General features: G+C 60.1%; 56 protein-coding genes, 1 tRNA gene and 2 pseudogenes. 33 read left to right on the plus strand and 26 right to left on the minus strand.

The window, feature by feature from the left end; translation table 11 throughout:
• Positions 1 to 292 precede the first annotated feature (292 nt).
• Both JNN07_18965 and JNN07_18970 read left to right on the plus strand, forming a co-directional pair.
• Positions 293 to 1,915, plus strand: coding sequence for a formate--tetrahydrofolate ligase (locus JNN07_18965; GenBank protein ID MBL9169828.1), 1,623 nt, complete (start codon positions 293 to 295; stop codon positions 1,913 to 1,915).
• Between the two features lie 256 nt (positions 1,916 to 2,171).
• Positions 2,172 to 9,527: a lamin tail domain-containing protein gene (locus JNN07_18970; protein ID MBL9169829.1), complete on the plus strand. Its 7,356-nt coding sequence runs from the start codon at positions 2,172 to 2,174 to the stop codon at positions 9,525 to 9,527.
• 192 nt (positions 9,528 to 9,719) lie between these two features.
• Here JNN07_18970 and JNN07_18975 read toward each other — a convergent pair whose 3' ends face one another.
• Both JNN07_18975 and JNN07_18980 read right to left on the minus strand, forming a co-directional pair.
• Positions 9,720 to 10,667 carry an SMP-30/gluconolactonase/LRE family protein gene (locus JNN07_18975; protein ID MBL9169830.1) on the minus strand — a complete coding sequence of 316 codons (948 nt, stop codon included), beginning with the start codon at positions 10,665 to 10,667 and terminating at the stop codon, positions 9,720 to 9,722.
• Between the two features lie 32 nt (positions 10,668 to 10,699).
• On the minus strand, positions 10,700 to 11,572 hold the full coding sequence (locus tag JNN07_18980) for an esterase family protein (GenBank protein ID MBL9169831.1): 873 nt from the start codon (positions 11,570 to 11,572) through the stop codon (positions 10,700 to 10,702).
• Positions 11,573 to 12,066: 494 nt separating this feature from the next.
• Here JNN07_18980 and JNN07_18985 point away from each other — a divergent pair, with 494 nt between their 5' ends.
• Genes JNN07_18985 through JNN07_19010 form a run of 6 tightly spaced genes read left to right on the plus strand, consistent with a single transcriptional unit; the run spans position 12,067 to position 17,944 of the window.
• A complete protein-coding gene (locus tag JNN07_18985; protein MBL9169832.1) occupies positions 12,067 to 13,200 on the plus strand; it encodes a Gfo/Idh/MocA family oxidoreductase in 1,134 nt (377 codons plus the stop codon).
• Complete coding sequence (locus tag JNN07_18990) at positions 13,197 to 14,108, plus strand: DMT family transporter (GenBank protein ID MBL9169833.1); 912 nt, start codon at positions 13,197 to 13,199, stop codon at positions 14,106 to 14,108. The genes JNN07_18985 and JNN07_18990 overlap by 4 nt, the downstream gene beginning before the upstream one ends.
• On the plus strand, positions 14,109 to 15,053 hold the full coding sequence (locus JNN07_18995; protein MBL9169834.1) for a homocysteine S-methyltransferase family protein: 945 nt from the start codon (positions 14,109 to 14,111) through the stop codon (positions 15,051 to 15,053).
• A gap of 16 nt (positions 15,054 to 15,069) precedes the next feature.
• Positions 15,070 to 15,792, plus strand: a complete 723-nt coding sequence (locus JNN07_19000; protein MBL9169835.1) for a 6-phosphogluconolactonase — start codon at positions 15,070 to 15,072, stop codon at positions 15,790 to 15,792.
• Between the two features lie 9 nt (positions 15,793 to 15,801).
• On the plus strand, positions 15,802 to 16,758 hold the full coding sequence (locus JNN07_19005) for an ROK family protein (GenBank protein ID MBL9169836.1): 957 nt from the start codon (positions 15,802 to 15,804) through the stop codon (positions 16,756 to 16,758).
• 31 nt (positions 16,759 to 16,789) lie between these two features.
• On the plus strand, positions 16,790 to 17,944 hold the full coding sequence (locus JNN07_19010; protein MBL9169837.1) for a sulfite oxidase: 1,155 nt from the start codon (positions 16,790 to 16,792) through the stop codon (positions 17,942 to 17,944).
• A 418-nt stretch (positions 17,945 to 18,362) separates the two neighbouring features.
• Here JNN07_19010 and JNN07_19015 read toward each other — a convergent pair whose 3' ends face one another.
• A complete protein-coding gene (locus JNN07_19015; protein MBL9169838.1) occupies positions 18,363 to 22,436 on the minus strand; it encodes a CotH kinase family protein in 4,074 nt (1,357 codons plus the stop codon).
• A 493-nt stretch (positions 22,437 to 22,929) separates the two neighbouring features.
• Between JNN07_19015 and lexA the strand changes: the two genes are divergently transcribed.
• Complete coding sequence (gene lexA, locus JNN07_19020; protein MBL9169839.1) at positions 22,930 to 23,565, plus strand: repressor LexA; 636 nt, start codon at positions 22,930 to 22,932, stop codon at positions 23,563 to 23,565.
• A gap of 6 nt (positions 23,566 to 23,571) precedes the next feature.
• Positions 23,572 to 28,044 carry a DNA polymerase III subunit alpha gene (gene dnaE / locus JNN07_19025; protein ID MBL9169840.1) on the plus strand — a complete coding sequence of 1,491 codons (4,473 nt, stop codon included), beginning with the start codon at positions 23,572 to 23,574 and terminating at the stop codon, positions 28,042 to 28,044.
• A gap of 269 nt (positions 28,045 to 28,313) precedes the next feature.
• Here the strand turns inward: dnaE and JNN07_19030 are convergent, their stop codons facing one another.
• The 16 genes and pseudogenes from JNN07_19030 to JNN07_19105 form a co-directional block, all read right to left on the minus strand.
• Positions 28,314 to 29,330, minus strand: a complete 1,017-nt coding sequence (locus JNN07_19030) for an FAD:protein FMN transferase (GenBank protein ID MBL9169841.1) — start codon at positions 29,328 to 29,330, stop codon at positions 28,314 to 28,316.
• Between the two features lie 67 nt (positions 29,331 to 29,397).
• Entirely contained in the window at positions 29,398 to 30,741 is a 1,344-nt protein-coding gene (locus JNN07_19035; GenBank protein ID MBL9169842.1) for a Gfo/Idh/MocA family oxidoreductase, read from the minus strand.
• Positions 30,742 to 31,093: 352 nt separating this feature from the next.
• Positions 31,094 to 34,360 (minus strand): DEAD/DEAH box helicase, encoded by a 3,267-nt coding sequence (locus tag JNN07_19040; protein MBL9169843.1) that lies wholly within the window; start codon positions 34,358 to 34,360, stop codon positions 31,094 to 31,096.
• Between the two features lie 177 nt (positions 34,361 to 34,537).
• Positions 34,538 to 34,909 carry a hypothetical protein gene (locus tag JNN07_19045; protein ID MBL9169844.1) on the minus strand — a complete coding sequence of 124 codons (372 nt, stop codon included), beginning with the start codon at positions 34,907 to 34,909 and terminating at the stop codon, positions 34,538 to 34,540.
• Between the two features lie 95 nt (positions 34,910 to 35,004).
• A complete protein-coding gene (gene alr, locus JNN07_19050; protein ID MBL9169845.1) occupies positions 35,005 to 36,159 on the minus strand; it encodes an alanine racemase in 1,155 nt (384 codons plus the stop codon).
• A gap of 5 nt (positions 36,160 to 36,164) precedes the next feature.
• Positions 36,165 to 36,977 carry a 4'-phosphopantetheinyl transferase superfamily protein gene (locus JNN07_19055; protein ID MBL9169846.1) on the minus strand — a complete coding sequence of 271 codons (813 nt, stop codon included), beginning with the start codon at positions 36,975 to 36,977 and terminating at the stop codon, positions 36,165 to 36,167.
• A 156-nt stretch (positions 36,978 to 37,133) separates the two neighbouring features.
• Positions 37,134 to 40,610: a VCBS repeat-containing protein gene (locus JNN07_19060; protein ID MBL9169847.1), complete on the minus strand. Its 3,477-nt coding sequence runs from the start codon at positions 40,608 to 40,610 to the stop codon at positions 37,134 to 37,136.
• A gap of 192 nt (positions 40,611 to 40,802) precedes the next feature.
• Positions 40,803 to 41,414 (minus strand): response regulator, encoded by a 612-nt coding sequence (locus JNN07_19065; protein ID MBL9169848.1) that lies wholly within the window; start codon positions 41,412 to 41,414, stop codon positions 40,803 to 40,805.
• A 279-nt stretch (positions 41,415 to 41,693) separates the two neighbouring features.
• Positions 41,694 to 42,308, minus strand: a pseudogene (locus JNN07_19070) (two-component sensor histidine kinase BarA).
• A gap of 135 nt (positions 42,309 to 42,443) precedes the next feature.
• Positions 42,444 to 42,869 (minus strand): annotated as a pseudogene (locus JNN07_19075) (response regulator).
• Positions 42,870 to 43,058: 189 nt separating this feature from the next.
• Positions 43,059 to 45,392 (minus strand): hybrid sensor histidine kinase/response regulator, encoded by a 2,334-nt coding sequence (locus JNN07_19080; GenBank protein ID MBL9169849.1) that lies wholly within the window; start codon positions 45,390 to 45,392, stop codon positions 43,059 to 43,061.
• Positions 45,389 to 46,096: a purine-binding chemotaxis protein CheW gene (locus JNN07_19085; protein ID MBL9169850.1), complete on the minus strand. Its 708-nt coding sequence runs from the start codon at positions 46,094 to 46,096 to the stop codon at positions 45,389 to 45,391. The genes JNN07_19080 and JNN07_19085 overlap by 4 nt, the downstream gene beginning before the upstream one ends.
• Positions 46,093 to 47,352, minus strand: a complete 1,260-nt coding sequence (locus JNN07_19090) for a hypothetical protein (protein ID MBL9169851.1) — start codon at positions 47,350 to 47,352, stop codon at positions 46,093 to 46,095. Before JNN07_19090 ends, JNN07_19085 begins: the two co-directional genes overlap by 4 nt.
• Positions 47,353 to 47,376: 24 nt before the next feature.
• On the minus strand, positions 47,377 to 47,829 hold the full coding sequence (locus tag JNN07_19095; GenBank protein ID MBL9169852.1) for a chemotaxis protein CheW: 453 nt from the start codon (positions 47,827 to 47,829) through the stop codon (positions 47,377 to 47,379).
• A gap of 10 nt (positions 47,830 to 47,839) precedes the next feature.
• Positions 47,840 to 49,582: a methyl-accepting chemotaxis protein gene (locus JNN07_19100; GenBank protein MBL9169853.1), complete on the minus strand. Its 1,743-nt coding sequence runs from the start codon at positions 49,580 to 49,582 to the stop codon at positions 47,840 to 47,842.
• A 143-nt stretch (positions 49,583 to 49,725) separates the two neighbouring features.
• Positions 49,726 to 51,486, minus strand: a complete 1,761-nt coding sequence (locus tag JNN07_19105) for a hypothetical protein (protein MBL9169854.1) — start codon at positions 51,484 to 51,486, stop codon at positions 49,726 to 49,728.
• A 156-nt stretch (positions 51,487 to 51,642) separates the two neighbouring features.
• Between JNN07_19105 and JNN07_19110 the strand changes: the two genes are divergently transcribed.
• The 12 genes from JNN07_19110 to JNN07_19165 all read left to right on the plus strand — a co-directional run bounded on the left by JNN07_19110 (position 51,643) and on the right by JNN07_19165 (position 72,142).
• Entirely contained in the window at positions 51,643 to 52,608 is a 966-nt protein-coding gene (locus tag JNN07_19110; GenBank protein ID MBL9169855.1) for an ABC transporter permease, read from the plus strand.
• Positions 52,605 to 53,702: an ABC transporter permease gene (locus tag JNN07_19115; protein MBL9169856.1), complete on the plus strand. Its 1,098-nt coding sequence runs from the start codon at positions 52,605 to 52,607 to the stop codon at positions 53,700 to 53,702. Before JNN07_19110 ends, JNN07_19115 begins: the two co-directional genes overlap by 4 nt.
• Before the next feature lie 36 nt (positions 53,703 to 53,738).
• Positions 53,739 to 54,737 carry an ABC transporter ATP-binding protein gene (locus JNN07_19120; GenBank protein ID MBL9169857.1) on the plus strand — a complete coding sequence of 333 codons (999 nt, stop codon included), beginning with the start codon at positions 53,739 to 53,741 and terminating at the stop codon, positions 54,735 to 54,737.
• Positions 54,734 to 55,699, plus strand: coding sequence for a dipeptide ABC transporter ATP-binding protein (locus JNN07_19125; GenBank protein ID MBL9169858.1), 966 nt, complete (start codon positions 54,734 to 54,736; stop codon positions 55,697 to 55,699). Before JNN07_19120 ends, JNN07_19125 begins: the two co-directional genes overlap by 4 nt.
• 71 nt (positions 55,700 to 55,770) lie before the next feature.
• On the plus strand, positions 55,771 to 57,090 hold the full coding sequence (locus tag JNN07_19130; GenBank protein ID MBL9169859.1) for a DUF58 domain-containing protein: 1,320 nt from the start codon (positions 55,771 to 55,773) through the stop codon (positions 57,088 to 57,090).
• Positions 57,091 to 57,104: 14 nt separating this feature from the next.
• The gene (locus JNN07_19135) at positions 57,105 to 59,204 is read left to right on the plus strand and encodes a transglutaminase domain-containing protein (GenBank protein ID MBL9169860.1); all 2,100 of its coding nucleotides are present in this window, start codon (positions 57,105 to 57,107) and stop codon (positions 59,202 to 59,204) included.
• 137 nt (positions 59,205 to 59,341) lie between these two features.
• Positions 59,342 to 64,084 carry a hypothetical protein gene (locus JNN07_19140; GenBank protein ID MBL9169861.1) on the plus strand — a complete coding sequence of 1,581 codons (4,743 nt, stop codon included), beginning with the start codon at positions 59,342 to 59,344 and terminating at the stop codon, positions 64,082 to 64,084.
• 63 nt (positions 64,085 to 64,147) lie between these two features.
• The gene (locus JNN07_19145) at positions 64,148 to 66,961 is read left to right on the plus strand and encodes a DUF1553 domain-containing protein (GenBank protein ID MBL9169862.1); all 2,814 of its coding nucleotides are present in this window, start codon (positions 64,148 to 64,150) and stop codon (positions 66,959 to 66,961) included.
• Positions 66,962 to 66,973: 12 nt separating this feature from the next.
• A complete protein-coding gene (locus tag JNN07_19150) occupies positions 66,974 to 68,458 on the plus strand; it encodes a DUF1501 domain-containing protein (protein MBL9169863.1) in 1,485 nt (494 codons plus the stop codon).
• Between the two features lie 344 nt (positions 68,459 to 68,802).
• Positions 68,803 to 70,323, plus strand: a complete 1,521-nt coding sequence (locus JNN07_19155) for a hypothetical protein (GenBank protein ID MBL9169864.1) — start codon at positions 68,803 to 68,805, stop codon at positions 70,321 to 70,323.
• A gap of 39 nt (positions 70,324 to 70,362) precedes the next feature.
• A complete protein-coding gene (locus JNN07_19160) occupies positions 70,363 to 71,292 on the plus strand; it encodes a zinc ABC transporter substrate-binding protein (GenBank protein ID MBL9169865.1) in 930 nt (309 codons plus the stop codon).
• A gap of 10 nt (positions 71,293 to 71,302) precedes the next feature.
• The gene (locus tag JNN07_19165; protein ID MBL9169866.1) at positions 71,303 to 72,142 is read left to right on the plus strand and encodes a metal ABC transporter permease; all 840 of its coding nucleotides are present in this window, start codon (positions 71,303 to 71,305) and stop codon (positions 72,140 to 72,142) included.
• Here JNN07_19165 and rsmI read toward each other — a convergent pair.
• From rsmI to JNN07_19185, 4 genes are read right to left on the minus strand one after another with little or no spacing between them, the layout of a single operon-like run.
• Entirely contained in the window at positions 72,071 to 72,850 is a 780-nt protein-coding gene (gene rsmI / locus JNN07_19170; GenBank protein ID MBL9169867.1) for a 16S rRNA (cytidine(1402)-2'-O)-methyltransferase, read from the minus strand. The two genes, JNN07_19165 and rsmI, sit on opposite strands and share 72 nt — an antisense overlap.
• Positions 72,851 to 72,893: 43 nt before the next feature.
• Positions 72,894 to 75,110, minus strand: a complete 2,217-nt coding sequence (locus JNN07_19175) for a fused MFS/spermidine synthase (GenBank protein MBL9169868.1) — start codon at positions 75,108 to 75,110, stop codon at positions 72,894 to 72,896.
• A 22-nt stretch (positions 75,111 to 75,132) separates the two neighbouring features.
• A complete protein-coding gene (locus JNN07_19180; protein ID MBL9169869.1) occupies positions 75,133 to 77,805 on the minus strand; it encodes a glucosidase in 2,673 nt (890 codons plus the stop codon).
• 40 nt (positions 77,806 to 77,845) lie between these two features.
• Positions 77,846 to 78,382 carry a cob(I)yrinic acid a,c-diamide adenosyltransferase gene (locus JNN07_19185; protein MBL9169870.1) on the minus strand — a complete coding sequence of 179 codons (537 nt, stop codon included), beginning with the start codon at positions 78,380 to 78,382 and terminating at the stop codon, positions 77,846 to 77,848.
• A gap of 325 nt (positions 78,383 to 78,707) precedes the next feature.
• On the opposite strand from JNN07_19185, the gene JNN07_19190 reads away from it, so the two are divergent.
• The 5 genes from JNN07_19190 (at position 78,708) to JNN07_19210 (ending at position 83,695) form a co-directional block, all read left to right on the plus strand.
• Entirely contained in the window at positions 78,708 to 80,156 is a 1,449-nt protein-coding gene (locus JNN07_19190; GenBank protein ID MBL9169871.1) for an FAD-binding protein, read from the plus strand.
• 1 nt (position 80,157) lies between these two features.
• Complete coding sequence (locus JNN07_19195; GenBank protein ID MBL9169872.1) at positions 80,158 to 81,114, plus strand: FAD-binding oxidoreductase; 957 nt, start codon at positions 80,158 to 80,160, stop codon at positions 81,112 to 81,114.
• Positions 81,111 to 82,421, plus strand: a complete 1,311-nt coding sequence (locus tag JNN07_19200; GenBank protein MBL9169873.1) for a (Fe-S)-binding protein — start codon at positions 81,111 to 81,113, stop codon at positions 82,419 to 82,421. Before JNN07_19195 ends, JNN07_19200 begins: the two co-directional genes overlap by 4 nt.
• Positions 82,422 to 82,491: 70 nt before the next feature.
• The gene (locus JNN07_19205; protein MBL9169874.1) at positions 82,492 to 83,559 is read left to right on the plus strand and encodes an esterase family protein; all 1,068 of its coding nucleotides are present in this window, start codon (positions 82,492 to 82,494) and stop codon (positions 83,557 to 83,559) included.
• Between the two features lie 59 nt (positions 83,560 to 83,618).
• Positions 83,619 to 83,695 (plus strand) — tRNA-Pro (locus JNN07_19210).
• Positions 83,696 to 84,042: 347 nt separating this feature from the next.
• Here JNN07_19210 and JNN07_19215 read toward each other — a convergent pair.
• Positions 84,043 to 84,306 (minus strand): 30S ribosomal protein S20, encoded by a 264-nt coding sequence (locus tag JNN07_19215; GenBank protein MBL9169875.1) that lies wholly within the window; start codon positions 84,304 to 84,306, stop codon positions 84,043 to 84,045.
• Positions 84,307 to 84,490: 184 nt separating this feature from the next.
• Here JNN07_19215 and JNN07_19220 point away from each other — a divergent pair, with 184 nt between their 5' ends.
• The 3 genes from JNN07_19220 to JNN07_19230 all read left to right on the plus strand — a co-directional run bounded on the left by JNN07_19220 (position 84,491) and on the right by JNN07_19230 (position 92,378).
• A complete protein-coding gene (locus JNN07_19220) occupies positions 84,491 to 87,877 on the plus strand; it encodes an immunoglobulin domain-containing protein (protein MBL9169876.1) in 3,387 nt (1,128 codons plus the stop codon).
• Positions 87,878 to 88,003: 126 nt separating this feature from the next.
• On the plus strand, positions 88,004 to 91,420 hold the full coding sequence (locus tag JNN07_19225) for a VCBS repeat-containing protein (GenBank protein ID MBL9169877.1): 3,417 nt from the start codon (positions 88,004 to 88,006) through the stop codon (positions 91,418 to 91,420).
• A gap of 97 nt (positions 91,421 to 91,517) precedes the next feature.
• Complete coding sequence (locus JNN07_19230; GenBank protein ID MBL9169878.1) at positions 91,518 to 92,378, plus strand: transporter; 861 nt, start codon at positions 91,518 to 91,520, stop codon at positions 92,376 to 92,378.
• Positions 92,379 to 92,404: 26 nt separating this feature from the next.
• Here the strand turns inward: JNN07_19230 and JNN07_19235 are convergent, their stop codons facing one another.
• Entirely contained in the window at positions 92,405 to 92,863 is a 459-nt protein-coding gene (locus JNN07_19235) for a hypothetical protein (GenBank protein MBL9169879.1), read from the minus strand.
• Positions 92,864 to 93,014: 151 nt separating this feature from the next.
• Here JNN07_19235 and JNN07_19240 point away from each other — a divergent pair, with 151 nt between their 5' ends.
• Complete coding sequence (locus tag JNN07_19240; GenBank protein ID MBL9169880.1) at positions 93,015 to 93,584, plus strand: RNA polymerase sigma factor; 570 nt, start codon at positions 93,015 to 93,017, stop codon at positions 93,582 to 93,584.
• Positions 93,565 to 94,077: a hypothetical protein gene (locus JNN07_19245; protein MBL9169881.1), complete on the plus strand. Its 513-nt coding sequence runs from the start codon at positions 93,565 to 93,567 to the stop codon at positions 94,075 to 94,077. The genes JNN07_19240 and JNN07_19245 overlap by 20 nt, the downstream gene beginning before the upstream one ends.
• A 30-nt stretch (positions 94,078 to 94,107) precedes the next feature.
• Here the strand turns inward: JNN07_19245 and JNN07_19250 are convergent, their stop codons facing one another.
• Positions 94,108 to 94,575 (minus strand): NUDIX domain-containing protein, encoded by a 468-nt coding sequence (locus JNN07_19250; GenBank protein MBL9169882.1) that lies wholly within the window; start codon positions 94,573 to 94,575, stop codon positions 94,108 to 94,110.
• Positions 94,576 to 94,856: 281 nt separating this feature from the next.
• Here JNN07_19250 and JNN07_19255 point away from each other — a divergent pair, with 281 nt between their 5' ends.
• Positions 94,857 to 97,559, plus strand: a complete 2,703-nt coding sequence (locus JNN07_19255; protein MBL9169883.1) for a HEAT repeat domain-containing protein — start codon at positions 94,857 to 94,859, stop codon at positions 97,557 to 97,559.
• Positions 97,560 to 97,965 lie beyond the last annotated feature (406 nt).

Raw genomic sequence — 97,965 nt, forward strand, 5'->3', positions numbered from 1 at the left:
CGCAACCCGCGATGGGGTTGTGAGAAAACCACGACTAACCCAGGGTAGGCGCTCCTGCGTCGCGCCAACCCTGGGCTTTGAGCCGGAATCCCTTTGGGATTCTAACATTTGGTCGAAGAACTTGTGGGTAATGCTTAGAGCCCGCTGCCGCTTTGGTCCCCACGGCGGAGCCGGGATCCCCTTCCGGGGTCCTGAAAAGCTGTAGAGGCCTCCCCCTCCATTAGCATTCCCGAATCAATAGATTAGACGCAAAATCAGTTTCTATTTTTGTCCTGCTGTCTTTAATGGACAAATGGCATCAACGACGGACATCTCCGGTAAAGCTGAGGAATTGGGTCTTAACCCGGACCACCTGATTCCCTACGGAAAAGACAAGGCCAAGATTTCACTTCAAGCGCTCGCCGGAAAGCCTCAGCGCGGAAAGCTCATCCTCGTTTCCGCGATCACACCGACACCCGCGGGCGAAGGTAAAACCACCGTCTCGATCGGATTGGCCCAAGGACTGCGTAAGAACGGCCAATCGGCGGCGCTCGCCCTACGCCAGCCCAGCATGGGACCCGTTTTTGGTAGAAAGGGTGGCGCCACCGGAGGTGGACGAAGCACGGTCCAGCCTGCAGAGTCCATCAACCTGCATTTCACCGGCGACTTTCATGCCATCACGGCCGCGCACAATCTCCTGTCCGCAGTCATGGACAACGCGCTGCACCAAGGCAGCTGTCGACTAGACCCGTCCAAGCTCCTGTGGAAGCGAGTTTTGGATGTAAACGACCGAGCGCTGCGGCACATTCGCACGGGGCGAGATGCCGCTACCGAACGAGTCACGGGATTCGATATCACCGCCGCTTCCGAGATCATGGCCTCGCTGTGTCTCGCCGAATCCCTGACCGATCTGCGCGCACGTATCGATCGTATTGTCGTCGGGTTCACGTCGTCGGGGGAGCCTGTTTTCGCGAAGGAGCTGCGGGTTACCGGCGCGCTAATGGCATTGTTGCGTGACGCCATGATGCCCAATCTCGTCCAGTCGGCGGAAGGAGTGCCGGCCATTCTTCATGGAGGCCCTTTCGCCAATATCGCCCACGGCTGCAATTCGGTCATCGCCACGCGCATGGCGCTCGCGCATGCGGACTATGCGGTCACGGAAGCCGGGTTCGCCTTCGATCTTGGCGGCGAAAAATTCATGAACATCAAGTGCCGACAGTCCGGACTCGCTCCGGATGCGATCGTGATTGTAGCGACCGTCCGCGCGTTGAAGATGCATGGAGGCGTGGCGCTCGCCGATCTTCAAAAGACAGACCTAGCGGCGCTGGAGCGTGGCTTGGACAACCTGGCAGCACATCTTGACAGCGCGGCACTGTTCAAGCGTCCCGTGGTGGTGGCGGTCAACCGCTTCACTGCCGATCACGAGGACGAACTCGCGGCGGTCCATCGATTCTGTCGGTCCCGTGGGGTGGAAAGTGCCACCGCCGATGTGTTCGGTCAGGGCGGTGAAGGCGCTCGCCAACTGGCCGAGTTAGTCGTGAAAGTATCCACCCAAGCCTCCCCGCCCTTGCCCTGGATCTATGACGCCAAGCACACGGCCGAGGAAAAGCTCCACCGCATCGCAACGCAGATTTACGGCGGAGATGGCGTCGAGCTCAGTACGCAGGCGCAGGAACGACTCGAGGTGCTGCGTCGATGCGGGTTCGGAAATCTTCCGATCTGCATGGCCAAGACCCAGAACTCCCTCTCCGACAACGGTGCGCTACTGGGGCGGCCCAAAGGGTTCAAAGTACAGGTTCGCGATTTCGAAATCGCCAACGGAGCGGGCTTCCTCGTCGCCTTGAGCGGAACGTTATTACGCATGCCCGCGCTACCCAAGGTCCCGGCCGCCGAACGAATCGACGTGGCTCCGGATGGCCGGATTACCGGCATCTGACGCGTTTTTTAGGGTGCTGAGGCGGCTCGAGTGTCTACGGTAGGAGTGCCCGCGGCGGACCGAGGCTACAACCAGGCAAGGCTGGGGTCGGACGACAACCGATCGCCTCCGCTCAAGGGCGTGCTCAGAGCGACGATACTCCCATCAGACGAGTCGGAACACGGGGATCGATTTTTCATTCAAACTCCCTTGAATCCTTGGGAGGGAGGATGTTACCTTCTCTCACTGTTACCCGACAACCCAGCCACTTCTTAATATGTATAAGAACGATTCCTCGGATCGTCCTCCTCGCTCACCGGAGTTCGTCTTTCGTTGGTTCTCGCTGCTCGGCAAGAGTTTACTCCTAGCTCTAGGGCTCGCTTGCGGTGGGGGTTTGCCGGTCGCCCTCCAGGCGGCTGAGTCGGTCCTCATCTCCGAGTTCATGGCCAACAATTTTCGGACCTTGGCCGACGAGGACGGTGATTACCCGGATTGGATAGAGCTGTACAATAATGAAACGAGCCCGGTGAACCTTCAGGGCTGGTATCTCACCGACAGCAAGACGAGCCTGAAAAAGTGGCGATTTCCGGCGGTCAGTATTCAGCCGAAGGGCTATCTGGTGGTTTTCGCGTCGGACAAGGATCGGACGTCAACGTTCGGGCCTCTGCACACGAACTTTAAGCTAGCGGCCGGAAGTGGTTACCTGGCTTTGGTAGCGTCCAACGGTGTCACGATCGTTTCGCAGTATTCGCCGTCCTATCCAGCGCAGGTTGCCAATGTGTCCTTTGGCTTCCCTGCCCAGGACAACGTGGTCTCCCTGCTGTCGGCCGGGAGCCCGGCCAAGATTTTCGTCCCGAGCGATGAGAGTCTGGGTAAGGATTGGACCACCTTGGACTTTCAGGATAACGCCTGGTCCGCGGCTACGAACGGGTTAGGCTACGACGCAGATCCCACCATCGTGATCACCCCGGTGGTGCTGGCGGATTCCTATCGGGAATTCACGGGAACTCAGGGCCAAAGCAATTGGTTTTACGGCTACTGGGACCGCCGTAACGACCTGGATGGTGTCTATAAGCCCAGCGAGTTTCGGGCCTTCCCTCGCACCACGGCAACCGTCTTTTCAGCGGATAACTTTTTCGCAAACAACACCTGGCGATGGTTTCCGTCAGCCGATGCTACTACGGAAATCACTCGCCTAGGGGGAATCGCCTCCAGTGAGAACGGGATCACCGGGCGCGCCGATCATTGGACGGTTCGACGCTGGATCAGCGAGACCAACGGGCTGGTCCGGATCTATGGCATGCTGGCCGACGCCTCGCGCTGCGGGGATGGAGCTAGTGGTGATGGCATCATCGGCCGCATCTTCGTCGACGGGGTTGAGATCTTCGCGCAGAGCATCCAGGAAGGGGGCAACGGATATAGCGTCCAAGCCAACTTGACGGTCGGGGCGGCGGTGGATTTTGTGATCGACCCGGGTCCTGCCTTGCGCGACGACTGCGACAATGCCGCGTTCACGGCTCTGATCGCCACCGAATCGTCAACCTTCGAGGTGCTGGCGGACTCGGCGGCGGATTGGTCGGTGTCCGGGGATCAAGGCTCCCTCAACTGGCACTATGGCTATTACGATCGCTCGAGCGACACGGTGGCGAATTATCAGACCAACGATTTCAAACCATTCACCGACAGCTTTTGGAACGGGACCGAGTGGATCTGGCCGGACGGCAATCCACCCAACGATCGGATTGGCCGTCGGATCATGCGTCCCAATTCCTCCAGCAATGGAGGGGAGCATTGGCCGATTCGACGATGGATCAGCAAAGTCACTGGCAACCTCACGGTACATTGGCGGGTGGGCAAACTGGCCAACACTGGATCGGGACTTACCGCTCGCATCTTTCACAAAGGGGGAACCGCGAAGCTTTCGGCCCTGCTGACGAGCACTAATTTGTTGGGCACCAACAACACTCTCGTTTTGACCGGAGTCCAGGCCGGCGACCCGATTGACTTCGTGGTGGATCCCACGGGCAGCGCTGGCGCTTCGGACGACGTCGGCGACTTGGCTGAGTTCGACGTTCGCATTTTCGGAAACGCCAGCCTCACTCCCTATGTGCTCTCGGACGTGAAGTCCAAGCTCCAGAATGTCAACAGCTCGGCGTACGTCCGGATTCCGTTCAATGTCGCGAACGCCGGGCTCTTTGAAAGCCTATCACTGCAGGCTCGCTACGATGCGGGTTTCGTCGCTTACCTGAATGGAGTGGAAGTGTTGCGGCGGAACGCTCCGTCGGAACCGATTTGGAATTCGGCCGCGACGGCTGAGCGCAGCGATGCCGATGCTGGAGTCTTGAGCCGGTTTGACATCTCTGCCTTGAAAGGATTGCTGAGAAATGGGCAGAACGTGCTGGGCTTCCATGTCTTGAACAGTTCGCCAGCGGATTCGGACGCCCTGATCCAGGCCACTCTGGTTGGCTCCTATGTCACAACTGATTTTGCGAATCTGCGCTATTTTCCGAACCCGAGCCCCGGGACAGCGAACGGATTTGGAAACACCAACCTAGGTCCGTTGATCTTGGATGCCAAACATTCGCCCAAGCGTCCCCAGGCCGGCGAGCCCTTGCTGGTGACCGCGCGGGTGGAACCGAGCTTCAAGCCCGTCGGGCCGGTACAACTCGTCTACCGCATTCACTATGGAACGGAGACCAATGTCACCATGCTCGATGACGGTCAGCATGGGGATGGCGCGGCGGGCGATGGAGTCTACGGGGGCACCATTCCTGGTACCGCCTATCAAGCCGGGAACATGGTGCGGTACTACATCAAGGCTACGGACACGGGAACCAATGCTTCGCGCGACCCTGTTTTCGTGAAGGGAAAGCAGATGCCGGAATATTGGGGAACCGTGGTTCACAACCCGGCCCTTACCAATCCGCTTCCGGTGCTCCACTGGTTCTCTCAAACCGCCACCGCCGGCGATAGCGGTGGCACCGGTTCGATTTTCTACAACGACCAGTTCCTGGACAATGTGCGGTTCGGCATCCATGGCCAGTCCAGCTCCGGATTTCCCAAGCATAGTTTCAATGTAGATCTGAACGCCGGGTATAAACTGGTGTGGAAGGAAGGCGAGCCAGGCATCGACGACATTAACCTCCTAACGACCTACCCTGATAAATCCAAAATGCGGAATATGCTTTCCTACGGGGTCTTCCAGAATGCTGGCACCGCGTATCATTTTGTCGTCCCGGTGCGAGTCCAATTTAATGGGCAATTCTGGGGTGACTGGCATTTCGTGGAGAACGGGGACGACAATTATCTGAAGCGAGTCGGGCTGGATCCGAACGGAGCGCTTTACAAGATGTACACCACCTTCCCCGACGAAAACGGCAACGAGAAGAAGACTCGCCAGAACGAGGGCACGGGGGACCTGGCCGCCTTCAGCGCCGGCATGAATCGGTCGGGTGCCGCCAAAACAGCCTTCGTGATGGACAACATCAATATCCCAGAGGTCGTGAATTACCTGGCTGCGATGACCATGACTGGCAACACCGATTGCTGCCACAAGAACTACTATTTTTATCGCGACACTGAAGGAACGGGCGAATGGTACATGCTGCCTTGGGATGTGGATTTGAGCTTCGGTCGGGTCTGGAGCGGAGGTCCGACGTACTGGGATGACACCATGTATCCCAACACCGCGCTGCGGATAGGCAGCGGAAACCGGGTTCCAGATGCTATTTTCAGCAACCCTAATCTCAATCAAATGTACTTGCGCCGGCTCCGGACGCTCATGGAGGAACAGCTCCAGCCCCCCGGCACTCCGACCCATCTTCTGAAGTTTGAGCGCTTCATCGATGAGTGGATACCTCAGCTGGCTCCGGATGGAGCGCTCGATCTGGCCAAGTGGGGGACTTTCAGCGGCAACTCCAGCAGTGGCAGTCCGGGCGACAATCGCAACCGCCAGACTGTCGCTGAAGCCGCCAATATCATTAAATACGAGTATCTGCCGGCTCGAAGAACCTACCTCTTCAACACCGTCACAGAAATCCCGAAGAGCCAGCCGGCGAACCCAGTCATCCTGATCGGCTCGATGGATTACAATCCCGCATCCGGAAACCAGGACGAGGAATACTTCACGCTCATCAACACCAATAAAGTCTTCCTCGACATCTCGCATTGGTCCATCCGCGGTGCCGTGAACTTCACTTTCCAGGGGGGGACCGTGCTCCCCACCAACGGGACCCTCTATGTTTCTCCCAACGTCAATGCTTTCCGTGCCCGGACCACCGGACCGCGCGGGGGACAGGGGTTATTCGTGCAAGGTGGGTATCAGGGTCACTTGTCCGCCCGAGGTGAGAGCATCGAGCTGGTGGACAATCTGGGCAACGTTGTCGCCTCAACGAACTACGTCGGAGCGCCCAGCCCGACACAGAGCAGCTTGCGAATCACGGAGATCATGTATCGTCCCTCCCCCCCGGCTCAAGGAGTCTTGTTCGAGGCCGAGGACTTTGAATATCTGGAGCTGAAGAACACCGGCACCACCACTCTGGATCTTAACGGGGTAAGGTTCGTCAGCGGCATTGAATTTAACTTCACTGGATCCAGCGTCACCAGCCTTCCCGCCGGGCAGAGCGTGCTGGTGGTCCATAGCTTGGCGGGATTTTCGAATCGTTACGGTGCGGGCAAGCCCGTCGCGGGTCAATACCTCGGAACCCTGTCCGACAGCGGCGAAAACCTCCGCCTGATCGATGCTTCGGGCGAAGTCATTCTCGACTTCAACTATAATGACACCTGGTACCCGGTCACGGACGGCCTCGGATCCTCGTTGGTGATCGTGGACCCGATGGCCGCCTGGGACACCTGGGGTTTGAAGCTCAGCTGGCGACCTAGCGCTTCCCCGCAAGGCTCCCCGGGGATAGATGATCCCGCTCCCGAGACTGTCGTTCCTGTCATCATCAACGAAGTTCTCTCTCATTCTGAAACCGCCGCCCAAGACGCCGTAGAGTTGTTCAACCCGACGACCGTATCGGCCGCTGTTGGAAACTGGTATCTGAGTGATGACTTCCAGACACCCCGCAAGTATCGGATCCCGTCGGGGACTGTCATCGGCCCCGGAGCCTACCTCACCTTCACGGAGAGTCAGTTCAATGCCGGCGGGGGGGGAAGCTTTTCGCTGAGCGCGAACGGGGATGAGATCTATCTCTTCTCCGCCAACGCGAATGGTGACCTGACGGGGTATGTAACCGGACACCAGTTTGGCGCCGCTCTCGACGGCGTGACGTTCGGCCCACATGTGACCAGCGAAGGAAAGATTCACTTCACCGCCCTCGAATCGCCTAGCCTGGGTTCAACCAATACTCTTCCAAAGGTGGGACCCGTCGTGATCTCGGAGATCATGTATCATCCGGTTGAAGGCGCCGATGGCACCCAGAATCCAGACTTCGAATACGTGGAAGTGCGCAACCTCACGGAGGCCGCCGTTCCGCTGTTCGATCCGGCGTTCCCTACAAATCAGTGGCGGGTGACAGGTGGCATCTCCTACTCCTTCCCGTCGAACACGACCTTGGCCGCGCAAGGAGCGCTGGTGCTGGTCAACTTTGATCCGCTCACCAACCCCGCTGCCAAAGAGGCTTTCCTCGCCCGCTATAGTGCAGGCGCTCCGATCGGATTCTCGCCCCAACTCTTGGGACCTTGGTCCGGTCAGCTGAACAACTCAGCCGAAGCTCTCGCGCTCTATCGGCCCGATAGCCCCGACAGCACTTCCGGGGTCACTCCGTTCGTGCTCGTCGATTGGGTGGCCTATGCGGATGCCGCCCCGTGGCCTAGCTTGGCGGACGGGTTTGGCCCCGCCTTGATCCGGTCTCCGAGCAACGCCTACGGCAACGACCCAGCGAGTTGGATCGCAGCCAAACCCTCCCCGGGCTTCAGTGACGCCCCGGGGGCTGTTCCGGTCATCACTGGTCAGCCGGTCTCATCCAACCCGGTTTCCGGCACCGACGTCCCGCTGTCGGTGACAGCAGCGGGCTCGTCAACTCTGGCCTATCAATGGCTGCACGATGGCCAGCCGATCGCGGACGCCATCTCGAGCGCTTATACCATTCCATCGGCGCGCATCCTGGACTGGGGCAACTACCAAGCTGTGGTCATGAACGGATCGGGAGCTTCACTCAGCTCCAATGCTCTCGTGATTGTCCGTCAGCCGGCAGTGATCGTGAAGCAACCGCTCGATCGAAGCGTGCTCGCCGGCACCAATGTGACCTTCAGCGTCACCGCACTCGGCCAAGGCAAACTAGCCTACCAATGGTATTACAACCAACTCCCGATCACCGGAGCCACCACCAACGCCATTACGCTGAGGAATGTGACCCTGCAGAACGAGGGCCTCTATCACGTCACAGTCACCGACTCTGTAGGCTCGGTCACGAGTGAAGCTGCCGAACTGCTGATCTACGATCGACCGGCGTTCCTATCCTTGCCGCAAAGCGTGTCCGTCCTCGAGGGAGAGGATGTCACATTTTACACCGCGATCGCGGGACGCGGCCCGTTCAATTACCGATGGCAACGCGCGGCAGCTCTGCGTACCAACGATTATGGCAACCGCAACTTTAGCATGTTCACGGTCAAGGGGGTCAGCACCGCCGTAACCGGGGAATATAGTGTGATCATAACCAACCCGATCGGGACCCGGATCACCTCCCCCAACGCCCGTCTCACTCTATTGGCTGATGTCGACCGCGACCGGATGGCGGACATCTGGGAACAGGCCAATGGTCTGAATCCAGCCAGCGCCACGGACGCCGAGCTGGATAGTGATGGCGATGGAGTCACCAACCTCCAAGAGTACCAGGCTGCCACCAACCCAAAAGATCCGCGGAGCTACTTGAAAATCGATGCGCTGCAGAATGATGACACCGGGACCGCGGTTGAATTCTTCGCGCAATCGAATCGGACCTACACGGTGGAATTCAAGGAGTCGGTTTCCTCGGGAGTGTGGCAAACGCTCACCAACGTCATGCTCGCCACCAATAGCCGCATTCAGGTCGTTTCGGATCCTTACCCGGTCTCCAAAGGACGCATCTACCGCCTGGCCACCCCTGCCCTCGTGTCGCGCCCGGCCAAGACTCCCGCCATCCTTGAGAGTCCTGAATCGTTACGCCCCCTGCTGGGGACGCCTCTGACGCTCTCGGTCCTTGCCACTGGTAAAGGCACCCTGGTCTACCAATGGAAGAAGGACGGCCAGGTCATCCCCGGAGCGACCTCTGCCTCCCTCTCGTTCGGGGCGGTGGCGTTGAACGACTCCGGTGAATACAGCGTCACAGTGACCGACGACACAGGCACGGTCGATAGCCCTTCCGCAACACTCACCGTTCTGATTCCGCCGGTGATCCAGCAGAATCCGCAGGGCGCGGTCGCAGCTCCCGGTTCAAACGTGCAGTTGTCGATCGTTGCTACCGGAAACGCGCCGTTGCTCTACCGCTGGTTCCACGACGGTTCACCGATCGAGGGAGCTACCGGACCCAGCTTGATTCTCAATCCGGTGTTGGTATCCGATGCCGGAGTCTACACCGTCATCGTCCGACACAACACCCCCAACGGCCTAGTCGCCATTGAGAGTGATCCGGTCGAACTTGAAGTGCGATAAGGCTGGATCGGGGCGCGCAAGCGCGCGCCCCGGCGGCCTCGTTTCCTACCGTCCGAATGTAGGAGCCGACGTCAGGCTTCCTGGCGGGCGTCAACCCCACTGGTTGAGTGGCGGGGAAAACGTCGCCACGGCAACTCGTGACCTTCCGCCTTCGTCGCAACTTAGGCGTGACGGGCGTTTTCTACAGCCCAACTACTTCAGCGGACCGGACCCGTGTACTTTCAGCTTCCGACGGTAAATTCGATCCGCCGAGCAAACATAGAGATACTGCAGACCGGGACCAGCGAAGGCCGCGCTCACGGTGCCCTTGGGTTGTGGACGCGCGATCACTCCGCTGAGTCGCCCAGTCCAATCAAACATCTGGATGCCCAGAGCGCTGGTCACATAGAACCGCCCGTCCGAGTCGACCGCCATGCCATCACCTTCACTCTTCGGTGAACCCACCGGGCTTCTAAGCTCCATATACCGATCACCCGCACTCAGGGAGCCATCGGGATCGATGCGGAAGAGCCAGACATTGGTTCCCTGATATTCGGAGACCGCCAGCTGTCCATGGTCAGGGGTCAGCCCAATACCATTGGGGGCGTTGATCCCTTTAGCCACCGCTCTCACCTGACCGCTCTTGTCGATCAAGGTTACCTGTCCTTTGCCGGTCTCAGTGAAGTAGATGAACCCCTTGCGAGTCACCACCAGATCGTTCGGCTGCACATCATCAGCTAGAACAGTCATCGCCCCGGACGGCACTTCGAATGCCACGATCTGCTTTTTCGGAGATTGGGCGCAGGCGTAGAGTCGACCGTCTGGACCCCATTTCATCCCGCTTAGCCGTGGAGTTTTCTCAACCAACGCGGATCGCTTTCCATCTCGATCGATCTTTTGAATGCTGTCGCCAGCGGCAACATCGGCGAAATAGAAGTTTCCCTCCGCATCGGAGCAGGCCGCGTCAGTGAACCGAAATCCCTCAGCCAAGAGTTGCCAGGATTCCCCCTCGATCAGGATCTTCGAAAGCGCCTCGTCCCCGGCCAGGTTCTGCGCGGAGGCAGTTGAGCCAAGCAGCAAACCACCGATGAGGACCAGGCCGCACACAGAACGCCTCACAAACCCCGGGTCGGAATGCAGGTGGAAGATCAAAGCTTTCATAGAATTCAAAAGGATAGGTGGCGCGGAAGTGGTTATTGTTTAGGGTAATCACGCCAAAGCCATTTCAATGCTTCCGGTAGGATGACGCCTCCATGCTTTCCGTTGTGCCCGCCATCTCCGAACTCGAACTTGAAGTCGTAGCCCATGAACTTGAGTGCTGCGGCCATTTCTTGGTTGGCCAGCGGCCAGTTCCCGTGGAGATTGTCCAGATCTCCGGACCCATCCTGAAGATGAATACGAATCGGTTTTCGCTCGGTCTTGCGAATCAGCGCTGGATACACATGCCCGCCGCGAATGTTGGTAAAGCTGCCGACTTGGCTAATCACCTTACTGAACTGTTCCGGATGCTCCCAAGCCACTGTCCAAGCGCAGATCGCTCCCGAACTGATGCCACAGATGGCTCGGCCTGCGGGGTCGGAAGTGATGCGATAGGTCTTGCCGATCTCGGGAAGAAACTCGTCCAGCAAGAAACGGGAATACTGCCCGCCTAAGGAATCATACTCGAAGCTGCGATTGCTGCGGGGTTTTTGCCCCGCTTCGGCCGCGGGAACTTGCCCCGGGTTGATGAACACGGCGAGTGTCACCGGCATGTGGCCTTGGTGAATAAGGTTATCAAACACGATCGGCACACGGAATTGCCCGTTCGTGTCGACATACGACCGCCCATCCTGAAACACCATGAGGGCAGCCGGCTTCTCAGCCTTATACTGCTTCGGAACATAGACCCAATAATCGCGAACGGTATCAGGGAAGACTTTACTGGTCCATTTACCAGAAACGATGTCGCCGTGCGGCACCCCATCCTGTGGTTTAGAGTCCGGGCCCAGCTTGTAATCGTCGGCCGCAAACGCGGACCAAGAGATCAGCACGCCAAGCGCGATCGTCAGAGAGCGGAGGTTAGGCATGCCTGCATGCTGGCAACCTGGGGCTGGGTGTCAAAACCTAACCGAGGAGGGTTTGGAAAGGCTGTTTGAAGATCGATGTGGTCTGGGCAGAGCTCTCCTGCGGTGAAGGTAGCCTGGCGATGGAAAGACCATACGCTCGAGGGCTGAAGATAGCAACACGCGAAATCTACGGTCTCCCAGATCGGGGATTTGCGGAGGCCAGGTCCCCGCTACGCCGGGGGGCGAGAAAGCGGTAGAGGCCTCTCCCCTTTACCTCCAAAAAAGCAGACTAGACAAGCTGGGCGACAGGGGAGTTTCTCACCTGAGCTGCAGGGGCCCGAACCCGCAGGGTTCACAGACATTAGACGGGGGTGCTCGCACCCCCGGAACTATTAAAAGTACGGATGAGGGAGGGCTACCGCACTCCAAAACGTCCGGCGCTCCGCTCTTACCAAACACGGTCGCTTACCCCCAAACCAGTTGCACGATTCCTCAATTCTCAGCACAATCGACCCATGTCCTCAGCCCCGACGAAGCCTCACGCGTTGCGCCTCGGCATCATTGGTTGCGGGAACGTCCTTTCCGCTTATCGAGCGTCACTGGATTCCCTGCGCAACCGGCATGAGGCCGAGGTTCGGATCGCTTGCGGCCGAGCCGCGCAACAGGACTACGCCTTAGCAGAACTTGGGCCGGTCGCCTTCGTCACCGATGCCCAGGCCGTTATTGAGTCACCAGATGTCGATCTGGTGCTCGTCTTGACGTCGATGGAACACCATGCAACCTGGGCGCGAGCCGCCCTTCAAGCCGGCAAGCATGTGGTGGTCGAAAAACCGATGGCGACCCGGATGGAGGACGCGAACCAGCTGATCGATCTCGCGCGAGCCTCCCAACGCCTGCTCGTCTGCGCTCCGTTCACGCCCTTGAGCCCCACCTACCAGATCCTGGCCCAACGTGTCCGGCAGGGGGATATCGGCAAGCCCTGCTCGGCACGAGCGCGCTATGGCTGGGCTGGTCCATCTTGGAACGAATGGTTCTATCGCCCCGGAGGCGGTTGCCTCTTCGACCTCGGGGTGTATTGCCTCACGAGTCTCACGGGCCTGCTCGGCCCGGCACTCCGAGTGACCGCCATGGCCGGAATCGCGATTCCCGAACGCGAAGTCAAAGGCCGCACGATTCGAGTCGAGGCCGAGGACAACGCCCAAGTAATCCTTGATTTTGGCGGCGGCGCCTTTGCTTCCATAACCACCGGGTTTACCATCCAGCAATATCGAACCCCTGCCCTCGAGATCTACGGCACCAACGGAACGCTGCAGATGATGGGTGACGACTGGGACCCCGATGGCTATGAGCTGTGGCAAAACTCGATGGGTTCTTGGCAGATCTTCAAGGAAACCTCCCCCGACTGGTCATGGACGGACGGACTGCGCCATGCTGTCGAGTGCATCCGGAAGGGCCAAAGACCCATCATCACTCCCGAGCATAGCCGTCACGTCCTCGAGATCATGCTGAAGGCGCGTCAGGCGGCCTCAGAAGGGCGGACCCAGCCTCTCGAAACGACCTTCCCTCCGTTGAATTTGGAGCTGAACCCGCCGGCCGTCGCCACGGATGTCCATCTAGTGCATGATCGCACTCGGCCTCACCGCACATGAACCCTTCCTCCCAGCCTGCTTGGAGGTCTGCCTGGTTCCTCTGGACCTTGCTGGCAGTCGTCTGCTGGGGCATCTGGGCGATTCTGTCCAAATTGCTTGGCGATGCCTTGTCGGCCGAGCAAAGCCAAGCCCTCAGCACTGGGGGAGCCATTCCCGTCCTGATAGCGCTGAGCCTGTCCAAACGTTTGACTCACCAGGGAAACCGCTGGCGCGGCATCGGCTGGGCTCTGTCGGCTGGAGTCCTTACCTGCTTGGGCAACACCGCGTACTATGGTTTGCTTCGCGATGGAGCCAAAGCAGCAACAGCAGTACCGCTGACTGCAATGTATCCGCTTATCACCCTCCTGCTGGCGGTCGGTTTTCTGCGCGAGCGGCTCAACCGGGTCCAACAGATGGGAATTCTACTCTCCCTCGGCGCCATTTATCTCTTTAATGTACCGGGCGAAGCTGGGCTGATCTCCCCTGCGCTCGCGGCCGCGCTGGCGCCCATCGGACTGTGGGGCGTGGCCGGGCTCCTGCAGAAGATGTCCACCAATGAAGTGAGCGGAGAGCTCTCAGCCCTGGTGTTTTTGTCAGCTTTCGTCCCCATCGGAATCTATCTGATTTGGCAGCACCCGCTGACCGGGGCCAGCCTCACGTCACGAAGCTGGGTTTTGGTAACACTCGTTGGCCTGTGCTTCGCACTAGGCAATTTTGCCCTCCTGGAGGCGTTCGCCCGCGGAGGCAAGGCCTCGGTGATTGCGCCTCTTGCCGGTCTGTATCCGATGATCAGCGTGCCTATCGCTGTCCTAGTTCTCGGCGAAAAAATAAGCTGGCGGGAGCTGGGCGGCATCACGTTGGCTCTGCTCGCGGTGGCCGCGCTTTCCCTTGAATCTCGTAGGCCAGCCCTTAATCTACCGAATCACTAGATGCAACCCATTACCACTCTCCTTAAAGACACCGTCGTCCTCGGCGACGGAGGCTATCTAATCGAACTCGAACGACGCGGCTATGTGGACAGTGGCTCCCGTCGGGAAAAGGTCGGCACGGGCAAGGGCAGCGGACAATTCACTCCCGAGGTTGCCATCGAGCAACCCGAGGCCCTCCGTCAGCTGCATCGCGAATTCCTGGGAGCTGGATCCCAGGTTCTTCAAGCGCTGACCTTCTTTGGGACACGCGAGAAACTGACCCGCGCGGGCTACGGGTCTCAGACGGAGTCGATCAATCAAGCTGCGGTAAAGTTGGCGCGCGAGGTTGCCGGTGATCGCGCACTGGTGGCTGGCAGCGTCTCCCGGACCCAGCTGATCGAGCGCGAAGGCATGGGAGCGATGGACAAGGCGCGCGACCATATCGCGGAACAAATCCGACTGTTGAAGGATGCGGGCGTGGACTTCCTGATCTTGGAAACGTTTTTTCACCTGGCCGAAATGAAAGTGGCCTTGCGCTGCGCCACGGAAGCAGGACTACCTGCGGTAGCCACCATGAGCTTTCGCCCCATGATCAGCGCCTGCACCGACGGACATACCCCGGCCGAATGCGCGAAAGTGCTCGCGGATCTCGGAGCCATCGCCGTCGGAGCCAACTGCGAGCAGGAGCCCACTCGAATGCTGCCGCTGCTGCGCGAGATGCGATCCGCTTGCCAGATCCCGATCGCCGCTCAACCCAGCGCGTTCCGCACGACCGACACATGCCACTGCTTCACTCGTCAGCCCGCCTTTCCCGACGATCTAGAGACGATTCAAGTCTCGCGCAAGGAGTTCGAAAACCTGGGCCAGATGGCACAGCGCGAAGGGGTCGGCTACCTGGGAGGATGCTGTGGCTGCAATGCCGCTTACATTCGCGCCTTGAGCGATGGGCTGGCGGCGGCGCAGTGAACGCTTCGAACCGTTTATGATTGTCTCCATCTACGAATCAACCACGACGGCGAACGAGGTGGCGGCCGCCCATTTTGGACGTAGATTATCGCATCCCGCCACGCGCACTGTGATGGTCGCCGCAGGAAACACACCGTTGGACCTGTACCAGCTCATCTCTGCCCAAGGGCTCAAGCTGCCGCATCTCAAGGTCTTTGCTCTGGACGAATATGTCGGTGTTCCACTGGAGGAACCGCGCAACTGCGCCAACCTGCTTCGGCACCATGTCGCCCAAGCCTGGGGCCTGAAGCCCGACCAGTTCCTCACCGTAAGTTCTGTGGCCGGCGAGGCGGAACGCAGTGTAAAGCAGCATGAGTCAGCCATCGAAGCGGCCGGGGGACTGGATCTGCTGGTGTTGGGATTGGGTCAGAACGGCCATCTGGGTTTCAACGAGCCCGGCAGCTCCCCGGACTCTGGCGCTCGCGTGTTGGCTCTCGACCCGATCTCAGTGGAAGCGAATCGAAAATGGTTCCATGGCCGCTTCGCGCCGGATCAAGGCGTTACCGTCGGGATGAAAACGATCCTGGGAGCTCGAGAGATATTCCTGCTCGCTTTCGGAGCACATAAGATACAGGCCGTCCGTGAAATGATCCGTGGCTCGGTGAGCGATCGCTGCCCCGCGTCGTTCCTCCAAACCCATCCGCGGGTGAAAGTGTTTCTCGATACGACGGCCGCTGCTGATTTACTGACGGTCTCCTAATGTCAGCCTATGAGTTTTCCCGCTCAGCATACGGAGGTCCATAGCACCAAAATTCGTCACGCCATCGGCATCGATGTCGGGGGGACTAAAATTGCCGGAGGCCTGGTGCAGTTTCCGGAAGGGCGGGTGCTCGTTCAACGAAGCGAGCCGACCAAGCCTCAACGGGGCCCGGAGGCGGTCCTGGCGGACGTGGAGCATATGGCCCGCCAACTGCGCAACTCACTACCCGAGGGAACCGCATTGGACGCCCTAGGTGTGGGACTTTGCGAGCTCGTCGATCGGAATGGCCAGCCGGCGAGCGCGAATTGCATCGACTGGACTAAACTGCCCGTGCGCGAACGGCTGTCGGCAATCGCGCCCTGCGTGCTCGAAGCGGATGTCCGGGCGGCCGCGCTGGGTGAAGCCTATTACGGCACTGGACGCGACTTTCGGCACTTTCTCTATGTGACCATCGGAACCGGAATCAGTTCCTGCCTCATGTGCGAGGGAAAACCGTTCCTTGGTGCCCGCGGAGCCACGGGGACGATGGCGAGCAGTCCCCTGCCCATCTCCGCCGAGAACGAAGAGGCAATCATGCCCACGCTGGAACAACTGGCTTCCGGCCCGGCTTTGGTCGAGCGTTTCGGCCGACTGGGTGGCAACGCCAACTCGGGTGAGGACGTGCTGGCTGCGGCATGCGCGGGCGACACTCGCGCCGTCGGGGTCGTTCGTTCCGGGGCTGAGGCGCTCGGAGCCGCCATAGGTTGGCTGGTGAATGTGCTCGATCCTGACGCAGTGGTGATCGGCGGAGGTCTGGGCCTCAGCGAGGGGCTTTTCCGCGATACCCTCTCCGCGTCAGCTCATCGTCACATCTGGTCCGATTTGCATCGGGACCTGCCCATCATGCCCGCCTCCCTGGGCACCCAAGCTGGGTTCATCGGAGCCGCTACCTACGCGTTGAACGCGTCCCGAATCACACAACGTTGACAGCCTCTCGCCGCCAGGCACCATGGGAACTATGAAACCTATCTCACGCCGGGGTTACATCGGTGGAAGCGTAGCCTTCATGGCCGCTGCCTTCAGCCAGAATCCGCTTTCCCTGTTTGGATTTCCGAATGATGAGTCCGGAGCTGAGGTGGTGCCTTTCCTTGACCCCCAACCCGTGGATCCGGGGCGACGCATGATCAAATGGGAGGATCTTCAAGAGTGGATCACGCCGGCCAACGATCTCTTCGCCGTGAACCATTATGGAGTGGTTTCCGAAGTGGATGCATCGAAGTGGACGTTGGATGTATCCGGCTTTGTCGGACGGCCCCAAAGATTCAGCCTGCAGGAGATTCAATCCCGGCGACGCCGGGAGATCACAGCCACCATTGAATGCTCAGGCAATGGTGCGGGGGTGGGTTTTATGGGGGCGGTAGGCAACGCCCGCTGGGCGGGGACACCTCTCGGGCCGCTGCTGAAGGAATGCTCGCTCCTGCCTCAATCCAGCGAGATTGTGTTCTTCGGACAAGACGAGAAAAAGGAGAAGATCCGGGATCAGGAATACCCTCAAAACTTCGCCCGCAGCCTCTCCACCGAAGAGGCCTTCAAGAAGGAAATCCTTCTGTGCTGGGAAATGAACGGCAAGCCTCTGACTCAGGGGCACGGGTTCCCGCTCCGCCTCGTGGTTCCTGGTTGGTATGGAATCGCCTGGGTCAAGTGGCTGAACCGGATTGAGGTTCATGACCGACGTTACATGAGTAAGTTCATGGCGCGCGACTACGTCACGATTCGAGGAGAGGAAAGGGATGGCAAGACCATCTGGCGAGAGACCAGCGTCAGCCATATGAACGTCAAATCGTTGCTAGGCCGGGTGAGCCGTCTGAAGGATGGATCCATCCGCATCACCGGGGCCGCCTGGACCGACGGCACTCCTCTGAAACGGGTGGAACTCCAGATCGATGAAGGCCCGTGGATCAAGGTGGAACTGGACCGCTCTCGTCAATCCCGCTACGCCTGGACGTTCTGGTCCTACGAGTGGAAAAACCCACCTCCCGGCGAGCATACCCTAGTTTCCCGCGCCACCGATGCGAATGGCGTGGTTCAACCTTCGAAGGACGATCCCGCCATCAAGCTGAAGAAGACGTACTGGGAGGCGAATCAACAGTATCCCCGCCGCATCAAGGTGTGAGCGGACGGGCTATGCTACCCCGGCGTTTCTAGCTTTTTCGGCATGGCCCGAACCCATAGGGTTCAAAGAATGTAGCCGGGGGTGCTAGCATCCCCGGAATCGTTAGAAGTTACGGAACATTGCGCAGCGATGCCACCGGCTTCTGAGGCTTGGTCTTTCGTAGGTAGTTGATCGCACAGCGATCCGAGGAGATTTATAGTTCACTCGTCCGCCTTTAGGCGGTCCCCTGGTGCTTGGCGATCATGGAAACGCTAGATCCTACCCTGGAGGGCCAATTTGCGCGCCCTTTCCGCCTGAAGGCGGAACTCCATACGCCCAGCAATCGTTGGGTCCGCCATTTGATAGTTACCCGCCTCACCGGGCGATAATTGCACCCGTCTCTCCCTACCGCAGTGGTGACAATTGACAGGTCCACGTTTCAGGGGATTGAGAGCTTGAAGAACCGGGGGACGCTTCCTGAATCGCCTGAGACCGAGGTGACCGCAGGGCCAGTTCGCTGCAAGACATCGCCGGACGTCATTACCTTCCAGGCTGCCGGCACCAAAGAGTCGCTCGTGTACAAGGTAAATCCCAGCCCTGCCCGCCCAGGGAACCGGAACATCAGGTCCCCGGAGGAAGTTCGCTCTACGGTGAGTTGAAACGGAGCAGGCTCATTCGATTCGCCGGGTGAGCCGCCCGGGAAGACGCTGGGTTTCCAGTTGGCACCCGAACTTAGATCCCCCGCTGCATCCACAACCACCAGCGACGGCCCCTTGCCATCCGGGCTATTGGGCCAGGGCGAACGCGTGCCATAGAGGAATTCGATCACGGTTTGGCCGGTGCCATCCACGGCGACGATCCGTTCACCCGCGTTATCCAACTTTCCACCGTATTCACCAGCTATCGAACCGGTTGATCCGTATCTCGCGGCGAAAGCTGAGCGATTCTTCACGAGAAGCACGTAGCCGCCGGCTGGCAAGCGAACCACACTGGAGGTGGCGAAGCCGAATTGGATACCGGTGGTGAAGCGGATCCCTCTCAAGTCGTAACTCGTCGCTCCCGGGTTGTGAAGTTCGAGATACTCAAAGCTGTCCGCATCGGTAAAACCTGCGTCCAACTCCGCTCGGGTCAGAGCGGCTGGATGATAGTGGACCTCGCTGACATGCAACTTCGGGGTGCCCACAACGAAAGTGGCGTCGTGTAAGGCGCTCCATTCCGAACCATTGAGCACGCGAGTCCGAAGCGTCGTTAAGTCCCCCAGCTGGATCGGACCCGAGTAGCGGAGCGCCGTGGTCGGTATCTTCCGAGGATCTGTCCCGTTGGTAGTGTAATAAATAATCCCCGCGCGACTGCTCAAGCTAACGGTTGCGCCGGTGGCGAGGGTGCCGCCGCGGGGCGATATCGAGGGAGGATCGGTTCTGGGGTAAAGCCCAGCCCTCCGGAACTGCTCGATCACTCGCGCCGAGCGCAGCGGAAAATAAGAGTTGAGCAGGGAGTCTCGCTCCGGCTGCCAATGTTCATCGCGCGTAAACGGCGAAGCGACCAGCTGATCGCCCCAGCGTGCCGACTCTCCCACAATCCCACTGCGTACTTTCGCCGCCAGGGAGGCAAAGCGAGCCGCCGGCCGGTTGTTCTCGGGGTGAATCGGATCCCACCGCGCGCTGTTGGTGCTCACATAGAGAGGTCCACCATTGAAAAAGTGTTTGAATACATGATCGGCAAAACTCATGCGAAAATCAGCGTTAACGCGCAGTGCCCCGAAAGGCCGCGCCACTGCGGAGTTGACTCCCGTGACATCGACGTCAATGGAGTTGAAGTCGAGAGTCGTCTCGGTGTCCCACGGACGAAACTGAAAGCCAACAAATCCTTCCCGACTCCGGCCCGCCCACCAATTCCGTCCCGGCCAGTCGGTATTGCCCATGTAGAAATTCAGAATCATGTAGTCGATGAGATTCTCGACATCGATCAACTTCTCGAACGCCAGATTGCGAGTGCCATCCGGGTGGTTACCTTGAACCCGCTGGTAGTTCTCGGTCCGAGTGAGATCCTGATTTAAAGCATTCAACATCCGATTCCAGGCGTCATAATTCCCATCCGGAGCGGAATCCTGGTTGATGGAATCCCAAAGATCTCGGTCCCCACCCACGTAGCTGGATGCGAAGGCGGCATCGGGTCGTTCCACCGGGTTATACAGTCCCCAATACTGGCCATTGATGTAGAGATGCATGAACTCGGAATGGGACGCCGGAATTCCGAATTCCCGGGCTGTCGCCATCGCGAACGCGTCGCGCACATAAACAGCTTTTCCTCCACCGTACGGCCAGGCGTCGTTGCTGTTCGCTCGAAGCACGAAGTTATCAAACTCGGCCGCCGCATCGGGACCGAACAGTGGAAAACGCAATTTGGAGGCGCCATACCGCTCTTGAAACACCACTCGAAAAGACTTTTTGAGCGAGAGATCAAACCGACGGAACGCACCACCCTGAATGCGAATTCCCGCGTTCTCCTGGAAGCCTGGTCGATGGTCGGGATACAGTAGTTCCAGAGAGATCGCCCTTTCCCAGGCGGAACCGCGGCTTTCAGGGTTGGCGTAGATTCCTTGCGGACCGAAGAGGTCGGCGATGGGGGCGACCACGCTCAAGGTCGGGAGCGATTCCAAGTCGGCCGTGAGAGATCGGGTGTATTTCCCGCCAAACCGGTCCGTGCCATTCAGGCCCACCACTCTCGGATCAAGGCCGTAGTCGGCCGCCTGTCCCACCCAGGTCGCCGGGAATCCTTGCGCTATGGCCCCGGTCCGGCTCTGGGTGATCACATCGTTCAAGAACAGATAGGTGTGAGTCACCACGCGCGGGGAATGCCAACCCTCCCGCACGGCGATCGCTCGCACGCAAGTCGTTCGACGAATGGAAATGGGGCCGGCCGAGACTAGACCATGGGTTGCGTTCGGCTCGCTGCCATCGGTCGTGTAGCGGATGACGGCGCCTGGGGTTGAGCATTCGAGAAGCAGATCGAACGGGCTCTGGTGAAACCCTCGGCTGACGCTGAAAGCAACCTCATCGACCAAGCCCTGGTGAAGCAGGGAATTCTCTGTTCTCGGCGTCGAACTGACCAAATAGCCAGACGCTCCGAAAGCCACTTGGGACTGCTCCAACTCGGCTTCCAGCAGGAAATCCCGGCTGTCGATCCGCGAGTTGAGCCCTTGGATGGCAAGGACATTACTGCCAGTTCGCAGCAAAGGGATGCGGTCACTGATATTGAATAGTGCCTGTGACCCGGAGGCAAATCGCGAACGGTTGGTCACCGCTCTTGCATTAAAGTCCAGAGCCTGCGGCGCGTTGGCCCGGGCTACTTCGACGCCGTTAAGCCATGCGACGAATCCGTCCTCGTAACGGAGGTAGAGCGCGAGTCGGCCAACATCGGGAACATCACTCCCTAGGAAAGGAAACCGGAGGTAAGCGCTGGTACTGCGATTGTAGAGCCGGCTTTCGATGTTGGTTCGGATCAGCGAACCAAACTCAGGTGGCGGGCCGCCTGGCCAACCGAGCAATTCCACCTCGGCGATTTGAACCGCCACGGCGGACGCTGCGTCGCGAACGGTGGGAAACAGCAGCCGAAAGTGTTTCCAGGCCTGCGTGTTGGTGAATGTGACCGACACGGGCATGAATCGCGCTGTGAAGGTCGGCACCGTTCCGGTCGCGATGAGGCTAAAGTTGGCCCCATCGTGGGAGCCGGAGAGGGTAAAGCGCGTCGGGTCCCGCTCAGGAGCGTCGTTCGCGGAGGTCAGCCGTAGCCCCGTCACCACCACCTCACCGCTCGAGGGAGTCACGGTAAGTCCCGCATTCAACTTATCGAAGTTCAAATACTTCGTTTGCGAGTTGTTATCGATCGCATTGATTACGGTTTCGTTGGATGGCGAATTCGGCGAGGTCGCCGTGATAAAATCTCCGGGCTGAGAGACATCTGACGCGGGAGCTACGGGCTCGACCGGTTCAGGACTGCTGGCCTGCGGACGGTCATAACCCACTCCCGAAACGATCGGAATCCAACCGGAGGCCACAAACTCGGGCAGCATCCAATTTAAACCCTGCGAACTGTCGGTCGGAACCCACAACAGTCCGCTAGCATCCGAAGGTAGCAACTTTTTGACGTCGCTGGTCATCGACAATCCATAGGAAACGTCCCTGACCTGACGCGGAAAAACACCAGCCAAGCCGGAGGCCAGTGTGGTTCCATCGGGTTGCACCAAGGCCAAAAACTCACCGTTGGCATCCAGTTGGAAATTGGCATGCAGTTCACCCACAGCAGGACGTCGATCCTTTCCGGAGGCGAATATGATGAGAAAGCCCTGAGCCGGGATGGAGACCGGGGGGAACTGCCATTTTTGGAGACGAGACGCATCATCCGTGAGGGACCATCCGGCCAGCGAGGCGGAAGTCTGGCCGGGATTGTAGATTTCAATCCAATCACTGAACTCTTTGTCGACATCCGCCAATCCCGTGGCATTGGCAGCCATGATTTCAGTGATGACGAAGTTGGGTGTAGCACATGGGCTAGAGAACGGTGTTGCTAGGATCCAGAAAATGAAAACGAGGAAGCCAACCGATGGAATGGTTACAACGGAGTGAATAGAAAATAGGTACCCCATCTTGCACGCAAAAGCAATGCTACTCCTCTCTGTAGGTGTGATTGGGAGTGGGAGAGAGAGGTGGTGAAGTCGCAACGGACTCGGCGGTCTTATGCCGGGCTTTCAGCGGGCCACAGGCCCAGCACCATCCCAGCCTGGGGTGACAACCCCAGGTCCCCTCACCCCACACATGCTGAGGGCTGAAAGCCCGCACCATCACAGGGGGTTACCCGCTGATTTCAACCTGAACCTCCCCCGGATCTAATCACCCCCCCCGGTGAATAACTTTCCCAACTTCCCCATTGCCTTCCCTGCCCCCAAATACTATTCATATGACTAGTCATTTAATCGAATCGAACTGCAACCGTATTATCAGCTCCACATGAACTCGCTTACCGCTCGGCAGCAGGAAATTTTTGATTTCATCCATCAAATGCAGCAGCAGCAGGGGGTCACGCCCAGCTTGCGAGAGATTGCTGCGCATTTTGGCTTTCGCAGCATGAAGGCGGCAGCGGATCATGTCACAGCTCTACGCCGTAAGGGAGCGTTGGAGGGCCCCGCCCGACGAGCTCGAGCATTGCGCCCTATCCATCCGCTTCAAACGCTTCGCAAAGCCATCCTCCATATCCCGTTGCTCGGAAGCATCCCCGCTGGTTTCTCGCAAGACCGCGTTCAGGAAGCTGACGGATGCATTTCGGTTGATGTAGAAAGCCTGGGGCTTCGACCTACCGCGCGCACCTTTGCACTCAAGGTGCGGGGAGATTCGATGATCGGCCGTCACATTGTCGATGGCGATGTGGTCGTTCTCGAGCATGGTCAAACACCCCGCCCGGGCGATGTGGTTGCCGCGTTGATTGACAACGAGAACACGTTGAAAACGTTTTCGGTTCAACGGGGAAAACCCTTTCTGCGCGCGGAGAATCCGAAGTATCCCGATCTGATCCCCGCCCAAGAACTCGTCATTCAAGGCGTGATGGTGGCGCTCATCCGCAAGGTCAGGACCCGGGAAAGCTCCTAATGCCCCATGCGGTTTGTTGTCCATCTCGATGCGGATGCGTTCTTTGCTTCCGTGGAACAGGCGGCCGACCCTCGCCTGCGGGGGAAAGCCATTGCGGTAGGCGGCGAGCAGCGCGGAATTATTGCCTCCGCCTCCTACGAGGCGCGGCGCATGGGAATCTACACTCCCATGCCCACCAGCCGCGCCCGCAAGCTGTGTCCCAAACTCATTATTCTACCGGGCGATTATGAGAAGTACGAGCGCTTTTCCCAGTGGATGTTCAGCTATGCCTACGACTTCACGCCGGATGTGGAGGTCACGTCCATTGATGAAGGCTATCTCGATCTCACTCCCACGCATAAAGATCCGGTGAGCATCGCGCGCACGTTGCGTCAGGCGATCCATCAATCGCTCAAGATTAGTGTGAGTGAAGGCATTGGCTCCAACAAGCTCGTCAGTCAAATCGCCTCCAAGCTCAACAAGCCCGCGGCCTTTTTTCAGATTCCCTCCGGCACGGAAACCAACTTCCTTCATCCCTTGCCCAACCGCTGGCTTCCCGGGGTGGGCCCCGTCACTTCCAGTCGATTGAACGCTGCCGGACTGTCCCGCATCGGTCAGATTGCCGCGACGCCGACTGATCTGCTGGAAATGCTGGTCGGATCTGGAGCCCCTACTCTGCGTCAGTTCGCCCAGGGAAAGGATGATCGTCCCATCATCCCGGCCCGCCCTTCCGCCAAATCCTATGGTCAGCAGGAGACCTTCAACCAGGACCAGACGGATGAGGCATTTCTCGAAGCTACGCTGCGACGCATGGCCGATCACCTCATGGCCAAGGTGCGAAGCGATGGCAAAAGCGTCCGCACCCTCACCGTCAAAGTGCGCTACAACGACATGGATGAGGATCAGTGCAGCGAAAGCCTGGCTGAACCCACCGATCTCGAGACGGATATTTACAGCCGACTCCCCATTCTGCTGCGCAATGCCTGGCGACGACGGGTCAGCTTGCGGCTGGTCTCGCTGAAGTTGAGTCAAGTTTACGAAGGCATTTTCCGCCTGGAGCTGGCGCTGGATCGCGCCTCACAGCAATCCGATGCCCAGCGACGTCTCTCGAAGGCCGTCGATGAATTGCGCCAAGCCCGAGGGCACCGAGTGATCCTGCGGGGACACGATTTCATTTTGCGGGAAGCTCCCCCCGCTCTTGCACCAGCCACCTCTGCGGTCGCCCTTCCGACTGTTTCTCGAGCGATCTCCGCACCTATGGCTGTGCCCCGCACTTCGCCGTCCACACATCCCCTCCCTGCACTCCGGCTTCCTTCGTCGGTCCGCTATACCATTCCACGCGCCACTCCCGCCATTGCTCCCATCCCGTTGCGCGTGCGCAGCCATTACTCGTTTCTCAACTCCACGCTGTCTCCGGAAGCCATCGTCGAGCTCGCTGAGAAACATCAGCATGGCTCCATCGCCCTCTGCGATCTGGGAAACCTCCATGGAGCCGTCGAGCTGGCGCAGGCGGCCAAGTCGGCAGGCATCCGTCCCCTGTTTGGCGCGGAGGTGCGTATCGACGGTCAGGCGCTTTGCCTCTACGTCGAAAATGCCATCGGCTACGCCAATCTGTGCCGTTTGCTTTCCCAAACCGTATCCTCCGCCGAGCGGCCAGGAACTCTCGCAGCCTCAGCGCTGGAAACCGAACGATGCGCTGGGCTGATTGGAGTTTCGCCTCATCCCGACCTAGCCCGCCATTTCCCGAAGCGCTTTTACCTGGGAGTGCGTTCGGATAAAGAATGGCAGCGACACGCGGCCGCTGGATCCTTTCCATCGGTCGCCATGTCCGCCGTGCACTATGAGTCTCCCGACGACCGCTGGAAATACGACATCCTTCAATCGATCCGCACTCTTACCTTGTTGCGTCAGCCCCATCCTTTGAAGGTGATGCCCGCCTCGTTCCATCACCGCCCCGCTCGCGAAATCCAGGAACGATTCCGTGAATTGCCATCCGCCCTCTCCCACACTCACGAAATCGCTGAGCGCTGTTCTGGATTCACCTTCCCCCTGGGGCCTCCCCAATTCCCGGCATATCTTCCGCCCAACGGAGAGTCTGCTCGTGAGTTTTTACGTCGACTGGTCTTTGATGGTGCCCGACGGCGCTATCCCGGAAACCGCTGGCAAACTGTCTGTCCGCAGCTGGAAACCGAGCTGCAGATCATCCATGAAGTCGGTTACGAGGAATACTTTTTGGTCGTCTGGGATCTGCTTCAAGAGTGCCGACATCAGGGAATCTCCTGGATCACCCGCGGTTCAGCGGCCGATTCCTTGGTCTGCTATTGCCTGGAGATCAGCGGGGTCTGTCCCATTCGCTTCGATCTCTATTTCCGTCGCTTTCTCAATCGGGAACGAATGGCGCTGCAGAAGCTGCCCGACATCGATGTCGATTTCCCTCACGACCGTAAGGACGATGTCGTGGATCTGCTCTTTGCCAAGTATGGACCCGCTCATTGCGCCGTCGTGGGCGGTTTCTCGACCTTTCAAGCCCGCAGTGCTGTGGGCGAAGTCGCCAAAGTGCTGGGAGTTTCCGAGCATCAAGTGCGCCGTTTCACCGAGCACTTTCCCTGGAGCTTTGGCGGCGGCTGGGGACACGCTTCTTCTTCCGAAGGATCGTTGATCGAGCGGCTCAAAGCGATGCCCGAATGCCAAGATTTACCACTGGATGAGGAACCCTATCGCAGCGCCTTAGTCATGGGCGAGTTTTTGGATGGCGTCCCACGCTATCCCAAGATGCATCCCTGCGGGGTGGTGCTTTCGCGTCAGCCCATTCATGAACTGACACCCACCTTCGTTTCTGGAAAGGGCTATGTCACCACCCACTATGACATGGACGGAGTGGAGGCCATCGGATTGGTCAAAATGGACATTCTCGCCCAGGGCGGATTAGCCGTCATGCGCGATGTCGAAGGCATGCTGAACCGTCAAGGGATCCAGATCGATCTGGAATCCTGCACTCTCCGTTCCATAGCATCTCCTTCGCCCCCCCCAGCGATTGCTGATTCCACCGTTCCGATCGCAGCATCGCCCTCCTGGTCCGATCCTTTGATTTGGGAGATGATTGCTTCAGGGGGCGCTCGGGCGGTGCATCATATTGAGTCGCCTGCCATGACCACCCTGTGCCGCATGTGCCAAGTGCAGGACATCGATGGTTTAATCGCAATTGTCAGCGTCATTCGTCCCGGGGCGGCCAACGAGCACAAGAAAGTGCGCTTCACGCGCCGTTATCAAGGCCTGGAAGCTCCGACCTATCCGCATCCTTCCTTGGAACCCTGCCTGCGCAGCACCTTTGGCCTGGTGGTCTACGAGGAGCATATCCTGCAGATCTGCGAGGCCTTCGCTGGATTAAGCGGCGGTCGGGCCGATGTGTTGCGTCGCGCCCTGGTGAAGCAGCAGCTCAAGAATGTAGAAATCATCGGCCAGGAATTCGCCACCAGCGCACTCGCGCGTGGTCATTCTCCCGAGTTGATTCGTGAGGTGTGGGAGTTGGTCACGGGTTTCAACGGCTACGCCTTCTGCAAAGCCCACAGCACCGCCTACGGCGTGGAAGCCTATCAATCGGCCTGGCTCAAGCTGAACTTCCCCGCCGAGTTCATGGCCGCGGTGCTGACTCAGGGAAAGGGATTCTACAGTCCGCTGGTCTATATTCTGGAATGTCACCGCCTCGGCATCGCAGTCCTGCCTCCCTGGATCAACGAGCCCGGACCCGATTTCCGAGTGCCTTCACCGGCTTTTTCCAAAAGCCCAGCCATTCGTATTCCCGTCTCCTACGTCAAACACTTGCGCGAAATCACGCTGGAACGCCTGTTCCACGAACACCAGCGCTGCCCCTTTGAAAACGTCCGCGACTTCTATCTGCGGGTGCGTCCCAATCAGGAAGAGATCGAAGCCCTGCTCAAGGTGGGAGCATTCGATGGTTTTTCAAAGCCTCGCACCACGCTCTTCTGGGAACTGCAGCAAGTGCACCACACTTTTGGCAGCCTTCAGGATCCAGACCAAGGCTGGCTGCTGCCTCCCCCCGGATTGGAATCGCTGCCGGAGGTTCCGTTGACTGAGCCCACCCGATTGCAGCGGCTGCAATGGGAAACAGAACTGCTTGGATTTACGGCTAGCGGCCATCCTTTGGAGCTGTATCCGCAGATTGCCTGGAACACTTATTGCCCTGTGAACCGGCTGGGAGAGTATACCGGACAGGAAATTGTCACCTGCGGACTGATCATCGAGCAACGGCTGCATCATCAAGCCACCGGCGAGCCGATGAAATTTTTGACGCTTTGCGATGGCACTGGAATGGTAGAGACCGAACTCTTCGCCGCCACCTATCGGAGCTATGGATTAACGACCGTGCGCTATCCGGTGCTGGAAATCACTGCGCGCGTCGAGCCTTTCGAGAACGGCCGCGGTCACACCTTGCGCGTGATGCGCGCTGGAAAGCCGCGGGAAAACTCCGAAGGATGCTAGGGGCCAACCGCTCGATACCAAAGGACGGCGTTTAAGGAGGATGGATTCAATCCTAAAAACGGCAGACGTGTCTCCGCACTCCATAGCGTCAAACACCGCGCGAAGCGTTTGGAGTGCTGTAGCCCTCTACAGCTTTTCGTCCCCCCCCCGGAGGGGGATCCCAGCTCCGCTGTGGGTGCCAAAGCGGCAGAGGGCTGCCGCACTCCATAGCAGCTAACCCCTCGCGAAGCGGTACGACGAGGTTTATAGTTCCATAGTCGTGTAGCCCGCTACAACTGCTGTGGGAACCGGCGCGACGGCAGTCTGTGATACCCCTGCTCGGTCTTAATCAACACCAGCGAACTGAGCTTCCGATCGCGGTCGATCATCCGCTGACCTTCCTTGGCCCCTAATATACAGACCGCGGTCGCCAAGGCATCGCTGCGAGTCGCATTCTCAGCGATCACGGTTGCCTGCATTCGGTTAGTTAAGCCCAGTCCGGTGCGCGGATCCACAATATGTGAATAACGCACACCTTGAATCTCCACAAACTGTTCGGTGTCGCCTGAGGTGGAAACCCCGGCGTTCCTCAGCAACAATACTTGTCCCAAGGTATTGGTCCGTCCGGACGGGTCGCCGACCCGCACCCGCCACCCTCGCTGACCCGGCGGCGCATCGCCAATGGCCAAATCTCCACTCGCTGCCACCAAGGCTGATCGGATGCCTCGATCTCGCAGGACTTGCAAGGCAGCATCCGCTGCAAAGCCCTTGGCGATTCCCCCGAGGTCGAGGCGCATCCCCGGAATCCTCAATCGACCCGAGGAATCACGCCGCCGCAATGCCACATTCGTCCAACCAAACACCGCCGTCGCTGCTTGCCTCCGCTGCAACTCTGGAAACTCCCGCTGGCGTCGAGCACGACGCCAAACCTGAACCAGCGGGCCCACCGTTGGATCGAAGACCCCCTGAGTCTGATGCACGATCCGACCCGATACTTCCAAAATACGAAAGAGGTCGGAACTTAGGCTATGCCATTGACCGGGCTCCGCCGCACAAAACCGTAGCAGCTCACTCTCCGGATCGTAGTCGGTCATGGCACGTTCCAGTGCATCGATCCGCTCGAACGCCTGGCGCACCGCTCCCGTCGGTGCCGAGGCTGCGTCGGCGTAACAGGTGATAGTCCACACCGTTCCCATATGAGCCTCCGAGAACTCATACCGCTTCGCTTCGGCGGCGGCGGCAGGAAGCGAGACGACCCTGCAGCAGAGAACGAGCAGCCACAGGCGATGGCAAAGAAGGTATCTCATAAAAGTAAGGAACCCCTCGCTCGCATCGCGAGGAGGGGTTCTTGTCGAATTTCAATGGTGGAGAGGATCAAACGGCCACCGTTTTGCCGGGAATCGCGCGCGGATACATCCCATCCGGCCCCGGACGAATACCAGGATCGGCGTCCCAATCGAGGTTCTTCGGCATAGTGTCGATGGTGGAGTTCAGGGCTGCCTCCCAATCAATCACTTTCCCGGAGTAGGTGGCCATCCGGCCCATCACGGCAGTCAGAGAGCTCTTCGCGCCGTTCTCGGCCTCGTTGTAGGGACGGTCATTGCGGATCGCATCGAACAGATCATCGTGTTCCTGCTGATAGGGATCCTTCTTTTTCTCGTCCTTGAATCGCCAGGCATTGGTGCCACGGATGATATGGCTGCTGACGTCGCAGCTGCCTTTAGTGCCGACCGCGTGCTCGCTAACGCTATTCCAGCAATTGAGGATGTGACGGCATTGGCTGGAGAGACGGGAGCCATCGGCATACTCATACTCCACGGCGTGATGGTCGAAGATTTCGCCGTAGTCCTTGCCTTTTCGCACTTCGCAACCGCCCATGCCATTGCAACGGACAGGATAGCTATTCTTGACCCAGTTGATGACGTCCAGGTTGTGAATGTGCTGTTCGCAAATATGGTCACCACAGGTCCAAACAAAGTAGTACCAATTTTGCATCTGGTACTCCATTTCGGTCAACGGGCGACCGAACTTCGCCTCGAGATCCTTGCGGGGCTTGACCCAAGGCGTGCTGCCATTCCAGTAGGCGCGCATGGCGACGATGTCACCAATCTCACCGCCGTGGAGGCGCTTGATCGTTTCGATGTAACCAGCTTGGTGATGGCGTTGCAGCCCCACTCCGACTTTCAGATTCTTTTTCTTGGCTTCTTCGGCGGCGGCCAGAACACGACGAACGCCCGGCCCGTCGACCGCGACCGGCTTTTCCATGAACACATGCTTACCCTGCCGAATGGCCTCCTCAAACATCATGGGCCGGAATCCCGGAGGAGTGGCCAAGATGACGACGTCAGCCAAGCTGATGGCCTGCTTGTAGGCTTCAAAGCCGATGAATTTGTTCTCCTCGGGAACCTCAACCTTCTCCTTATGCGACTCCTTGAGGCTACGCAGGCTCGACTCCATGCGATCTTTGAAGACATCCGCGACAGCGACTAGTTTGGTGCCACCCTGGGTGCTCAACGCCTGGTTGGCAGCCCCCGAACCACGACCGCCACAGCCCACGAGCGCTAGCTTCAGGGTGTCTCCCGGCGACGCTCCCAGGGCAAAGCGATCCGGCGTCAGCGCACTCATCAAAGCGCTGCCTGCGACAACCGTTGAAGTGGACTTAAGAAAGCCGCGGCGCGTGACCGGCACCACGATTTGAGAGGATCGGGAGTCATTCATAGTATCAGATTCGTTTAACGATACGCATTCGACGACACGTCGACAGCGCGATATTCACCGAAAAGTACTGACTGGACAGCACGTTGCGATGGAATGGATCGGACCATAGACAGCCTTCGCACAGAATTCAAGAGACAGTTAAGAGGGGCATGGGAGGGTGTGGCTAAATCCGGGGGAGAACAAAGGCTCCCGACTGCGTCGGGTCCTGAAAAGCGGCAGAGGGCTACCGCACTCCAAGACGCTTCGCGAGGCGCTTGACGTTATGGAGTGCTGTAGCCCTCTACAGCTTTTGCCCCCCGACGGAGTCGGGATCCGTTATTCTCACCAGGAGGTAATCAACTCCGAGGCCTGGTCAGTCCTCCGAGAACAGGTACTCGAGATCGTCCTTAGACAAACTCCGAGCGAAGCCTTCCTCCCCCAAGACATCCGAGATCGTCTGGGCCTTGCGCTGCTGCAGTTCCCAGATCTTTTCCTCGACCGTTCCGGGCGCGATCAGGCGGTAAGCGTGCACGGTTCGAGTCTGACCGATTCGATGCGACCGATCGATGGCCTGAGCCTCCACGGCCGGATTCCACCACGGATCGTAGAGGATCACGTAACTGGCGGTGGTGAGATTCAAACCCGTGCCCGCTGCGCGCAAACTCAACAAAAACACACCCGGTCGCGGATCGTTCTGGAAAGCTTGGACAATCTCCTGGCGCTCCTTCGATTCCCCCGTGAGGATATGCGTCGGGATCTTCAGATTGGCACACTCGGTCTCCATCAGCTTCAGCATCTGGACGAATTGACTGAAGACGAGAACCTTTTGTCCCTCCTCCAGCAGCGGCTCGAGCAATTCCATCAGCGTTTCGGTCTTGCCCGAAGCAGTGTCGCTTCCCACCAAGCGGGGATGACAGCAGATCTGCCGCAAACGGGTAAGAGCCGCCAGGACATGGATCTTGCTCTTCATGAGGCCTTTCTCGGCCACCGCCTGCATGATCTGGTCGCGGCTGCGACGCAACTCCGCCAGATACAACTTGCGCTGTTCATCGCCCAATTCGCAGTCGCGACGAACCTCGATTCGTTCCGGCAAATCTTTCGCGACCTGACGCTTAAGCCGCCGCAACATAAGCGGACGGAGTTTCGAGGACAGCCGGCGACGCGCGATGCGCTGGGCGGCTTCCCCTTCCTCGCCCTCTCCACGAACATCGTAGGTCTGGGAAAAGTGTTCCTGGGATCCCAGGTAGGTCGGCTGCACGAAATCGGTGATACTCCAGAGATCGAGGAGCCGATTTTCCAGCGGCGTCCCGGTCAACGCCAGCCTCTGGTCCGCCTTCAATTGCTTGACCGACTGAGTGACTTGAGCGGTCGGGTTCTTGATGAACTGAGCTTCATCCAGAATCAGGGCACCGAAGGAAAACTTCTGCAGAGCCTCGAGATCTCGACGCAGCAGCGCGTAGTTGGTCACGATGAGATCGTGCTGGGGAATCTGTTTGCGCAGGTTGTGCCGAGCCGAGCCACTCTCCAGCACCAACACGCGCAGATGGGGCGCGAACCGATTGGACTCACGCCGCCAGTTGTGCAGCACCGAGGCCGGACAAATGACCAGCGCCGGTTTTGGGTTCTTCGAATTTCGCTCGTGCAACCAGGTCAGCCACGTGAGCGTCTGGAGCGTTTTTCCGAGCCCCATGTCGTCCGCCAGAATGCCTCCGAGATGCATCTGCGTCAGATGGCACAGGAACGAGAAACCTTCCTTCTGATACGGACGCAACTCGGCATCCACGCCCTTGGGCAGCTTCACCTCAGGAATCCCCTCAAAGTCGGAAAGACGCTTGCGGAGGAGCTTGGCTTCGCTGCTGTCGCCGAAGCGCTTCAAAGCTTCTTCGTCAAGATGAGCTGCCTGCTCCATGGGCACCTTCTGCGGGCTTGCGCTCAGATTCTCCAAACCGAGGTCCGCCATGGCCTCATGCGCTTGAGATACCGCCCGAATGTCGAGTTCGACCCAACCGGCATCCGGAAGCTTCACGAAGCGGCCCGTGGCCGACTGCAGGCGATGCAGATCCGCTGGGGTGAGCTTCATGCCCTCCTGCTCCCACTCCGCCGAAACCGTAAACCAGTCGATACCACTTCCCTTGACAATGAGTGTCGGACGCAGCTGGCGGGGCGAGAGGAACAGCCGTTGGAAGGCTTGGTTACCCAAATAGTCCGCTTCCTTTGGTCGGTTCGGCCAAATCGCGGCCAGCACGCCCAAGAAATTCTCGTTCGCATCCCCGACCCATACGCCGGGTTCGGGTGTAAACCAGTCCAACCGACGCAACCAGGCAACCGCCGCCTCCAGGCGAGCGTCCTCCAGCACTTCAGCCTTGTCGAGCGAGGCCACATACGGAGGATCGACCTGCCAGTCTTGTCCCGTCCAGTGCCAAACGCTCTTGTTGCGCTCGCTGCGCGCCAGCAGTCGAAGCCGTACGGTGTCCTCCGCGAGCTCGAACACAAACTGAGGGATGGCGGTGTGGGACACGCACAGCGAGTCCCAGTCAGCCCCGGATCCTGCCTGGCTTCGACGCAGATGGGTTCGCAACCGAATGCTCAGCTTGCCCACCGGGACGGAGGGCCGCTCCGCCCAGAACTGCACCAACTCGGCCGGCGGAGCGTTCCGCACGACATAAACGGTTTGGTCAACCAATGCCAAGGCCGGCTCGCCATCAAAGAATCGTGCCTCGGTCAAAGATCGAGGCTGCCCGCTCGGCAAGGTGATCCGATGAACAAAATCCAGTCCCTGGGCGTTTTGAATCAATTCGGGAACCAACTGGATCACCTGCCCCTCAAACAGCAGAGGTTTCTTAGCTAACTCTAGCCGACCCGATGAGCCCCAGCGGCACAACCATCTGAGCAGATCAACCCCGGACAAAGTAAGGGATTCGCTCTTGGGCGGATGGTCTCGATAGAACGACGTCGCCCATTGGATCAGTTCCCAGTCGGCCGGTGGAAACAGCTCCTGCTCATGCGCAGCCCGAGTCAGCAGGTCCACCAGATCCGCGATAGATCGGGCCTTTTCACCCGTGCGGGGACGCGAAAGAATGATCCGCAGCTCGAGCGCATGCAGATGCGGCCGATCCGCCAACGGCTTGAGTTCGCACACCACCCGCACACTGGCCCGCGGTGAATCCAAGTGAGTCGGTGCCGGGGGGAACATCCAATTCTCCAGCAGCAGCAAATTCCGGTGCTCCGCCTCCGCCTCCTCGATCTCAGCGAACCGAGCAGCATTGGCGAATGGCTGCAGCTCCGTGGGCAGCGAACGCTGCGCTCGAAGAAAGAGCATCGCCACCTCCTCAACGCGATCCTTACCCTGCGCCGCCATGATCCGCGGCCACCAATCCTGACCGCCAAAGTCTTTTCGAGAGAGCGAGAGACGCTCGAAATAATCCTCCAATAAAAGCCAGGCACGCTGTGAGTCCGCGCACTCTGCAAAGAGCTTCAAGAGCTCCTCGCGTTCGGAGACCCGGGTCTTGGGCTCCGCGAGTTCGCGCCGCAAATCCGCCAGGGCACCGTAGGTCTTTGACAAGACCGTGTGGTGCGCATCGTACTTTGTGCTGGCGGAGTAACGCGATGAACGTCCGTTTTTACTCGATACTTTGGCCATGAGTCGTGTCCAAAAAAATCCAAGGAAAGTGAGTCATGATGACGTCATAGACCGGCACTTGCGGTCAATCAGAAATCGCTCACGTGTTAAAAAAGATTCGATCCACCCCTTTTTACAACCTGAAGCAGCTTGGTGAATACACTTCATTAGACTGAGCCGAATCGCTCCGACCCGAGCTCAAAACTCCCGCACCCGATCTCCCGCCTGACACTCGCCCCGAAGCACATCAGCGACAGTGTAGGTATCACGGTGGGGCCCCGTGACCTTGACCTGTCCTACCTTGATGTTGTCCCGATACACCGCCAGGGAGGTGCCGGGCGCAGGCATCACACCCACGGCGAAACGCATCACCACAAATTGCCCCTTGAGATTCACGGAGGTAATCTCTCCCGTCAGGTCGGACCCGAGCGAAACCGAATGACTCTGGTTGGTTCCCGCCGCGGCAGCAGCTTGTAGTGGCACCGACTTGTCCGTTCGCACACTGCTCCCACAGCCATTCGCGAGAAGGGCTAACAGTGCTCCAAAGAAAACTCGGCAGACCAGGTTCATGAGCTTGACTCCAACCAATAGCGACCCGTTCGCTAGCAAACCAGGAAAATCTTTGACCAGGCCGCTCGCTCGCCTCGCCTCGAGGACACGCTCGACTAGCTGGCCTGGCCGCCGCGATACACGCGGGGGACGCGATAGGTGATGCTGGTCAGCACCTCCCACGGGACCGTACCCATCCACCCCGCGACATCCGAGGCCCCGATGCAGCCCGGTCCCTGTTGCCCGATGAGTACGGCTTCCTCCCCCGGATTCACCGATTCCAGCCGAGTCACGTCGACCAGTATCTGATCCATGGTGATCCGCCCGACCACCGGACAGCGCCGCCCCTGGATCAACACCTCAGCACGGCCGCTGCCCGACCGAAGATAGCCATCGCCGTAGCCCACTGTGACCGTCGCAATCCGGCTGGACCGCTTAACGACATAGGTCCCACCGTAGCTGAGTCGGCTTCCCGCCTTCACTTCCTTCACATAGCTCACCCGCGCCTTCCAGGAAAGCGCGGGTTGGAAGCGATCGATCTTGATTCGACTTCCCAACCGACTTCCGGGCGGGATCACACCATACACGAGCAATCCAGGGCGCACGGCGTTGCACCCGTCCGGCAGCTCGAGCAGGATCCCAGCGCTGTTCGCGCTATGAACCCATTCCGGGTCGCCGCCGGCGGCACGCACCGCCTCCCGAACCTTGCGAAAGCTCTGTCGCTGGTTTTGGGTGAACGCCGCCTCCTCCTCCACGCTCGCATAGTGCGTGTAAAGACCGGCCAGCTTAATGCCAGGCGTCGAACGCGCCTCCGCCGCCAACGCTGGGGCGAATTCTGGCGCCACGCCCAAACGGCCCATTCCGGTATCCACCTTCAAATGAATCGAGGCCACCACTCCGAGCTTCTGAGCTACCTTGGCGACCTGATGCAGCTGCTCCGCACTGGAAAGGGTGAGCATGACCCCATCTCGAATGGCATACTCAATCTCGTCGGGCAGCGCTGCTCCCAACAGCAAGACCGGCCAGCCTTTGCCCACGCTCCGAATCGAGTCCGCCTCGCTCAAGCTGGCGACTCCAAAAACGTCCGTTCCACTTTGCATGAGCAGGGCCGCGATCGACTTCAGTCCGTGCCCATAGGCGTCAGCCTTCACCACCGTCATCACACGGACCCCAGGCCCGACCCGGTGCTTGATCCAAGCAAGGTTCGCACGGAGAGCATCCAAGTCTACTTCAACCCAGCAACGGCGGTTGGTCAGCCCGTTCGACGTCATTCCGGTCAGTGTGTTGCAGAACCTGCCCCGCTGACAAGTTGTGGTTTGATGACCCCGGTCAGGTCGAACTCCCGACACCGTGCGGCCCCGGCCGGCCCTACCAGGCACCCTGCATAGCCGGTGGGCACCGAGAGGTTCCATACCCTCCAGCGAGACGACACCCCCGGATCGTCGTGACACCACCGCAGTACTGCCGGTTCCTGGGCACGAAGGGACACCGCAAAGCTGCTCAACGAGCGCGAAAGGCCATCCCCGCGCGCCTTGATGTAGGCTTCCTTGCGGGTCCAACACGCGAAAAAGCCAGGTAGTTGGTCCTCGGGAGGAAGGCTCGCCAACTCCTGGGCTTCTTGGGGGGCGAAGAAACGGTCAGCGAGCTTTTCGCGAAGGACCTCTTCGCGATACTTTTCGATATCCACCCCCAGCTCTCCTTCGCGCGTGAACCCGAGCACCGCATAGCCGCCCGAATGAGACAAGTTGAATCCAATGGGGGCGACCGATCCAGGATTCCCCCCGGCGTCCGAGAGCGAAGGCTTGCCATAACTGTTGTAGCGGAAGGTCAAGGCCGCCGGCTCCACCTTCACATAGTGGCCCAACAGCACGCGCAGAAATCCGCGACCCATGGTGTAGCGCTCCCGCCCGCCTGCAATCTTGAATCGCGCGGCCCGATCTCGCTCCTCGACACAAAGAACCTCATCCATCGCCAGGAAATCGGATGCGTCCACTTCGAGAGGCACCAACCAAACATGGGCTTCCCCCGCCAGCAGCGGTGGGGGTCCTGAAGGTATCCATCGGGCCAATCTGGGGTCGCATAGAGCCACGCGACAACCCTAGCGATGCCAGCTTCTGAACCGCCAGCGAAAACAAGCAGCCGCCAGGCTCCGGGGAACAATGTTGAGGGGGTGGCCTCTCGGCCACCCCCTCGGTCTCTCACCACCGTTTCACTGCTCGTCCCTCAGGCTCGACCAGGGCGTGCGCTACCACCACCCGTATGCATGATAGCGATGGTTGTGAATCCACTTCGGATAGATGGCTTCGAGTTGAAAGCGGTTCGAGTAGCTTCGCAGCATCCCAAACCAGTTTTTGTTGAAGACGAACAGGTCGTCCCACCCGGCTGCTCCCCGAAAATCCGCCACGTGGAAGTCATCGCCGGCCCCCAGGTTCCAGGATCCGATCCAGTCTGCCTGCCACGTGCCCGTCAGGGTCCCGTCTCCCGCCGAACGCAACACACCCAAGTACTGGGTTGACCAGTTCTCGCCATTGTAAACCACCAGGTCCTGCAGACCGTCTCCGTTGACATCCGAGACGTAGAAACGATCGCGACGGCGCATGTCCCACCCGGGCACCGACCCGTCATAGCGCTGACGGAAGCGAAGCTTGCCCTCCACCATGGCGAAAAGCCCCAGATACTCAGGAGACCAATCCCGACCATTGAATACGACGAGGTCGGAAGTCTTGTCGCCGTTAAAATTCGGCAGGAACAGTTCGTCCTGACGACGCATGGTCCAATAGAGGCGATTGTCGATACGGATTTCGCCATAGTACCGATCGGTCAGCGCCAGCGCTGTCGAGACCGACCGGAAGACCATCAGATGAACTTGATTCCAATCCTGCGTGTTCTGGCTGATCAAGTCCTGCCGACGATCACCGTCGAAATCCCCCACCTGAAACTTCTCGTGCCTTCCCATTTCCCAGCCGGGAAGGAAGCGGTCGTAACGATGCACATAGGCCAGGTTGTCTCCCGTCGACCGGAGCATCAGGAAATACGGCATCGACCAATCCTGCCCGTTGAAGACCATGAGATCCGAACGCCCGTCCCCATTGAAGTCGCCGGCGTAGAACTGGTCGCCCGCGCGTAGTTCTCCCCAGCCGGGCAACACACCATCGAACCGTCGAACCGGCACGAACCCTTTTCCGGTGGACTTCAACATGACCACATAGCCCTGATTCCAAGCCACGAGGTTGATGACATACAGGTCGGTCAGTCCGTCGTGATCGAAATCCGCGGGAATGATCACGTCGGAGCCGCGGAACTCCCACGACTTGTTTCGAAGGACGTTGAACAGAATGTCGGTATGGTACCAGGCCGGCTCCAGCACTCCGGTGACCGCCCGGAGCGGCGCCCCGGTGACGGGGTCGTTCGCACCCGTATCCCGATCCTGGGCGAGGTAGAGAGACAGTTGCCGGTCATCGAGAATCACCAGATCGGTACGTCCGTCCCCGTTAAAGTCGCCCGAGACACTCTTGCGGAAGTCTCCATCCTGCCGAGCCCGCGCGTTATCTCGCATGGCGGTATATCCCACCGGGTTGTGAGTGGGGCTGTTGTTGTTCATCCGCCCTCGCCAGGAGGGACGATAGATCCCATTCCACCATTGCCCACTGCCCATGGTGGCACCGGGGAACAATCCGACATCCTGGGTCTGATCGGCCACGTTCGCCAACCCGGTCGGCACGGGCCGTGAAGCCGGAATCCAATCGTTCCATTCAATCAGGCTGCGCGAAGTGACCTTGGTCAAGTTCTTAGCTTCGGGTTCAGCCCCGCTGTAAGAGCCGCAGCCAGCCGCGCCCTGGTTGCATTGGTATTCATCCCCAAGCTTCCCGAAGAAGTGCCCGAACTCGTGAGCGAACACGCTCCAGTCCACCCCCCTGGTCACCGCAAAGTGGTGCCCGCGTGAGCAACCACCGAAGGACGGGGTGTTCAGGACGATGGCTTTGACATCCGCCTCCGGAATCAGCGTGTTCACAATAGAGTCGATGGCCGCGACGGTGCCAGGACCGGGCTCCATCCAGCATCGGTTCCAATCACCGCTGAATCGGTAGCCCAAAGCGGTGTCCTTGGAGGTGGTCACCTGCCCATTCGCATTCACCTGAGTCACCCCCGATTGTTTGGAATAGGTATTGATCCGGAAAATGTTGATCGCATTCAGAATCTCCGGATGCACATCACGCTCCAAAAGATCCTTCATCACCACATCCCGAATGTAATTGTCGAACGCTGCCTGGTCGGCAGCGGTGTCCGCAAAACCCTCCCCAATGATGACCATGTTGAACTTCTTGGCCCTGGATCCACTGTTATGCAATTGGGTCAGTGTGGCAGCGCGGGTGACGCCAGCCAATTCGACGTCCTGAAGCGCGGGAACACCCCGGGTCGAGCTGGCCACCAGCTTGTTGAGCTCGCTCCCCGATACCGACCCCAGGAGCTTGAAGTTTCGCTGCAGCTTGGTGAAGACTTCCGGCGTGAGCACTCCGATCGCCGCCGGACGCACGTAGCGATAGATTTCCACCTGCAAACCTTCCAGATCCTGATCGCGATCCAGAATGGGAATCGACAGTCGAACCGACTCTTCAGCCAGATCCACGTGGCTATGGGAGCCCCGAAACGGCGGCTGATAGACGCGCGCTTGGAAAGGGTCTGACTCAGCTCCGATAAAATAGATGCCACCCTCCTGGTTGGCCGCCTGTTTCGGAGAGCGAACGACATACACGAGCGCCCCCAAGGGCGGGTTCTTCGGCAGGCTGTCCTCGGTCAGGATTTCCTTGGATGGCAAAGGCGACCCTCGCAAACTATAGGCTGCTGTTCCCTTCAGCCCCCCGTCGAGCGCCAGCTGGAAACTGAAGCGGAGGTGTCGGCCGGCTTCAATGAGACGGGGATTCGCTTGCTGAAGCACCTCCCTGGACTCCTCGATTTCGATTTTGAGCCCCTTGTCATTGTTGGGGCTGGGCGGCAAGTCGCGGCGCGAAAGAATGGGTTCCTCCAGTCCGGGCAACCCCTTGAATCCCTCGTCAATCTTCCCTTCACCGACATCCCCAACCGGATCAGGCAGGCCTTTCACCTGTCGCGCGATGGGTAGCGCCAGTCGTTTGGCGAATGCCAGATCATCCCGAGCCGGCCCAAGAGTCCACAAATGCAGACCTGCGTTGCTGAACGCATCCTCGAGCGTAGCCCCATTGGCTTTGAAAGGCGCCAGCAGATTGACATGACTGCTTTCGTTGGTACCAAAGATCGCTTGCCCGGTTTTGGCGGAAATGGTCTGAAAGAGGAGATTGGCCGGGACCTCGGATCCGCTCGCAATCCGAACGCCAGCCCCGTCGTCCTCCACGTCGATGCCGAACGTTTCGACCCGGAAGCGGAAAAACCGATGCGGGACCGGCGTGGTTCCATCAGAAAAGGAGGTCGGAACGCTGAAGGTGATCGGCTTCTCGCTCGACACGAGCGTAGGCGCCGAATAGTCCTTCCAGTCGTCCCCCCCGACCTCGCTCTTGAACTGCAAGGTGACTTGGGAATGGACGGGAGCTGATACGGTCAGGTCCACCAGACCGCCGGACCCAAACTCATCCACAAAGGGTTTAACTGAAATGAAGGCGGGTTCAATGCCATGCAGGGAGCCGCCCAGAAAGGTCAAGGCCGCGAGGGTTGCCGCGCGCGGCCGGAGGACAGAATAACGTGAGGACATGGGGTTGTTGGTTTGGAATACGGAGGACCTCACACCGCCTCGTGGCAGGCGGGAGAGCGACGACGCCGGAAGCAATCCCGGTGGCGTTCACTCAAGAGCGATCATCCACATCTTCCAATACTACGCAGTAACCCGATGAAATCTTTCAGAACAAGCTCGCGGGCGCCGCCCATGGCCCAGGCACCGTCCTTGCTAGGGTGCCATCGTCGAGCTGCGGCTGCTTCGCGGCGAAGAACGTCCGGCGGCCCAGCGCATGAGAGTGGCCTCCAGCTCCCGCGGCCGCAGGGGCTTGCTCAAATAGTCATCCATGCCGGCGTGCAGACAGAGGTCCCGATCGCCCTGAACGGCGTTGGCCGTGAGGGCTACGATAATCGGGCGCTCGCGCTCCGGCCAGCGCTTACGGATCTCAGCCGCAGCCTCATAGCCATCCATCACAGGCATCTGAACATCCATCAGCACTAGGTCGTAGCTCGACCGTGCCAACTCGTCGAGGGCCTCTTGACCGTTGCCGGCCACCGCGGGCGCATATCCCATTCGACGTAACATCGTCGAGGTTACCCGCTGGTTCACGATGCTATCATCAACCAGGAGGATCCGCAGCGGCGAGGCCTCTGCGACTCCGCGGTTGATCTCAGCGGATTTGGGTGGGCACTTAGTCTCGGCATCTAGTCCGAAGGCTCGGCACAGCCCCTCCAACAGCTGTCGACGGCGCAGCGGCTTGAAGACGGACGCCTTGATGCCCAGGGCGCGATGCTCGGAATCCTCGCCACGCAGGCGCGAGCGGCTGAGGAGCACCACCGGGATGGACTCCCACCCAGGCAATCGTCGGAACGACTCGACCAACTTGACCCCCGGCAACTCGGCCAGGTGCTGGTCAACCAGCACCAGGTCAAATGGGGTCTTCTGAATCATGGCGTTCAAGGCTTCGCTACTGCTGCCCACCACCGTGGGAACCGCATGGAACTCGCGACAATACATTTCCAGGATGCGGCGGTTGGTGGCGTTCTGCTCCACGATCAGCAGTCGACGCCCCTCCAGACCGGCCGTCACCTTCTCGACCGTCTCGGGCGCGGAATCGGCCTTCAAGGAAATGGTAAAGTGGAATACCGAACCCCGGTTGACTTCGCTCTCCACCCACATCCTTCCATGCATCAGCTCGGTGAGCTTCCAACTGATCATCAACCCGAGTCCGGTACCCCCGTATTCGCGCGTCGTGGAACAATCAACCTGACTGAAGGGCTGAAAGAGTCGGTCCATTCGGTCGCTTGGAATGCCGATGCCAGTGTCCCGAACCGAAAAGTGGAGAACTTGCCGGTCCGCCCCTTCGGCTGACCCGACGCCTGTCGAGGCCTCAACCTCGACAATCACCTCGCCCGAAGAGGTGAACTTAACCGCGTTGCTTAGCAAGTTGAGGAGAATCTGCCTCACCCTCGTGACATCCCCCAACACTTTTCCTGGCACGGCGGGGTCAACCCACTGGGCCAGTGTCAGGCCCTTTTCAGCAGCCTTCGGAGCCACGAGTTCAAGGGATTCTTCCAGGCAGGCCCGCAGGTCAAACGCGCGCTCCTCCAGCTGCATGCGACCCGCTTCAATTTTGGAAAAGTCCAAAATGTCATTGATGATCGCGAGCAGAGCCTCGGCGCTATTCCGCACAGTCTCGACGAAGTCTCTCTGTTCGGAATCAAGGGATGTATCCATGAGCAGCGTGCTCATGCCAATGATTCCATTCATCGGGGTTCTGATTTCATGGCTCATGTTCGCCAGGAACTCCGATTTCGCTCGGGTCGCCTCCGCGAGCCGCTGATTCAGCATGTTGAGATTCGTGTTCGCCACCACGAGCTGGTGTTGGCTGTCACGCAGGGCAGCGAAGGCCGCGTCTCGTTGCCTTTGAGCCTGATGCACTCGAGCGTGGTACCGGACTCGAGCCACCAGTTCGAGACGATCGGGCAACTTCACCAGATAGTCATTAGCCCCCGCCGAGAAGGCGTCTTTCTTGGTGACGGAATCCTCCCGTACGGATAGGACGATCACGGGCGTGTCCCGTAATTTGGGAGAGCCACGGTAGTCTCGCACCAGGGAAAGGCCATCGATGCCCGGCATAACCAGATCCTGCAGGATCACCGCTGGGTGCAGCTCCTCGGCTAGGCGCAAGGCTTCCGTCGGCTCGGCGCAGTAATGAAAAATGATGCCAGCCTCGCCCATGAACATCCGGCGGACCGACTCGCCCACCAGGGCCTGATCGTCCACGAGCAGCACCATCAGCTGTTCCGTCGAGCTATTGACCCAGGCGGCATCGCCCGATGTGCCGGGCGCCGAAGTGTTCATTGCCTGGTTCGGTCCGCTATAGTTCTTTGAGTCTAACATTGTCTTCCCTCTCCACGGCGTGGCTCACCCACCCCGGCACGAGTTCGAGGGGTGCCCTCAGCACCCACCTCGCTTGCCTCACCCTCAGGCAGCTGGTCCGATAAGGTCCCCCACGGCCCTAATTAAGGTATCGTCATGAAAGCTCCCCTTCGAAAGGTAGTAATCTGCACCAGCTTCCAATCCTCGGAGCCGATCTTCCTCGCGATCCTTATACGAGACGATCATCGCGGGGACCGAACGCAGCTTCCGATCACGCTTGACCATCGAGATGAGCTCAATCCCATCCATTCGTGGCATGTCGATGTCGCTGATCAACAGCTGGAAATCTCGGTCTCTGAGGGCGTTCCATCCGTCCATCCCATCCACCGCCACCTCCACCTCATAGCCGCGCGCAGTGAGAATCTTTCGCTGCAGTTCTCGAACGGTGAGGGAATCATCGACCACCAGGATCCGCTTGCCTCTGCGCTTCGCGTCGCCTCCCCCCTGCCCTTCGAGCCGATGCAGTGATCGGCTGTTGGCGAGCTTCTCAATGCTTCGGATCAAATCCTCGGAATCGACGATGAGGATGGGGGAGCCATCTTCCATGATGGAGCCCGAGCTGATGTCCTTGATTTTGCCCAATCGTGCATCGAGCGGCTGCACCACCAACTCCCGCTCACCCAAAAACCGATCCACGGATAGTCCGTAGCGCTGGTTGGTCTCCCCCAGAACCACAATGCAGAGGGATCCTGACTGGGTGGCAGGCTCAGGATGCCCGAATATCTGATGACTCGAAACCAGTCCGACCCGTTTGCCCTCGAGGCGAAAATGCTGGATGCCTTCGAGCGATTCGACAGCTTCGCGGGGCAATTTGACGGTTCGAAGCACGTGAGCCAAAGGGAAGGCATAAGGCTGACCGGCGATCTCCACCAGCAGGGTCCGGAGCACGGAGAGGGTCAGGGGAAGCTGCAGCTGAAACCGAGTTCCTTTGCCGCGTTCAGAAGTCACCCGGATGGTGCCTCGGACACTCTTGACCACGCTCTGAACAACATCCAAGCCCACTCCGCGTCCCGAGATTTCCGTCACTTCCTCCCGCACGCTGAACCCCGGCAAGAACAGGAACTCCAGCAACTCGGCCTCGCTAAGCACGGCGGCGGTTTCGGCCGTGGTGAGCGATCGCTTAACCACCGTCCGACGCACCCGCTCGATTTCGATGCCTCTCCCGTCGTCGCTCACCGTAATCACCAGCCGCCCGGCGCTGTGGCGCGCCTCGATTCGAACCGTCCCCTCCGCTGGCTTGCCAACAGCCTCGCGGTCGGCGGTAGACTCCAGACCATGGTCAATCGCATTGCGGACCAGATGCGCGAGAGGAGCCTCAAGCTTTTCCAAGATGTCACGATCCACTTGAGTGCCCTCACCGACGAGGACCAGCCGCACCTCCTTGCCCAAACGTCGGCCCACATCTCGCACCATTCTTGGGAACCCGTTCAAGCCGTCGGCAAAGGGCCGCATCCGGCAGGCTAGAGCCTCGTGGTAAAGCCGGTATGAAAGATTCGCGGATCGTCGATCGAACATGTCCAGCTCGGTGAACCGGTTGGCCAGCAGCTCTTGACAGTCCTGCAGACACTTTCTGGAGGCGTTCCAAGCCGTTTCCGTCCGCTCGTCGATGAACAGGCCGCTCAGGGACTCGCGCAGAACAGCCATGGACCGCTCCATGTCCGAGTGAAGCGACTTCAGGCGTAGCAAGGACTCCCCAAAGGGACGAAGCCAGCGCGACTCCACCAGGGACTCACCCGCGAGCCCAAGCATGCGATTGACATGCTCCGCTTTGACGCGCAGGACACGATCCATGCGCCCCGACTCAATCGGCGACGAACTCGCTCCGGCGGCCGGCGGAGGGGCTGGAGGAGATGGCGGCGGGGGCGCGGGTTGTTCCGGCTGAGTAGGCGGGTTCGACACCGCCGGGCCTATCGGGGTTGCGACCGCGGCAGCTGGGGCGGCGGATAGTGGCCTCGCGGTCTCCACAGGCTCGCCCTTGAGCACGGAGGCTAATTTGTCGAGGTGCGCTTCGACCTCGGGCTTTCCCTCCGTTTCCCATTTCCCCAAATCGGGTTCCGGTGTCTGTGAGATCCTGGCCAGGAGGTCGACGGAAGCCAGCAGGATGTCGACCTGCTCGCGCTGGAGCTGGAGCACGCCCTTCTGGACCGCCACCATGCAGTCCTCCATCGCGTGAGCCACTTTCACCACCGACCCCAGATTAACGATCCTGGCGGCCCCCTTCATCGAGTGGGCGGCCCGCATCATTTCCTCCAGCTGAGCGCGCACCGATGGGTCCTTCTCCAACGCGAGCAGCCCATTGGTTAGCAGGGACAGCTGGGTCTCGGCCTCCGTGCGGAACAGCTCCATCAGTGAGCATTGGCTCAGATCTTTGTCGCTCATGCTAGACTCCGGTTGAGAAGATCAAAAAGACGGCCTTCCTCGAGCAGCCCGATCGACTTGCCCTGCCAACTCAGAACGCCGCTCACACATCTCGATGGGTTGTGGCCAACCGTGGCGGGGAGATCCTGCAGCTCACCCGGACGGAGGCGCAGTATCCCATGGATTTCATCAACCGGAAATGCGAAGCGATCCCGGTCATGGTCCGCGATAAGCAGCCTCATCTGACCATGGCTGCCAGGTCGGTCCGGAGTCACGGGCAGCGGCTCCAACCCCAGGGCAGCCGTCAGAGACACGCAGATGACCAACTGCCCCCGAACGTTGACCACCCCTTTCACCACGCCCTGGCGACGGTGGGGGATAGGACGGAGCACCTTGAGGTATCCCACCTCCTGAAGGGCCTTCATCTGGATGGCAAAGCACTCCTGCCCAAGGCGGAAAGCGAGCACGGATTGAGTGCTGAGCGCGACATCGGCTTTCTTCTGACCGAAATGATCCGCCCACTGGTCCCGGTAGCTGGGAGGCATCTCTCGGTCCAGGAGTTCTGCGGCTGCGGCTGAGAACACGGGGCAGTTGTGACAGTGAACATGCTGGCGCAGCGCCTCGCAGCGCCCATTCCCCCAAATTCCAACCTGCTTCCAGCAAGGCGTTGCGTGGACGGTAGCCGCGGTAGGCGCTTCGGGCGTTAGGGATGTGTTGTCGCTCATGGCAATCGTTTGAAGTCCACCTGAACTCTTCGCGCTCGCGCGCGCAGCGTGCTAGCCTCCTCCTGGTCTCCCAGCCGTTCGCGCAGCAAGGCGAGATGAACCAGTGATTCGTAGTGGTGGGGATCGAGATAAACCGCCTTCCGGTACAGTTGCACCGCCTCCTCCATGCGGCCCTCGGCCTCGCGAATCAGGGCCAAAAGGCTCAAGGCTTCCACGCAATCCATACCCTCCTTGAGGATGGATTCGCAGATGGCAGCGCTTTCGGCTGCCAATCCTTCATTGGCCAGCCGGCGGGCACGGATCAGATCTCGGTTTGGAGTTCTTGCCTGAGTGTGGGTATCGACCACCGGGGCTGGAGTTCCCGTCGTTGGTTCCGGGTGTGAGAGCAGGCTGAGTGCCCGGCCACGGGAGGCAGGTCCGCCCGCGGGCGCAGACATTCGGTCCACTCGACAAGCGTAAGTCGAGCCCAACTTCTCCAGACGAAAGGGGCCTCGTCCAAAGCAACGATACTCGCTGGCTCCGCAGAACAGAAAACCGTCCGGTCGCATGAGGCGAACCAGATGCTCCATCGGACGCCGGCGAGTCTCGGGTCGGAAATAGATAAAGAGGTTCCGGCAGAAGAGGAAATCGACCGGCTCGGTGCCAGCCAGGAAGAGCGAGGATAGGAGGTTGTCGTGATGGAACGTCACCTGCGAGCGAACCCCTTCCTGAAGCTGATAGCCTTCTCCACATGCCTCAAAATATCGGCTGCGAAAGCCGAGGTTTCCACCTCGAAAGGAGGCCTCCGCGTACAATCCTTTCTCGGCGCGCCGCAGCGACCGTCGGCTGACGTCCGCCGCGAGAACCACAAACTCGCCAGGGCTGAGGCCGGCGTCCAGCAGCGCCATCACCAAGGAGTACGGCTCCTCTCCTCCGGAACATGGAACGCTCAGAATGCGAAGGGGAAAGCGGCGCTTGGCGGACCGACGGGCTTGCCGGGCCAGCGACACCATCATGTCGATGGCTTCAGGCTCGCGATGGAACCAGGTCTCCGGAACGACCACCTCATCGATCAGGTTCTGCAGTTCTTCGGGATCCGAGTCCAGCAACGAAAGGTAGTCCGCGGGATCTGAGAGTCCCAGGGCCTCCCGCCGGGTCTGCAAGGCGCGCTGCATGGACCGGGTCGTCAAGGTTCCGAGGTCCAGACCAATCAGCTCCTGAATCCGCCTGGCTGCGAGCTGGACCCCTGAACTCTTGGTTGAGATCGGTTGCGTCATCGGATGGCGATCAGGGGTTGTCAGTTAAGCGGCCGCAGGCAGAGCCTCCGCGCCGAGGAACGAGGAGAGACCATCCACCTCCACACGCCGCACCACCCCTCGAAAGTCCCATGCCACCGGGCCGAGGTAGGGTGCCAGGCTCATCCTCTCGCTGGTCGCCTCGAAGCTACCGGCCGGAAGCGAAATCATTTCGGTGGCTTTACCCGAGATCAACGCCAGCGGACGAGCGGCGCCCCCGGGAGGCTGAACGTTCAGGAGCACCAAGCGCGTGCTGAGCCGGGAGGGAGCCGGTTGGCTTCCCACCAACAAGCCAAAATCCACGACGAGCACTGAAGTTCCGTGATAGTGCAACAGGCCGGCAACCGCAGGGCGAAGCTGGGGCAGCCGATTGATCGTCACCAACGGCAGAACTTCGATGATGCGGTTTGCCGGAATGGCATACCTTTCGGCACCGACTTGTGACAGAAGGAACAACATACCCGCAGGCTCAGCTGTCCACCTTTCGCCCCTCATCGACGGGCCGATCGGAATTGCGGCGCAATTCCAGCGACGCGATCCCTCGCGGGCGCTCCGGCACACCAACCGCCGTCTGCAGCTTGAACTGACTCACGGCGTTGCGAAGCATTCGCGTCGCCTCATTCAAACGTTCAATGGTCTGATTGGATTGCTTCAGCGAGTGGACGGTCTGCTGCGTGGATTCACCCAGCTGAACGAGCGCCGAGCTAATCTGCGACGCGCCAACCGCATGCATCTGCATCCCTTCGTTCACCGTCTCGAATCGCGGCGTTAAAGCCTGGACGTGACCGATAATCTCGTTCAGTTGAGCCCCCACCTGGTTCACCTCCTGCACGCCGCGGCGCACCTCCTCAGAGAACTTGTCAACGCTCATCACCCCGGCGCTCACGGCAGCCTGCATCTCCTTTACCGTCTGTTCGATGTCATGGCTCGCGACCGCCGTCTGATCCGCCAATCGACGAATCTCTGTGGCGACCACGGAGAACCCGCGCCCGTACTCTCCAGCTTTCTCGGCTTCAATCGCAGCGTTCAGTGAGAGCAGGTTGGTTTGGTCCGCGACCTTGGCGATCGTGGTCACTACTTGGCTGATGCTCCCGGCCTTCTCGTTCAAAACCGTCAGCTTGCCACTGATCCCGCTGGCCGCCCCCATGACCTGCACCATGGTCTCCTGCATGCGCAGCAGCCCGCTCTGGCCATTTCCCGCCATGGTAGTGGTTTGCTCGGCGACTTGGGCCACCTCTTTGACCGTTTTGACCAACTCCTGTGAAGTGACGGAGATCTCCTTGGCGGTAGCCCCGATCTCCACGGTGGTGGAAGCAGTCTGCTGAGCTCCGCTCTCGTGTTGCCGCACGGCGCTGGCAAGGTTCGATGCAGAGCTGTTGACCACGATGCCCGACTCCTGCACTTGGCTGACGAGCGCGCTGAGGCTGTCAGCCATATGATTGTACCCATCGGCTAGGTCGCCAAACTCATCCCTTTGGCCCGCTTCCAAACGCCCAGTGAAATCACCCTCGCGCATGCGCTCCATGGCCTCAGTGAGCCTCGTGAGCGGCTGGTTGATGGCTCGGACCAAAAAGTATCCGCTAAAGAACACAATCAAGATGGAGGCGCAGATCCCCGCCAATATGCCGGCCTCCGCGTTGAGCACGGCACTTTGGATCTTGTTCCCAGCCAACTCACCGGCCGACTGCTGACGCTGTTCCGTCAGCGTCACCACATTGAGAAAGGCCTTGTAGGATGGTTCAACCTCCGAGATGACGCGCTGCAGCTTCTCGTTCACCTGGCGAGGATCCATGGTGGCCACCGCGACACAGGCATCCAGATACCGTTTCAGAGCAGAGTTCACCGGCTGAGCCTTAGCGCGATCTTCAGCACTGACGGCTCCGAGTTCGTAATCCGCCGCCATGGTCTTGATCGTGTTCAGCTCGGACTCCAGTTCGCTGAGGGCACGCTGACTCGCGGCCGGATCGGACAGGACGGTGTGCTTGTGGATCAAGCCGAATAGCTTACTCGCTTGGGAATCAAGCCGGTGGATTAAAGAGAGCCCTGATAAGGAATCGCGGCTGAGCCGATGAGCGTCATCCTTGATGACCACAAGTCTCGTCAGGGCATAGCCCCCGAGTAGCACCGTGATCAGAATCTCAATCCCATAACCCAGGATGAGTCGATTACGAACCGTCCAAAACCTCCGCGTATCGTTAAGCCCTTTTGCCATATGGAGTTACATGATTCCACTGAAACTCGGATGGAACCGGAGTGCTGGCTGGAACCGAAACTCGCCCAAGAGATCGCCTGCCGTGGCCAAACTGGCTCATCCAGGCTTAGATATCGGCCGCGTACAGAATTCTTAAGCAATGATCAAGGAGAGGATGGCGGAGGAGTAGCCACGGAATCGGCTTGGAGGTGAGAAAGCCCGGACCAGGGGACCCGCAGCGCGCCGAAGAGCGAGTCGGAAATCGCGAGTCCGGTGGAATCGATCCGCAGCTTCTCCACAAAAAAACGAGAACCATCGGCCAGAGTCAGATTCCATTTCCGCGCGCGCGCGATTGGGGCGCGGATGAGAATGGCAAGCACCCGGTCTCGATCGACGACGTGATTTCCGAACAGAATGGAACCAAGGCGCACTTGCTTGGCATCCATGCCGAGAAAGTCCCCCTCCAAGAAATCTCCGTTGTGAAGCCAGGCGCCAGTGCGGTTCGGATCGAATTTCGCAACCACATCCTGCGGGACATCAGCCAAGTGGATGCGGCTGATGGAGGCCACGGGCACTTTCGTGATCACGCCACCCGGGACGAAAGTGACCTCGGAAGCGGACGCGGTGAGCGGGGCTCGGGAGAACATCGAACCATCGTTAAACCAGATACCCGCCGCAGCGGGGATCGACGCGGTCGGACTTCCTTCAGCTCCGTCTAGGGGCACCGGCACTGACCGATCGGGTGCGGCCGATGGACGCAACCCGTCAGCGAAGATCGGCGCGTCGCCAAACGCCTCGCGATAAAAATTCAGCTTCACTTTTGCGCGGCTGACTTCATTGAAAAAGTCGAGGCGCAGCGAATGGGGGCGACCTGCTTCGACCAACAATGGGGCGGTGCCAATGGAATAGGTCTGCTCAGGCCGATCCTCCCACTGCTCATAGATGATACTGCCATCGAGAAACAGCCGCGTCCCGCCCTCCGCCTCGATGGCGAAGCGATACTCGCCAGTCTTGGGCACCGACAATGATCCGGTCCAAGTCACGCTGAACCGAGTTCCGATTCCCGCTTCGGATGCTGGCGAGGCGGCTCGCCAGTTAAAGTCGATCGCCCGATCCACCCGCGTCAATCGCGGATGACTGAAATCGGGGTTGGCGTAATAGGTGGCGAGCAAGCCCCGCAGGATGTCGTTGGATCCGGTGATGGAGGGCCGGATCACGACCCGTTCGTTCGGAATCGCGCTCCTTGGTAGGCTCGCGGCTGACCATTCCAGCTGAAGCGAGCCGGACGGAGGCTGCCGGTGAAGCTGGAGAGTGACCGGGTATCGGCGTTCGGCGACCAAGGCCACCTCACCGATCGATTCCCGCAATCCATTGGTGGAATCGACTGAACTCACCAATTGGGAATGGATCCAGAAACTGGCCCGCCCAGAACTCCTCAACGCAAATTGGTGCACGCCGGTCACGAGCGGCACCAGCGAACCCTGCCAAAATGCGCTGGCAGGGGCCCGATTGCTGGCAGCGGCTAGTTGGGAATTCCATTCAAATCGCAGTTGGGCATCGGTGCGGACCGTGGCGGGCCCCTCGAAATTCTCGGCGGCAAAATACTGCCCCCGCCATCCGCGCTCTTCCGCCGGCTGAAGCTCCACCCGCGGGATCTCGAGTCGCTGAAAACGCAGGGAGACCACCTGGTCCAGTCGCACCTCCTGCTCCTTGCCGTCCCTCGGGATGACCTTCAACCCGCCGGTGATCGGATGAATATCCCCGCTCCAGGTAACACCCTGCGTGGTCTCCACCACTCCGGAGTCGGCCATCCCACGGCCCGTCCACAGCTCAAGGCCGGCCAAAGCGAGGAAGACTCGCCAGACAACAGGTGCCCAAAACCCCAGCGAGGCTTTCAAGACCTTAGACTTCAAGGCAGCGGACATGCAGATGGCTAAAATGGGGTGCCCTCGATTCACGATCAACTTCCAATTGAAAGATTCATGTCATGCGCCAGCCACGCCTGCCGATGTTTTCTCTGGTCAAGACTCGGGAAGCTTTGACATCTTGAGACGAACGACGCATCGGCATCGAAAGAGTGCATGTGGACATATACCGCCAAACGCCTGTTTCATCTGATCCCCATCCTGATCGGGGTCTCGTTGATCACTTTCGCGTTGATGTCGCTCACCCCGGGTGACTATTTCACCGAGCTCGAGCAGAACCCCCAAATCTCACAGCAGAAAATCGCCGAGCTGCGCGCCCGCGCCCACTTGGACAAGCCGTGGTACATCCGCTACGGCTACTGGCTGGCGAACGCCGTTCGGCTGGACTTCGGCTATAGCATCGCCTACAAGATTCCTGCCTCGGAACTGATTTTCGGCCGACTCTGGAACACCTTTCTTCTGTCCTTTTTCGCATCGATCGCTGCCTGGGCAATCGCCGTTCCGCTCGGAATCTGGGCCGCAGTGCATAAAAACTCCCTCGCGGACCGGGCCTGCTCCATGATCGCCTTCTTTGGCCTGTCCATCCCCGAGGTGCTGTTGGCCTTGCTGGCGCTGATGTTTGCCGCTGGCACGGGCTGGTTCCCGGTAGGAGGGGCGCAAAGCTCGTACTACGATCTCATGAGCCCGTCCGAGCAGTTCTGGAATCGCGCCCACCACCTGATACTGCCCGTGCTCGTTCTGGCGGCCAGCGAGATGGCCGGCATCATGCGCCAAATGAGGTCCAACCTGCTGGATACATTGCGTGCCGAGTTTGTCACGACAGCCCGGGCCAAGGGTCAGGCGGAAGGGTGGGTCATCTACCGCCACGCAGTCCGCAATGCGATTAATCCGCTGCTCACCATGTTCGGCTATTCCCTCGCCGGACTGCTCAGCGGAGCCTTCATCGTGGAGAATGTGATGGCTTGGCCGGGCTTGGGACGCCTGACGATGGAGTCCTTGCAGAAGAAGGACTACGAATTGGTGGTGGCCTCCGTCGTCATGGCCACCGCGCTCCTCGTCATTGGCAACTTTATTGCCGACCTGCTGCTTGCGTGGAGCGACCCTCGAATTCGTCTCAAATGAGCGCTGCCACTTCACCCGCAACACCGGGAGCGGGGGCTTCCGGCCAGACCGCCTCCCCCAGCCAGCTCTTCTGGCGTCGACTGCGCAGTCACCGGACCGCGATGGCCGGGGGCATCGTGTTGGTCGCATTGTATACCCTGTCGCTCTTCGCCGGCTTCTTCGCTCCCTACCGCTACGACTTATTGGACAAGGAACGGTCCTTCCATCCGCCGACCCGCTTGGTCCTCGACGGCGTTCGCCCCGCGGTGCAGGTCTATCGAAAGGTGACCGAGCCGGCCACCTATGAGGCCGTCCCGGGCTCCAAAGCCGCTCTGAGGTTCTTCATCACCGGTGAGCCGTATAAGCTGTTCGGTTTCCTGCCCTGCACCACGCACCTGTTCGGAACCGGAAATCCGGCCGCTCCGTGCTTCCTCCTGGGAGCCGACCAGTTTGGTCGCGATGTCTTCTCCCGGCTTCTCTATGGTTCCCAGATCTCGCTCTCGATTGGCCTCATCGGCATCTCATTGTCACTCTCCTTGGGAATGTTGGTCGGCGGCTTCTCCGGCTACCTGGGGGGCATGACCGACGCGGTGACCATGCGAATTTGCGAGCTGATCATGTCCATTCCGGGGCTCTACCTCATCATGGCCCTGCGCTCCGTGTTCCCCCCCTCGCTGAGCTCCACCTGGGTCTACCTGTTGATCATCATCATCCTTAGCTTTATTAGGTGGGCAAGTTCGGCGCGTGTCATTCGCGGAATGGCGCTCTCCCTGCGCGAGCGCCAATACGTGCTCGCCGCTCAGGCTCTCGGCCAGACCAAGTTCAATATCGTGGTTCGCCACATCCTGCCCGGGACCTTCTCCTATGTGATCGTCGCCGCCACCCTCAGCGTTCCTTACTACATCCTGGGCGAAGTGGTGATGAGCTACCTCAATGTGGGCATCCAGGAACCCGAGGCCAGTTGGGGTTTGATGCTCAATGCGGCGCAAAACTCCCAGTACCTGCAGGACTATCCCTGGCTCCTGGCCCCCGGAGGAGCAATTTTTCTTACTGTTCTCGCTTTCAACTTCCTCGGCGATGGTCTAAGAGACGCCGCTGATGCTAAGGGCAACTGACCGCTCAGAGGCCTCGCGACGCGACATCAACTCGGAATGCAATCGAACCAAAGCCAGTCTGCACAATCAGGAGCACCCAAGCTGCTGGAAATCCGAAATCTCGAACTCGACTTCCTCAAGGATGGCCGAGCCTTGAGGGCGGTGGATGGGGTCTCTCTCAGCCTGGAAGCCGGCGAGACGCTTTGTTTAGTGGGGGAGAGCGGCTGTGGCAAGAGCGTCACCGCGCTCTCGATCGCGCGCCTGGTGCCCTCGCCTCCCGCCAGGTACACCGCCGGTGAGATTTGGCTGAACGGGCAGGATGTGCTGAAGATGTTGCCCAGCCAGCTCCGTCAGATTCGCGGGGGAATTGTTAGTTACATTTTTCAAGAACCAGGCAGCTCGCTGAACCCTGTCTTCCGGGTCGGCAACCAGATTCTTGAGTCGCTGAAGCTGCATCGGCCGGAGGCCGCCAATGAGGAGGAGCTGGTGCGTCTGCTCAAGCTGGTGGGAATTCCAGCACCGGAGTCGAGATTGCGAGACTACCCGCATCAGCTCTCGGGCGGAATGCAGCAGCGCATCATGATCGCCATGGCCCTCGCAAGCCATCCTCGACTCCTGATCGCCGACGAGCCCACCACCGCCCTGGATGTCACCATCCAGGCGCAGATCATCGAACTGCTCAAGGATCTCAAGCGGCAGATCGGAATGAGCATGGTGCTTATTACCCACAATCTGGGCATTGTGGGCGATCTGGCCGATCGGGTGGCGGTGATGTATGCCGGGCAGGTCGTCGAACTGGCGGACGCCCAAGACCTGCTTCAGCGCCCACTTCACCCCTATACCAGGGCTCTGATGAACTCGATCCCGAAGCTGCAAGGCCAACAAACCCGCCTCCAGGCCATTCCGGGTAACGTGCCCAATCTGGGCAACTTCCCCTCCGGCTGCCGCTTTCATCCCCGCTGCCCGCTGGCGGCCAAAGAGTGCGCCGCCCACGCCCAGCCGCTGATCGAGGTTGAACCGCGTCACTGGGTGCGCTGCCCCTATACCAAACCATGAGCCTACTCGACGTCCGAGACCTCAAAGTCCATTTCCCGGTTCGCCAAGGGCTGTTCAGCCGAGTGAAAAGTTTCGTTCGCGCCGTGGACGGAGTTAGCTTCGAGGTTCAGCCGGGAGAAACCGTGGGGTTGGTTGGGGAAAGCGGCTGTGGAAAAACGACCCTCGGTCGCGCCATCATCCGGCTGATCGAGCCCACCGCGGGCCAGGTGCTGTTCGACGGCCAAGACCTAACCCAGCTTCGGGGGGAACCGCTCCGGCAAAAGCGGCGCCACATCCAGATGATCTTTCAAGATCCGTATGGATCACTGAATCCGCGCATGACCGTCGGGGAAATCGTGGGCGAAGCCCTCGATGTGCATCGCCTCACGAAGTCCGCGAGCGAGCGCCGTCTGAGAATCGAGGAGCTGCTGCAACAGGTCGGGCTTGATCGGGCACACGTCACGCGCTACCCACACGAGTTCAGCGGAGGCCAACGACAACGGATCGGCATCGCACGCGCTCTGGCTGTGGAGCCGCGGCTCATCGTGTGCGATGAACCCGTCAGTGCCCTTGATGTGTCGGTTCAAGCGCAGGTGATCAACCTGCTCCAAGATCTGCAGCGTCAGCTGGGGGTCGCTTATCTGTTCGTGGCCCACGACCTCGCAGTGGTGGAGCACATCAGCCAGCGAATTCTGGTGATGTATCTGGGGCGCGTGGTGGAGTCGGCGCCCTCCCGCAGGTTGATCAGCACACCTCTGCACCCCTACACCCAGGCGCTCATCTCGGCGGTCCCCGAAGTGAATCCCTCCCATAAGCAGCAGCGCATCATTCTCACCGGGGACGTTCCGTCACCCATCAATCCGCCGCCAGGATGCCCCTTTCACCCGCGCTGCCCCGTCGCCGAGGCCCGCTGCCGCACCGAAGTTCCCGCCCTCCGCGAACTCTCGCCCGGCCACTGGGCCGCTTGCCATTTGGCCAAATAATCGCCCTCCCGCGCAGCCTCCCGCAACAATGGGGTTGAGAATTCGCCGGCCGTGCGGTATGCAATAGGCAGGTGGCAAAATCAAAGATAGCCCGCCCCTCCCGTCCTCTGCGCGAGCGGCTGTTTCTTCGAGGGCGCCTGACGCCCGCAGGCTCCACCCTGCTGGCTGCCATTCTCTTTACGGGCATCATTGCCTTCGATACTGAAAGCTCCCTCTCCTACCAGACGTTTGCCTTCCTGGCCTGTCTGCTCCTGTTCGCTCTGCTAGGCAGTCTCTTTTTTAAGGATCAGTTCCAGATCGAGCGCAGTCTGCCCCGGTTCGGGACCGTGGGCGAGCCGCTGCGTTACACCCTCGATATCCATAACCAATCCAGCAGAGTTCAATCGGGATTGACCCTGCTCGAGACCTTAAAAGAGTCGATCCTGCCCATCCCGAGTGCAGGCGCCCGCCCTCGCCGAAACCTACGATCGTTCCGGCTCGCCGCCCCCCGCCGGAAAACTCCGCCGGCGCTCGTGCCCGAAACCGCGCTACCTCCCCTGCTTCCGCGCGATTCCGCTCAGGTCTCCCTTCAGCTAATACCTCTTCGCCGGGGCCCCATCCAATTCGGGACGACCCGCATCAGCCGGACGGATCCGTTTGGTCTTATTCGCGCCTTCGTTGCTCTAGAGAGGCCACAGCGCTTGCTCATCCTGCCCAAGCGATATCCCGTCCCGAACCTGCACCTTCCGGGCAAGGAGGAATATCAGCCAGGCGGAGTGACCCAGGCATCGGCCGTGGGGCAATCGGAGGAGTTTGTCTCCCTGCGCGACTACCGCCGGGGGGATCCGCTCAGACACATTCATTGGAGGAGCTGGGCGAAGACCGGCGAGCCCATCGTCAAGGAGTTTGAGGACGAATATTTCGTTCGGCATGGCCTCATTCTCGACACCTTCGATGATCACGACGATTCCGACATCTTCGAGGAAGCCGTCGCGCTCGCCGCGTCCTTTGCCTGCAACCTCCGGACCCAGGAGTCGCTGCTCGACCTGATGTTCGTGGGCGTCCAGGCCTTTTGCTTCAGCGTTGGACGAGGCGTTGGGCACAATGAACAATTGCTAGAAATTCTGGCCTGCGCCGAGCCGTCGGAAGAGAAGGAGTTCCAGCAACTGCATGACCTGACGATGAACCACGCCGGCCAGCTGGCCGCCTGCGTCTGCATCTTCCTCAAATGGGATGCGCGTCGTCACGAACTGGTGCGACAGCTGCTCAGCCTGAGCCTGCCCATCCAGGTGTTTATCCTCAGCCATACCGACCGCAAGCGGCCCATCGAGCCCGGCCCGCTCGCCGCTCATCCCGAATGCTTTCACGTGCTGGAGGTAGGGCGAATCGCGGAGGGACTTGCCCGGCTGTAGCGGGTCTATTGTGTATGGGTGCCATTCCTAAAGGCCTGCTGGGTGCCGTGATCCTGTTCTGGGGATATCAGACCCGATTGCTCCCGCTGGCCATCCCCCTCGCCTTGCTGCTGGAAGTCGCAAACTTCTCAAGAATCCGCTGGGATTTCACCACCTCAGACTTTCAACGTCTCTGGAATGGGTGCCTCGTGCTGCTGCTCAGCGCGGTGGTCTTCTCCGTGGGGTACAGCCGCACACTGCTGGAGGCCTCCGCCGGCTCCACCCCAGCCGATCGGACATGGAATGAGACCATGCCGCTGGCTACCCGCTGGGCGTTGCTGTTCTTCCAGTGGCAGCCCCTCGTGTTCGCCCCGTTTGTGCTAGCGGTCGCATACGGCCGCCAGGCTTCGATCCCTTCCACCGTGTTCGCCTGGCTGACGCGACGCCAGACCCGCCTTCCCGCCGCCAGCCGATTGCCCGAGCCTCCCCGCCAGATCGCGGTGGCTCCGCTCTATTTCGCGCTGGTGCTGGTGGCGGCCAGCACGACCAATCGTCGCGGCTGGGTATTCTTCAGTGGCATTGTCGTCCTGACCGCTTGGGCGCTCTGGAGCCTGCGATCACAGCGCCTTTCAAGACCAGCCTGGATCGCAGTCTTCGGGCTCGCCACGCTCCTGGGCTTCGGAGGACACCTCGGGCTTAACGCGCTCCAGCGAATGCTGGTTGGCTTGGAAGCCAACTGGCTACAGCGCTTCGCCCAGAGCCGGGTGGATGCCTTGGAGTCACGCACCTCGATTGGGTCCATCGGACGCCTGAAACTGTCCGGGAAGATTGTGCTGCGGGTTAACGCGACCAATGACATGCCGCCAGACCTGCTCCGAGAGGCCAGCTATGACACCTTCAACTACTCCAGCTGGACCGTGGGCGGATCGAATCGCAAAGCCAGCCTGGATTGGAAACCCGTGTCAGCCGAGCAATCCATGAGTGCCTGGCGTGTCGTGCCCGAAGGATCCGTCTCCGAGCGAGCCAATGTCCGGATCGCCCGGTTCCTGCGCGGCGGTTCGGGCCTCCTGCCCCTGCCGCTGGGCACGACCCGAATCGAAAACCTGCCCGCCGGCATGCTCTCCAAGAACAACTTCGGCGGCATTCAAGTCAAGGATGCGTCTTCCCTCATCAGTTTTAACGCTTACTACGCCCTGCAATCCACTTCCGACCGCGCGGCCGATGATGATCGGGACCTGGCCATTCCGGCCAACGAACGTGCGATCATCGAGCAGCTAGCGGCTCAGCTTCGGTTGGCCGAGAAGGCTCAGGAGCAGCCCAAGGAAGCCATGCGGGCGGTCTATTCCTACTTTCGAAACCGGTTCCGCTACACCACCTACCAGGAGGCCGCACCATCGAAGCTTCCCGAGATGACGCCCTTGGGAAACTTCCTGACCGTCACACGCGCCGGACATTGTGAATACTTTGCCACGGCCACAACCCTGCTGCTCCGCGCCGCTGGTCTCAAAACTCGTTACGCCGTGGGTTACTCCGTGCAGGAGTCGGCTGGAAACGGCAACTACCTGGTCCGGGAGCGGCATGCCCACGCTTGGTGCATGGTATGGCTGAAGGACTCACAGAGTTGGACCGACTTTGACACGACGCCCCCAAGCTGGAACCAACTGGAGGCGGACAACGCCTCGTCGTGGGAACCGATGACCGATTTCGGATCCCGATTGTGGTTCGAGTATGCGCAATGGAAAGCCGGGCGGTCGGAGCTTTCCAAATATGCTGTCTATGGGCTGAGCGGCCTCTTCGGTGTGTTCGTGCTTCGCGTTTTCTCCAAAACAAAACGAGGCATCAAGGATCGGAGCACCAAGGCGGCCCATCTCCGCGTTCAACGCCTGGGCGAGGATTCCGAGTTCTTCCTGATCGAAAAGCTGCTGCAGCGACGTGGATTGGTCCGATCGCGGGACGAGACGGCTCAAGCCTGGATTGAGCGAATTCTCCCTCACTTGGGTAGCCAAGCGCAGTCCTTGCCCAGCATTTTGCGACTCCACTACCGTCTTCGCTTCGATCCGAATGGACTGACCGAGAGCGAACGAAGAGCGTTAAAGGAACAGGTCGAAGCGTGGCTCAAGCCAACGCGGATGTGAAGAGAAGTAGGTGAGGCTTGAAAGCGAATCCTCACCAAGGCCGGGAGAAACTCATTCACCTGACGCCGAAGTCTATCTCCAGTCTTGCACAACTCCTTCCCCCTGGCGTAAGACGGGAGGCGAGATTCCTGTACGACATGCAAACCATCACTCTACCTGGGACCCCGTTGAAGGTGCTGAAGCTCCAACGCCACTGGCTCGTGTTGCTTCCCCTCGTGTGCCTCTATCTGCTCAACTCGGGTCTGAAGGCGCAAAACGCCATCGCTCCGCTCGAACTCAAGGATGGAGATCGAGTCGCTTTCGTTGGCGATACGCTCATCGAACGCGAGGGCACCGTCGGGTTGCTTGAGCATCGGCTGACCACGGCCTTCCCCAACCGCAATGTCCTCTTCAGGAACCTGGGCTGGAGCGCCGATTTGCCCAGCGGCAGGTCACGCGCGAGTTTTGACTGGCATCGCGGGGAGGAGCATTGGTTCACCAATCTTCTAGGGCAGATCGCAGCCGTCAAACCCACCGTGGTGTTCTTGGGATACGGAATGGCGGCATCGTTTGATGGTCCGAGCGGCATTGACGCATTCTCTAAAAACATGCGTCGCCTGGTCCAAAGCATTCAAAAGCAAGCGCAGCCCGCGCAGGTGCGCTTCGCCATTGCCAGTCCCATCCGCCACGAAGACTTGGGCAGCCCACTCCCCGACCCCAACCAGCACAACCAGTCCTTGACCTTGTACCGCGACGCCCTGCGCTCGCTGGCCAACGAAGTGGGAGCAACGTTTGTGGATTGGTTTGCCGATACGGCCCCGACCAGCGGCCCCAAGGAGTCCCCCGCTCTGACCGATAACGGCATCCACCTGAATGAGCAGGGTTACCGTCGCCTCGCCGAATCGCTCGGACGACACTTCCCCTGCCCCCCGCCCGCCTGGCAGCTCTCGCTGTCGCGCGACGGCAAGACCTCGGCTGATCACCGCGGGGTCGCCATCAACGACTTTCAACGCTCTCGCGGCAGCCTCCGGTTTCAAGTGACCCCCAATCAGGTGCTCATGCCCGGGGCCGCCGGATCAGACTTACCAGCCCAACCGTCGGCCAGCCACGCGCTGGTTCAGGTGAAAGGACTCAGATCGGGCAACTACGTGCTCAAGATCGATGGCCGCGAGGTGCTCGCTGGATCCCACGCCGCCTGGGAGAAGGGTCTCGCTCTGGATCGGGGTCCGCTACTCGAGGCGGCACATGAACTGCATCAGACCATCTTGAAAAAGAACGAGCTGTTCTTCCATCGCTGGCGACCGCAGAACAGCACTTACTTGTTCCTGTTCCGCAAGGGCGAGCAGGGGCGCAACGCGGGGGAGATCCCCCAGTTCGATCCCCTGATCGCGGAGCAGGAAGCCCGCATCGCCAAGCTGCGCCAGCCCGGCACTCACCTCTTCGAGCTGCTGCCCGTGGCCAAGGATCATGTCGTCGGCAAACCTGCCGCGCCGGCACCCACCAAGACCGGCCATCCAGAGACATTCAGCCAGCCGACCCCCACCTTCGAGGTAGCTCCCGGTTACGAGGTCAACCTCTATGCGGAGAATCCGAAACTCTTCAAGCCGATCCACATGAACTTCGACTCCCGAGGGCGGCTGTGGGTGGCCAGCTCCTCGGTGTATCCTCAGATCAAGCCCGGCCAGACCGCCGACGACGCGATCATCGTGCTGGAAGACACCAACGGGGACGGCAAGGCCGAAACTTCCAGCGTCTTCGCAGATGGTCTCCTCATCCCCACCGGCGTCGAGCCGGGGGACGGAGGAGTGTATGTGGGGCAGAGCACCGAGCTGTTGCACTTCAAGGACACCAATGGGGACGGAAAGGCCGATGTCCGTCGCACCATCCTGTCCGGGTTCGGAACCGAGGACACCCACCACATCATCCACACTCTCCACTGGGGCATGGACGGTCAGATGTACATGAATCAGTCGATCTACATCCACACCCACACCGAAACGCCCAACGGGGTGGTTCGATTGAACAGCGGCGGCATCTTGAACCTCCGTCCGTCCACGCTGGAGCTGGGCATCCACATGAAGGGTTTGGTGAACACTTGGGGCCATCAGTTTGACATGTTCGGACAATCGTTTGCCACCGACGGAGCCGGCGGAGAAGGCATCAACTACATTGTCCCTCAGGCAATGTACGTGACGTATGCCGGGGCACGACGGATCCTGGGCAGCGTCAGCCCGGGCACGTATCCCAAGTTCTGTGGTCTGGAGGTCCTCTACAGCCCGTTGTTTCCCGAAGACTGGCAGGGCAGCATGATCACCTGCGATTTCCGGGCCCATCGCGTCGTGCGCTTTAGCATGCGCGAGCAAGGTTCAGCCTATGTCACCCAGGAAATGCCGGAGATCCTCCGCAGCCAGGATGCCCACTTCCGTCCGATCGATGTGAAGATGGGGCCGGATGGCGCTCTCTACATCGCCGACTGGTCGAACCCGATTATTCAGCACGGAGAGGTCGACTTTCGTGATCCCCGCCGGGACAAGGAGCATGGGCGCATCTGGCGCGTGACTCCGAAGGGGAAAACCCCAATGCCTATTCAAGATCTGACCCGAGTCTCCACGGAACAGTTGCTGGGCAATCTGTTGAGTCCCTCCGGATACCACCGGGAAAAGTCGCGCCGGGTGCTGACGGAGCGGGGCGTGGCAGTTCAGGGAGCGCTCAACGCCTGGACCAGCCGTCAGACCGACGAGCGCGCGCTGCTCGAATCACTTTGGCTGCATCAGGCGCTGGATGTGGTGAACGCTCCGTTGCTGCAACGGTTGCTCAGCGCTACCGACGGCAGGGTCCGCGCCGCCGCCGTGCGGGTGTTGAGCTTCTGGCGTCATCGAATCAACTCGGAGACGCTGGTGGCGGAAAACCGTCGGCAGCGCTTTGCGACGCCGGGCGAGTTGACCCCGGCGCAAGCGGAGCCGGTCCTCAAGGCGTTGGCAGCGCGGGTCCAGGACGAGCATCCTCGAGTGCGCCTGGAGGCGCTGCGAGCCCTGGCGAAGTTTCCCACCGCCCAAGCCGCCGAACTGGCTCTGTCGGTGCTCAACAAACCGATGGATCCTCACCTGGAGTACACACTCTGGCTCACGATCAACGATCTCGCTGAACCGTTTTTGGCCGCCTTAAAAGCCGGCCAATGGCAGGTGGCCGGCCGTGAGAAACAGCTCGAGTTCGCCCTCAAATCCATCGAGCCTGCTCAGGCCGGCGCGGTGTTGAGCCAGATTTTGGAACAACAGCCGCTCGACCGGGAAGGCTCAGGCAACTGGATCGAAATCCTCGGCCAGGCGGCCCGACCGAATGAGCTGCGTAAACTCTATAACCAAGTGTTGTCGGGGGGATTCACCGACGCTGCCGCGACGAGGGCGATCGCTTCATTGGATCAAGCCGCCCGGCTCAGAAACACGCGCCCCTCAGGCGATCTTTCCTCCCTGCCCGACCTTTTTCATCATGCGCATGAACCCCTTCAAGTGGCTGCGGTTCGCTTGGCCGGCGCTTGGAAGAGTCTAGGCCAGCGCACACGGGAACTTTCCAAGCTCGCAACCGCGCCCACCAGCAGCCCGGCGCTCCGCAACGCGGTGTTCGAGACGCTTCGCAACATCGGCGGACAGCCCGCAGTGGAGGCGTTGCTCCCGCTGAGCAAGCCGGAGATCGCTCTGGATGTGCGACGCGCAGCAGTGGTCGCCCTCGCGGCGGTGGATCTCAAGGCCGCTGCCGACCCCGCGGTTCAGACAGCGCTCCAGCTCACCGCGGAGCCGGAGTCGCTCGCCTTCTGGCGTGCCTTGCTCAACATCAAAGGCTCCGCTCCGATTCTCACGCGAACCCTGCCCAAGAGCGGCATCCCCGCCGTAGTCGCGAAGGCCGGCCTGCGGGCCGCCCGCGAAAGCGGACGCAATGAACCGGACCTGATCCTGGCCCTCACCCGCGGTGCAGACTTGGCCGAGGGGGAAATCGCGCTCTCCGAATCGGAACTGAAGGCGATGGCGGCCGAGGTCCTGAAAAAGGGAGACCCGCGGCGCGGCGAGGAAGTTTATCGACGCCCCATGCTGGGCTGCGTGAGTTGCCACGCCATTGGTGGCGCCGGCGGCAAGGTCGGGCCCGACATGACCAGCATCGGTGCCAGCGCGCCCGTCGACTATCTCATCGAGTCCATTTGGTTCCCCAACCGCAAGGTGAAGGAAGGGTTCCACTCCCTCGTCCTCGAGACCAAGGACGGAGAGGAACTCAGCGGTATCCTGGTGCGTGAGGATGGGGAGCGGCTCGTGATCCGCGACACGACCGGCAACGAGGTGACGGTGGCGAAAAACAATGTAGAAAAGCGCACCACGGGTGGATCCATCATGCCCGCCGGGCTCATCGATGGCATCCAACCGGAGGAGCGCTTGGATCTCTTCCGCTTCCTGTCTGAGCTCGGCAAACCGGGACCTTACGACGCCTCCAAAGCCAACGTAGCTCGGGGATGGAAACTCCGACCGGGCACTCACTCCGACGAGCAGTTTGGTGTGGAGAAGATGGTTTCACTCCCGCTCACTGCCGGAGGGTGGACGGCCAGCTGGTCGCACGTGGACGGCAAGCTGACGCGCTCCGAGGTGCAGCAGGCGACTTCCGTGCAGAAGTGGGTCGGTTTGATCGCGGTGTATGGCGGAACCAAACTTCAGGTTCCCAAGGCCGGTCCCGTTCGCTTAGAACTCGAGGGCCTTGAAAACGCCAACGTCTGGGTGGCCGGGAAACCAGTTCCCGCCGGGAAACAAACCACCGTCGATCTCCCCGCCGGAACCCACGTCGTTACTGTGCGACTCGATCCTAAGAAGCTTCCCGAATATCTGCGCATTGGCAGTCCTGATGGAACGTTTGTGAACCCATGATGCCACCTCAGTGGCGAACCACCGCTCCGGGGCTCGGGGGCGATTCAACGTGAATGAACAGGCATGAAGGAGAAAGCGCCCAGCGCTAGCGGCAGCCACCAGCAATCAACAACATGGGTGATGCTGGTGGCATGGGTGGCGCTAGGCATGAGCTGCGGAGGGGCCTCCACGCTCTCAGCCGCGCCGGCAGCCGGAGGTCCAACCGCGGTGCATTGGGCCTATCAGCCGCTCTCCGCCTCTTCACCTTCCCCTCCTCTGTCTTCGCCCCGAGCCTCGAAACGCAATAGCATCGTCGATCTGTTCGTGCGCCAGCGACTCGAGCGACACGGCATCACCGCGTCGACGGAAGCGCCTCCGCACACCTTGATTCGGCGGCTGTTTGCCGACCTGCTGGGATTGCCTCCCACTCGGGAGCAGGTTCGCGCTTTCGCAAGCGACTACGCCGCGCAGCCAGAGGCGGCCTGGAGCCGCCTAGTCGAGCACTGCCTGGCATCACCCCATTTCGGGGAGCGCTGGGGACGGCACTGGCTCGACCAGGCGCGGTACGCCGACAGTGACGGGTATGAAAAGGACAGCCCGCGCCCCGACGCCTGGAGATATCGCGAGTGGGTGATCGACTCCATCAACCGCGACCAGCCCTTCGATCAGTTTACCCTCGAGCAACTCGCGGGCGACCTACTACCGAATGCCACGCCGGACCAAAGGCTGGCCACCGCCTTCCATCGCCAAACGTTGACGAATCGGGAAGGCGGGGTGGAGCAGGAACAGTATCGGGTGGAGGCCGTGTTCGACCGCGTTGAGACGACGGCCACCGTCTGGCTTGGAATGACCCTGGGTTGCGCCCGCTGCCACGATCACAAGTATGAACGTCTGTCCCAAAAGGAGTACTTCCAGCTCTACGCGTTCTTCGACAACGCCGACGAGGCCAACGCCCGGGTTGGCCAATCCAGAAAGGCGTTGGAAGCTTACAACGCCGCCCACCCGAATACAGCGCAGGACATCCTGACGGCAGAGAGGCGGCTTGAGCAGGAACGTGCCGCCCTCGCCAAAGGCTTCGCCGCCTGGGAAGCGAATACTCTGGCGACACTCAGGGCGCTGGAAGGCGTAGAAGCCAAACCCACGGTCTTGACTCAGATGCAGCTGTCGAGCCCGGCGGGAGTAAGCTTTGACTCGGCGGCCGATGGCAGTTGGTCGGTGGCCGCCACGAATTCCAGCCCTGTGTCCTGGTCGGCCAGCGGAACCATTCCGCGAGGCCTAGCCTATGGCGTCCGTGTTGAAGTGTTCCCGGAGCCGAACCGCGGAACTCCGATCCCGGACGACACCAAGGCCGGGTCTCAGCGCCTGTTGTTTACCGATCTGCAACTGGAAGTTGGCGGCAAGTCCCAGCAGCTTCACAGCCCCAAGGCCGATTTCGAGGCCAAGGAGGGGGTTGTGGCAAACCTGCTCGATGGAAAGGATGAGACCGGCTGGTCGGTGGCACCTCGTTTCGATGAACCGCACCACGCGACCTTCTACCTGCCCCGACCGATCGTGAGCGACGGAAACGTATCCATCCGGTTTACTCTCAAAAAAGGATCCCGCCAATCACCGGGTTGGCTCGGTCGGTTTCGACTCAACATTGTCACCAATCAGACGGAGGACAGTGTGGCGCCTCCAGATGTACGCCGATTGGCCCGCATCGGCATCGAAAAATGGACGGAGCCTGACCGCGAACGGCTCTTCGACTGGCTGATCGATGAGAACCCCACCGCTCGAGCCGCACGGGACGCGCTTCAGCACATCGAACGTGGCGCGCAGGCACCGCTCATGTCGGCCAGGGTTTTGGCGGAGCGCCCCGAGCCCCGTGACACGCGTCTGCTCCATCGTGGGGAATACCTCCATCCCCGGGATCCAGTGCAGCCCGATGTCCCTAAGATTCTACCTCCCTTACCGACCAACCCAAACCGCCGGCCCAACCGGCTGGACTTGGCTCGGTGGATCGTCAGCCCTACCAACCCGTTGACCGCCCGGGTCGCGGCCAACCAAATCTGGCTTCACCTCCTGGGAGACGGCCTGGTTCGAACTCCCGCCGACTTCGGAACCCGTGGCGAGCCCCCCTCGCATCCCGAACTGCTCGACGAACTGGCCGGCGAACTCATTCGCTCCGGCTGGAGCCGCAAGCATCTGATCCGCCAGATTGTTCACAGTCAGACGTACCGACAAAGTTCCCACCACCGTCCCGATCTCGAAGAACCTGACCCGCTTAATCGGCTGTTCGCGCGCCAAAACCGAGTGCGGGTCGAGGGCGAAATCGTGCGGGATTACCAACTCGCCATCAGCGGCCTCCTGCATCGAGGCATCGGCGGCCCCAGCGTCTACCCCGCCCTGCCCCCCGACGTCGCGGAAATCAGTTATGCCAACAACTTCAAGTGGCCCGAAAGCAAAGGCGCTGATCGATATCGTCGGGGCATGTACACGTTCTTCAAACGGACCGCGCCGCACCCGGATCTCGTGATGTTTGATTGCCCCGATGCCAACCTCACCCAGGTTCGTCGGAATATCTCCAACACTCCCTTGCAGGCGCTGACGCTGTTGAACGGACAGACCTTCACCGAAGCGGCGCTGCAGTTCGCGCGCAGGCTGATGGCTGCTCCGGGACTCAGCGACGCGGAGCGATTGACCGAGGCGTTCGAAACCTGCGTTGCCCGCGGGCCTGCGGAGCACGAGACCGCCGCCTTGCTGAAACTGCTCGCGGATTCCCGATCCTACTATCAAGCCCATCCCCAGGATGCTGCGTTGCTGACATCCGACCCGAACGAGCGGTCTCAGGAGATGGCTTCCTGGATGGCCACCGTCCGCGTCCTGTTGAACACCGACGAACTGCTCACTCGCGACTAGGAGGAACTGGCCATGCATCCTACCGACGAAACCATCCTCCAGACCCGCCGGGACTTCTTCACCACCACCGCCAGCGGCCTCGGCTTCTTGGCGCTCAACAGCCTCCTGGCCGCGGCGCAAAGTCCCTCCCGCTCTCCGGGGTTCCAGGCCGACCCAATGTCGGCCAAGCCGCCACATTTCGCACCTCGAGCTAAAAGCTGCATCTTCATCTTCATGGAGGGGGCTCCCTCCCAATTGGATCTCTTCGATCCGAAGCCAAAGCTCAATGAACTGCACGGCCAGAGCCTGCCGGAATCTCTTGTCCAGAACGCGCGTTTCGCCTTCATTCGCAAGGACACCGCGCGGCTGATGGGTTCGAAACGAGTGTTCGCCCGGCATGGACAATCGGGAATGGAGTTCAGCGACCTGCTGCCCCACCTATCCCAGTGTGCGGATGATCTGCTCATGGTCCGTTCGATGCACACGGATCAGTTCAACCATCATCCCGCTCAACTCTTGCTGCACAGCGGACGGGCGCAGTTCGGCCTTCCCACCGCCGGAGCGTGGCTCACCTATGGGCTTGGCTCGGAGTCGCGCAATCTGCCCGGTTACGTGGTGCTTTCCGCGGGACGCGGAACCAGCGGCGGCGCGTCTCTCTGGCAGAGCGGCTTTCTGCCCTCGGTATTCGCGGGAGTGCCGTTCCGAACCCAAGGCGAGCCAGTGCTGAACCTGCGTAATCCTCCCGGTCTCCCGGTGGAACTCCAACGAAACGGTTTAGATGCCCTGGCACAGCTCAATGACGCTCGCTGGCGCGAAGCTCGAGATCCCGAGATCGCCTCTCGCATCGCGGCCTACGAGCTGGCATTTCGCATGCAATCTGCCGCCCCCGAACTTATCGACTTGTCGGGGGAGGATGCGCGTACATTGGCCATGTATGGCGTCGACCGAGAGGATCCCAAGATCAAGGCGGACCGCGGGGGAGGCGCCGGCCAGTATCGACGCTATGCCGCGAATTGCCTGCTGGCGCGTCGTCTGGTGGAACGAGGCGTTCGGTTCGTCAACGTGATCCACGCGTCCTGGGATCACCATTCCAACCTCGAAAACGAGCTGACCTTCAACGCCGGCATGTCCGACCAACCCGTCGCGGCGTTGATCCAAGACTTAAAGCAGCGCGGACTTCTTGATGAAACGCTGGTGGTCTGGTGTGGCGAGTTTGGACGCACGCCACTAGGCGAGAACCGTGCGGGCAATACCAGCAGTGTCACCGGCCGCGATCACCATCCCAACGCGTTCACCATTCTTTTAGCCGGGGGTGGCATTCGTGGCGGCCAAATCGTGGGAGAAACCGATGAGATCGGATGGAACATCGTCCGCGATCCGATTCACATCAACGACCTTCACGCGACCATGCTGCATCTTTTCGGCTTGGATCACTTGCGTCTCACTCATCGCTTCCAAGGCCGCGACTTCCGGCTGACAGATGTGGCCGGAGAAGTCCAACACCGATGGATCGGGTAGGTGGCGTCCCGCCCATCGCACGCCTCGAAACGGGTGTGATTGAATGTCGGCGAACAACCTAAGGACGGCGTGAATAAGGTCGGGCGGAACTCCGTTGAGCCCAGAAGAGCTCCAGGTCACGGAGCACCGGGAAGACTACCCCCGATGAGGGCCTCACCGCAGGTCATCGACTAGTGCGTCTCGCCGCACCTCCCCCACCCCTCCAAACCCCAGCCGCGACAAAAGACTTGCCCCCGGGGACTGCTCCGTCTGTGATTTGGTCCTTCCTTGGTCGGCTCTGGGGTTGACTCAGTCAGGCGAATCGCAGCGATCGAGGCCACGAAGAAACAAACGAACGGACGCCCATGAATAAGCACCTCAGTTGGGTTCTATTGCTGTCCCTCAGCGGATCTGCACCCATCGCTTCAGCTCAGAGCCAGGATGAATTACAGCGGCTGCGCCAGCAGCTCGAAAAGATGCAATCCGAATTCGAGCGGCAACAACAGCTTCAACGAGAGCAGATCGACGCTTTGAAACGCCAGATCGAGGCGTTAGGTTCGAAGCCCGCTTTGCCGGCCTCCGTCTCTCCCCCCGCCAACTCCACGTCCCAACCAAAGCCCGCAACTCCTGCTTCCGAGGCCCCCGCCCCTCAGTCTGCACCTTGGAAGCCGTCAGACCCGATTCGACTTCAAAAAGGAAATGCCTACCTGGATCTGGGACTGGTGGGAACCATGGCGGTCGGCGGATCAACGGCCGACGATATCGAAGGTGGCTTGCAATTGGGTGCCCACGACCCGCGCGTCCGCGGGTTTACTCTCCAAGGCCTGGAGGCCTCCTTCACCGGCGCGGTGGATCCCTACTTTCGAGCGGCCAGCGGCATCTTGTTTCAGATCGACTCGGAGGGTGAGTCTTCCCTGGAAGTCGAGGAAGCCTACCTGGAGACGCTCTCCTTGCCCGCCAACCTAACCTTGCGCGCCGGACAGTTCTTCAGCGAGTTCGGCCGACACAACTCCACGCACCCCCACACCTGGACCTCCGTCGACAGCCCCCTCGTGAGCGGCCGATTTTTGGGAGGGGACGGGTTGCGCAACCTGGGTGCCAAGCTGTCTTGGCTAGCCCCCACCCCCTTCTTCACCGAGCTCAGCCTCGGAGTCCAGAACAGCCACGGCGAAACCGCGGCCAGCTTTCGCAACAGCTTCGAAGGAGAGGCTTACTTCCATCGGCTCCACGACCCCGGCAGCTTGTCTACGATCGGGGATCTGCTCTTCACCCCACGGCTGGCCAGTTCCTTCAACCTCACCGATCAGCAAACACTGCTCGTGGGACTCTCCGGGGCTTTTGGTCCCAACGCGTCCGGGAGAGACACCGACACTCAAATCTATGGCGCCGATATGTATTGGAAGTGGAAGCCGGCGGATGCCAACGGCGGATTTCCCTTTGTCAGCTGGCAATCGGAAATCATGCTGCGCCGCTACCAGGCGGGCGCTTTCGACTGGGACCTCGATGGTGATAGCGCCCTGAACCCGGATGGAAGTGAGCTGGATGGCAATTCCGACGGGACACCGGATCTGCTGTCGCGGGAGACGCTCACGGATTACGGATTCTATACCCAGATCGCCTATGGTTTTCGCCGAGGTTGGGTAGCTGCTCTCCGGGGAGACTATGTCGACCGAAAGCATCTCGCACTCTACGAGTCGCTCTATGGCAGCGATCAGGAACGGGAAGGCCGATGGCGGATCGCCCCCAACCTGACTTGGTATCCCAGCGAATACTCCAAAATACGGCTGCAATACAATTACGACCAACGCCGAGATATCGGTACAGACCATTCGGTATGGATGCAGTTCGAGTTCTCCTTGGGGGCCCATCCCGCCCACAAGTTTTAGGTCGCATCCGTCGTCTCGATGCTGCTTTGATCTCTGGAGATGAATCGATCGCACCACCTACGCGTGTGCCTGCTCCTGGTCTGTTTCGGCCACCTGACTGTGGCCATCGCTGCTTCACGGCTTAACGTGATCGCCACCACGCCGGACATCGCCGCGATCACCCGCGTCGTAGGGGGAGATCAGGTTGACGTGACGGCGTTGGCTCGGCCGACCGAGGATGTGCACTTCGTCGATCCCAAACCCAGCTTCATCGTCAAACTGAACCGAGCCGATGTGTTGATCGAGGGCGGAGCCGAGCTGGAATCGGCTTGGTTGGGATCGTTGCTCGAGGGCGCTCGCAATCCCAAGCTCGCCCTGGGAGCCCCTGGCCGCATCCGCTGTAACGTCGGCATCGCGATGAGGGAGGTCCCGTTGCAAGCCGATCGCTCGCAAGGAGACATCCACGCTGCGGGCAATCCCCACTTCCTGATCGCCCCAACTAATGCCCGACAGGTGGCGCACAACATCGGTCAGGGATTGGCTCAGCTGCTGCCGGACCAGCGGACCGCTATCGAGCAACGGGTCGGCCAGTTCCAGGCCCAGCTCGATGCAAAGCTCAAAGAGTGGAAAGCCACCCTCGCTCCCTTCGCAGGACAGCCAGTGGTGGCGTATCACAACTCGTGGCCATACTTCGGGGCGGAGTTCGGACTCCAGTTTGATCTCTTCCTGGAACCCAAGCCCGGCATCCCTCCCTCCTCAGCTCACCTCGCCGGCCTGATTACCGCCATGCGGGAGCGAAAGGTTCAGGTGATCTTCCAGGACCCTTACGTAAGCCGCAAAGCCGCCGAGACCGTCGCCCAGAACACCGGCGCCAAGATTGTCCCAGTCTCTCAGTTTCCCGGCGGAGTCAAGGGAACCGAGGGCGGCTACATCGAGCTGCTGGATTACCTGGTCTCCGCGCTGGCCAAGGCATTTTCCACTCAGCCCTAACCCGCCTGCCATGGACATTGTCTGGACACTCATGAAATGGCCGGCCATCGCCTGCCTGGTGCTGCCAGGGCTGTTGGTCTACCTGGGGCTCCACATTGTTCGACGAGGTGTCATCTTCGTCGATCTGGCCCTAGCCCAGGTCGCCACGCTCGGAACCTGTGTCTGCCTCATGCTCGGCCACGACATCCACGATGTCCATACGTTCTATTGGTCGGTGGCATTCACTCTCGGAGGAGCCTTTCTCTTCGCGTTTACCCGCACTCGCCACGAAACGCGAGTGCCACAGGAGGCGCTGATCGGCGTGGTCTACGTGGTGGCGGCGGCGGCGGCCATTGTGTTCCTGAGCCGAACGCCGGAGGGCAATGAAGAGCTGAAACGCACGCTGGTCGGCGACATTCTGACGGTGAACTCCGGCGAGATCTTGAAGACCATTGGACTGTTTGCAGTGATAGCCGTCGTTCATCTGATCTTCCGCAAGCGCTTTCTGCAAATTTCGTTTCACCCGGAGCAGACCGAGACGCTGACCTGGTCCATTCGATGGTGGGACTTTCTCTTCTATGCGCTGTTCGGTGCGGCCGTGACCAGCTTCGTCCAAATCGGAGGGGTTCTCTTGGTCTTTTCTTACCTGATCGTTCCCGCTCTGTGCGGCAACCTGCTCGCGCGTTCTCTGGGATGGATGCTCGCCACAGGTTGGGCCATCGCTGTCCTGGGTGGAGCCGGCGGTCTGTTCGCATCCTACCAGCTGGACCTCCCAGCTGGCGCCGCCATCGTCTGCACCCTAGGCTTGCTCTTGATCGTGACCTTCGTCGTCAGTTTGGGGCGACGGCCGGGGCTCGACGTCCGTCGCTGAGGCGATCATGACCACGAACTCCCCCTTACGCGGACGCTGACGCCACTGCTCCGCGAGCTGCGCGGGGGTTCCCCGCAAAAACTCCTCGTGCCGTTTCGTCAACTCGCGAGCCAGTACCACAGAGCGATCCGGATAGAGGTCAACCAGTTCCCCCAACAGTTTCTCCACCCGATAAGGCGACTCATACAGGACCACAGTGCCGGGAACCAACCGCAAAGACTCCAGACGCTTCCGCCGCTGGCCGGACTTGTGCGGCAAGAAGCCAACGAAGTGGAATTCGTCGGTCGGCAGCCCACTGGCGGTCAACCCGGCGACCAAGGCGCAGGCTCCCGGAACGCTTTCTACCCGCAATCCTGCTTCCAGGACGGCCCGGACCAGTCGTTCACCCGGGTCGCTAATCCCCGGACTCCCCGCGTCGCTCACCACGGCCACCTTGCCGCCACCGCGCAAAATTTGGATCAGTTCTTCGCTCCGTCGACGCTCGTTGAACTCAAAGCAGCTCAACAGGCGCTTGGAGATTCCAAAATAGCTCAGGAGCTGTCCGGTCCGTCGGGTGTCCTCCGCCGCCACGACATCGCACTCGGCCAAGGTGCGCAGCGCGCGCAACGTAACGTCCTCGAGATTGCCGATGGGCGTCGCCACGAGATACAGAGTGCCCGGGGTCAACGGAGGCAAGTCGGGACGGGTGGCGATGGCGTTCAGGTCCATGTTCAGTTCGAAATACAAGTGTGGCGTTTCGCCAAGCCAAAGCCTAGCGCCATTTCATGACGCCCAGCACGTTGGAATAGTCATCGGTCCAAACCCGGGTCTTGGCCACCTCCGCCAAGGGCTTCCAACGCTCGTCGTTCTTCAGCCGGCTCAGGTCGGTGCCGGGGCGCACCAGCACGGCCCAATGTGAAGGCTCTTTACCGATGTCCTTTTCCTCAAAAGGATCTTCGAAATGATACCCGATCAGTCCGGCATCGGCGGCGAGCGCCGCAACGACTGGAGTCAGTTCGAGATAGCGATTGGAGATATTGATGGCCAGGACGCCGCGAGGCGCCAGCTTAGCCAGGTACAGGGCCAAGGCTTCACGGGTCAACAGGTGGAGCGGAATCGAGTCCGAGGTGAAGGCATCCATGATGATCAGGCCATACTCGCCATCGACCGCCTCGCGTAGCCGCAATCGAGCGTCCCCGGGGATGACCCGGATCTGAGCCAATGAACATCCGTTGAGGAACCGAAAGAGATTAGTGTCCTGGGCAATGCGGATCACCGCCGGATCGATCTCATAATAATCCCACTGTTCTCCGGGCATCGCATGCCCGGCAATGGCTCCGCAGCCCAGGCCGGTAACCGCCACTCTTGGGCCCAGGTTCAATGACTCATGCAGCCTGAAGACCCGCCCCAATGGTCCGGACCGATGAAAATACGTCAGCGGCTCGCAGCCCCAGTCCGGTTGCACGCGCTGGCGCCCGTGAATGGTGTTCCCATGCACCAACCGATGCGAGTAGCCACCCGGATCCAGGGTCACCCGCGAAACTCCGAAGAAGTTGCGCTCCGTGTAAAGCGCCCGCCCGTGAAGACTAGGCATCGAGGCCGAGCAGAGGAGAACGGCCCCGATGCTCAAGGCGAACCGCAGCGAGCGGTCAGCCGCCGCCATGCTGACCACCATCCCGACGGCAAATAGCAGGATCCGCCGGGGATAAGGATCGAGCATCGGACTGCGTTCGGTCCAAGCGATCAAGCCACCCAGCACAGCCGCGATGGCGAGCGGAAAAGCCCAATCGATGGTTCGCGTTCGGGTCGGTATGGGGAGGGGCTGTGAGTCCCGCTTGGCATCCACGCGAAACAGGCAGGACAGCACGATCGCCAGCGGATACTCCACAATCCCGCTAAAGATCACCGGAGCCAGCAATGCGTTAAACAGCCCGCCCACCACCCCCCCTACGGACATCCACAGATAAAACTCCGTCAGCGATTCCGTCCCGGGCCGGTCATCCGCCAATCGGCTGTGGCAGAGGAGCGCGGCCATGAAAAAGAACACCAGGTGAAGCCCTAAAATGATCAGGATGGGATGCGTGGCTTCGGTGAAAATCTGAAACATCAGGCCCACCACCGCAAAAGGAAGGAGGCTGCTCATGCGCCGAACGGACAACAGCCGTCGCTGCGCAAAGGCGAAGATAAACGTGGTCAGATACAGAGCCAAAGGGAGGATCCCCAACAGAGGTATGCTGGCCACCTCGGTGGTGGTGAAGGTGGTGAGACCCAGCATCAGGCTCGAAGGAACCGCCGCCATGGCGACCCAGGACAGGCGCCGTCGCCAGCTCAATCCCGGAGCAACGGCGTCCCGCCGACCCGCGGCATCCGGATTCGCTTCCGCAGACTCACGACGCATCCATCCGCTGCGCCAGGCACACAGTCCGATCAACGGAATTAAGGCCACGTATCCAACCGCCCACGCCTGGCTCGCCATCCGGAGGGTAAAATAGGGTTCAACCAAGACCGGAAAGGCGAAGAGCGCCACAAAACTGCCCAGGTTGCTGGCCACGCTGAGGTAGTACGGATCCTTCGCGGTCTGATGCCCGCTCTCCGAGAACCACCGCTGCAGCAAGGGACTCGTGCTGGACAAAATAAAGAACGGCAGCCCAACGACGCGGAGAAGAGTGACGAGCAGATGCCAGGCCTGGTGCTCCACGGTCATGTCCGCCGTGATCCGAACCCGCTCGAGCCCCAGAGGCAAAAACGCCAGCGCCGCGATCAGCAGCGCCGCATGGATTGCCAGGCGGGTCCATGGCCCGAACCAGCGCGACACCAAATGCGCGTAAGCATACCCAGCCAGGAGCATGCCTTGAAAGAACAGCAAAGCGGTTTGCCAGACGGCCGGAGCTCCGCCAAACACCGGCAGGAACATTTTCCCCATCAGGGGCTGCACGAAGAACAGCAGCAGAGCGCTGAGAAACAAGGTGGCACCAAACAATCCGATCATAACAAGAAAAACTAAACGCCCATCAGTGCGTGCCCAGGGCTTCGATCATGCGCGCCACCAGCGCGGTCCAGCCCGTCTGATGATTGGCCCCTAACCCGCGACCAGTGTCCGCATGAAAGTATTCATGGAAGAGGACCAATTCCTTCCAATGGGGATCGTCGGAATATGCCGATTCCTCCCCATGGCAAGGACGTCGTCCGGACGCGTCCGGAAGAAACAACCGAGTGATCCGACGGTGAAGCTCCGTAGCCACCTCCTGCAGATTCATGAACTTGCCGGAGCCCACCGGACACTCCACTCGCAACTCGTCGCCATAGAAATGATGATAGCGCTCCAGCGCTTCAATGATCAAGTAGTTCACCGGAATCCAAATCGGCCCGCGCCAGTTGGAGTTGCCACCGAAAAGCCCCACGGTGGACTCCCCCGGGGAGTAGTCCACACGGAACTCCTGCCCCTCCGCGCGAAAGACATAAGGATGACTTTCGTGGATCTTCGATAAGGACCGAATCCCGAACGGAGAGAGAAATTCACGCTCATCCAACAGGTAGCGCAAGACGCGCTCGAGACGATGCCTCGACGGGATGGACAGGAGGTAGCGCCCGGCACGATCAGCGGTGGGAGGCTGATGGCTGATGTGACGTGCCAGCTTGCGCTCATGCGCCAGGAACCATTTCATGCGCTTGCTAAAGCCCGGGAGGTTGACGAGCACCGATTCCTCCAGCAGCTCGCAGGCAAACAACGGGATCAGTCCCACCATGGAGCGAATTTTCAATGGAATCACCCGACCCTCGACATGAATCTGATCGTAGTAGAAACCGTCCTCCTCATCCCACAGCCCGGAGCCGCCAAGCGTGTTGATCGCATTGGTGATCGCCACGAAATGTTCGAAGAACTTGGACGCCATGTCCTCATATTCCGGCGCCCGCTCGGCCAGCTTGAGCGCGATGGAAAGCATCGTTCCACAGTAGAACGCCATCCAGGCAGTTCCATCCGCTTGCTCCAAGTGTCCTCCGGTGGGCAGCGGTTTGGATCGGTCGAAGACACCCACGTTATCCAGCCCCAAAAATCCGCCCGCGAAAATGTTCCGTCCCGACACGTCCTTCCGATTCACCCACCAGGTAAAGTTGATCAGGAGCTTTTGGAACACTCGGGCCAGGAAGTCCCGGTCCCGCTCGCCGCGCCGACCACAGATCTTGTAAAGCCGCCAGGCAGCCCACGCCTGCACCGGGGGGTTCACATCGCCAAAGGCGAATTCGTAAGCGGGAAGCTGCCCGTTGGGATGCATGTACCATTCGCGCAGAAAGAGCAGGATTTGGGACTTTGCAAAATCCGGATCGACTCGCGCCATGGCGACGACGTGAAACGCCAAATCCCAAGCCGCATACCATGGGTATTCCCACTTGTCCGGCATCGCGATCACATCGCGGTTAAACAGATGCTGCCAGTCGGCGTTCCGCCCCGCCAGCCGCTCCCGGGGCGGTGATGGCTGTGCTGGGTCCCCCTCCAGCCAGTCCTTGATCACATAGTGATAGAATTGCTTGGAGTGTAGCAGCCCGGCATAGGCTTGACGCCAAATTTTGAGCAGTTCCCCCGACACTCCCGCCGGCGCGATCGTTCGGTAGAAGTCGTCAGCCTCCTGGATGCGACGCGTAAAAATCTCCGCAAACGTGCCGTCGAGGCGCCCTGCTCCCCGCTCCGCGGAGGCCGATAGCCGCAGCCGCAGTTGCACGTGCTTGCCAGAACCAACGCTCAGTCGATACCAGACTGCTGCTTTGGTCCCCTGGCAGTCTGGATTCACAGCCTCCACGTCTCCGTGAACCACTCGGCGGTGAAAGGAGTCCTTCAGATAGGGACGGTCGGGCTTGGAACCAAACAGAACCTCCGGGTTCGTCTCGTTCTCCGTGAACATTAGCTCCGGAGCTCCCGTCTCCCCGGAGGAATCAAAGGCCCAGCAAAACTCGCCTAACGTGGGGTGCGTGGCCTGAACCATCCCCCGTCCGTCGCGCTTGAGCGAGGGTTTCGGCACCCCCGCGCCCTCATCACTGCCCCAACTCCAAATGTTCCGGAACCACAGCGTGGGCAGCAGGTGCAGTTCAGCCGTCTCGGGCCCGCGGTTAGCCACCGTGATGCGGATCAGGATATCGTCCGGCCCTTCTTTCGCGTATTCGGCCGTCACGTCGAAATACCGGTCCTGCTCAAAGATCCCCGTATCCGCCAGCTCATATTCCGGTTGTTCGCGAGATCGGCGGCGATTCTCCTCCACCAGTTGGGCGTAGGGAAACTCCTGCTGGGGGTACTTGTAGAGGCTGCGCTGATACGAGTGGGTGGGGGTGGAATCGAGATAGTAATAGCATTCCTTGACGTCCTCCCCATGGTTCCCCTGGGGCCCGGTCAGTCCGAAGAGTCGCTCCTTCAAAATGGGGTCGCGACCGTTCCAAAGCGCGATGGCAAAGCAGAGTCGGCATTCCCGGTCGGTCAGGCCCAGCAGCCCATCCTCACCCCATCGATAGGCGCGGCTGACTGCCGCCTCGTGGCCAAAGTAATCCCAGCATTCACCGGTGGCGGAATAATCCTCTCGCACCGTCCCCCACTGCCGTTCGGCCAAATAGGGGCCCCACCGTTTCCAGTTGCGCAGCCGCGCCTGGTCCTCCCTCAATCGCAGGTGCTCCGCGGTGTTGCTTCCGTTCTTCGGCATCCGAGTTCCTTCCCTAGTCCATTGTCCCGGTCGATCTGCTTCAAAGTCCAGCGTGGGTCTCCACCCACCGGGCAGAGAGCCAGAGCGCATCCGAGAGGCGGTTGAGATAGATGAGTATGGCGGTGTTTCCCGGGTCATCGCCCGCCCACAAGGACGCAATACGACGTTCCGCGCGCCGGCAGGTAGTCCGTGCCACATCCAAGGCAGCAGAATCCAAAGTGTCCCCCGGGGTGGCCCAACCTTTGAACGATACCTTCTGCGCCTCGATCTCGGTCACCCATCGATCCAGTCGATCCGTCAGTCCCAGCGAGAACAAATGGTAGCCATCCTTCTCGTAGCGCGACAGATCCTCCGGCAACGTAGCCAGCTCGCCCATCAGGATCACCAGGTCCTTCTGAGTGGCCAAAATGGCGTCCTTGATAAATGCATGCGCCGTCGAGGCGCGGGCCATCCCCAGCGCTGTGTTGAGTTCGTCGACAGAACCATAGGCTTCCACTCGGGGATGATTCTTCGGAACCCGTCGATTGTACATCAGTCCGGTCGTTCCGTCATCGCCGGTTTTCGTCGCTATGCTCATCAGCAGATAGTCTCAGTTCCACGAACAGCCGTGGGTTGGCTTGGTTGCGTTGAGAGCCTAGCGAGGAATTCGGGGAACGCAATGCCTTGGACCGGGATTCTGGATTCATGGGCTCCACAGAGTTTCGGCCTACCTCGTGTACGCCTCACGTCTAGCAGGAAGATTTAGGGGTATGGAGGAGCGCGGGCTGCCGCACTCCACATCTGTCACCTGCGCCGCGAAGTGTCTGGGACTACTGCAGCCCTCTCCAGCTTTTCGGTGCTTCCGGAAGGGGATCCCAGCTCGACAGAGTCGCGCCCTACCCCTTAGCATCGACCCCATGTCCATGACGGAATCACACGCGATCAGTCCTACGCTCGTTGCGGAGCTGCGACGTATCGTCGGGACCGAGCACGTGATTACCTCCGACGCCGAACTCTTGGTCTATGAGTGCGACGCCTACACCCTGGAGAAACAACTGCCGCAGATCGTAGTACTCCCGGGCAGCCCGGAAGAGGTGGCGGCCGTCGTGCAGGTCTGCGCGCGAGAGCGATTGCCGATCGTCCCACGCGGTGCCGGAACCAGCCTCAGTGGCACGGTCTTGGCCGTGACCGGCGGGGTGATGATCTCCCTCACGCGGATGAATCGGGTTCTTTCCCTGGATCCACGCAACCGTCGGGCTCTCGTGGAGGCCGGATGTGTCAACGCCTGGGTCACTCAAGCCGCCAAACCTCACGGCTTGCTGTATGCCCCGGATCCCTCCTCCCAAACCGCGTGCACCATCGGAGGCAACGTCGGCACCAATTCTGGGGGTCCCCACACCCTGAAATACGGGGTCACGACCAATCATGTTCTGGGCTATGAACTCGTCCTTCCCAGCGGTGAAGTCGTTTGGTTGGGCACAACCCCAGAAGGTGGGGAACAGATCGACGGGCTCGATCTGCGGGGAGCTGCGATCGGCACCGAAGGCATGTTCGGCATCGTCACGCGGGTGCTCGTTCGTCTGATCCGTGCGCCACAAGCCTTCAAAACAATGCTGGGGATTTTCGAAACTGTCGAACAGGCCAGCCAAACTGTCAGCGACATCATCAAGGCCGGGATCGTACCCGGTGCCATGGAGATGATGGATCAGCTGATCACCCAGGCGGTGGAGGCTGCTTACCATTTCGGATTCCCTCTGGATGCTGGAGCGGTGCTGATCATCGAACTCGACGGCCTCGCCGCCGGGCTGGAATCCCAGGCGCGGGAGGTCGAGTCCCTTTGCCATCGCAACGGCGCCCGCCAGGTACGCATCGCCCAAAGTGAACAGGAACGAGCGGAGCTTTGGAAATGTCGCAAGCGCGCGTTCGGCGCCATCGGGCGGCTCAGCCCTAATTTCATCACGCAAGACGGCGTGGTTCCCCGCTCGAAGCTGCCCGAGATGATGGCCTTCATCCAAGATTGCAGCCGACGCCACCAACTGCGCATACCCAATGTCTTTCACGCAGGGGACGGAAATCTTCACCCGCTTATCCTCTATGATGAACGCGACGCCGATCAGGTGAAGCGAGCCCTCCAGGCCTCCGATGACATCCTAACTCAGTGCGTCGAGTTGGGCGGAAGCGTCACCGGCGAGCATGGAATTGGGGTCGAAAAGATGGATTTCATGGCCAAGCAGTTCTCTCCCGATGACCTGGCCGCCATGCAGCAGCTGCGTCGCGTCTTCGATCCCGACCTGCGCTCCAACCCGCACAAGATGTTTCCGAGCTCCAAAAAGTGCGGCGACTTCAGCCCCAAACGCCAAGCCTCCGCCTGAAATGTCTCGACGCCAGCAAACTCTGATACCGGCCGATGTGGCTGAGCTTGCCAGCAGCCTGGCTCAAGCTCATCAGGACCAGTCTTGGGTGGGCATTCCCAATCTCAAACACCTCAACCGGCTACTGGCGCATGTGCCCGAGGACATGACAGTAACCGCTGAGGCGGGAATGACCCTGGCCGACTTGCAGGCCCACCTCGCTCCGCATGGCCAGTGGGTGCCTATTGACCCCCCTCGGCCGGAATCCCTGACCATCGGCGAACTTCTCGCGTTCGACCGCAGCGGGCCGCGACGCCTGGGCTACGGCGGCATTCGCGATCACGTAATCGGCATGCGCGTCGCTCTAGCCGATGGACGGGTCGTCAAATCGGGAGGGCAAGTGGTCAAAAACGTCGCCGGATTCGATCTGCTCAAGTTGTTCATCGGTGATCATGGATCGCTGGGGGTGATCGTGGAAGTCACCTTCAAACTCCTGCCCCGCCCGCGGGCATCGGCCACCTTCGATCGTGCCTGCTCCAATCTCGAGACCGTCAATGCCGCCCTTGAAGCGCTCTGGCACTCCCCACTCACTCCCGTCGCCACCGATCTCTATCACTTCCGTCCCGATCCACTGCTCACTCTCCGTGTGGTTCTGGAAGGGATGCCGGAGGACGTCGCTTGGCAGGACGCGATGATTCGCGACTTGGGATTTCAGCCGGCCGGAGCCGAGGATCTGGAGAACCGTTTCTGGCAACGGTTCTCCAGCTCGGTGGTTCACTCTCGTTCGGTGCTTCCGTCGCGTCTGACCGAATCCCTGGCTGACTTGATGTCCGACGACTTCCTGGCTCGCGCAGGAAATGGGCTTATTCTAACGCCCGCCGCACTCCCGTTGATCAGCCGCGGGTCGGCACCCGAGCTGTCACGACGGGTGAAGGAGGCCTTCGACCCGCACCACCTGTTTCCGGAGCTTCCAGCATGAGTTTCAACTTTTCCTTACCCGCTTCGCCGAAGTCTCGTTTCCTCGACGACCAAAAGGCACTGAGCTGCATTCATTGCGGCCTGTGCTTGTCGTCCTGCCCCACCTATCTGGTAACGGGCAATGAGAACGATTCGCCACGGGGCCGGATCTATTTGATGCGGGCGCTTCAGGACGGCCGACTGCCCTTGCACGAGGACAGTGTCAGGCACCTCGATTTGTGCCTGGGCTGCCGGGCGTGTGAGGCGGTGTGTCCTAGCGGTGTGCCATACGGAGAGCTGCTCGAGCACACGCGCGAACACATCGAGAGCCATCACTCCAGGTCCCCATGGCAAACGTTCCTGCGACGGGTTGCCATCGAGAAGATCTTCCCGTTCCCCGAGCGCATGGAAATCGCGCTGGCGCCCGCGCGGGCGCTTAAGGCGCTCGGCGTCACCGCGTGGCTGCCTCGCCCGGTCCAGGAGGCCCTGTCACTCATCCCCCGCGAGGTGTCCCGGGCGGACTTGCCGACGACCAGTCCCGCGAGCCATCCGCCACTCGCGCGCGGCCGGGTGGGGTTTATCAATGGCTGCGTGATGTCCGTGATGTTCGGTCAAACCCATCGAAACAGTGTTCGCTTGTTGAACCAGCTCGGATACGAGGTCGTCACGCCGCCGGACCAGCCGTGCTGTGGAGCGCTGTTTGCTCACGGCGGCAACCTGACCGCAGCTCGCGATCTCGCGCGCAAGACCATCGAGATCTTCGAGCGCCAGGACTGCGATCTGGTTGTCATCAACGCGGCCGGATGTGGCTCCACGCTCAAGGAGTATGGGCATCTGCTGTCGGCGGATGCGGCCTGGGCTGAACGAGGCCGACGGTTCAGCGCCAAAGTCAAAGATTTGAGCGAGGTCTTGGTCTCAGGGCTGCCAACCGGTCCCGTCCCCGTCAGGAACAGCGAGTCTATCGGCGCCTTGCGAGTAACCTGCCACGACGCTTGCCATTTGGCCCACGCCCAACGGATCACCGCCCCTCCGCGTCGCTTGGTGCAATCGGTGGCCGGCGCCAACTACGTCGAATTGCCCGAGGCAGATGTATGCTGCGGGAGCGCCGGCAGCTACAATCTCACCGAGCCCGGGATGGCCGGCCGGCTTCAAGATCGAAAAATCCAAAACATTCTCAACTCGAAAGCCGATATCGTCGTCACCACCAACCCCGGCTGCTTGCTGCAAATGCAGGCGGGCCTGGCCAAAGCAGGCGCCGACCGCATTCGCGCCCTGCACCTAGCCGACTTTTTGGTGGAATTCGGCGGCGCAGGTTGTGAGTCTCCATGACTGTTGCCAGGAGCAGGATCCCCGCTACTTCTCGCTTGTGTCCCGAAACAGAATCCACAAACACTGCCCGATGATCACTTACTGGTTGCGAAGCATCGTCGCCGCAGCACTTTGTCTCGGCGTCAACGTCACCATCCTCTCATCAACCGCACTGGGCGCCAACTCCTACGCCGAGAATCCAGGGGCAGCCGGCAACGGCGCCTTCACCATCGGCCCTGACTACACCATCGACCCAGACCTGGTAGACCAAGGCAATCCCAAAGGCAAAGCCTTCGAGTTCACCCTGCGATTGGCTGACAGCAAAATCTTCCGCGGGGACGACGCCACGCTGGAGCCGGCTCAAAAAGCAGTCCGGACGGAACGTAAAATCTTCGTTTATATCCCCGCCGCCTACCGAGACGGCAGCAAGGCCGCGGTGCTCGTGACGCACGACGGGCCCAGCCAGCTGAACCTGGTTCGCAACGCCCTGGACAACCTCACGGTCTCCAAGAACCCGGACCGAAAACTCCCAGCCTTCCTGGTCATCGCGGTCGAGAATGGTGGGAACGATGGTAAGAACAGTGAACGGGGTCTCGAGTATGACACGATGTCCGATCGGTTCGCCCGCTTTATCAACGACGAAGTGTTCCCGGCGGTGCTGGGCAACGCGGCGATCAAGGCCGCCTATCCAGGTCTTGCGATCACCGACAACCCGTGGGGTCGGGCCACCATGGGTTGCAGTTCGGGAGGGGCCGCGGCGTTGACCATGGGATGGTTTCGTCCGGACCTATTCCGTCGGATCATTGCCTATTCAGGCACCTTCGTGGACCAGCAGGATGACGACGCTCCGGAAGAAGCTAAATACCCCTATGGTGCCTGGGAGTATCACTCCAGCCTGAAGCTCATCCTCAACAGTGAGAAGAAGCCGCTTCGCATTTTTACGCACGTCTCGGAAAATGACCTACGGGCCAAGGACCCGGAATCGACCCAACACAATTGGGTGATGGCTGGCGAACGTACTCAGTCCGCCCTTCAAGCGAAGGGCTACGCGCATCGTTACGTGTTCTCACGCGCCACTGGCCATTGCGATCGCAAAGTCTTCGAGCAAACGCTGGCGGATACCCTGGTCTGGATCTGGAGAGGTTACCGTCAGGAGTAATTACTCCAGCGAAATAGCTTGCTGCCCCTTCCGATGCGCGGGTAGTGTCGCTTCAGCGTCGGAGCGTAGCTCAGCCTGGTAGAGCACTTGGTTTGGGACCAAGACGTCGCAGGTTCAAATCCTGTCGCTCCGACCATTCTCCCTTCCCTTCCCTGATCTCGCGGTATTAACCAGCCCCGTTCGCTAAAGCAGAACCGCTTCGCCTGGAGTTCGCAGCTCGCACGGATGGGCAAAGATCTCAGGGAACTGTCTCATCACTCTGAGAACGAGTGCGATCTCCCATTACCTAGCCTCAGAACCCCTCTCCTGGATCCGTGTCCTCCATAAAATCGGTGGGTGAGTCCGTTCCCCCTGCTAGCTTTAGTCCCTTTGGTCGGCCAGGGCCCATAGAGATTCCGCAAGCCGACGGAAGAGATCGTATGCGGTACAAACAAAAACCGGCGTCCTGATCAAAAGACGCCGGTGGCTATTGGAAAGTCAGAACTACTTGAGCTTCTTGACGCTCAGTGCCAGACGGGATTTTTTCCGGTCGGCCTTACCCCAATGAACGACTCCATTCTTGGCCGCCTTATCGAACGCGGAGGCCACTTCGCTCAACGCCTTCACGGCTTCCTCTTTCTTGCCTGTCTTGAGGGCGTCGTTCAAACGACGTTCCAGGGTCTTCAAACGGCTCTTCGAGCGGCGGTTAGTGGAGGCGCGACGAGCGCTGTTACGCACGCGGCGTTCGGCTGATTTCGTATTCGGCATAGCTATTTATCAATCACGACTCTTGTAAGAGGGCGCATTTGTATCGGATTTCACGGAGTTGTCAACGATCTGAATCGCGAATTTCACCGGTTTTGGCAGCCCAGCTCCATGAAATCCGTTGAACAAGCCCAATGTCTCTGCTATTCAGAACTTCAGAATCAACAACCCTCAAGAAGTAAACCATATGCCCATTCATCCGTTTGCCACCCGCTGGCGAGGTCGTGCTCTCGCTTTCGGTCTGAGCCTAATCTCTTCGTCCGCTCTGCTTGCCCAGGATTCCGAGCCGCCTGTCGTCGAAAAAGCTCAACGACTGGGCTTCCCCAACAGCATCACGGTCACCTTCAACGAACCCGTCACCCCAGCCTCGGCCGGGAACAAGGCCGGCTACACCCTGGATAACGGTGCCGCCGTCCAAACGGTGACGGTGCTGGCTCCCAATTCCGTGCGTTTGACCACCACCGGACTTGCCGAGGACTCCGTGTACACTCTCACGGTCAACGGCCTCGTGGATCTCGCCACGCCTCCCAACACCCAAGCTGCAGCTCAAAGCTTGCTCGTGAACAATGCCCAGGGGTCGATCTCCCTGCGCACCTACACCGGACTGTTTGGGGGTAGTATCGAGTCTCTGGTCGCGGATCCCAAATTTCCGGACAGCCCCGACCTGGTCAGCTATGCGACCACCATGGAGAACTCCGAGAACACCGCGATCGTCGGCTACCAAATGGCCGGGTATCTGCATCCTCAGCAAAGCGGCATTTATGTCTTTTACATCTCCGGGAACAACACCACCACCCGGCTGCTTTTAAGCTCCGATGCCGATCCCAATAACAAGATTGAGCTGATTTTGGGAGGAACCACCGGAGTGCAGAATTTCAGCGCGCCCTCCACGGAAGTTCTCCTCGAGGCCGGCCAAAAGTACTACATTGAGGCTCTCGCCAAGCGCGTGTGGGGCGGCGGATCCTTCCACGTGGGCTGGCAGTATGAGACCTGGGCAGAACCGCAGCTGATCACCGGGGAACACCTGTCGTCACTCGCCCCATCGGGCCCCGTCAGCATCCCGACCCCTCCCTCGGCCACGACCACTTCAGTCGGCGGCACGGTTGAGTTGACCGTCGGCGCTGCTGGCACGCCTCCCTACACCTATCAATGGCGGAAGAATGGCGGAGCCATCTCAGGCGCAACCGCGGCAAGCTATCGCATCGCCTTCGCGTCGGTGGAAGACGCCGGGGACTACACGGTCGAGGTCAAGAACGCCTTCAGCTCAGCCATCTCCGCCCCCGCTAAAATGACCGTCCAAGGTGGAAGTGGTGTGGCCGGCCCTCACCTGGTCTCGGCTGGCAGCTTCGCCGGCGGGCCGATCGGTGTTCAATTCGACACGACCCTGGACTCCGCCAGCGCCGCTGATCTCGCCAACTACCGTGTCTTCGCCAACGGCAAGGCCTACCCCATCACCAAGGCTACAGTCCGAGCCGATGGCCGATCGGTGCTCCTGGAATTCGTCGGAAACGACCTGCCAGATCCTTTCACCGTAAAAATCGAAGGGGTCAAGAACAGCCAAGGGGTCGCCATGGGCGAGGCCGGGTTGATCCTGGGAAGCCGGCTCGACCTCACACTCGAGGACATCGGCGGTCCCATCGAGTCGGGCAGCGCCGTCAGCACCAAGGGCGGCAGCGTGGAGGTGATTGCCGGAGGCCTGCGCACCTGGGACAACACCGACTCTTTCAACTTCATCTATACCGAGCGCACCGGCAACTTCGACGTCAGTGTCCGGGTGGATAGCGTCGAGCAACTCGGGGCGAAGGGCGGCGATCCGAAGGCAGCCCTCATGGCCCGTGCCGACACCACTCCCGGCAGTCAGAACGTCTCCCTGAACGTGGTTGCGACCCGTGGCTATATCGAATATCTCAATCGACCAAATGCCAACGGCGGAACCACCGAGTTCAACCCGAGCACCAGCCCCGGATTGACCTTCCCCCAATGGATCCGCCTGCAGCGCGATGGCGATGTCTTCCGAAGCTTCCGTTCCGCGAACGGCAAAGACTGGACCGTGATCAGCGAAGGCACGGTCGTCATGCCGGAGGCTATCCTGGTCGGCTTGAACACCAACCCCGACATCAATGAAGCCGGCGCCCGCCTCAAAGTGCAGTATTCCAATCTGTCTCTCGCCCCCGCTGATCAAGGTTTCCAATGGACGGACATCGGCGACCCCGCGCCCATCACAGCGGGTAAAGTGAGTTTCGGAACCGAACCAGGCGAAGTAGAAGTGGAAGCCGGCGGCCTCCGCACCTGGGATAACACGGATTCCTTCAACTTCGTCTACAAGGAATACACTGGCGACTTCGATGTGAAAGTCCGGGTGAACAGCGTCACTCAAAATGGCACTCCCGGCGGAGACCCCAAGGCGGCGCTGATGGCTCGGGCAGATCTGACTCCGGGCAGTCCCAACGTCTCGCTCAACGTGGTCGCCACCCGTGGCTACATCGAGTATCTGTACCGTCCCAACGCCAATAGCGGGACGACCGAGTTCAGTCCCAGCACCAGCCCGGGCCTGACGTTCCCTCAATGGATCCGGCTGCGCCGCAGTGGGAATAAGTTCATCAGCTACCGTTCTACGGACAGCCGGAACTGGAGCAAGGTCAGCGAAGGTGAAGTCGGCCTGCCCGAAACGGTGCTGGTCGGGCTCAATACCAACTCTGACATCGACAAGGAAGGCTCCAGCCTTTCAGTGAGCTACAGTGGGCTGGGCAATGTCTCTTCCAAGATCACCCTGGCTGACCAAGGACTAGCCGCCGCGGACATCGGCGGGCCGATTGAGGCGGGCTATGTCACCACTCCCGACGGCTGCGGCGATATTGATGTCGTCGCGGGCGGATTGCGCACTTGGGACAACTCCGACTCCTTCACCTTCGTCTACGAGCCCAAACAGGGCGATTTCGACGTTCGAGTCCGCGTCGACAAAGTCGAGCAACTCGGAGCGCCCGGAGGCGATCCCAAGGCTGCCCTCATGGCCCGGGAGAACATCGAGCCTGGAAGCCCCAACGTCTCGCTGAACGTGGTCGCCACCCGCGGCTACATCGAATACCTCTATCGTCCGACTCAGAACGGAGGCACGACCGAATTCAACCCGAGCACCAGCCCGGGCCTCACCTTCCCTCAGTGGATCCGCCTCAAGCGCGAGGCGAACACCTTCACGAGCTTCCGCTCGACAGACGGCTTCACCTGGACCCAGATCAGTTCAGGCGAAGTCTCGATGGCCGACGAAATTTTGGTGGGATTGAACACCAATGCGGATCGCGACGAAGCCGGGTCCTTGCTGTCGGTGCAGTATCGGGATTACGGCCCGGTGCCCGCCCAACGCCCCGCTCCGTCTTTGAGCGCGGTTCGAGGCCCCGCTGGCTTCGTCCTGTCCTGGCCGGAGGCCGATACGGGCTTTGTGCTGGAAGGTAAAGGCTCCATTACGGATCCGATCTGGAACACCGTTCCGGGCGCGCCCGCCGTGGTCAACGGACGCTACACCGTCACAATCCCAAACACGGCTCCCGCCGCCTACTTCCGCCTGCGCCAGCCGTAAACGCAGCACGCGGGTTAATCCAATATCTGTTCTCGAGGGCACAGACGAACCGTCTGTGCCCTTTTTTATGGTGTGCAGCCCCGCCCGTGCCGGTTAGGTTGGTGGCAGCGCGATCTCGCGATTTACATGATTCGATGGCTCTCGACGTGGCTGATTCTCGGCAGCACGGCCCTATTACCGGCCGTCGAAGCGGCTTCTGCTGCCGTCGAGAGCCGCCAGCCGCTTCGAATCCCCGCCCAGGGCGCAAGCGGATTTCTGCGCCTCGAGCCGAGCAGCGTCGGGATCCATCTGACGAATCGGCTCAGCAACACGCTGTCAGCCCAGAACCAGATCTTGCTCAATGGATCCGGCGTGGCGGCAGGTGATGTGGACGGCGACGGCCTTTGTGACCTGTATTTCTGCACGCTGACGGAGGGGAACCGGCTCTATCGGAACCTGGGGGATTGGCGCTTCGCGGACATGACCGCCACGGCCGGGATTGCCTGCGAGGGACAGTTTTCCACAGGCACCTGCCTGGCGGACCTGGATGGCGATGGCGACCTCGACCTGCTGGTCAACTCCATCGGCGGCGGCACACGCTTTTTCCAGAACGATGGAAGAGGCAAGTTTACCGAGCAACCTGATGCCGGATTCCAGCGCCGCGGTGGAAGTCATTCCATCGCCGTGGCCGATGTCGACGTTGATGGCGATCTGGATGTCTACATCACGAACTATCGCACCACCACGGTGCGCGACAACCCAATCCGGGTTCGGCTTCGACAGGTGAACGGCAAACTCGTGGTTCCTCCGCCTCACGAGGATCGTTTTTTGGTCCATATCACCGCCCCCGGCAAAGGATCATTAATTGAGTTAGGCGAGCCGGATGTGCTGTATCGCAACGAGGGAAACGGCAAGTTTACTCCCCTGGATTGGACAGGCGGCACTTTTCGCGACGAGACCAACCAACCGCTGACTCAGGCGCCACTGGACTGGGGCCTGTCGGCGCTTTTCCACGATCTGAACGGTGACCTGCGTCCCGACCTGTATGTCTGCAACGATTTTTCGTCGCCCGACCGCCTGTGGATGGGCGGCGTCGATGCCCACCTCCACGCCGCACCGGCTCGGGCATTGCGCCATACCAGCTGGGCTTCCATGAGTGTGGATGTAGCGGACCTCGACCGCGACGGCTTCCCCGAACTTTTTGTCTCCGACATGCTCAGCGCCGACCTCAGCCGGCGCCAAACGCAGCGCGGGAATAGCTCACCCTGCGTCCAGCCCGAAGACGAACAGTGGGACCGGCCGCAGTATCTTCGCAACATGCTGTTCTGGAATCAGGGCAATGGAACCTTTGTCGAGATGGCACCCTTCGCTGGGGTCGAGGCCAGCGAATGGACCTGGGGTGCCGCCTTTCTCGATGTGGATTTGGATGGCTACGACGATTTGTTGTTGGCGACCGGACACGGCTCGGACATGCAGGACTTCGATGCAGCGGAACGCATCGCCCAGTTGCGAGCGCAGGACCCTCAGCTCCCCGCAGCCCTCCTCATGACGAATTACCCGCCCCTTCAACCACCGAATGTGGCTTTTCGCAACCGCGGAGATCTGACCTTCGACCCTGCCGGGCCGGCGTGGGGATTCGATCGCCCCGGCATCACTCACGGTGTCATCCTCGCCGACCTCGATAACGATGGAGATCTCGACGTGGTGACGTCCGACCTCAACCAATCGCCTGGACTCTACCGGAATCAGTCCGTCGCGCCGCGCATCGCGGTTCGGCTGAAGGGCAAGGGGAAGAACACCCAAGGGGTCGGCGCCCGGATCCGGTTGCTGGACCCCCAAGGCGTTCAGCAGAAGGAGATCATCGCGGGTGGTCGTTATCTCTCGGGCGATGAAAGTCGGCGCGTTTTCGCGGCCAATTGGCGGGAAGGACAGACAGCCCGCCTGGAGGTCCACTGGCCGGGAGGTGCCGTCTCTCAGGTGGCTGCTCTCGAACGGAACCAGCTCTATGTCATCGACGAACTCGGCGCCGCTCCACCCGTCAGCTCCCTGGTTGCAGCTCCATCTTCAGCGGGGTTTTTCGAAGCGCTTTTGTCGAACCCGTTACCTGCACACCAAGAGGCTGCCTTCGACGATTCGTCCGTCCAACCGTTGATACCCTGGACGCTCAGCCAGCGCGGCCCAAGATCTCTCGCCTTCGACGTGGATCAGGACGGGTTGGAGGATCTCGTGCTCGGCGCCGGCCGCGGGGGCTCTCCTTCGGTGTGGCTCAATTCTCCAGAGGGCAAGTTTTCTCCCCTGCCCTTGCCAGAAGGAGTTTCAAGCCTGCCTGGTGACGTGACCGCCATCGCTGCGTTCGTGACCAGGGCCGGAGAGTCTCTGATTCTGCTCGCGATCGCTCGCGATGAAACCACGGATCCCGCGGGCTCCCAAATCCTCGAACTTCGAGTTCGAGAGCGCACGGTGACTTTCACGCCCTGGGCTCACCCTCTGCCCATGAGCGCAGGAACACTGAGCTTGGCTGATGCGGACGGGGACGGAGATCCCGATCTCTTCGTTGGGGGACGAACTGTCACCCGGCATTACCCCGATCCCGCGCCATCGCAATGGTATCGGAATGACGGAGGTAGCTTCGTTCCTGAGACCTTCGGCGTCGACTGGAGCCGCTTGGGTTTGGTCACCGCTAGCGTGCTCGCGGACCTGACCAGGGATGGTCGCCCCGATCTCGTGGTTGCCACCGAATGGGGGGCGCTGCGGTTGTTCGTGAACACCGGTCAGGGGTTCGTGGAACGAACCCAGCCATCGGGGCTGGGAGCCTGGAAGGGGCTCTGGACATCGCTCATCGCGGTGGATCTCGACCGCGACGGAACGCCGGAACTCGTGGCCGGCAATCAAGGCCGAAACCAGCTCTGGAACCGCTTTCTTGAACATCCGCTGAGACTCTACTATGGGGATATCAACCAGAGTGGAAGCTGGGCCACGCTCCTGGCCGTGCGTCCGCCGGGATTCGATCGTTACTTTCCACTGAATGATTTGAGCGCCCTCAAGAACCAGGTGCCGCGCATAGGGCAGCAATTCACCACTCATGCCGAGTTTGCCAGGCTTTCCATGGACGAACTCTGGCGGGCAGCCGAAGTTCCCGCCCGACATGTCGAAGCCAACATCCTTGACCATGGCGTGTTCCGATGGCGGGGCGAGCGAGTTGAATTCCATCGGCTCCCCACGGTCGCCCAGCTGAGTGTTCTCAACGACCTGGCGGCCGCGGACTTTAACTCCGATGGGAACCAGGATCTTTTTCTGGCCCAAAATCGGGAAGCCTACGGGCCTGACACTGTCCGGCAGGATGCGGGCCGGGGATTGATACTCCTCGGAGATGGACAGGGAGGTTTCTCCCCCAGTCGCGCCGGCCAGACCGGCATTCGGAGTGATGGGGTCCTAACGTGCGTGAGTGTCGCCGATTGGAATCGCGATGGCAAAGCCGACCTGCTTCTCGGCGAACCCAACCGACAGCCCCAGCTCTACCTCAATCGTTGGCCTACCGCTCAGAAACCCTCGCCCAAACCCTGAACTCTTGCTCAACACGAAACCTGTGGAGTAGTTCAGAACTTAGGTTCACCTAACTTTGTTTCTTGCAACTGTTCCGAGACTTGATTAGATCGATCTCATGCAATTCAGCCAAGCGTGTGGATACGGTCGGGTTCTGACCCTCGGCTTCCTCGTGGCCGGCTCGGCAACGGGGCATGAGTCCGGTGATCGGGCAGTGGAAGCGATCAAGGACAATTCGATTCTAGTGGAGGAGGCCTACAATCAGGAGCCCGGGATCGTGCATCACTTATTGCTGATGGGACATCATGTGCACCGCATGGGCAGCACGGACGATCGTGAATGGCAGTTCGCATTCACCCAGGAATGGCCACTCGCCAGCGAGCGGCACCAGATTGCCTACACGCTTCCCTACTCAATTCTGGAGGACCGGTCGGGCTCTACGAGCGGTCTCGGCGACATCGCGCTGCACTATCGCCTTCAGGCACTCTTCGAGCAGGATTCTAGTCCCGCCGTCGCGCCTCGACTCAGTCTGATTCTGCCCACCGGCAGCGCGCGGCGCGGTTTGGGAGAAGGTCGGCTCGGATACCAGTTCAACCTCCCGTTGAGCAAAACTCTTTCCGATCGCTGGGCCATACACGGAAACGCCGGGTTTACAACCTTTCCCGGCCTGCGTGGGCGCGACCCGATCACACCGCACCTCGCCGGCAGCCTCGTCTACGCCCCCCACCGCCAGTTGCATCTGCTTCTCGAAAGCGTGGGGGCTTGGACGCAGACGGTGGACGCATCAGCCGCAGTGCATTCCACCTTCGAGTGTGTTATCTCGCCGGGGGCGCGCTATGCCGTGAACTGGGGCGATTCGCAATGGGTGGTGGGAGTCGGTATCCCGGTTGGGATCACCCGGTCGGCACCGGATTTCGGCGTCTTGCTGTATCTGTCTTGGGAACACTCGTTCCTCCGAACCCCCGAGCCGCCGCGGTAAACCAAGGCGGCCTACCTTCAGCCGCCTCACACCGCTCGACCGTCCACCGCTGCGCCGGCCGCTTTCCTTTCCTCTTTCGCCCGCTCCTTTTCCCAGTCGGCGGTTTCATTGCGTCCCTCCATGCGATAGTAGATCAGATTGGCCAGTCCGATGGCGAACGGGATGAGTCCAAAGATCGCGCGCTGAGGCGAACCCTTGCCGCCGTAGTAGATGCTGATGCCGAGCGAGATTCCAACAAACACCCAGATGAGCCCGCGGCGCAGGTAGCGACGGGGATGAGGGGTGACTTCGTGATTACGAAACAGTCCTTCCGGCCACGGGGGAAGATCCAACCCTTTGTCAATCGCTGCTACGCGCTCTTGGTGGATCGCTGAGTAAAGTTGCTTCTTCTTCAGATATTCGAAGAAGAAGAGCAACATTGGGATACTGCAACCCATTACAATCGCGATGATCGGGATCAGAAGAGCTAAGGTCGATTCGTCCATAGTGGTGTGCTTTATCTAGTTCAAATCCCGCCGTCGGGATCAAATGTTCAGCCCTTCCGACTCCTGATCATGGACAAATGTTTCAGTCTTTTGAAACAAAAGCGAACCGGCGCGCGTCGTGTGTGTCGACGGGTGTGGATGGTCGCGGCTGATGATTCCGGAAGACGACATTCAAAAACTACTGCAAGAGAAGCACTACCAAGCCGCATTCGAGCACCTCGTGGAGCGAATGAAGCTCAAAGTCTTTCATCTATGCATGGGGATTCTTCGGGACGAGGCTTCGGCGCACGACGCCGCCCAAGATTGCTTCGTCAAGGTCTGGCGCGGCCTCTCTGGCTATGGGGGTCAGTCAGCCCTCTCGACGTGGGTGTATACCATCGCTCGAAACACCTGTCTGAGCGAGCTGCGCCGACGTGCGTATCGGGTGTCGATTTCCCTGAACGAGGAGGGCGCGGAGGAGATTGCCGACCCAAATTCGCCCCCTCCCGGAGAGGGGACACCACGGCTCCAGACTCAGGAGATGGCCTCGCTACTGGACCGGCTCTCCGAGAGACATCGGCGAGTGCTCAGGCTCTACTACTTCGAGGACTGCTCCTACGAAACGGTTGCGGAGATGCTGGCAATCCCACTGGGAACAGTGAAAACAGATCTCTATCGCGCCAAAAAGGAACTGCTACGTGAATTTAACCGGAGTCAAACCCATGAACTGCGCACGCGTTGAACAACTGATGCTTCTTCAGGAAACCCTACCCGGCCCCGCCGTGGAGCATCAACTTACCTGTCCCCGGTGCCAAGCTCTCACCTTACAGCTTCAGTCGTTGGACCAGAGCTTGAGGTCAGCCCTGTCTACCCCTGCACTGCCCAGCGATTTTGAGAGCCGGCTCATGATGCGTCTCGAAAGCCTTGCGGCACGCCAACGGCGAGCCATCAGCCGCGAGGAACTGATGGCCGAAGACGCTCGTCATTGGAACCAGTTTTCCGGATACTCTGGGCAGCAGATCCGTCGAGTCGGGCTGGAGTCGCTAGCCTCGGTCACCTTGGTGACACTGGTGCTCATGGGGATTTCCGCCCGGTTCGACGCTCTCCTCCCCACCGGCCTCCTGGTGGAATCCATTCCGCTCACGGCACCTCAGGTGGCGAGCTTCTTAGGCTGGGTCACCCTCTGTGGCATCAGCGCGGTTTGGTCGACCTGGCGGTTCCGTCAGCAAACCTAACCCCGTGGTAGTCGGAGAACGTCCACTCAGCTAGATCTCCAACCTGCCGACCTCCCGGATGGCCTGATTGCAATACCACTTCACCGCTCCTGACATGGGCGGATCCAGCTGCTCCAGTTCGTCCGCAGTACACCACCGAATGTCAAAGTGCTCTTCGACGGCACAGCGAATTTCGCCCCCTTGGGGCCGCGCCCAATAAATCATTCCGATGTGCTCATGGGTCGGATTGATCCGATGGATATCCAGAAACCGCGGAGCGATCAGAGCGCGTGTGCCCGGCTCGGTGGTCGGGGGACGCTCCCCCACCAACTCGACATCCAGCCCGCTTTCCTCCTTAGCCTCCCGAAGCGCGGCAACTTCCGGATCTTCATCTAGCTCGATATGCCCCCCGAGCGGAAGCCACTTGAGGAGCTTGCGATGATAAATCACCAGCACCTTCCTCTCGTGCACCACAAAGATGGCGACCGTAAAATCAATCTTCTCGTGAATATGAGCCATGCCCAGCAAGTGCAGCCTGGCCAGCCCTGAAGTTTCAATGCAAATCGACCCTCTGGTTTTGGATTTTAGAGTTTGGATTTGCGATCGCGGAAACGAAGGGTGTCAACCCTCTGTCGTTCGCCACTCGCCACTCGCCACTCGCCACTCGCCACTCGCCACTCGCCACTCGCCACTCGCCACTCGCCACTCGCCACTCGCCACTCGCCACTCGCCACTCTTCACTCGAGAATCCAACTACTCTCCCCTTCCCTCTTCCATGGCTGTTCTGTTAAACCAACCCCATGCATATTCGATCGGCACGTGTTCCTGGACTGCAGTTCCTGGCCCTGCTCGCATTTCTGACCGCGCTCAGCGCGAAGAGTGAGGAACTTTTCTGCGCGCACTGCATGCGCAATGCCTGGCTCGCGACAACGGATGCCAAAGGCGGGCGGCAGTACGCCCCCAGCCGCGAGATCGACATCAAGCACCTGATCCTCGATGTCATCCCCGACTTCAATCGCAGCTCGATCGAAGGCACTGCGACATTGCGCTGGTCGCCCATCGCGAAACCCCTTACCCAGCTTCGACTCGATGCGGTCGATCTGCGGGTGCAGTCGGTCACCTCCAGCGAGCCCATCCAGGCATGGCAGTCGACCGATACCCAGATCGAAATCACCTTCTCCAGTCCCGTGGCTGCGGACAAGGCGGCTGAGGTGGTCATCCGCTACTCAGCCACCCCGCGAAGAGGACTCTATTTCAGGACTCCGGCAGAAGGCTATCCCGCGGCTGACAGCCATCTCTGGACCCAGGGGGAACCGACCGAGGCTCGTCATTGGTTCCCTTCCTTTGACGCTCCTAACGAAAAGTTCACCAGCGAGGTGATCTGCCATGTGCCGTCCGATATGGTCGCGCTCTCGAACGGCAAACAGTTGTCATCAGAACTCGATGCGAACACCGGGCTGCGCAGCTTCCGCTGGCTGCAGGACAAACCTCACGTGAATTACCTCATCGCACTGGCCGCCGGGCACCTCAAAGGCATCGAAGAAAAGTACCGCGACATCCCGCTTGCCCTCTACACGCCCGCCTCTCAGATAGCCAACGCGCGCAACACTCTCGCGGGAACCAGCGACATGATGGCTTTCTTCGAAAAGGAAATCGGAGTGGCGTATCCCTGGGACAAGTATTATCAAGTGGCGGTCGCGGATTATCATTGGGGTGGCATGGAGAACACGACTCTCACCATTCTGAACGATGCCACCCTGTACCCCGACGGCTTCGAAACCCTCCGCAGCAGCGAAAGTCTGGTCGCTCATGAACTCGCACATCAATGGTTTGGCGACCTGGTCACCTGTAAAGATTGGAGTCATCTCTGGCTAAACGAAGGGTTCGCTACCTACTACGACGCCCTGTATCGCGGGAGCAAGCATGGACCTGACGAACTACTCTATATCATGTATCAAAGCGCGAAAGGCATCGTCGCGGTTCCCGATGACCGATTGCCGATTGTCCATCGAGGGTTCTCCTCGCCCGAGGAGCAATTCAGTTTCCGGGCCTATCCTAAAGGCAGCTGGATCCTTCATATGCTGCGCCACCAATTAGGCGAAGATCTCTATCGCAAATGCGTTCAAACCTACGTCGAGAGGCATAAGTTCGGAGTCGTTGAGACGGAGGATTTGGTCCGTGTCATCGAGGAGCTGTCGGGCCGTTCCTTCGACGCCTTTTTCGATCAGTATGTCTACCACGCGCAACAGCCCGACCTCCGCATCACTTACGAATGGCTGGAGAAGGAAAAACTCGCCAAGGTCAGCGTAACCCAGAACCAGCCGACGTCCCCGGAAGTGCTGCTCTTCCAGATTCCGGTCAAGTTCCGCTTCGGCGGCAAGGCGGGCACGGTGGATCGGGAATGGACTCTGAAGGACAAGAGCGCGGAATTCTATGCTGCCCTGTCCGAGAAGCCGGACTGGGTCCGGTTCGATCCTGAGTTCTCGGTCCTCGCCAAGGTCTCCTTTGATCTGCCTTTCCCGCTCGTGGCCGCTCAACTCGCCAACGGCTCTGATCTGATCGGCCGCCTCGAAGCGATCGCGCAACTGGCTCGCAAAAAGGATTCAGCCTCGGTCGAGCTGCTCAAAAAAGTGCTGCTCAACGATTCCTTCTACGGCGCCCGCATCGAGGCATCCAAGGCACTTCGGCAGATCGACACTCCGGATGCACGTTTGGCACTTCAGTCCGGTCTGGCGCAGGGGGACGCCCGAGTCCGAGCTCAGGTGCTCAATGATGTCACGCGTCCTTATCGTGAGGAAAGCCTGGGCCAGGCGCTACGGACCCTAGGCCAGGAAAAAAATCCCGACATCCTCGCCTCGGCGATCCGAAGTCTCGGCTCCTATTCCCGCCCCCAGACTCGCGACTTCCTGCTGGCGTTCTTGGCCACTAACTCATATCGAGCCGTCCTGTCCGACGCCGCCGTTGTTGCGATGCGACAGCAAGCTGATCCCTCCTACATCCCGCCACTGCTCGCCGCGGTGACATCCAACCAGACTAGCTGGCCGACTGCCAGTGTCGGAGCGGCGCTGGAGGCATTGGCGTCCCTCGGCAGGTTGCAGGAGGCCAAAGCCGAAGTGCGGGACTATCTCTCCACCTTTCTGGACGCCCCTCAGGATCGGCTGCAGATGGCCGCCATCCGGGCGTTGGGTCAGCTGGGCGATCCGGCGGCGCTTCCCGCGTTGGAAAAATTCATCGACCTTCCTAAAACCTCCAGGGTTCGTCAGACCGCGGATGCGGCTCTGACCGAGCTCCGGACTCAGCGCAAACCCGGAGTCGATCTGGGCGACGTTAGAGACCAGGTGCTTTCTCTCCAGCAGGAAAACAAAGACCTGAAGCGCGACTTGGAGACTCTCAAGAAGAAGGTCGAAGCCCTGGCCGCACCGGCGGACAGTCCGTCATCCACCAACGCAGCTAGCAAACCGAAGTCGGCGCCGCGTTCCCGGCCTCCAGTCCCCACACGCTGACGCTAGGAAAGCCCGCGTCCGACAGTTTTGGCAGGAGGCTAACCATTGCGGAGTGCGGCAGCCTTCTGCCGCTTTCGTCCTAACAGCGGAGCTGGAATCCTCCTCCCACGGGGTGAGAAAGCTGGAGAAGTATAGAACCTGGAGAAGTATAGAACTCCCTCAACGACAGGGTGAGCAACGCCCACGCAATCAGGGACAGGCCACTCCGATCCCCAGTGCCCTAGGCGCGCCCGTAGAAAGAGCGAGGATCTGAACCAGGGACAGGCCTGAATGGCAGTTAGTTAGCGCTTCGAAGAAATGCGGTATTTGGGACCGAAGACGCTGTTTTTGTAGTATCGGTTTCGATGGGAAATTTCGCGAAACGTTCTCCGATGTTTCATCAGGAGCGGATAAGGCTTAGGTCTGC

The sequence above is a fragment of the Verrucomicrobiales bacterium genome (genome assembly GCA_016793885.1).
Classification (GTDB): Bacteria; Verrucomicrobiota; Verrucomicrobiia; order Limisphaerales; family UBA11320; genus UBA11320.

Bases quoted from the DNA above. Each gene is read 5' to 3' on its own strand.
- JNN07_18965 (MBL9169828.1), top strand. From the start codon at position 293: ATGGCATCAACGACGGACATCTCCGGTAAAGCTGAGGAATTGGGTCTT.
- JNN07_18970 (MBL9169829.1), top strand. From the start codon at position 2,172: ATGTATAAGAACGATTCCTCGGATCGTCCTCCTCGCTCACCGGAGTTC.
- JNN07_18975 (MBL9169830.1), bottom strand. From the start codon at position 10,667: ATGAAAGCTTTGATCTTCCACCTGCATTCCGACCCGGGGTTTGTGAGG.
- JNN07_18980 (MBL9169831.1), bottom strand. From the start codon at position 11,572: ATGCCTAACCTCCGCTCTCTGACGATCGCGCTTGGCGTGCTGATCTCT.
- JNN07_18985 (MBL9169832.1), top strand. From the start codon at position 12,067: ATGTCCTCAGCCCCGACGAAGCCTCACGCGTTGCGCCTCGGCATCATT.
- JNN07_18990 (MBL9169833.1), top strand. From the start codon at position 13,197: ATGAACCCTTCCTCCCAGCCTGCTTGGAGGTCTGCCTGGTTCCTCTGG.
- JNN07_18995 (MBL9169834.1), top strand. From the start codon at position 14,109: ATGCAACCCATTACCACTCTCCTTAAAGACACCGTCGTCCTCGGCGAC.
- JNN07_19000 (MBL9169835.1), top strand. From the start codon at position 15,070: ATGATTGTCTCCATCTACGAATCAACCACGACGGCGAACGAGGTGGCG.
- JNN07_19005 (MBL9169836.1), top strand. From the start codon at position 15,802: ATGAGTTTTCCCGCTCAGCATACGGAGGTCCATAGCACCAAAATTCGT.
- JNN07_19010 (MBL9169837.1), top strand. From the start codon at position 16,790: ATGAAACCTATCTCACGCCGGGGTTACATCGGTGGAAGCGTAGCCTTC.
- JNN07_19015 (MBL9169838.1), bottom strand. From the start codon at position 22,436: ATGGCTGCCAATGCCACGGGATTGGCGGATGTCGACAAAGAGTTCAGT.
- lexA (MBL9169839.1), top strand. From the start codon at position 22,930: ATGAACTCGCTTACCGCTCGGCAGCAGGAAATTTTTGATTTCATCCAT.
- dnaE (MBL9169840.1), top strand. From the start codon at position 23,572: ATGCGGTTTGTTGTCCATCTCGATGCGGATGCGTTCTTTGCTTCCGTG.
- JNN07_19030 (MBL9169841.1), bottom strand. From the start codon at position 29,330: ATGAGATACCTTCTTTGCCATCGCCTGTGGCTGCTCGTTCTCTGCTGC.
- JNN07_19035 (MBL9169842.1), bottom strand. From the start codon at position 30,741: ATGAATGACTCCCGATCCTCTCAAATCGTGGTGCCGGTCACGCGCCGC.
- JNN07_19040 (MBL9169843.1), bottom strand. From the start codon at position 34,360: ATGGCCAAAGTATCGAGTAAAAACGGACGTTCATCGCGTTACTCCGCC.
- JNN07_19045 (MBL9169844.1), bottom strand. From the start codon at position 34,909: ATGAACCTGGTCTGCCGAGTTTTCTTTGGAGCACTGTTAGCCCTTCTC.
- alr (MBL9169845.1), bottom strand. From the start codon at position 36,159: ATGACGTCGAACGGGCTGACCAACCGCCGTTGCTGGGTTGAAGTAGAC.
- JNN07_19060 (MBL9169847.1), bottom strand. From the start codon at position 40,610: ATGTCCTCACGTTATTCTGTCCTCCGGCCGCGCGCGGCAACCCTCGCG.
- JNN07_19080 (MBL9169849.1), bottom strand. From the start codon at position 45,392: ATGAGCGACAAAGATCTGAGCCAATGCTCACTGATGGAGCTGTTCCGC.
- JNN07_19085 (MBL9169850.1), bottom strand. From the start codon at position 46,096: ATGAGCGACAACACATCCCTAACGCCCGAAGCGCCTACCGCGGCTACC.
- JNN07_19090 (MBL9169851.1), bottom strand. From the start codon at position 47,352: ATGACGCAACCGATCTCAACCAAGAGTTCAGGGGTCCAGCTCGCAGCC.
- JNN07_19095 (MBL9169852.1), bottom strand. From the start codon at position 47,829: ATGTTGTTCCTTCTGTCACAAGTCGGTGCCGAAAGGTATGCCATTCCG.
- JNN07_19100 (MBL9169853.1), bottom strand. From the start codon at position 49,582: ATGGCAAAAGGGCTTAACGATACGCGGAGGTTTTGGACGGTTCGTAAT.
- JNN07_19105 (MBL9169854.1), bottom strand. From the start codon at position 51,486: ATGTCCGCTGCCTTGAAGTCTAAGGTCTTGAAAGCCTCGCTGGGGTTT.
- JNN07_19110 (MBL9169855.1), top strand. From the start codon at position 51,643: ATGTGGACATATACCGCCAAACGCCTGTTTCATCTGATCCCCATCCTG.
- JNN07_19115 (MBL9169856.1), top strand. From the start codon at position 52,605: ATGAGCGCTGCCACTTCACCCGCAACACCGGGAGCGGGGGCTTCCGGC.
- JNN07_19120 (MBL9169857.1), top strand. From the start codon at position 53,739: ATGCAATCGAACCAAAGCCAGTCTGCACAATCAGGAGCACCCAAGCTG.
- JNN07_19125 (MBL9169858.1), top strand. From the start codon at position 54,734: ATGAGCCTACTCGACGTCCGAGACCTCAAAGTCCATTTCCCGGTTCGC.
- JNN07_19135 (MBL9169860.1), top strand. From the start codon at position 57,105: ATGGGTGCCATTCCTAAAGGCCTGCTGGGTGCCGTGATCCTGTTCTGG.
- JNN07_19140 (MBL9169861.1), top strand. From the start codon at position 59,342: ATGCAAACCATCACTCTACCTGGGACCCCGTTGAAGGTGCTGAAGCTC.
- JNN07_19145 (MBL9169862.1), top strand. From the start codon at position 64,148: ATGAAGGAGAAAGCGCCCAGCGCTAGCGGCAGCCACCAGCAATCAACA.
- JNN07_19150 (MBL9169863.1), top strand. From the start codon at position 66,974: ATGCATCCTACCGACGAAACCATCCTCCAGACCCGCCGGGACTTCTTC.
- JNN07_19155 (MBL9169864.1), top strand. From the start codon at position 68,803: ATGAATAAGCACCTCAGTTGGGTTCTATTGCTGTCCCTCAGCGGATCT.
- JNN07_19160 (MBL9169865.1), top strand. From the start codon at position 70,363: ATGAATCGATCGCACCACCTACGCGTGTGCCTGCTCCTGGTCTGTTTC.
- JNN07_19165 (MBL9169866.1), top strand. From the start codon at position 71,303: ATGGACATTGTCTGGACACTCATGAAATGGCCGGCCATCGCCTGCCTG.
- rsmI (MBL9169867.1), bottom strand. From the start codon at position 72,850: ATGGACCTGAACGCCATCGCCACCCGTCCCGACTTGCCTCCGTTGACC.
- JNN07_19175 (MBL9169868.1), bottom strand. From the start codon at position 75,110: ATGATCGGATTGTTTGGTGCCACCTTGTTTCTCAGCGCTCTGCTGCTG.
- JNN07_19180 (MBL9169869.1), bottom strand. From the start codon at position 77,805: ATGCCGAAGAACGGAAGCAACACCGCGGAGCACCTGCGATTGAGGGAG.
- JNN07_19185 (MBL9169870.1), bottom strand. From the start codon at position 78,382: ATGAGCATAGCGACGAAAACCGGCGATGACGGAACGACCGGACTGATG.
- JNN07_19190 (MBL9169871.1), top strand. From the start codon at position 78,708: ATGACGGAATCACACGCGATCAGTCCTACGCTCGTTGCGGAGCTGCGA.
- JNN07_19195 (MBL9169872.1), top strand. From the start codon at position 80,158: ATGTCTCGACGCCAGCAAACTCTGATACCGGCCGATGTGGCTGAGCTT.
- JNN07_19200 (MBL9169873.1), top strand. From the start codon at position 81,111: ATGAGTTTCAACTTTTCCTTACCCGCTTCGCCGAAGTCTCGTTTCCTC.
- JNN07_19205 (MBL9169874.1), top strand. From the start codon at position 82,492: ATGATCACTTACTGGTTGCGAAGCATCGTCGCCGCAGCACTTTGTCTC.
- JNN07_19215 (MBL9169875.1), bottom strand. From the start codon at position 84,306: ATGCCGAATACGAAATCAGCCGAACGCCGCGTGCGTAACAGCGCTCGT.
- JNN07_19220 (MBL9169876.1), top strand. From the start codon at position 84,491: ATGCCCATTCATCCGTTTGCCACCCGCTGGCGAGGTCGTGCTCTCGCT.
- JNN07_19225 (MBL9169877.1), top strand. From the start codon at position 88,004: ATGATTCGATGGCTCTCGACGTGGCTGATTCTCGGCAGCACGGCCCTA.
- JNN07_19230 (MBL9169878.1), top strand. From the start codon at position 91,518: ATGCAATTCAGCCAAGCGTGTGGATACGGTCGGGTTCTGACCCTCGGC.
- JNN07_19235 (MBL9169879.1), bottom strand. From the start codon at position 92,863: ATGGACGAATCGACCTTAGCTCTTCTGATCCCGATCATCGCGATTGTA.
- JNN07_19240 (MBL9169880.1), top strand. From the start codon at position 93,015: ATGATTCCGGAAGACGACATTCAAAAACTACTGCAAGAGAAGCACTAC.
- JNN07_19245 (MBL9169881.1), top strand. From the start codon at position 93,565: ATGAACTGCGCACGCGTTGAACAACTGATGCTTCTTCAGGAAACCCTA.
- JNN07_19250 (MBL9169882.1), bottom strand. From the start codon at position 94,575: ATGGCTCATATTCACGAGAAGATTGATTTTACGGTCGCCATCTTTGTG.
- JNN07_19255 (MBL9169883.1), top strand. From the start codon at position 94,857: ATGCATATTCGATCGGCACGTGTTCCTGGACTGCAGTTCCTGGCCCTG.